The sequence below is a fragment of the Fusobacterium ulcerans ATCC 49185 genome (assembly GCF_900683735.1).
Classification (GTDB): domain Bacteria; phylum Fusobacteriota; class Fusobacteriia; order Fusobacteriales; family Fusobacteriaceae; genus Fusobacterium_A; species Fusobacterium_A ulcerans_A.
In genome coordinates this window covers 2422205-2537547 of record NZ_LR215979.1, presented here as the reverse complement: position 1 = coordinate 2537547, position 115343 = coordinate 2422205, and the positions used below count along the sequence as shown (strand labels likewise).

General features: G+C 29.5%; 95 protein-coding genes and 4 riboswitches (1 of these 99 cut by a window edge). Of the genes, 85 read left to right on the top strand and 10 right to left on the bottom strand.

Annotation, left to right across the window (positions count from 1 at the left end; translation table 11 throughout):
* The first annotated feature begins 85 nt into the window (after window positions 1-85).
* From gltS to E0E45_RS11250, 12 genes are all read left to right on the top strand, one after another.
* The gene (gene gltS / locus E0E45_RS11305; protein WP_130891267.1) at window positions 86-1279 is read left to right on the top strand and encodes a sodium/glutamate symporter; all 1194 of its coding nucleotides are present in this window, start codon (window positions 86-88) and stop codon (window positions 1277-1279) included.
* A gap of 42 nt (window positions 1280-1321) precedes the next feature.
* Window positions 1322-2296 carry an aminopeptidase gene (locus E0E45_RS11300; protein WP_130891266.1) on the top strand — a complete coding sequence of 325 codons (975 nt, stop codon included), beginning with the start codon at window positions 1322-1324 and terminating at the stop codon, window positions 2294-2296.
* Between the two features lie 268 nt (window positions 2297-2564).
* The gene (locus E0E45_RS11295; RefSeq protein ID WP_130891265.1) at window positions 2565-3212 is read left to right on the top strand and encodes a GntR family transcriptional regulator; all 648 of its coding nucleotides are present in this window, start codon (window positions 2565-2567) and stop codon (window positions 3210-3212) included.
* 94 nt (window positions 3213-3306) lie between these two features.
* Complete coding sequence (locus E0E45_RS11290; protein WP_130891264.1) at window positions 3307-4107, top strand: nitroreductase family protein; 801 nt, start codon at window positions 3307-3309, stop codon at window positions 4105-4107.
* Between the two features lie 270 nt (window positions 4108-4377).
* A complete protein-coding gene (locus E0E45_RS11285) occupies window positions 4378-5835 on the top strand; it encodes a TrkH family potassium uptake protein (protein WP_130891263.1) in 1458 nt (485 codons plus the stop codon).
* A gap of 242 nt (window positions 5836-6077) precedes the next feature.
* A complete protein-coding gene (locus E0E45_RS11280) occupies window positions 6078-6542 on the top strand; it encodes a MarR family winged helix-turn-helix transcriptional regulator (RefSeq protein WP_130891262.1) in 465 nt (154 codons plus the stop codon).
* Complete coding sequence (locus tag E0E45_RS11275) at window positions 6539-7033, top strand: GNAT family N-acetyltransferase (RefSeq protein WP_130891261.1); 495 nt, start codon at window positions 6539-6541, stop codon at window positions 7031-7033. Before E0E45_RS11280 ends, E0E45_RS11275 begins: the two co-directional genes overlap by 4 nt.
* A gap of 50 nt (window positions 7034-7083) precedes the next feature.
* Entirely contained in the window at window positions 7084-7917 is an 834-nt protein-coding gene (locus E0E45_RS17905) for a spore photoproduct lyase (RefSeq protein ID WP_130891260.1), read from the top strand.
* Window positions 7883-8893: an SPL family radical SAM protein gene (locus tag E0E45_RS17900; protein WP_130891259.1), complete on the top strand. Its 1011-nt coding sequence runs from the start codon at window positions 7883-7885 to the stop codon at window positions 8891-8893. The genes E0E45_RS17905 and E0E45_RS17900 overlap by 35 nt, the downstream gene beginning before the upstream one ends.
* A 13-nt stretch (window positions 8894-8906) precedes the next feature.
* Window positions 8907-9629: an SDR family NAD(P)-dependent oxidoreductase gene (locus tag E0E45_RS11260; protein ID WP_130891258.1), complete on the top strand. Its 723-nt coding sequence runs from the start codon at window positions 8907-8909 to the stop codon at window positions 9627-9629.
* 89 nt (window positions 9630-9718) lie between these two features.
* Window positions 9719-10270: a ferritin family protein gene (locus E0E45_RS11255; RefSeq protein ID WP_005947058.1), complete on the top strand. Its 552-nt coding sequence runs from the start codon at window positions 9719-9721 to the stop codon at window positions 10268-10270.
* Between the two features lie 153 nt (window positions 10271-10423).
* The gene (locus E0E45_RS11250; protein ID WP_130891257.1) at window positions 10424-11158 is read left to right on the top strand and encodes a class I SAM-dependent methyltransferase; all 735 of its coding nucleotides are present in this window, start codon (window positions 10424-10426) and stop codon (window positions 11156-11158) included.
* 19 nt (window positions 11159-11177) lie between these two features.
* Here the strand turns inward: E0E45_RS11250 and E0E45_RS11245 are convergent, their stop codons facing one another.
* A complete protein-coding gene (locus tag E0E45_RS11245) occupies window positions 11178-11549 on the bottom strand; it encodes a winged helix-turn-helix transcriptional regulator (protein ID WP_130891256.1) in 372 nt (123 codons plus the stop codon).
* Between the two features lie 138 nt (window positions 11550-11687).
* On the opposite strand from E0E45_RS11245, the gene E0E45_RS11240 reads away from it, so the two are divergent.
* Entirely contained in the window at window positions 11688-12347 is a 660-nt protein-coding gene (locus tag E0E45_RS11240) for a flavodoxin family protein (protein WP_130891255.1), read from the top strand.
* A gap of 48 nt (window positions 12348-12395) precedes the next feature.
* On the opposite strand, the gene E0E45_RS11235 is transcribed toward E0E45_RS11240, so the two are convergent.
* From E0E45_RS11235 to E0E45_RS11225, 3 genes are read right to left on the bottom strand one after another with little or no spacing between them, the layout of a single operon-like run.
* Window positions 12396-13574, bottom strand: coding sequence for an amidohydrolase (locus E0E45_RS11235; RefSeq protein WP_130891254.1), 1179 nt, complete (start codon window positions 13572-13574; stop codon window positions 12396-12398).
* Window positions 13574-14770 (bottom strand): amidohydrolase, encoded by a 1197-nt coding sequence (locus tag E0E45_RS11230; RefSeq protein ID WP_130891253.1) that lies wholly within the window; start codon window positions 14768-14770, stop codon window positions 13574-13576. Before E0E45_RS11230 ends, E0E45_RS11235 begins: the two co-directional genes overlap by 1 nt.
* A 37-nt stretch (window positions 14771-14807) precedes the next feature.
* A complete protein-coding gene (locus E0E45_RS11225; RefSeq protein WP_130891252.1) occupies window positions 14808-16016 on the bottom strand; it encodes a hypothetical protein in 1209 nt (402 codons plus the stop codon).
* Window positions 16017-16444: 428 nt separating this feature from the next.
* Here E0E45_RS11225 and E0E45_RS11220 point away from each other — a divergent pair, with 428 nt between their 5' ends.
* The 14 genes from E0E45_RS11220 to E0E45_RS11155 all read left to right on the top strand — a co-directional run bounded on the left by E0E45_RS11220 (window position 16445) and on the right by E0E45_RS11155 (window position 32952).
* Entirely contained in the window at window positions 16445-17488 is a 1044-nt protein-coding gene (locus tag E0E45_RS11220; protein WP_130891251.1) for a threonine aldolase family protein, read from the top strand.
* Window positions 17489-17587: 99 nt separating this feature from the next.
* Window positions 17588-18625: a S66 family peptidase gene (locus E0E45_RS11215; RefSeq protein WP_130891250.1), complete on the top strand. Its 1038-nt coding sequence runs from the start codon at window positions 17588-17590 to the stop codon at window positions 18623-18625.
* Between the two features lie 224 nt (window positions 18626-18849).
* Window positions 18850-20337, top strand: coding sequence for an ABC transporter substrate-binding protein (locus tag E0E45_RS11210; protein ID WP_130891249.1), 1488 nt, complete (start codon window positions 18850-18852; stop codon window positions 20335-20337).
* A gap of 223 nt (window positions 20338-20560) precedes the next feature.
* Window positions 20561-22054, top strand: coding sequence for a glutathione ABC transporter substrate-binding protein (locus tag E0E45_RS11205; protein WP_130891248.1), 1494 nt, complete (start codon window positions 20561-20563; stop codon window positions 22052-22054).
* 260 nt (window positions 22055-22314) lie between these two features.
* Window positions 22315-23091, top strand: a complete 777-nt coding sequence (locus E0E45_RS11200) for an MBL fold metallo-hydrolase (protein ID WP_130891247.1) — start codon at window positions 22315-22317, stop codon at window positions 23089-23091.
* Between the two features lie 10 nt (window positions 23092-23101).
* Complete coding sequence (locus tag E0E45_RS11195; RefSeq protein ID WP_130891246.1) at window positions 23102-23713, top strand: uracil-DNA glycosylase family protein; 612 nt, start codon at window positions 23102-23104, stop codon at window positions 23711-23713.
* The gene (locus tag E0E45_RS11190) at window positions 23694-24245 is read left to right on the top strand and encodes a 5-formyltetrahydrofolate cyclo-ligase (RefSeq protein WP_130891245.1); all 552 of its coding nucleotides are present in this window, start codon (window positions 23694-23696) and stop codon (window positions 24243-24245) included. Before E0E45_RS11195 ends, E0E45_RS11190 begins: the two co-directional genes overlap by 20 nt.
* A gap of 59 nt (window positions 24246-24304) precedes the next feature.
* Complete coding sequence (locus tag E0E45_RS11185) at window positions 24305-25054, top strand: YebC/PmpR family DNA-binding transcriptional regulator (protein ID WP_130891244.1); 750 nt, start codon at window positions 24305-24307, stop codon at window positions 25052-25054.
* 81 nt (window positions 25055-25135) lie between these two features.
* On the top strand, window positions 25136-27196 hold the full coding sequence (gene recG / locus E0E45_RS11180; RefSeq protein WP_130891243.1) for an ATP-dependent DNA helicase RecG: 2061 nt from the start codon (window positions 25136-25138) through the stop codon (window positions 27194-27196).
* 278 nt (window positions 27197-27474) lie between these two features.
* Window positions 27475-27649, top strand: a riboswitch (cobalamin riboswitch).
* Window positions 27650-27866: 217 nt separating this feature from the next.
* Window positions 27867-28805: a nickel ABC transporter permease gene (gene nikB / locus E0E45_RS11175; protein ID WP_130891242.1), complete on the top strand. Its 939-nt coding sequence runs from the start codon at window positions 27867-27869 to the stop codon at window positions 28803-28805.
* Between the two features lies 1 nt (window position 28806).
* Entirely contained in the window at window positions 28807-29631 is an 825-nt protein-coding gene (gene nikC / locus E0E45_RS11170; RefSeq protein WP_130891241.1) for a nickel transporter permease, read from the top strand.
* A 71-nt stretch (window positions 29632-29702) separates the two neighbouring features.
* Window positions 29703-31208, top strand: coding sequence for an ABC transporter substrate-binding protein (locus E0E45_RS11165; protein WP_232044164.1), 1506 nt, complete (start codon window positions 29703-29705; stop codon window positions 31206-31208).
* Between the two features lie 9 nt (window positions 31209-31217).
* On the top strand, window positions 31218-32003 hold the full coding sequence (locus tag E0E45_RS11160; protein WP_130891239.1) for an ABC transporter ATP-binding protein: 786 nt from the start codon (window positions 31218-31220) through the stop codon (window positions 32001-32003).
* Window positions 31993-32952 (top strand): ABC transporter ATP-binding protein, encoded by a 960-nt coding sequence (locus E0E45_RS11155; protein ID WP_130891238.1) that lies wholly within the window; start codon window positions 31993-31995, stop codon window positions 32950-32952. Before E0E45_RS11160 ends, E0E45_RS11155 begins: the two co-directional genes overlap by 11 nt.
* 820 nt (window positions 32953-33772) lie before the next feature.
* On the opposite strand, the gene E0E45_RS11150 is transcribed toward E0E45_RS11155, so the two are convergent.
* Window positions 33773-34189, bottom strand: a complete 417-nt coding sequence (locus E0E45_RS11150; RefSeq protein WP_130891237.1) for a hypothetical protein — start codon at window positions 34187-34189, stop codon at window positions 33773-33775.
* A gap of 107 nt (window positions 34190-34296) precedes the next feature.
* Window positions 34297-34485: riboswitch (cobalamin riboswitch) on the bottom strand.
* A 291-nt stretch (window positions 34486-34776) separates the two neighbouring features.
* Window positions 34777-34953, top strand: a riboswitch (cobalamin riboswitch).
* 117 nt (window positions 34954-35070) lie between these two features.
* On the opposite strand from E0E45_RS11150, the gene E0E45_RS11145 reads away from it, so the two are divergent.
* The 38 genes from E0E45_RS11145 (at window position 35071) to E0E45_RS10960 (ending at window position 92415) form a co-directional block, all read left to right on the top strand.
* Window positions 35071-37053: a TonB-dependent receptor gene (locus tag E0E45_RS11145; RefSeq protein ID WP_130891236.1), complete on the top strand. Its 1983-nt coding sequence runs from the start codon at window positions 35071-35073 to the stop codon at window positions 37051-37053.
* A gap of 87 nt (window positions 37054-37140) precedes the next feature.
* On the top strand, window positions 37141-38022 hold the full coding sequence (locus tag E0E45_RS11140; RefSeq protein WP_130891235.1) for an ABC transporter substrate-binding protein: 882 nt from the start codon (window positions 37141-37143) through the stop codon (window positions 38020-38022).
* Between the two features lie 21 nt (window positions 38023-38043).
* Window positions 38044-41784, top strand: coding sequence for a cobaltochelatase subunit CobN (gene cobN, locus E0E45_RS11135; protein WP_130891234.1), 3741 nt, complete (start codon window positions 38044-38046; stop codon window positions 41782-41784).
* A gap of 119 nt (window positions 41785-41903) precedes the next feature.
* Window positions 41904-42077: riboswitch (cobalamin riboswitch) on the top strand.
* Between the two features lie 118 nt (window positions 42078-42195).
* A complete protein-coding gene (locus E0E45_RS11130) occupies window positions 42196-44175 on the top strand; it encodes a TonB-dependent receptor family protein (protein ID WP_130891233.1) in 1980 nt (659 codons plus the stop codon).
* 86 nt (window positions 44176-44261) lie between these two features.
* Entirely contained in the window at window positions 44262-45137 is an 876-nt protein-coding gene (locus E0E45_RS11125) for an ABC transporter substrate-binding protein (protein WP_130891232.1), read from the top strand.
* A 3-nt stretch (window positions 45138-45140) separates the two neighbouring features.
* On the top strand, window positions 45141-46169 hold the full coding sequence (locus tag E0E45_RS11120; protein ID WP_130891231.1) for a FecCD family ABC transporter permease: 1029 nt from the start codon (window positions 45141-45143) through the stop codon (window positions 46167-46169).
* Window positions 46166-46942: an ABC transporter ATP-binding protein gene (locus E0E45_RS11115; RefSeq protein ID WP_130891230.1), complete on the top strand. Its 777-nt coding sequence runs from the start codon at window positions 46166-46168 to the stop codon at window positions 46940-46942. The genes E0E45_RS11120 and E0E45_RS11115 overlap by 4 nt, the downstream gene beginning before the upstream one ends.
* Window positions 46943-46958: 16 nt before the next feature.
* Window positions 46959-48062 carry an adenosylcobinamide amidohydrolase gene (locus E0E45_RS11110; RefSeq protein ID WP_130891229.1) on the top strand — a complete coding sequence of 368 codons (1104 nt, stop codon included), beginning with the start codon at window positions 46959-46961 and terminating at the stop codon, window positions 48060-48062.
* Entirely contained in the window at window positions 48055-51792 is a 3738-nt protein-coding gene (gene cobN / locus E0E45_RS11105; RefSeq protein ID WP_130891228.1) for a cobaltochelatase subunit CobN, read from the top strand. The genes E0E45_RS11110 and cobN (E0E45_RS11105) overlap by 8 nt, the downstream gene beginning before the upstream one ends.
* Window positions 51782-52807 (top strand): radical SAM/SPASM domain-containing protein, encoded by a 1026-nt coding sequence (locus tag E0E45_RS11100; protein WP_130891227.1) that lies wholly within the window; start codon window positions 51782-51784, stop codon window positions 52805-52807. Before cobN (E0E45_RS11105) ends, E0E45_RS11100 begins: the two co-directional genes overlap by 11 nt.
* Entirely contained in the window at window positions 52800-53828 is a 1029-nt protein-coding gene (locus tag E0E45_RS11095; protein WP_130891226.1) for an ATP-binding protein, read from the top strand. Before E0E45_RS11100 ends, E0E45_RS11095 begins: the two co-directional genes overlap by 8 nt.
* 10 nt (window positions 53829-53838) lie before the next feature.
* Window positions 53839-55746 (top strand): magnesium chelatase subunit D family protein, encoded by a 1908-nt coding sequence (locus E0E45_RS11090; RefSeq protein ID WP_130891225.1) that lies wholly within the window; start codon window positions 53839-53841, stop codon window positions 55744-55746.
* 25 nt (window positions 55747-55771) lie between these two features.
* Window positions 55772-56740, top strand: a complete 969-nt coding sequence (locus tag E0E45_RS11085) for a TIM barrel protein (RefSeq protein WP_130891224.1) — start codon at window positions 55772-55774, stop codon at window positions 56738-56740.
* A 38-nt stretch (window positions 56741-56778) separates the two neighbouring features.
* Window positions 56779-57162: a NifB/NifX family molybdenum-iron cluster-binding protein gene (locus E0E45_RS11080; protein WP_130891223.1), complete on the top strand. Its 384-nt coding sequence runs from the start codon at window positions 56779-56781 to the stop codon at window positions 57160-57162.
* 186 nt (window positions 57163-57348) lie between these two features.
* Window positions 57349-59058: a proline--tRNA ligase gene (locus E0E45_RS11075; protein ID WP_130891222.1), complete on the top strand. Its 1710-nt coding sequence runs from the start codon at window positions 57349-57351 to the stop codon at window positions 59056-59058.
* Between the two features lie 74 nt (window positions 59059-59132).
* Window positions 59133-60446: a sodium-dependent transporter gene (locus E0E45_RS11070; RefSeq protein ID WP_130891221.1), complete on the top strand. Its 1314-nt coding sequence runs from the start codon at window positions 59133-59135 to the stop codon at window positions 60444-60446.
* Window positions 60447-60681: 235 nt separating this feature from the next.
* Window positions 60682-62121 (top strand): Na+/H+ antiporter NhaC family protein, encoded by a 1440-nt coding sequence (locus tag E0E45_RS11065; RefSeq protein WP_130892343.1) that lies wholly within the window; start codon window positions 60682-60684, stop codon window positions 62119-62121.
* A gap of 388 nt (window positions 62122-62509) precedes the next feature.
* Window positions 62510-64420, top strand: a complete 1911-nt coding sequence (locus E0E45_RS11060; protein WP_130891220.1) for an acyl-CoA dehydrogenase family protein — start codon at window positions 62510-62512, stop codon at window positions 64418-64420.
* A 50-nt stretch (window positions 64421-64470) separates the two neighbouring features.
* A complete protein-coding gene (locus tag E0E45_RS11055) occupies window positions 64471-65682 on the top strand; it encodes an FprA family A-type flavoprotein (RefSeq protein ID WP_130891219.1) in 1212 nt (403 codons plus the stop codon).
* Window positions 65683-66150: 468 nt separating this feature from the next.
* Complete coding sequence (locus E0E45_RS11050) at window positions 66151-69303, top strand: autotransporter outer membrane beta-barrel domain-containing protein (protein ID WP_130891218.1); 3153 nt, start codon at window positions 66151-66153, stop codon at window positions 69301-69303.
* Window positions 69304-69698: 395 nt separating this feature from the next.
* The gene (locus E0E45_RS11045; RefSeq protein WP_130891217.1) at window positions 69699-69995 is read left to right on the top strand and encodes an HU family DNA-binding protein; all 297 of its coding nucleotides are present in this window, start codon (window positions 69699-69701) and stop codon (window positions 69993-69995) included.
* Complete coding sequence (locus tag E0E45_RS11040) at window positions 69988-70257, top strand: HU family DNA-binding protein (protein ID WP_130891216.1); 270 nt, start codon at window positions 69988-69990, stop codon at window positions 70255-70257. Before E0E45_RS11045 ends, E0E45_RS11040 begins: the two co-directional genes overlap by 8 nt.
* A 132-nt stretch (window positions 70258-70389) precedes the next feature.
* Window positions 70390-71508, top strand: a complete 1119-nt coding sequence (locus E0E45_RS11035) for a patatin-like phospholipase family protein (protein ID WP_130891215.1) — start codon at window positions 70390-70392, stop codon at window positions 71506-71508.
* Window positions 71508-72251: an SDR family NAD(P)-dependent oxidoreductase gene (locus tag E0E45_RS11030; RefSeq protein WP_130891214.1), complete on the top strand. Its 744-nt coding sequence runs from the start codon at window positions 71508-71510 to the stop codon at window positions 72249-72251. The genes E0E45_RS11035 and E0E45_RS11030 overlap by 1 nt, the downstream gene beginning before the upstream one ends.
* A gap of 126 nt (window positions 72252-72377) precedes the next feature.
* Window positions 72378-73250, top strand: a complete 873-nt coding sequence (locus E0E45_RS11025) for a dual specificity protein phosphatase family protein (protein WP_232044107.1) — start codon at window positions 72378-72380, stop codon at window positions 73248-73250.
* A 23-nt stretch (window positions 73251-73273) separates the two neighbouring features.
* A complete protein-coding gene (locus E0E45_RS11020) occupies window positions 73274-74974 on the top strand; it encodes a bifunctional alpha/beta hydrolase/class I SAM-dependent methyltransferase (protein ID WP_130891213.1) in 1701 nt (566 codons plus the stop codon).
* Window positions 74974-75579, top strand: a complete 606-nt coding sequence (locus tag E0E45_RS11015) for a CDP-alcohol phosphatidyltransferase family protein (RefSeq protein ID WP_130891212.1) — start codon at window positions 74974-74976, stop codon at window positions 75577-75579. The genes E0E45_RS11020 and E0E45_RS11015 overlap by 1 nt, the downstream gene beginning before the upstream one ends.
* Window positions 75580-75595: 16 nt before the next feature.
* Window positions 75596-76450, top strand: coding sequence for a phosphatidate cytidylyltransferase (locus tag E0E45_RS11010; RefSeq protein ID WP_130891211.1), 855 nt, complete (start codon window positions 75596-75598; stop codon window positions 76448-76450).
* Window positions 76451-76793: 343 nt separating this feature from the next.
* Complete coding sequence (locus tag E0E45_RS11005; protein ID WP_130891210.1) at window positions 76794-80207, top strand: DUF4132 domain-containing protein; 3414 nt, start codon at window positions 76794-76796, stop codon at window positions 80205-80207.
* 2 nt (window positions 80208-80209) lie between these two features.
* Window positions 80210-81322, top strand: coding sequence for an ATP-binding protein (locus E0E45_RS11000; RefSeq protein ID WP_130891209.1), 1113 nt, complete (start codon window positions 80210-80212; stop codon window positions 81320-81322).
* Window positions 81283-83727, top strand: a complete 2445-nt coding sequence (locus E0E45_RS10995) for a DUF5682 family protein (RefSeq protein ID WP_130891208.1) — start codon at window positions 81283-81285, stop codon at window positions 83725-83727. The genes E0E45_RS11000 and E0E45_RS10995 overlap by 40 nt, the downstream gene beginning before the upstream one ends.
* Window positions 83717-84826 carry a VWA domain-containing protein gene (locus E0E45_RS10990; RefSeq protein WP_130891207.1) on the top strand — a complete coding sequence of 370 codons (1110 nt, stop codon included), beginning with the start codon at window positions 83717-83719 and terminating at the stop codon, window positions 84824-84826. The genes E0E45_RS10995 and E0E45_RS10990 overlap by 11 nt, the downstream gene beginning before the upstream one ends.
* A complete protein-coding gene (locus E0E45_RS10985) occupies window positions 84802-86490 on the top strand; it encodes an SWIM zinc finger family protein (protein WP_130891206.1) in 1689 nt (562 codons plus the stop codon). The genes E0E45_RS10990 and E0E45_RS10985 overlap by 25 nt, the downstream gene beginning before the upstream one ends.
* An 11-nt stretch (window positions 86491-86501) precedes the next feature.
* Window positions 86502-86792 carry a hypothetical protein gene (locus E0E45_RS10980; protein ID WP_130891205.1) on the top strand — a complete coding sequence of 97 codons (291 nt, stop codon included), beginning with the start codon at window positions 86502-86504 and terminating at the stop codon, window positions 86790-86792.
* 190 nt (window positions 86793-86982) lie between these two features.
* Window positions 86983-87246: a hypothetical protein gene (locus E0E45_RS10975; RefSeq protein WP_130891204.1), complete on the top strand. Its 264-nt coding sequence runs from the start codon at window positions 86983-86985 to the stop codon at window positions 87244-87246.
* On the top strand, window positions 87246-87617 hold the full coding sequence (locus E0E45_RS10970) for a DUF2085 domain-containing protein (protein WP_130891203.1): 372 nt from the start codon (window positions 87246-87248) through the stop codon (window positions 87615-87617). The genes E0E45_RS10975 and E0E45_RS10970 overlap by 1 nt, the downstream gene beginning before the upstream one ends.
* 112 nt (window positions 87618-87729) lie before the next feature.
* Window positions 87730-90825 carry an SNF2-related protein gene (locus E0E45_RS10965; protein WP_130891202.1) on the top strand — a complete coding sequence of 1032 codons (3096 nt, stop codon included), beginning with the start codon at window positions 87730-87732 and terminating at the stop codon, window positions 90823-90825.
* Between the two features lie 72 nt (window positions 90826-90897).
* Window positions 90898-92415 (top strand): ABC transporter substrate-binding protein, encoded by a 1518-nt coding sequence (locus E0E45_RS10960; RefSeq protein ID WP_130891201.1) that lies wholly within the window; start codon window positions 90898-90900, stop codon window positions 92413-92415.
* 148 nt (window positions 92416-92563) lie between these two features.
* On the opposite strand, the gene E0E45_RS10955 is transcribed toward E0E45_RS10960, so the two are convergent.
* Window positions 92564-94015 carry a TrkH family potassium uptake protein gene (locus E0E45_RS10955; protein WP_130891200.1) on the bottom strand — a complete coding sequence of 484 codons (1452 nt, stop codon included), beginning with the start codon at window positions 94013-94015 and terminating at the stop codon, window positions 92564-92566.
* 12 nt (window positions 94016-94027) lie between these two features.
* The gene (gene trkA / locus E0E45_RS10950; protein WP_130891199.1) at window positions 94028-95383 is read right to left on the bottom strand and encodes a Trk system potassium transporter TrkA; all 1356 of its coding nucleotides are present in this window, start codon (window positions 95381-95383) and stop codon (window positions 94028-94030) included.
* A gap of 303 nt (window positions 95384-95686) precedes the next feature.
* On the opposite strand from trkA, the gene E0E45_RS10945 reads away from it, so the two are divergent.
* From E0E45_RS10945 to E0E45_RS10890, 13 genes are all read left to right on the top strand, one after another.
* On the top strand, window positions 95687-96889 hold the full coding sequence (locus E0E45_RS10945; RefSeq protein WP_130891198.1) for a hypothetical protein: 1203 nt from the start codon (window positions 95687-95689) through the stop codon (window positions 96887-96889).
* A gap of 106 nt (window positions 96890-96995) precedes the next feature.
* Window positions 96996-97379 carry a type VII toxin-antitoxin system MntA family adenylyltransferase antitoxin gene (gene mntA, locus E0E45_RS10940; protein WP_130891197.1) on the top strand — a complete coding sequence of 128 codons (384 nt, stop codon included), beginning with the start codon at window positions 96996-96998 and terminating at the stop codon, window positions 97377-97379.
* A gap of 230 nt (window positions 97380-97609) precedes the next feature.
* Window positions 97610-98689, top strand: a complete 1080-nt coding sequence (locus E0E45_RS10935) for a hypothetical protein (protein ID WP_130891196.1) — start codon at window positions 97610-97612, stop codon at window positions 98687-98689.
* A gap of 104 nt (window positions 98690-98793) precedes the next feature.
* Window positions 98794-99198: a type VII toxin-antitoxin system HepT family RNase toxin gene (hepT, locus tag E0E45_RS10930; protein WP_130891195.1), complete on the top strand. Its 405-nt coding sequence runs from the start codon at window positions 98794-98796 to the stop codon at window positions 99196-99198.
* 205 nt (window positions 99199-99403) lie between these two features.
* A complete protein-coding gene (locus E0E45_RS10925; protein ID WP_130891194.1) occupies window positions 99404-100456 on the top strand; it encodes a hypothetical protein in 1053 nt (350 codons plus the stop codon).
* 95 nt (window positions 100457-100551) lie between these two features.
* Entirely contained in the window at window positions 100552-100974 is a 423-nt protein-coding gene (gene hepT / locus E0E45_RS10920; protein WP_130891193.1) for a type VII toxin-antitoxin system HepT family RNase toxin, read from the top strand.
* A gap of 638 nt (window positions 100975-101612) precedes the next feature.
* Window positions 101613-102704 carry a hypothetical protein gene (locus E0E45_RS10915; protein WP_130891192.1) on the top strand — a complete coding sequence of 364 codons (1092 nt, stop codon included), beginning with the start codon at window positions 101613-101615 and terminating at the stop codon, window positions 102702-102704.
* Between the two features lie 140 nt (window positions 102705-102844).
* The gene (locus E0E45_RS17705; protein WP_172604186.1) at window positions 102845-103018 is read left to right on the top strand and encodes a hypothetical protein; all 174 of its coding nucleotides are present in this window, start codon (window positions 102845-102847) and stop codon (window positions 103016-103018) included.
* Between the two features lies 1 nt (window position 103019).
* On the top strand, window positions 103020-103586 hold the full coding sequence (locus tag E0E45_RS10910) for a zeta toxin family protein (RefSeq protein WP_130891191.1): 567 nt from the start codon (window positions 103020-103022) through the stop codon (window positions 103584-103586).
* Window positions 103587-103795: 209 nt separating this feature from the next.
* A complete protein-coding gene (locus E0E45_RS10905) occupies window positions 103796-104890 on the top strand; it encodes a hypothetical protein (RefSeq protein ID WP_130891190.1) in 1095 nt (364 codons plus the stop codon).
* Window positions 104891-105127: 237 nt separating this feature from the next.
* Window positions 105128-105463: a transposase gene (locus E0E45_RS10900; RefSeq protein ID WP_130891189.1), complete on the top strand. Its 336-nt coding sequence runs from the start codon at window positions 105128-105130 to the stop codon at window positions 105461-105463.
* A 2-nt stretch (window positions 105464-105465) separates the two neighbouring features.
* Window positions 105466-106317 (top strand): IS3 family transposase, encoded by an 852-nt coding sequence (locus E0E45_RS10895; protein WP_130891188.1) that lies wholly within the window; start codon window positions 105466-105468, stop codon window positions 106315-106317.
* A 41-nt stretch (window positions 106318-106358) separates the two neighbouring features.
* Complete coding sequence (locus E0E45_RS10890; protein ID WP_130891187.1) at window positions 106359-106925, top strand: hypothetical protein; 567 nt, start codon at window positions 106359-106361, stop codon at window positions 106923-106925.
* A 47-nt stretch (window positions 106926-106972) separates the two neighbouring features.
* On the opposite strand, the gene E0E45_RS10885 is transcribed toward E0E45_RS10890, so the two are convergent.
* A complete protein-coding gene (locus E0E45_RS10885; RefSeq protein ID WP_130891186.1) occupies window positions 106973-107749 on the bottom strand; it encodes a type III pantothenate kinase in 777 nt (258 codons plus the stop codon).
* Window positions 107750-107887: 138 nt separating this feature from the next.
* On the opposite strand from E0E45_RS10885, the gene E0E45_RS10880 reads away from it, so the two are divergent.
* The 5 genes from E0E45_RS10880 to E0E45_RS10860 all read left to right on the top strand — a co-directional run bounded on the left by E0E45_RS10880 (window position 107888) and on the right by E0E45_RS10860 (window position 113203).
* Complete coding sequence (locus E0E45_RS10880) at window positions 107888-109066, top strand: nucleotidyltransferase (RefSeq protein WP_130891185.1); 1179 nt, start codon at window positions 107888-107890, stop codon at window positions 109064-109066.
* A 145-nt stretch (window positions 109067-109211) separates the two neighbouring features.
* Window positions 109212-110534 carry an MFS transporter gene (locus E0E45_RS10875; protein WP_130891184.1) on the top strand — a complete coding sequence of 441 codons (1323 nt, stop codon included), beginning with the start codon at window positions 109212-109214 and terminating at the stop codon, window positions 110532-110534.
* 26 nt (window positions 110535-110560) lie between these two features.
* Window positions 110561-111916, top strand: coding sequence for a ComEC/Rec2 family competence protein (locus tag E0E45_RS10870; protein WP_130891183.1), 1356 nt, complete (start codon window positions 110561-110563; stop codon window positions 111914-111916).
* Window positions 111879-112613, top strand: coding sequence for a site-2 protease family protein (locus E0E45_RS10865; protein ID WP_130891182.1), 735 nt, complete (start codon window positions 111879-111881; stop codon window positions 112611-112613). The genes E0E45_RS10870 and E0E45_RS10865 overlap by 38 nt, the downstream gene beginning before the upstream one ends.
* 11 nt (window positions 112614-112624) lie before the next feature.
* A complete protein-coding gene (locus tag E0E45_RS10860; protein WP_130891181.1) occupies window positions 112625-113203 on the top strand; it encodes an IMPACT family protein in 579 nt (192 codons plus the stop codon).
* A 27-nt stretch (window positions 113204-113230) separates the two neighbouring features.
* On the opposite strand, the gene E0E45_RS10855 is transcribed toward E0E45_RS10860, so the two are convergent.
* Together E0E45_RS10855 and E0E45_RS10850 are read right to left on the bottom strand one after the other, a co-directional pair.
* Window positions 113231-113917 carry a TIGR02206 family membrane protein gene (locus E0E45_RS10855; protein WP_130891180.1) on the bottom strand — a complete coding sequence of 229 codons (687 nt, stop codon included), beginning with the start codon at window positions 113915-113917 and terminating at the stop codon, window positions 113231-113233.
* An 8-nt stretch (window positions 113918-113925) separates the two neighbouring features.
* The gene (locus E0E45_RS10850; RefSeq protein ID WP_130891179.1) at window positions 113926-114564 is read right to left on the bottom strand and encodes a ribonuclease H family protein; all 639 of its coding nucleotides are present in this window, start codon (window positions 114562-114564) and stop codon (window positions 113926-113928) included.
* A 207-nt stretch (window positions 114565-114771) separates the two neighbouring features.
* Between E0E45_RS10850 and rpmE the strand changes: the two genes are divergently transcribed.
* Both rpmE and upp read left to right on the top strand, forming a co-directional pair.
* On the top strand, window positions 114772-114984 hold the full coding sequence (rpmE, locus tag E0E45_RS10845; RefSeq protein WP_130891178.1) for a 50S ribosomal protein L31: 213 nt from the start codon (window positions 114772-114774) through the stop codon (window positions 114982-114984).
* Between the two features lie 117 nt (window positions 114985-115101).
* Window positions 115102-115343 carry the 5' portion of a uracil phosphoribosyltransferase gene (upp, locus tag E0E45_RS10840; RefSeq protein WP_130891177.1) on the top strand. Its footprint extends 382 nt past the window's final position, so the window shows 242 of its 624 coding nt (coding positions 1-242); it begins with the start codon at window positions 115102-115104; the stop codon falls past the right edge of the window.

The window sequence follows — 115343 nt, the reverse complement described above, 5'->3', positions numbered from 1 at the left end:
TAAAAGAAAATGGAAATGACTATGACATTATAAAAAGCCCAAAGCAGTTCTATAGATAAATCACTGAGAATAAAGGAGGAAAATTATGGTAATTGATTTAAACTTGTTTCTTACAACTGCATTGGCTGTTATCGTTTTATTAGTGGGAGATTATGTTAAAAAAAGAGTAGAAATACTTAGAAAATTCTGCATACCTATACCAGTAATTGGAGGACTTATTTTTACAATTTTGGTATCAATTGGTTACAGTACACAATTATTTACATTCAAGCTTAATTTTGCCCTCAGTGATGTATTTATGCTTGCGTTTTATTCAAGTATAGGATTTACTGCAAGCTATAAATTATTGAAAAAAGGTGGACCTAAAGTTATAAAATTCCTTATAGTTTCTATAATAGTAGTTATTCTACAGAACTTCTTAGGAGTATACCTAGCAAAACTATTGGGATTAAGTCCTTTAGTAGGGCTGGCAACAGCATCTATACCAATGACAGGAGGACATGGAACATCAGCAGCATTTGCTCCAGTATTGGAAGAGGCAGGACTTCAAAATGCTCTGACTATAACTCTTGCAGCAGCTACATTTGGACTGGTAGCAGGAAGTTTAATAGGTGGACCTACAGGTAAGTTTTTGATTGAAAAGTATAAACTTATAACAGGTAAGGAAACAGAAAAAGTAGAAGGAATAGAAAAAGTTGAAAAGGGAAATGAAAAACTTGATGAAAAAAGAATATATTCAGCTGTTTATCAATTATTGGTATCTATGGCTCTTGGAAGTATAATATCAATGCTTTTGAAGAAAACAGGGCTTACATTTCCAGCATCAGTTGGAGCAATGATTGCAGCAGCAATAGTAAGAAATATTGCAGACTACTCAACTTGGCTGAAAATAAAAGAAACTGAAATAAGAATAATAGGAGATATTTCGTTGATACTATTCTTAGCATTCTCTATGATGAGTTTAAAATTATGGCAGCTTACAGATCTTGCAATTCCAATGATAATACTATTGATAGCTCAAACTATATTGATGGGGCTATGTGCAGTATTTTTAACATATAAAGTGATGGGAAAAAATTATGAAGCTGCAATGATGGCAGTAGGACATTGTGGATTTGGACTTGGAGCAGTACCGACAGCTATGGCAAATATGCAGTCTGTTGAAGAAAAATATGGACCAGCACCTACAGCATTCTTTATACTTCCATTAGTAGGAAGTTTATTTATAAACTTTTTCAACTCAGCAATAATAGTAGCTTTTATAAACATATATAAATAATAAAAAATAACATAAAAGTATATAAAATATTAGGAGGTAAATATGAAAAAAATATTAATGGCTAAAGGTGCAAGATCAATAGTAGAAATAAATTTAGGGGTAAAAGCTGGAGAAAGTGTAGTTATAGTTACAGAGCCTAAACAAATGAGAATAGCAGAAGCCTTAGCAGCAGCAGTAATAGCAACAGGAGCAGAACCAACTATACATATAATGACACCTAGAGAAAGAGATGGACAGGAACCACCTAAAGTAATAGCAGCTGCAATGAAAGAATCTGATGCATTTATAGGAGCAGTATTTACATCAATAACTCATACTCATGCAGTAAAAGATGCATGTGCAGCAGGTTCAAGAGGAGTAATGCTTACACAGTTTAATGAAGATCAAATGATAACAGGGGGAGTAAATGCAAATTTCTATGAAGCAGCAGAAAATTGTAAAAAAGTAGCAGCTGCAATGGCAGGAGCAGAAGTTATAACTATAACAACTCCTATGGGAACTAACCTTAAACTTTCTGGAAAAGGAAGAAGAGGAAATGCTATGACTGGATTGGTAGAGCCTGGTAAATTTGGACCTATTCCTACTGTAGAAGCTAATGTATCACCAGTAGAAGGGACTGCAAATGGAGTAATAGTTGCAGATGCAAGTATACCATATATTGGAATAGGATTATTAAAAACTCCAGTAAAAGTAGAAGTAAAAGATGGATATATTATTCCTGAAAGTATTTCAGGAGGAGAAGAAGCTAAAAAACTTGCATCTGACTGGATAGATAAAAAAGATCCGCAAGTATATAATATAGCAGAAGTTGGAGTAGGATTAAATCCAGAATGTAAATTTACAGGAAGTATGTTGGAAGATGAAGGAGTATTTGGATCACTTCATATAGGTGTAGGAACAAGTATAACTCTTGGAGGAGTAATAAAAGCAGCTTGTCACTATGACCTTATAATGACAAAACCAACTCTTATTGCTGATGGTGTAGTTATATTAAAAGATGGAGAACTAATGATTTAATAGATATCCTATATAAGAATCTCAAACTAAAATAGACTCAAAAGTAGAAATGATATTTAGTATTTTTAGCTAAAAATCAATCTATCTTTTGAGTCTATTTTTTGTTTAATTAAAAAAATTATAAGAAATGGATGTTCTTACAGCAGGATGTCTTTTTTATTGCAGTAAAATAATTTTGTTCTGTAGAATATATTCTATTTTAAAATTGTATTTATTAATTTTATATAGTAAAATATTCTTGTAAGATAAAGTTTTATTAGGAGGAATTATGAAGGTTATCAAATTAGATGATAAAAGAACCTTAGGTGAAAAAGTATATGATAGATTAAAAGAACTTATAATGGATGGAGAATTGGAAAGAGGGACGAAAATAACAGAAACATCTATAGCTAAAATGTTTGATGTAAGTCCTACTCCTGTAAGAGAAGCTTTCAGAAAACTCGCTTCAGATGGGCTCATAGAAGTAGCCTCATGGAAAGGTGTGATTGTAAAGGGAATAGAACAAAAAGATTTATTGGAAATATATGAATGCAGAGAAGCTTTAGAAGGTATGGTAGGGAAATTGGCAGTTAGAAATATCACTAAAGAGGATATAGATATACTGGAAGGAATATTAGAAAGATGCAATGATGCTAAAACACCAGAAATTCTAATAGAATTAAATACAGAGTTTCATAATGAACTATTGAGAATAGCAAAGAATGAGAGGTTGAGTAAACTTCTTAATGAGCTTATGGTAGTTATTCTTTATGATAGAGATATTTCAGGGAGATATTCAGTGAGAAGAAAGGAAATAGTAGCAGAACATTTGGATATACTCAAATATTTAAAGAAAAAAGATGAGAAAAAAGTATCTGAACTTATGGCAAAACATATTAGAAATGGATATGAATTTATAAAAAACCACAATAAGTAGTTAAAAAAGAGTTTTTTTTATAAAAAATAGAATTTTTTTTTATAAAAGTATATAATTGAAATAGTAGAAATTAAATCATCACAAGGAGAATAGTATGGTAAGTATTGACAAGGAAAAGTGTATTGGTTGTGGGGCTTGTGTTGAAGACTGTTTTCCAGAGAATCTTTTTTTAGATAGTGGAAAAGCAGAAATCAAGGGGAGATGTATGCAGTGTGGACATTGTATAGCAGTATGTCCAGTAAATGCAGTTTCTATTACCAATTATCCACAAGAAGGGATAGAAGAATATGACAAAGAAAGATTTGATATTTCTTCTGACAATCTTCTAAATTTTATAAAATTTAGAAGGAGTGTACGTCATTATAAAAATAAACCAGTAGAAAAAGAGAAACTAGAAAGAGTTCTTGAAGCTGGACGTTATACAGCTACTGGGTCAAATATGCAGGATGTATCTTATATAGTTGTGCAAGAAACTTTAAATGAAATAAAACCAGTAATCTGGGAAAGCTTATATGAATTTGCATTGGAAAATTTAAATGAAAAAGGTGTTATTGGGGCATATGCACCTAGATGGATAAAGATGTATGAGGATTATAAAAAAGATCCATTGAATGATAAGCTATTTTTTAAAGCACCAGTTCTTTTGGTAGTGACAGCTATTTCTCCATTGAATGAAGTTTTAGCACCATCTAATATAGAACTTATGGCAAATGCTGAGGGATTAGGAGTTTTATTTACTGGATTTATAGAAAGAGCTTTAAAAAATAGTGTAAAAGCTAAGGAAATGCTTGGAATAAATAAAAAAGAAATTATTTCATGTATGCTCATGGGATATCCAGATATAAAATTTAGAAGAACTGTTCCAAGAAAACAAGCAGAAATTTCATGGAAATAAAATAAAAATAGGTGACATAGAAGTTGAGATAGATCATTACTTATATGTCGCTTTTTTTATTGAAAATATAAAAATTAATAAAATATTTTAGTGAATTTTTAGAATATAATACTTCTCTTAAAAATTAAATAGTTATAAAAAAAATTTAGAATAGTTTTGAAAAAAATAGTATAAAGCCTAACACAGAAATATTATATAGTTGACTTATTTTCGATTTATACTATGATATATTTAGTAAATTGTAACTTATAATGAACATCGAGGGATAGAATGAATAATAAAATGATAAAATATGTAATAAGTTATATTCTTAAATTAGAAGCAGGGTTTATGCTTATTCCACTTGCTCTTAGTTTCTTTTATCAAGAGGGATTTAAATTGAATGGAGCATATTTATTGACAATTATGCTTCTTATCATTTCAAGTTTTCTTTTATCAAAAAAAATGCCAGAAGACCAGAGAATATATACTCAAGAAGGAATGGTAATAGTTTCAGTTTCATGGATAGCCCTATCTTTTTTTGGCTCTCTTCCTTTTGTTTTTAGTGAGAGGATTCCTTCTTTTATAGATGCTTTTTTTGAAACAGTAGCAGGGTTTACAACAACAGGAGCTAGTGTTATAGCAAATATAGAAATGATAGAAAAATCACTGCTGTTTTGGATTGGGTTTTCTCACTTTATAGGTGGGATGGGAATACTTGTATTGGCTCTTGCTATACTGCCAAAAAGCAGTAATCAATCTCTTCATATAATGAAAGCTGAGGTTCCTGGTCCATCTGTAGGAAAGATGGTAGCTAAAATTTCTCATAATTCTAAGATATTGTATATAATGTATATCTGCATAACTATTATAATAATTATCTTATTAAAAGCAGGAGGAATGCCCTTTTTTGATTCTATTATCCATGCCTTTGGGACAGTGAGTACAGGAGGAGCAAATATAAAAAATAATAGTGTAGGTTTCTATAATAATACTTATATAGATTTTATTCTAGGAATGGGAATGCTGCTCTGTGCTATAAATTTTAATCTTTTTTATGCTTTAATTTTAAAAAATTATAAACAAGTTTATAAAAATGAAGAATTGAGGGCATACTTATTAATTATTTGTGTATCAATTATAATTATCTGTATAAATATTTATCCATTTTATAAAAGTAATATCTATATGGTAAGAGATGTGTTTTTTACTGTTTCCTCAATTATTACCACAACAGGATATTCTACAGTAAATTTTAATGCTTGGCCTACATTTTCAAAGACTGTTCTTATGATATTAACTTTTGTTGGGGGATGTGCTGGTTCTACAACTGGAGGAATAAAAGTTTCAAGAATTGTTATTGTATTTAAAAAAGTAATAGGAGAATTTAAGAAAATAGGAACTCCTAATAGAACTATTGCAGTTAAAATGGATGGGAAAAAAATACCAGAGGAAATGTTTTCTAAGGTATCAACATATCTCGTCATGTATATATTTATATTTTTAGGAATTATGTTGTTCATATCAATAGAATTTTCTGATTTCACATCAGCATTTAGTGTTGTTTCAGCAACATTCAATAATATTGGAACAGGAGTAGGGACACTTGGAGATACATTTGATTACTCTTCCCTTTCAAATATAAGTAAAATAATATTATCAATCAGTATGCTGCTAGGGAGATTAGAAATATTTCCAATATTAATACTCTTCTCACCTAAAATATATAAAAATAGAAATTATTTTTAAATAATAATTAAGTAAAAATAAAAAAGAGTGATTAAAAGATAGAATAAATTTCTTTTATACTTCACTCTTTTTTATATGAATATAACTTTTATTAACTTATTAATGAGTGAGTTTTGAATGTTTTCATTATGACAGGACAGAAGGTTTATATAAGAATAAAAAGTAAAATTTTTCAAAAATATAGTTGACAGTTCAACTATATTGAGGTAGAATATAATTGAAAGTTCAACTAATATAAGGAGGTGAAAGATATAGAAAAATTAAATAATCAAATATTGAGAAAAATAGGAACTCTTTCAAGAGCCATACATTCAACTAGTGATATGAAGTATAGAGAGTTGTCTTTACAAAAGGGGCAGTTTATATTTCTTACAAGAATATGTGAAAATCAAGGAATAAATTTTGTAGAGTTATCTAAAATTCTTACTGTGGATAAGAGCACTACAACCAAAGCAGTAAAAAAATTAATAGAAGCTGGATATATAAACAAGGAACAAGATGAAAATGATAAAAGAGAATATAAACTTTATCCAACTAAAAAAGCTTTAGAAGTATATGATTTAATAATCACTGAAGAGAATAGAAATATAAATATATGTATGGAAGGTTTAACAAAAAAGGAAAGAGAAATAGTGGAGAATTTATTGGAGAAGATGAGTGAAAATGCAGCTAAAGATTGGCTGAGGGTAAAGGGAGGAAAGGAATGATAAGAAAAGCAGAAGCAAAAGATTTGGATAAAATAATGGAAATAATAAAAGCTACAATTGCTGAAATGAAGACATATGGAAATACTCAATGGGATGAAAATTATCCTCAGAAACAAGATTTTTTAGGGGATGTAGAAAGTAACTCTCTTTATGTAAATGAGGAGAATGAAGAACTTTATGGATTTATATGTGCTAACTTTGTAGAACCTGATGAATATAAAGATATAAAATGGGCATTAGATGAGAAATGTCTGATACTTCATAGAATGTCAATAAATCCTAAATATAGAAATCAGGGAACAGCTACAAAACTTATTGAATTTGCAGAGAAGATTGCCAAGGAAAATGGAGTAAACTATATAAAAACTGATACTTATTCAGTAAATAAAAAAATGAATACTCTTTTATTGAAATTAGGATATATTCATAGAGGAAATATGAATTTTCTGGGAAAAGAAAAAGAATTTTATTGTTATGATAAAAAACTTTAAAATATGTGCTAAAATATTTACAGTAGTAAATTAGGAATGAGGTAAAGAATATGATATATGTAGCGGCAGCTTTAACAGCAGAAGCAAAGCCATTGATAACATATTTTAAATTAAAAAGAGATAATGAAATTAAAAAATATCAGGTATTTAAAAATGAAGAAATAATATTAATAATAACTGGTTCAGGGATGATGCAGGGAGCTATAGGGACAACCTATCTTTTAAGCAGTCTGAATATAAGAGAAGAAGATATTTTTGTTAATTTAGGTATATGTGGAGCTGTGAAAGAGATATTTCAAGTGGGAGATATAGTTCTATGTAATAAGATTACTAATAATGGAAATGGGAAAAGTTTTTACCCAGATATGTTGTTCAGACATAAATTTAAAGAGGGAACTTTGGAAAGTTTCTTTCATGTAGTAGATAAAAGTATGGAGTCAGAGATAAAAGGAGAACTGGTGGATATGGAAGGAGCAGGGATATATGAAGCTGCTTCTCTTTTCTTTTCACAGCATCAGATAAATATAATAAAAATTGTATCAGATTATCTTGATACCACAGGAATAACAGTGGAAAAAGTTACTCATATCGTAGAAAGTGGGATTCTAAGTATAGATGAATGGCTGAATGAAAGAAAAAAATTTAATGTTAGTGATAAAGAAATTTTTACTTTAAATGAAAAAGATATTATGAATATGGTGGAGAAAAATTTAAGGCTCACTGAAAGTATGCACTATGAATTTATGGAACTTATGAAATATCATAAACTTAAAAATAAAAATATTAAAGATGTAATTTCAAAATACTCTAAAATTGAAATAAAAGATAAAAGAGAGGGGAAGATAAACTTTGAAAAAATTAGAAAAGAAATTATTGAACTCTAGTTTTTCACACATATATGTAGAAAAAGAAGCTTTTAAATATCCTCTCACTGATAAGATATTAAGAAAATTTCCTAATTGTAAAACTATAGAATTAGATACATATAAAGAAATTTTTTCTAAGGGAAATCAAAATTTTATTATGCAGAAAAAATCCCAAAAACTCATACTTGCAGTAAAAAAAGAAAATTATCTTTATGAAGGAGCAAAGGTTTGTGAGAGTTTTGGGAATGATAATTTCTATTACACATCTTCTGTAATAAATTGTATCTATGATTGTGAATACTGTTATTTACAGGGAGTCTATACCTCAGCAAATATAGTAATCTTTGTAAATATAGAGGATTGTTTTCATGAAATAGAAAAGATTCTTAAGGAAAAGTCTATGTATATATGTATTTCATATGATACAGATTTATTGGCATTAGAAGGAATGACAGGATTAGTAGAACAGTGGTATAATTTTGTAAGTAAAAATAGAAATTTGAAAATAGAGCTTAGAACAAAAAGCAGTAATATAAAGGCAGTGAAATATTTGAAACCTCTGGATAATTTTATACTTGCCTGGACTCTTTCTCCAGAAAGTTTTGCTGCAGAACATGAAAAGGGAGCAGCCTCTTTAGAAGAGAGATTGGAAGCTGCAGATGAAATGTTGGAAAAAGGCTGGAAAGTAAGGATATGTTTTGACCCAGTGATATATATAGAAAATTTTGAAAAAGAATATGGAGAGCTAGTAAAAAGAACTTTTAATGAACTGTTTTCTAAAAATATTTTAGATGTAAGTATAGGAACATTCAGAATATCTAAAGAATATCTTAAAAGAATGAGAAAATATAGAGAAAATTCTGAAATATTATCTTATCCATTTTTCTGTGAAAAAGGTGTATATAGTTATTATCCTCAGCATATAAAGAAAATGATAGATTTTATGAAAGAAGAAACAAGAAAATATATAGAAGATGAAAAAATATTTATCTGATAGGAGAATGAATATGAAGAATGCTGTTGTAACAGGAGCTACATCAGGAATAGGGTTAGCAGTAACAAAAAAATTAATAGAGATGGGGTACACTGTCTATGGAATAGGAAGAAATTTTGATAAGATAGTATCAAGTGATAAATTTAAAAAAATAGTATGTGATCTTACAAAAGTTTTTGAAATAGAAAGAACTGTAAAAGAGATAAAGAAAGAAGCTGAAATAGAACTCCTTATAAATTGTGCAGGAGTTGGATATTTTGGTCCTCATGAAGAGATAAATGTAAATAAAATACATAATATGGTGACTCTTAATCTTGAAGCTCCTCTTGTTCTTATACAACTTTTTTTGAGAGATTTAAAAAAAATTAGAGGAACCATTATAAATATATCATCTATTACAGCTAAAGAATCAAGTACTTATGGCTGTGTCTATTCAGCAACGAAAGCAGGATTAACTCATTTTTCAAAAGGACTTTTTGATGAAGTAAGAAAAACTGGAGTAAAAGTTATAACTATTCACCCAGATATTACAAAAACACCATTCTATGATCATTTAGATTTTTGCCAGGGAGATGATGAAAATAGTTATATTACTCCTGAATGTGTAGCAGGAGTAGTAGAGATGGTCTTATCTCAAAGAGATGGAACTGTTGTAACTGATGTAACTCTTCAACCACAAAGACATTTAATTAATAAAAAAAATAAAAAAGTTATTGACATAAAATGTAAAGTATAGTATATTAATAGTGTAATAAAAATGTAATGGTTACAAAAGAGAAATGAAATGTAGAAATAAAAATGTAATATCAAGGGAGGAAAAGGAAAATGGCAAAATACAGATGTAAGGTATGTGGAGAAATTATAACTGATGAGAGTATTGACAAATGTCCAGTATGTAAAGCAGGAAAAGATAAATGGGAACTAGTAGTAGAAGGAACTGAAAAAGTTTGGGCTACTGAGCATGTAATTGGAGAAGGATTAGCTTGTGGAGATGAAGAAATCATAATGGGTCTAAGAGCTAACTTTGAAGGAGAATGCACAGAAGTTGGAATGTATCTAGCTATGTCTAGAGCTGCTGACAGAGAAGGATATCCAGAAATTGCTGAAGCTTATAAAAGAATTGCTTTTGAAGAAGCTGAACATGCTGCTAAATTCGCTGAATTATTAGGGGAATGTGTAAGTGCATCTTCAGAAGAAAACTTAACTAAGAGAGTTGAAGCTGAATATGGAGCTACATCAGGAAAATTCGATCTTGCTAAAAGAGCTAAAATGTTAGGATTTGATGCTATTCACGATACAGTTCATGAAATGGCTAAAGATGAAGCTAGACATGGAAAAGCATTTGTAGGATTATTAAATAGATATTTTGGTAAATAATTTTTAACTTTAGTAGGTTAAACTTTGAGGATGATAATAAGTCATCCTCTTTTTATATTATTTGTATAAAAAATATGATAGAAAAGTCTTTTATCTTGTAACCTATAATTATGTAAAGTATAATATAAAAAAGTATACACATGGAGGAAAAAAATGAAAGAAAATAAATATGATGATAAAATATTCTTTGATAAATATAGTCAAATGGATAGATCTAAAAAAGGATTGGCTGGGGCAGGAGAATGGCATGAATTGAAAAAAATGCTTCCTGATTTTAAAGGGAAAAAGATACTTGATCTTGGATGTGGATTTGGCTGGCATTGTATATATGCTATGGAACAGGGAGCGGTTTCGGCTGTTGGAATAGATATATCTTCAAAAATGCTGGAAGAAGCAAAAAAGAAAACTAAATTTTCTAATGTTGAGTATATCCAAATGCCAATTGAAGATATTGATTTTGAAAAAAATTCTTTTGATACGGTAATAAGTTCTTTAGCTTTTCACTACATAGAATCTTTTGAGAATATTTGTGAGAAAGTAAATGAGTGTTTGGTGGAAGGTGGAGATTTTGTTTTTTCTGTTGAACATCCAGTTTTTACTGCTCAAGGAAAAGAAGACTGGTATTATGATGAAAATGAAAATATACTTCATTGGCCTGTAGACAGTTATTATTTAGAAGGAAAAAGAGAATCAGTTTTTTTAGGGGAAAAGGTAGTTAAATATCATAAGACACTGACTACTTATCTCAATACTCTTTTGAAAATAGGATTTGAAATAACAGGAATTGTAGAAGCACAGCCATCAGAAGAAATGCTGAAAATAATTCCAGAAATGAAAGATGAGCTTCGTCGTCCTATGATGCTTTTAGTTTCAGCTAAAAAAAGATAGGAAATAATGTACTTGTACATTATTTCCTATCTTTTAATTCAATCTGTTCTTTCCCCCAATAATATAATTCATTTAAAGCAGGAAGTAATGACTTTCCACGTTCAGTAAGTCGATATTCTACAGAAGGTGGAATAGTATTATGCTGAAATCTTGAAACAAGTCCATCTGACTCTAACTCCCTTAAACATTTTGTAAGAATAGTATTTGTGATTCCTGTAACACATCTTTTTAATTCATTGTAATGCAACATTTCAAATTTAGATAAATGCCATAGAATAGGAAGTTTCCATTTTTGCCCAATTATTTTTAATGCATAAAGTATTGGGCATTTATTGTTATATATTACATCATGACTCTTTTCAGATTCATTAATATATTTGAGCTTGTCCATAGTTTATATATCCTCCTAGGTATATAATAGATACTAAGAAATAAAATTATGCGTACTTGTATAATTGTTTTTGCTATTATATACTTATATAAATATAAAGTCAACCACTAAAAAATAATTATTTAAGGAGAATGAACTATGAAAATAATTGCAATTAATGGAAGTCCAAGAAAAAAAGCAAATACTGCAACTATGTGTAATAAATTTTTGGAAGGTGCAAAATCTGTCTCTTCAGATGTTGAAACAGAAATAATTAATCTATTTGATTTGAATTATAAAGGTTGTATAAGCTGTTTTGGATGTAAGAGAAAAGAGGGAAATACTTATGGGAAATGTATTGTAAAAGATGAATTGCAGTCAGTATTAGAAAAGGTTTCAACTGCTGATGGAGTTGTCTTTGGTTCTCCAATATATTTTGGAGATATAACAGGTCAATTACGTAGCTTTTTTGAAAGACTGCTTTTTCCTTTTTCTACTTATGAGGAAGGCTATAAAAAAATAGCTCCAAAGAAAATGCCCACAGCCATGATTTATACTATGAATGTTACTGAAGATTTAATGAAAAAATTTGGCTATGATGTGCGTCTTTCGAATATAGAATCAATAATAGCTAGTATATTTAGAAAACCAGAGATTATTTATGCGTTTAATACTTATCAATTTAGTGATTATAATAAATATAAAATAGAAATATTTTCTGAAAAAATAAAAGCAGAACACAAACGTACACAATTTCCTATAGATTGTCAAAATGCTTTTGAAGCTGGGAAACGTATGATAATGCAAATACAAAAATAAGAAAAGGCAGCTGTATTCAGCTGCCTTATTAAATTATATTATAATCTATTATTTTTCAGTTAAAAAGTCAAAAGCAAATTGTGCAGCAACAGCTGCTCCTCTTTGTAAGGCTGCTTCATCAACTGTGAAACATTCATGATGGTTACTTTTTTCAGAACCAGGAATTCCAGCACTTCTTGCACCAATGAAGCCATACACAGCTGGAGCTTTTTCCATAAGATAAGCAAAATCTTCAGAACCTGTCATCTTTTCAAGTTCAGTTAATCCCTCTTCTCCATATAGTTTTTTAACTGCATTTTGAGCTAAATCAACTAAATGCTGATCTTCATTAATAACAGCACCAGTCAGATATGAGTACTCAGTTTCAGCAGTACATTGATATCCAGCAGCTATATCTTCTGATATCTGTCTGATGAGTCCTTCAATTTCCATTCTGAATTTCTTATTGAAAGTACGTACAGTTCCTTCTAATACAGCTTTGTCAGCAATTATATTAAATCTTTGTCCAGCATCGACTACTCCAATAGTGACAACAGCAGCATTCAATGGATTATTGATACGGCTGACAATAGTTTGAAGTCCCATTATAACAGCACTTGCTGCCACAATAGCATCATGTCCAAGATGAGGAGCAGAACCATGAGATCCAAATCCTTTAATAGTAACTTTAAAGTTATCACAAGAGGCCATTCTTTCTCCAATTTCCATATTGATTTTTGGAGAATCTACCATAGACCAAATATGAATACCATAGCAGGCATCAACATCATCCATAACACCTTGCTCAACTACAGCTTTTGCTCCTACAGCTAATTCTTCTGCTGGCTGGAATAAAAATTTTACAGTTCCAGCTACTTCATCCTTCATATCAAATAGTATTTTAGCAGCTCCCAACAACATAGCTATATGATTATCATGTCCACAAGCATGCATCTTCCCTTCAATTTTTGAAGCAAAAGGAAGCCCAGTTTTTTCTAATACAGGAAGAGCATCAATATCAGCACGGAGAAGAACAGTTTTACCTGGTTTTCCACCTTTCAGTATTCCTACACATCCATAGAAATCTTTAAATGTTTTTATATCTTCTATTCCTATGTCTTTTAAATCTTTAATTATAGATTTTGTAGTTTCAACTTCTTGAAGAGTAAGTTCAGGATATTGATGATAATATCTTCTACGATCTATTATATAGTCATTATATTTTTCAGAAAGTTCTTTGATCAGCATTATTTATTCCCTCCCTCATTTTTAGATTTTTCAGCAAGGAAGTCAACTGCAAATTGAGCATATAGGGCAGAACCTCTGTGCAGTACAGTTTCATCCACTTTAAACTTGTCATTATGATTAGAATAACAAGCTCCTATTTCTTCATTTGCACATCCTAAGAATCCAAAAAATCCAGGAACTTTATCCATAAAATATGCGAAGTCCTCTGATCCAGTAAGCTTAGGCATAGTAGTAAGAGATTCTTCACCATATAGTTTTACAGCAGCATCATGAGCAAGCCTGTTTAAATCCTTATGTTCATTGATAACAGGGTTAGGGAAAGCGTCGTATTCTAACTCCACATCACAACCAAAAATATTAGCTACATTTTCAATGATTGCTTTTATATTTGCTTCCATTTTTTTTCTCAATTCTCTTGAGTAAGTACGTATAGTTCCTTCCATTTCCACATGATTAGGAATTATGTTGAATCTTTGTCCCCCTTTAAAAGTACCAATAGAAAGTACCAGAGTATTTAGAGGATCATTCATTCTACTTACAAAAGTTTGAAGGTTCATTATCATTGAAGCAGCAGCAACAATAGCATCATGTCCTAAATGAGGAGCAGAACCATGAGCACTTGTACCTTTTACAGTTATTTTAAAATTGTCACAAGAAGCCATTCTTCCACCAGCTTCCAGATTGAAATATGGAGCATCTAGGGTTCCCCAGATATGCATACCAAATACAGCATCAACATCATCAAGAATTCCTTTTTCTACATAGTATTTAGCTCCATAACAAGATTCTTCTGCTGATTGGAATAATATTTTAACATCTCCATCAAGTTCATCTTTTATTTCATTTAATATTTTAACAGCCCCTAATAACATAGCCATATGACAGTCATGTCCACAAGCATGCATTTTTCCATTTGTAGAAGCAAAAGAAACATCAGCATGTTCTTCTATAGGAAGAGCATCGATATCAGCTCTAAGCATTACAGTTTTTCCTGATTTTTTTCCACCACGGATTATACCTACAAGACCGTAGTAGTCATCAAAAGTAGTAACTTCTATTCCCATATTTTCAAGCTGTTTTTTCAAGGCTTGAGTAGTTTCTTTTTCTTCAAAAGATAATTCTGGGTTCTGATGAAAATACCTTCTTTGCTCAATGATATAATCATCATATTTTTCAGCAAGTTTTTTTATATCCATGAAAAAATCTCCTTTTTATAAAATTGATATAAATTATTTAAATTAGGTTTACAAATATTCCAGCTATGATAACAGAAGTGATAGTTACAGTTACAAATCCTCCAACAATCATTTGAGGGAGAGTGTTATCCATAAGGAATTGCTTTTCTTCTGGTGTTTGTGCCAAAGCTTTTGCAGCTTCCTCAGTAAGAATATAGTTAGGTGGGAATCCATAAAGAGCTGTAAGGGAAGTAGCAAGTGCCATTCTCCAGCTTACTTTAAGAAATTTCCCAACTAGAACAGAAAGTATTCCCATTCCGATGACTCCAACAACTATTATTACAAACATTGGTCCTATACACTCTAAAAGCATTTCAGGAGTAGCGTCTTTAAGACCAGAGAAAACGAATATCATAAGAACATACATCAAAAATCCATAAGAACCAGATTTTTGAAGAGAGTTTTTATCTAAGAATCCAAGTTCGGTAAAAACTATACCTAAAATAAGAGTAATAACTGCTGCATTAAGTTTTCCACCTGTCCAACCAGATATAACTGTAGATAAGTAAGATACAAGCATAAGTTTTAATAATATAAATGCAGTAGTAGAATATTTTTCAGGCATAGGAGGAATAAGTGTTTTTTTAGTTTCTTCTTTGATGGTCATATTTCCAGTATCAGCATCAACACCATCATTTCCAAGAACTCCTCTTTCTCCTTTATGATATCTTTCAAGAAGTATTTTTCCTTCTTTTTTCAATACAATAGCAGTCAATGGATATCCAACAAATCCTTGAATAGCATACATAGCAATAGCAAGAACAGCAGCTACTTGAAGCCCTTTAGCAGCAGCAGCCTGATTCATCATTGTTGCTGCAACTATTCCTCCAGTAAGAGATGGAAGTCCAGCTATAACATAATCACGACCTATTAAAGGGATACAAATGAACCAGCAGAAAACTACCATTCCAAATAATCCTGCAAGTGTTACACAAATAATCTTCCATTGAGATTTTAACTGTTCTATACTGATGATAGTACCCATGTGAGTAATACAAAGCATAATAGCCAGCAGTCCTCCAAGTGGAGCTCCCAATCCAGCAATATCAACTATATTCTTTGGAAAGAATGTCCAATATCCAAATAAGAATAGACAAGCAGTGACAAAAACTGAAGGTATCCATGCCTTAGTTCTTGTTCCAATAAATTCACCAGCATAGTATACTATAGCCAATACAATAAAAGCCTGTAAACTGTTCATTACCATACAAATTCCCCCTTATAATCTTTAGTAAAAAGATTTTGATAAATTTCCTAATTATTTTTGACGTTTTCAAGAAAAAAACGAAAAAAAGAAAACTTATTTATTATAAAGAAAAATACCATATTTTGACTAAAAATTCAAGAATTTTGTTTGAATAATTAGCATTGGTCAAAGTGATAATATAAAATTCAACTTTTTTAATATGGAATTTAAGCATAAAATAGAGGTAACTTAAAATAAATTATTTCGAAAAATATGTCTAAAAATAATTAGAAAAAATTTATTAAAACATGATATAATTGTAAAAATTCCAAAATATACAAATAAATATATATAAAAGAAATCTTTACAAATATAAATAAACTTATTATAATTTTCTTATATAGGGTATGATTTTTTATGAAAATAAAAGGCTGTATAAGGAGGAAAAGATGATAAGTTTTAAAAATGATTACAGTGAAGGGGCATTGCCATATGTAATGGAAGCTTTATTAAAAACAAATATGGAACAGACAGTTGGATATGGGGAAGATGAGTATACAGCTCAGGCTGTAGAAGCAATAAAAAAGAGTATAAAATGTGAGGATTGCTATGTACGTCTTTTGGTAGGAGGAACTCAAACAAATCTGCTTACAATAGCTCATTCTCTTCGTCCACATGAAGCAGTAATAGCAGCAGATACAGGACATATAAGTGTGCATGAAGGTGGAGCTATAGAAGCTACAGGACATAAGGTAATTGAATTAAAGACTTCAGGAGATGGAAAGTTAAATGTAGAATTAGTAAGAAAGTCTGTAGAACTTCATGAAGATACTCACATGGTACAGCCTAAAATGGTGTATATATCAAATCCTACAGAAATAGGAACTCTTTACAGCAAGCAAGAACTTATTGATCTTTTTGAATATTGCAAATCTAAAGATCTTTATTTATATATTGATGGAGCAAGGCTTGCATCAGCTCTGGCTTCTGAGAAAAATGATCTGCAGCTTGAAGATTATCCAAAGTATTCAGATGTTTTCTATATTGGAGGAACAAAATGTGGACTTCTATTTGGAGAGGCTTTAGTTATAATTAATAAAGAACTGAGAAAAAGTCAATTTATACGTATTACAAAGCAAAAAGGAGCTACTCTAGCAAAAGGAAGACTTTTAGGTGTACAATTTGCTGAATTATTTAAAGGTGACAATTATTATCAAGTAGGAAAACATTCTAATGAAATGGCCATGACATTGAAAAAAGCATTTTTAGATAAAGGATTTGAATTGAAAACAGATTCATATACAAATCAGCAATTTCCAATATTTCCAATAGAAATGATAGAAGAAATAGGTAAAAAATATAGATATGAATTCTGGGAAAAGGTAGATGATAAAAATTCTGCTATACGTTTTGTAACATCTTGGGCAACTAAGAAAGAGCATGTAGATGAATTTTTAAAAGACTTTGAAGAATTATGCAAAAAATATAAATAAAATAATGGATAATTTCATTCTAAATTATTTGAATTTTTAAAAGATTTTTGTTAAGGAATAAAATGAAAATTTTTCATTTTATACAAGAAAGGTATTTAAATGATAAAGCCAAAAAGGTTAAAAAAAGGTGATAAGATTGCTATTGTTAGTCTTTCATGGGGCGGGCTAGGAGATGAAAACTTTATTCATAAATTTTATATTGCAAAAGAGAGATTGGAAAAAGATTTTGGATTAGAAGTTATTTGTATGCCCAATGCACTAAAAGGCAGCAAATTTATAGCTCAACATCCAGAACTGAGAGCTAAAGATTTAATGGATGCCTTTTTGGATAAGACAATTTCAGCCATCTTTTGTGCTATCGGAGGAGAAGATACAATACGTATACTCCCATATATTGATTTAGAAATCATAAAAAATAATCCTAAAATATTTATGGGATATTCTGATAGTACAATAAATCATTTTATGATGTATAAAGCAGGACTTATATCATTTTATGGGCCTTCCATAATGTGTGAGTTTGGTGAATATATAAAAATGTTTGATTATACTCAAAGTGCGGTTAATGATGTATTGTTTGGAGAGTGGAATAAATATCCTCTTCTCCCAAGTCCCGAGTGGACAGATGATTATATTTTGTGGGAAGAAAGTAATATAAATACATCACATGTAATGAAAAAAGATATACATGGCTATGAAGTTATAAATGGTTTTGGAATTGTAAAAGGACATCTTTTAGGGGGATGTATTGATGTATTTATGATGGCTAATTGCACAGAAATCTGGCCATCTTTAAAAGAGTGGAAAAACTCAATATTATTCATTGAAACAAGTGAGGATAAACCATCACCAGAATTTATAAAATGGACTTTGAGAAACCTTGCTGCCCAAGGAATATTAAAAGAATTAAGTGGTATTATTGTAGGAAAACCACAAGGTGAAGTATTTTATGAAGAATATAAAACAGCAATTAAAGATGTTGTAGTTAATGAAGAAAAATTAGTGAAACTTCCAATTTTTTATAATATAAACTTTGGGCATGCTAAACCAATAGGAATAATTCCATATGGAATTATAGCAGAGTTAAATTGTGAAGAAAAAATAATAACCTTTTTAGAAAATCCAACAGTGCAATAATTTTATATGTTATCAAAAACAAATACTTTCAGTGCAGTAAACTAATTAAGAAAGACAGCCTTTAAATTTTTAAATAATTTGGGCTGTTTTTTATTTTTTAATTTTTTGAAAAAATATTTTTAAAATATAAACGAAATGAAAATGTATTATTTTCGTAAATAATCTTTAATTTTGGAAATTTTTGTAGTATAATATGTTTATAATTAAATAGGGGGTTAAAAAATATGAAAAAAAAGTTATCAATGATATTTCTTTTATTAGCAATGGTTTTGTTATCAGTAAATATTTATGCTGAAACAAGTGTGACAGTTGCTCAGAATGCAGATGCAAAAACATTAGATCCAACAGCATCTAATGATGTTCCTTCTCACAGAGTAACTCTTCAGATATATGATAATCTAGTAGATAGAGATCATGGAAAACTTGTTCCTGGATTGGCAGAAAGTTGGACACAAGTTGACCCTTTAACACTAGATGTAAAAATCAGAAAAAATATAAAATTTCATAATGGAGATCCATTAACTGTTGGAGATGTTGTATTTAGTCTTCAAAAAGCTAAAGAGGCTCCAAGTATGATGAGTTTCTATTCTGATATAGATAAAATAGAAGCTGTTGATGATGAAACAGTAAGAATAACAACTAAGAAGCCTTTTGGACCACTTGTTAATTATCTAGCTCATAAAGGAGCAGGGATAATGAGTGAAAAAGTAGTGAAAGCTGCTGGGGATAACTATGGACAACATCCAGTTGGAACAGGACCATTTATGTTTGATTCTTGGATATCAGCTGACAGAATAGTTTTAAAAGCAAATCCTAATTATTATAAAGGAAAACCAGCAATAGATACATTAATATTTAGAGTAATTCCAGAAGGAGTAAACAGAACAATAGCTCTAGAAACAAAAGAAGCAGATATTGCCTATGATATAGATCCTATTGATCATGATATGGTAAGAAATCATTCTAATCTTACTCTTCTTCAAAAATCAGCTTTAACAATGAATTATTTAGGATTTAATACAGAGAAAGCTCCTTTTAATAAAAAAGAAGTAAGACAAGCAATAGCCTATGCAATAGATATGGACAGTATGATTGGAGCAGTATATCTAGGAGCAGCTTCTAAAGCAAATTCACCAGTATCTCCAGATGTATTTGGATATAATAAAGATACTAAAGGCTATGAATATAATGTGGCTAAAGCTAAAGAACTTTTGGCACAAGCAGGATATCCAAATGGATTTAAAGCAAAAATATGGACTAATGATAATGGGATTAGAAAAGATACTGCAGTTATTTTACAAGATCAATTAAAACAAATAGGAATAGATGCCTCAATAGAAATTTTGGAATGGGGTTCTTATTTAGATAGACTAATAAGAAAAGAACATGATATGTTTTTATTGGGATGGACACCAAGTCCAGATGCTGATTCAGCTTTATATGCAGTTTTCCATTCTAAAAATCATGGAAGCGCTGGAAATAGAACTTATTATACAAATGCGAGAGTAGATGAACTTCTTGACAAAGGAAGAGAAACTACTGTAGAAGCAGACAGAATAGAAAGTTATAAAGAAGCTCAAAATATAATTATGGATGAAGTTCCATTAATTCCATTAGTTTATCCAGATAATAATGTTGGAATGCAGAAAACTATAAAAGGATTTGAACTTGATCCTGAAAATCAACATAATATTTATCCAGTAAGTAAATAAAAAAATATAAAAATAGCAGGATGGCTGATAAGCTACCTGCTATTTTTATATATCTATATATTAAAACATCTTGGGGAAAGATTTTATATATTTAATATACCAATTAATTGTGGCAAAAATGTTACAAAGAAAAAAATAAAATTTCAAAATTCATCTTGATTTTAGGCGTTAATGGGGTATACTTATATTGTTACAGATTGGAAATATCAGGAGGAGATTATTTATGAGAAAGAAAATATTTACAATTTTGATGTTTATGATGATTGCTTTATTTAGTTTTAATGCAGTTTATGCTGAAACTACTGTAGTTGTAGCACAAAATGCAGATGCAAAAAGTATGGATCCAACTGCTTCAAATGACGTTCCATCGCATAGAGTATATCTTAATATTTATGATACTTTGATAGAAAGAGATACTAATATGAAACTTGTTCCAGCATTAGCAGAAAGCTGGGAACAGGTAGATCCATTAACTTTAGTATTACATTTGAGAAAAGATGTTAAATTTCATAATGGTGATCCATTAAAAGCTTCAGATGTTGTATTTAGTTTAACTAGAGCTAAGGAAGCTCCAAGTTTAATGAGTTTCTTTTATGATGTGGATAAAATAGAAGCTGTAGATGATAATACAGTTAAAATAACAACAAAAAAACCTTTTGGTCCATTGACAAATTATCTAGCTCATAAAGGTGCTGCTATTTTAAATGAAAAAGCAGTAAAAGCGGCAGGAAATGATTATGGACAACAACCAGTAGGAACAGGACCGTTTATTTTTGATTCTTGGAGATCAGGAGATAGAGTTACTCTAAAAGCAAACCCTAATTATTTTAAAGGAAAACCAGCAATAGATACATTAGTTTTTAGAGTTATTCCAGAAGGAGTAAACAGAACAATATCTTTAGAAACAAAAGAAGCAGATATTGCTTATGATATAGATCCTGTTGATTTAAGAATGGTTAAAGAACATCCAGATCTGAATCTTATTCAAGAGCCAGCAATGAATATAAATTATCTTGGATTTAATACTAAAAAAGCTCCTTTTGATAATAAACTTGTAAGACAGGCAATAGCTTATGCTGTAGATAGACAGAGTATTATAGATGCAGTATATTTAGGAGCAGCTAATGAAGCTAATTCTCCAGTATCACCTAGTGTATTTGGATATAGTAAAGATGCTAAAAAATATTCTTTTGATGTAGCTAAAGCTAAGGAACTTTTAGCACAAGCAGGATATCCAAATGGATTTAAAACAAAAATATGGTTAAATGATAATACTGTAAGAAGAGATATAGCTGTTATTCTTCAAGATCAATTAAAACAAATTGGGATAGATCTTCAAATAGAAATATTAGAATGGGGTTCATATCTTGATAGATTGGCAAGAGGAGAACATGACATGTTCTTATTAGGATGGACTTCAAGTCCAGATTCTGATTCAGCTTTGTATGCTTTATTCCACTCTAAAAATCATGGAAGTTCAGGAAATAGAACATATTTTACTAATTCAAGAATGGATCAACTTCTTGATCTTGGAAGAGAAAGTACAGTTCCAGAAGATAGAATTAAGTATTATAAAGAAGCTCAGGATATAGTTCAGGAAGAAGTTCCAATGTTAGTTCTTGTATATCCATATGACAATGTAGGTTTACAAAAAACAATAAAAGGATTTATACTTGATGCTGAAAGTGAGCATCGTTTGATACATGTAAGTAAATAATAGAAAAATAAAAATAGCAGAACAAACGGGGAAGTTTGCTCTGCTATTTTCATCTATATATAAAACATCTTGGGGAAAGATTTTATATATTTAATATACCAATGAATTGTGTCAGAAATGTTACAAAGAAAAAAATAAAATTTCAAAAACAAAAATATTTAATCAGAAGTTTTTAGAATGAGAATAACAGTTGTATAAAAAAGTAATTTACGATATAATTTATGTGTTAATAATTTTTTATTTTAGAAGGGAAATAACAAATGAAAGTTTCAATTTTAGGAAGCGGAAGTAGTGGAAACTCTATTTTTGTAGAGAATGATGGGATCAAGCTTTTAGTTGATGCAGGGTTCAGTTGCAAAAAAATAGAGGAAAAATTAAAATGTATAGACAGAAATATAAATGAAATAGATGCTCTATTGATAACACATGAACATACAGATCACATACAGGGAGCAGGGATAATATCAAGAAAATATGATATTCCAATATATATAACTCCTGAAAGCTATGCTGCAGGAGAAGTTAAACTGGGAAAAATTTCTGATAAAAATCTGAAACTTATAACAAAGGACTTTTTTCTAAAAGATGGAATAAAAGTACGCCCTTTTGATGTGATGCATGATGCAGAAAGAACTATAGGATATAGATTGGAAACTGAATGTGGTAAAAGAATGGCTATATCAACAGATATAGGATATGTGAGCAATACAGTAAGAGAATATTTTAAAGAAGTGGATATAATGGTTATTGAATGCAATTATGACTATAATATGCTTATGAAATGCAGTTATCCATGGGATTTAAAAGCAAGAGTAAAAGGAAGAAATGGACATCTTTCAAATAATGATGCAGCTAAGTTCATAAAAGATATGTATACTGAAAGATTGAGAAAGGTGTATCTTGCTCATATCAGTAAAGACAGTAATAATTATGATATAGTAAAAAATACTATAAGAGATGAATTGCTAACAAATAACATAAAGCTTGATTTTGAAATAGCTATGCAGGACAAAGTAACTGATGTCTTTGAGTTGTAAGGAGGTGTAGATAATGATAAATGAAGAAGTAGGAGAACTTTGGGAAACAATAAAGTTTGAAGTTGAAGGTCTTGGAAATAATTATGGAGAGGGAGCTGACAGGAAACTTCTCATAGGAAGTGGAAATAAAGATGCCTCAGTCCTTTTTATAGGAGATGACCCAGATCTTTATCAAAATGAAGATTTGAAAGTTGCTTCTGGTTCTAGTGGAGAATTTCTTATAAAATTATGTGATATAGAAGGAATACTTCCAGATGAATATTACATAACTACACTTGCTAAAAAAGACTGTAAATTTAGAGAATATATGGAAGATGATCAAAATGAATTATTGGAAATGCTGGATATGCAGATAGCTCTTATAAATCCAAAAATAGTTGTAGCTTTAGGTCCGGAAGCAGCTAGAGCTCTTCTTAAAAGGGATGTAAAGATAGGGGAGGAAAGAGGAAAGTTTATACAATGGATTGGAGGAATAAAACTTTTACTTACTTATGATGTAAATTTTGTAAAAAAGTCTAGAAATGACAGTGGTAAAAAATCAAAAGTAGCCATAGAATTCTGGAGTGACCTTAAACTTTTGAAAGAGGAGATGTCAAAAGGGTATGGAGAAGAAGAATATTAGAAATTATATAAGAGGAAAAAGAGAATTACTTTCATTTTTTGAAGTTGAAGAAACAAGTGAAAAAATAACAGAAGCATTATTGGAAAGCAGTTATTTTCAGAAAGCTGAAACAGTAATGAGCTATATGAGTTTTAAAAATGAAGTAGATACTCACGAAATAAATAAGGCCATATTGAGAGCAGGGAAAAAGCTTATACTTCCAAGAACAGTGGGAAATGAAAATATGGAGGCTGTAGAATATGGAAAAGGTTTTCAAAAAGGAACTATGGGTATAGAAGAGCCCATTGGAGATAAATATACTGGAAAAATAGATTTGATAATAGTTCCAGGGGTAGCTTTTGATAAAGAGGGAAATAGAATTGGATTTGGAAAAGGATATTATGATAGGTTTTTAGAAGATTATCCAGACTCAATAAAAGCATCTCTTGCATATGAATTTCAAATTGTAGAAAAAATAGAAGCTGAAAAACATGATAAAAAAGTAGATATCATTTTTTTAAAAAATAATTTGATTGAGGCTAAGAAATATTGAAAAATCTGAGCTAATATGATAAAATTTTATATTATTAAGAAAAAATTAGGAGGTTTCTTGTGTCAGGACATAGTAAATGGAATAATATCCAACATAGAAAAGGTGCTCAAGATAGAAAAAGAGCAAAATTATTCACTAAATTTGGAAGAGAACTAACAATAGCAGCTAAAGAGGGTGGGGGGGATCCAAACTTTAACCCTAGACTTAGACTCGCAATAGAGAAAGCAAAAGCTGGAAATATGCCTAAAGATATATTAGAAAGAGCTATTAAAAAAGGAACTGGAGAGCTTGAAGGTGTAGAATTCTCTGAAATCAGATATGAAGGATATGGTCCAGCAGGAACAGCTTTTATAGTTGATGTAGTTACAGACAATAAAAATAGATCAGCTTCAGAAGTTAGAATGACTTTCACTAGAAAAGGTGGAAATCTTGGAACTGATGGTGCTGTTGCATGGATGTTTAAAAAACAGGGAGTTATTACTGTAAAATCAGAAGGAATAGATCCAGATGAATTTATGATGGCAGCTTTAGAAGCAGGAGCAGAGGATGTATCTGAAGAGGATGGAGTATTTGAAGTTATCACTGACTATACTGAATTCCAAACTGTTCTTGAAAATCTAAAAACAGCAGGATATGCTTATGAAGAAGCTGAAATTTCAATGAACCCAGAAAATAAAGTTGAGATCACTGATCTTGAAACTGCTAAAAAAGTAATGGTTCTTTATGATGCATTAGATGATCTTGATGATGTTCAAGATGTTTATGCTAACTTTGATATCGCAGAGGAATTACTAGATCAATTAGATTAGAAAAAAGTATAGTGAGGGGGCTCAAAATTATTTTAGTTTTGAGCTGCCTCATAATTTTTATATAGAAGGAGGGAAATTTCCATGAAAAAAGAAGAATACAGAGATATGTATCAGCCTATAGAAGATGCTGAAATAAAGTATTTCGATGAAAAAAATACAAATAAGCTGAAAAGACTGGGAATAAAATCTTTGTATGATTTATTCTATTATTTCCCAAGAGCATATGATGACAGAACTAATATCATGAAGATGGGAGATCTTCGTGGAGATGAATATGTAGTTCTCAAAGGAACACTTCTTACAGTGACTGCACCTCCTACCAGATCAGGGTTGAAGATGGTCAAGGCAACTGCTACCGACAATACAGGGATAATAGAACTGGTGTGGTTTCAAATGCCTTACCTTAGAAAAACTCTAAAGATAGGAGAGGAATATATATTCATTGGTCAGATAAAAAGAGGTTATGTCTATCAACTGGTAAATCCAGAATTCAAACTAAGTAGTAACCAGCAGAAACTTGAAACAGGAGAAATACTTCCTATATATAGTACAAGTAAAGAGATGCCTCAGAATACTCTTCGTAAGCTGATGAAAGAAGCTATGAAAAGCAAACTTTATATTTTTCAGGAGAATATTCCAGAGGAGATATTGAAAAAGTATAAAGTAATGGATAGAGAACATGCTATGAGAGAGATACATTTTCCAAAGAACAGTAAAAATCTTGAGGAAGCAAAGAGAAGATTTGCAATAGAAGAATTACTGGTACTGGAAATGGGAATACTTCAAAAAAGGTTCGAAATGGACAGTCAGAATACAAGCAAATATGAGCTTGAAGATAAAAAAACTTTGGTAAAACAATATCTTGAAAATTTGACTTTTTCTCTTACTAAAGCACAAAAAAAAGTTATAACAGAAATATATAGAGATCTTTCAAATGGAAGAATAATAAATAGGCTTATACAGGGAGATGTTGGAAGTGGAAAAACAATAGTGTCTATGGTGCTTCTTCTTTATATGGTAGAAAACTCATATCAGGGAGTGTTGATGGCACCAACAGAGATACTTGCAGTGCAGCATTATCTTTCAGTAAAGGATAAATTTGAAAAACTTGGAGTAAAGGTAGAACTTCTCACTGGAAGTTTTAAAGGGAAAGCTAAACAGAAGCTTCTGGATTCAATAAAAGAGGGAGAAGTGGATATAGTTATAGGAACTCATGCCCTTATAGAAGAAAATGTAGAATTTGAAAGACTTGGACTTATAATAATAGATGAACAGCACAGGTTTGGAGTAGTACAGAGGAAATTATTGAGAGATAAGGGAGTTTTGGCTAATCTTGTGGTAATGAGTGCAACACCTATTCCAAGATCATTGGCATTGAGTATTTATGGAGATTTAGATGTATCAGTAATAGATGAACTTCCTCCAGGGAGAAAACCTATCAAAACTAAATGGATAGCTACAATAGAAGAAACAAAAACTATGTATGAATTTATTGGAAAAAAGCTTTTTCAAGGAAGACAGGCATATTTTGTTGCCCCTCTTATAGAGGAAAGTGAAAAGTTGGCAGCTAAATCTACAGAAGAACTTCTTGAGGAAGTGAGCAAATATCTTCCTGATTATAGAATTGGGGTGCTTCATGGAAGGATGAAGAATGCTGAAAAAGATGAAATAATGAGTAGATTTAAGAATAAGGAACTGGACATAATGGTTTCAACCACTGTTATCGAAGTAGGAGTAGATGTACCTAATGCCACAGTTATGGTAATAAATAATGCTGAAAGATTCGGACTTTCTGCCCTACATCAGCTAAGAGGAAGAGTAGGAAGAGGAGAATATCAGTCTTACTGCTTTCTAGTGTCAAGAACAGATAATGCTGTTTCTAAATCAAGACTTCAGGTAATGGAAGAAACACAGGATGGATTTAAAATAGCAGAGGAAGATTTAAAACTTAGAAAATCAGGAGAAATATTTGGAACAAAACAGAGTGGGTTCAGTGATCTTAAATTTACAGATATAGTTCATGATGTGAAAACTATCAAACTTGTAAAGGATATTTGTACAGATTATCTGAAAGAGAATAAAGGGATAATAAAAAATAGATATCTAAAATATGATATTGAAGAAAAATTTAAAGAAAATTAAAAATAAATAAAAACATTATTGAGAATTTATTAGAAAATTTAAAAATGATATGCTGCCTTTACATAGATAGATAAAATAATAAAAATTTATCTATTATGAAGGCAGTATTTTTTAGAGAAAAATTATTTATTAAATAAAAATTTAAATATATATTAAATTTAGATAAAGCCAGTTAAAAAGTAAATATTAACATAGATCGTTTATTATTCTCTAAATAAACACATTTATTTGAAGAAAAAAATTGACAAAAATTTTTATATATGTTTTAATTCTTATTAAGAAATAAATAAAAATTAGGTGCTTATAGCTTAAAAGAGGAAGTAGGTGAAATTCCTACGCAGCCCCCGCTACTGTAAGATTGATGAAACTATCAAAACCACTGGAAAATTCTGGGAAGGGATAGGAGTAAGATGAAATCAAGCCAGGAGACTTATCTAGTTTTAGTTTTAACTTTTATTGGGGAGATAAGAGTGATAGATTATTATATAATAATGATATATTTATTAAAAAATAATATTTATAGTTATTGAAAATAATCAATTCTTTAAGACTAAAATTTTAAAATTAAGGGGAAATCTCTATTTTGAAATTTTAGCTGTAAGGATTGATTTTTTTATTTTAAATCTGGATAGAAGAGGTATAAAGATAAAATCAAGGGGAGCAGAAAATAATGAATGGAAAGAATTTTTTAAAGAAGTTATTTCAAATAGGAATTGTTTTATTTGGAATAAGTTTTTTAACATTTGCATTAATATATTTATCTCCAGGAGATCCAGCAGAAATTATGCTGACAGCCTGTGGAAATATTCCAACACCAGAGCTTTTGGCTCAGACAAGAATAGAATTGGGGTTAGATAAGCCATTTTTAACTCAATATGGAGATTGGCTGCTCAAAATATGCAGAGGAGATATGGGGTACTCTTATTCTTTAAAGGTTCCAGTTTGGAGAAAGCTTATTTCCAACTTTTTTATAACATTAAAATTAGCTGTAGCATCATTAGTTTTAATGGTGGTAATATCAATACCATTAGGAGTGTTTGCTGCAATAAATAGAAATAAAAAAATAGATTATTTTGTAAGGGGATTTACTTTTATAGGAATATCAGTTCCAAGTTTTTGGTTGGGATTAATATTTTTAAGTATATTTGGAGTAAAATTGAAATTGGTACCAATAGCAGGAGGGACAGCAAACTTGAAAGCTTTAATTCTTCCAGCAATAACCTTAGCTTTGTCAATGTCAGCAAAATATACAAGGCAAGTGAGAACAATAGTATTAGATGAATTAAGACAGGACTATGTAACTGGAGCAAGAATAAGGGGAATGAGTGAAAAAATAATAATGATTAAACATATTCTTCCTAATGTGCTACTTCCTTTAGTAACGCTTTTAGGGTTATCTTTAGGAAGTTTATTAAGTGGAACAGCAGTTGTAGAAATAGTATACAACTGGCCTGGAATGGGAAGTATGGCTGTAAAAGCAATTTCAACTCATGACTATCCGCTAGTACAGGGGTATGTTTTATTTATAGCATTATTTTATATGCTAATAAATTTGGCAGTAGACAGTTCTTATAAATATTTAGATCCTAGATTGGGGGAGAAGCATTAAAATGGATTTAATAAAAAGATTGATGAAAAATAAGCAGTTTGTAATTTTTTCTATATTGGCATTGATAGTTGTATTAATTGCTGTTTTTGCTCCATGGATTGCAGCAAAAAATCCTTATGATGCAATAATGACTGATTCATTAGTTCCACCAGGGGAAAAATATATGTGGGGAACAGATAGATTAGGAAGAGATATGTTTTCAAGAATAATTTATGGAACAAGACCCTCATTAATAATGACATTTACTTTAGTTACAGTTGTATTTATAATGGGAACAGGATTTGGAATATTAGCAGGATATTTTGGAGGAATTGTAGATACAGTCATAATGAGATTTGCAGATATGATGATTTCATTTCCAGGGTTGGTCTTAGCGATAGCAGTAGCTGGATTATTAGGGCCAAATATGATTAATGCTATACTGGCTATAGCTTTAGTAAGCTGGCCAAAATATGCAAGGCTGGCAAGAAGTCTGGTTTTAAAAATTAAAAATAATATGTATATTGAAGCTGCTGTTGTAGGTGGAGCGAGAACAGGAAAAATAATTGGAAGATATCTTATTCCTAATATGATACCAACAATGATTGTGACAGCTACAACAGACATCGGCTCAATGATGTTGGAACTTACATCACTGTCTTTCTTGGGATTTGGGGCACAGGCTCCCACTCCAGAATGGGGACTGATGTTGAACGAAGGAAGAACATATATAACAAGAGCTTCATGGCTGATAATGTATCCAGGAATGGCCATAATAACAGTAGTAATAATATTTAATATGCTGGGAGACAGTATTCGTGATATTTTAGATCCTAAGGATAACTAAAAAATATAAGGAGGCAACAGGAGATGATAGTGAAAAGTAGAAAGTATGTCAGTAGAATTATTTTAATAGGGATGATGGTTTTAGCTATGATTGGTATATCAACATCAATAATAGCAGCTCAAAAAGAAATAGTAGTGGGAGTAACAAGTTTTGCTGATACTCTTGAAACTACAGAGCAGTATTTTAGCTGGGTAGTATCAAGATATGGAGTGGGAGAAACTTTAGTAAAATTTGATGAACATGGAGAAAAAGCTCCTTTATTAGCAGAAAGTTGGGAGAATAGCGAAGGTGGAAAAGTATGGAAATTTAAAATAAGAGAGGGAGTTAAATTTTCTGATGGAACAGAAATGACACCTGAAAGAGTAAAAAAATCTCTTGAACGTACATTTAAATTAAATAACAGAGCTTCAACATTCTTTGCTCCTAAGTCAATAGAGATAGATGGGGAGTATTTGTTAATAAGTACGGATACTCCAGTGACTGTTCTTCCAGAATGTTTAGCGGACCCTTTATTTATAATTGTTAATACAGATGCAGATACTTCAACTTTTGCAATGAAAGGACCAGTTTGTACTGGACCATATGTAGTGGAATCTTTTAACCCAACTGAGGTATGTGTTGTGGTTAAAAATAAATACTATTGGAATGGAGAAGTTCCTTTAGATAAAGTAACTTTTAGATGTATAAATGATCAAGCTACACGTTCAATGGCATTACAGTCAGGGGAAATTCAGATTGCATATAATCTTAAAACAGAAAATTTACAAGATTTTGCAGATGAAAAGAAATATCATATTCAAAGTTTGGAATCTTTAAGAACAACTTTTGCCTTTATGAATGAAAAAGGTGTTCTTGGAGATAAAGTCTTACGTCAGGCAGTATCAAGAGCTTTAAACAGAGATATCTATTGTAAAGTCTTGTTGGAAGGAGGAGCAACTTCAGGAAAAGCTCCAATTCCTCCAACATTAGATTTTGGTTTTGATGAGTTAATAGATGAGAATAGTTATAATCCAGAAAGTGCAAAACAATTATTGAAAGATGCAGGTTATAAAGATATTGATGGAGATGGTTTTATAGAAACTCCTGATGGTAAAAAAATTCAACTTGATTTTGTAATTTATACAAGCAGAGAAGAATTGAAAATATATGCTCAGGCAGCTCAAATAAGTCTTAAAGAAGTTGGAATTAATGTTAAAATAAATACAGTGAGCTATGAAACTTTGTTAGATTTAAGAGATGCTGGAAGATTTGATATGTTAATTTGGAATATGCTAGTAGCAAATACTGGAGATCCCGAGAAATATTTACGTGAAAACTGGTATAGTAAATCACCATCTAACCAGACAGGGTATAATAATGCAAAAGTAGATGAATTATTGGATAAACTGTCAGCAGAATTTAACTCTGAAGAAAGAAAAAAACTTACTATTGAAATTCAGCAGTTAATAATGAATGATATTCCTACAATTTTCTTCGGGTATGAAACAACATATTTAATAACTTCAAAAGATATTATAAATACAGTATTGTATCCAACAGACTACTACTGGATAACAAATAAAACAGATTTAAAATAGGAGAATATTATGTTAAAGATAAAAAATTTAACTATACAATATGGAGATAAAGAACCAGTAGTAAAAGATTTTAGTCTATCAGTAAAAAAAGGCGAAATTCTAGGTATAGTAGGAGAAAGCGGGAGTGGGAAAACTACAATAATAAAAAGTATAGTAGGAGCTCTTTCATATAATAGTAAAATAATATCTGGAAGCATTGTTTTAGATAATGAGGAATTGTTAGATAAGAATGGAGAGATATTGAAAAAAAACAGAGGAAAAAATATAGCTATGATATTTCAAGACTGTCGGAATACTCTAAATCCAATTAGGAAAATAGGGAGTCAATATATTGAATATATTCAATATCATTCAAATTGCTCAAAGGAAGAAGCGAGAAAAAAAGCTGAGTTGATGTTAACAAAAATGAAGCTTCCTGATCCTGAAAATGTAATGGCGAGTTATCCTCATCAGTTGAGTGGAGGAATGTGCCAAAGAATAGGGATTGCCATGGCAATGACATTTAATCCCAAAATATTGTTAGCTGATGAGCCTACAAGTGCTTTAGATGTAACAACACAGGCACAGATTGTGCAGGAGTTAATAAATTTGAGAAATACATATAAGACAAGCATAATAATTGTAACTCATAATTTAGGAGTAGCTTCATATATGTCAGATAATATAGTAGTAATGAAAGATGGAAATATAATAGAAAAAGGAAAACCTGAACAAATATTGAGTTCTCCAAGGAGTAATTATACAAAAATACTGTTAGATTCTGTTCCAGGATTGGAGGAAAGACATGTTGTGTAAAGATTCAGATATAATATTAAAAACAAATGGTATTTCCAAAATATTTATGACAGCAAAGAATCAACCGTTATTAGCATGTGATAATATAAATTTAAATGTTTATAAAGGGAAAACTTTAGGAATAGTGGGAGAAAGCGGCTGTGGAAAATCTACATTTGTGAGAATGCTCATGCAGCTTGAAGAAGTAAGCTCTGGGAGTATAATTTATGAAAATAGAGATATAGCTCATTTTTCTAAAAAAGAAATATGGGAGCATAGAAAAAATATGCAGATGATATTTCAGGATTCAATGGCAGCATTTAATCCAAAAATGAAAATTATAGATATTATTACAGAACCTTTGATGAACTATGGACTGTTATCCAGCAAAGATAAAAAGCAAAAGGCTGAAGAATTACTGGAAATGGTAGAACTTTCTAGAGAATATCTATATTCATATCCTCATAATGTAAGTGGAGGACAGCTTCAAAGAGTAGGAATAGCAAGAGCACTTTCACTGAATCCTAAAATATTGATATGTGATGAAGCTACTTCAGCTTTAGATGTTTCTATACAAGACAGTATTATAAAGTTATTGAAAAAATTACAGCAGGAAAAAGATTTGAGTATAGTTTTTGTATGTCATGATTTAGCTTTGGTTCAATCTTTTTCTCATGAGGTTGTTGTAATGTATCTTGGGAATATAATGGAAATTTTGCCAGGACAAAGAGTGAAAAAAGAAGCAATGCACCCATACACAAAAGCTTTAGTAAATGCCGTATTTACTCTGGATATGAGTTCTAAAGACAATTTAGAATTACTAGAGGGAGAAGTACCAAGTCCTTTGAATCTTCCAGAAGGATGTCCTTTTGTAAATCGCTGTAGGTGTGCAATAGAGATATGCAGAAAAGAAAAACCAACTTTAAAAGAAATTAATAATGAACATAAAATAGCTTGTCATTTGAACTAAAAAATAAGTTTAATATATAATATTTTACTTTAAGTATAGTATATAAAAAAAGAACAGCTTCATTGCTGTTCTTTTTTGTGTTTATAATAAAAAGCAACTTCATTGTTGTCCTTTATTATTTTGTAAAAATAATATTTTAAGGTAAGTATACCATTTAGGGCTTTAAGAAACAAAGCAATAACTTTTTACTTTATTAAAAATTTTAGTTAACATTACAATTTTATTCTTTCACTATAAGTATATAACATAAATAAAATAAATACAATAATATATTTTGTTTATTTTTATATATATTTTATAATTATAAGATTCTTTTTTTCAATTTATTTTTCTATTTTTGGTAATAAATTATTTACTTTGGTGAATATATTATATTTAATTTTTTTATTTAAAATCTATTTCTTAAGAGCAAATTTATAAAATTCTATTTATTAAGTCAATTCATAAAGTCTAAAACTTATATATTTATTTATGTTGTATATGCTTGTATAAAAAATATTTATATTATATAATGATATTACCAAGAAGAAATTCATGGCTGCATTACCCCCCAGGTAATGTGTTTATACGTCAATTAATTTTCCCACCAATAATTTTTTACTTTGACCAGATAAGAAGTTATTGGTGGAACCCCAAATAATAGGTTTTTAATCACATTTTCTTCTGGTTATATGCGATTAATATATAATATTTAATTCTGTGTAATTTAAACTTAAAGTAGCCCTTAATTGGGCTATTTTAAATTAAAACATATTTGAAAATAAAAATTTGATATAAAAAAGGCTCTTCCAATGTGGAAGAGCCTTTTTAGTGAATATTATTAATTAGAAATCAAAACAGTATCATCAAAAGAAAATACTTTTTTAATACTTTCAATAGAAGCCACATTTCCTAAATTAAAATATTTTTCATAATCAATGGACAAAAATAATTTTGTTTCTGGATTTAAAGATAAACTTTTATTAATAAAAATATCATAATATAATTCTAAAAGACTGGGGATATGATTATAAGTTTTGATAATTTCTTCAGGAAAAAAATTAGGAAATTCAAGCTCATTTTTATTTCCTATTACATATAAATTATTTCCTTTATTGTCTTTTCCTTTTAAAATAATATCAATAGGAATATGATGTTTTGAATATTGGGATAATTCCATATTAAGTAGCACATTATTTTTCCATTCTCCTTTTGTGAGCATTTCTTCAAATATTTCTTTTAATTCTTTTAAAATCATAATATCCTCCTTGATAGATAAAATCTGTTAAAATAAAAAACTTCTCTTAAAAAATAAGAGAAGCATAAAAGATTTTATTCTTTTATACTTCTCATCCTCGTGAGCAGCATATAATATTATTTTATGGCAGGTCTCCTGACTTAGAATCACTTTACTTGCATACCTTCCCAAAATATATAGTTATATTTCAGTGGCAATTTGCTTTCATCCTCATTACAGTGGCGGGACCGTACAGGATTTAAACCTGTTTCCCTTTTAATCTAGTAATAACTAGAACCAAAAAATAAATATTTTATTGTAGTGTTCTTGATCAAATAATATATTAATTTTCTTTGAAAGTCAATGATAAAAAAGTAGTTATACTTTATTTTAAATTACTTAAAACTTAGTTTATAAAAGATGAAAAATAATCTCCTTAATATTATAGAAAAAATAAAATTAAAAATTATGAAAATATCAATTTTATTCATTAAGATTAGAGTAATTTTGTATACTGATATTATTTTAAAAATTAAATTGTATTAAAATAGAAAGTGAAAATTTTATATTGACAATTATGTTTGTATATCGTATTATATTGGTGATAAATTAAATAAAAACGATTAGGTGCAAACAAGCTTAATAGAGGAAGAGGGGTGAGAATCCCCCACAGCGCAAGCTGCTGTATGGTTGACGAAATCACAAAGATGTCACTGGGAAACTGGGAAGGCGTGAAAGTAGGATGAAACTGAGTCAGAAGACTTACCAATTAATATATTTGAAAATGCAAATTTCTATTATTTTTTGAATTTCATTATTTCAGAATTGGTGCTCTGATTAGGTAAGTTATTTTACCTAATCAGAGTTTTTATTTGTAATTTTTTATAAATAAGGGGGAAATAATGAAAAAATATTTAATGTTAGCAGCTATTTTAGTTGTTAGTTCATCAATCTCAGCAGCTGATGAGAAGTTTGCAGTTAAACTAGATGAAACAATAGTTTCTGCTGAAAGTTTTGGAACAAGTGTATTGGAAACACCTAAAAATGTAACAGTAATAACTTCAGAAGATATTGAGAGAAGGGGTGCTCAAACTATTGAAGATGCTATAAAAGGTGTTCCTGGAATGACAACTTTTAGTAATATTGGTGGGGATGATCCTAAGGTATCATTTAGAGGTATGGCTCCAGGAAAAGAAAATCAAAATATACTTGTCTTGTTAAATGGAGTTCCTTACAATAGTCTTGTGGATACAGCAGGGTTTAATTTTAATCTTATTCCAATAGGAACTGTTGAAAGAATAGAAGTAGTTCCTAATGGAGGAAATGTACTGTATGGAGAAGGAGCAGTAGCTGGAGTAATAAATATTATCACTAAAGAAGGTAAAGATAAAAAATATTATGGAACTGTTGGATTTGAAACTGGTTCATATAGTTTAAGAAATTATACAGTAAATGCTGGAACTCAAATAACTGATAGATTATCAGCAAATATTAATTATGTAAATAAAAATGTAGATAATTATAGAAAACATGACAGTAGAGATATTGAATATGTGGATATTAATACAAAATATAAATTAGATAATGGAGCTTTATCATTCGGATATAGCCATTCTGAAGTAGAATCTTATTTTCCAGGAGAAATTGTAAGTAAAGATGATGTAAAAAAACCTTATACTTCTTTAACTGAAGGAAAAGAAACGGTAAAAACATATAAATTAAATTATGAGACAAAATTGTCAGATAATTTAGAATTTATGTTTACAGGAAATTATAGAGATAAATTATATGAATCGACTGGTTTTAAAACTGGAGCAATACCTCCTAGAAGAGGACCAAGTAGTTTAAGAGATACTCAATCATTATACTTAAGTTCACAAATTAAATATAAATATTTAGAGAACTCTCATTTAATTGTTGGAGGAGACTATTCTGATGGAGAATCTAAATATAGATATTATAATTCGAAAAATATAGGGGCTATAGATACAAGTACTAATACAGACAGAAAATCTTTTGGTGCTTTTGCAATAAATAATTTAAAAATAAATAACTTTATTTTTACTCAAGGATATAGACATCAGAGAATGAAATATGATGTAGTAGATAATAAAACAACAAAATATAACTTTAATAAAACATACAATGAAGATGCTTTCGAACTAACTGGAAATTATTTAATTAATGAAAGCAGTTCTATTTATTTAACATATAACAGAGCATTCAGAGCTCCTACAGTTGATGAAGTTGGATATTGGAATAAAAATGTTCGTGATATAGAAGTTCAAACTTCAGATACTTTTGAATTAGGAGCAAAAAGTTTATGGAATAATTTTTATTTTTCAGGAGCTATTTTTCAAACAAGAACAGAAAATGAAATTTTTTATACTAGATATGAAGATGAACTTACAAGTCCAGCTTCTGGAAATTATAATTTACCTGGAAAAAATATAAGAAGAGGAATTGAATTAACAATGGAGCAATATTTTGATAAATTAACTCTGAGAGAAAGCTTTAGTTATATTCATCATGAGATAGATAGTGGAGTTTTCAAGGGAAAGGATATTCCAGGGGTTCCAAATTATATATATAACTTGGGACTAGATTATAGTATTTTAGATAACTTAACATTTAATACATCATTCTATTATTATGGTAGTGCATATGCATCAAGCGACTTTGATAACAGTTTTGGAAAACAAGATGGACATACAGAACTTAATATGTCATTAAATTATCAAATGGCTAATGGATTAACAATATATGGTGGAGTAAATAATTTGTTAGATGAAGAATACTTTAATTCTAAAGTTTCTGGGACTAAATTAAAATATTATTATGGAACAAGAAGAAACTACTATGTTGGGTTTAAATATAGCTTTTAAAATTTAGAAACAATTAGATAAGAGAGGCAATATAGAATAGAATATTATTTTATATTGCTTTTCTTTAATTAGGATTAAGGAGGGAAAATGAAAAGAATTATTTGTATATTTTTTATAGGGATATTAACTACAACTTTTTTATATGGGCAGAAAACGTCTATAAAAAAATATAATAGAATAATTTCTTTGTCTATGGCAGGAGATGAAATGCTTTTTGATTTGGTAGAAAAAGACAGAATACTTGCATTTAGTGGATATTCTAATAAAAATGAAATGGCTTCTGTTTTATACAATAAATTAGATAATTTTAAAAAAGTAGACAATGTAGAAAAAATAATTGATATGGAGCCAGATTTAATAATTGCAGCTAACTGGTTGAAAAAAGATATATTATCTCAACTAGAGGATGCAGAAATTAATGTTTATATTTATAATACTTCTTCTACATATGAAGAGCAGAAAAAACTTATACTGGAGCTTGCCAAATTAGTGGAAGAAGAGGAAAAAGGAAATGAAATAATAAGAAATATGGATGAAAGATTAGCAGTAGTTCAAGAAAAAATAAAAAAAAGCGGAAAAAATTCACCCAGAGTATTGGAATATTCACATTATGAAGGAACCAATGGAAAGGGAAGTATTTTTGATGACATGCTTCAAAAAATATATGTTATAAATACTGCTAGAGAAGCAGGGATAGGACGTTTTGCAAAAATATCAAAGGAAAAAGTTATAGAGATTAATCCAGATGTAATTATAGTACCTATATGGGATTCTACTGCTGCAAAGGATGGAAGTAGATTTTTAGAATTTTTGAGTAAGGATAAAAGCTATAAAGACTTGAAAGCTGTAAAAAATGGCAGAATATATCCTATTCCAGGAAAATATGTGTACATATATTCTCAATATATTATAGATGGAATAGAAGAGTTAGCTAACAGTATTTATCAATTAAAAGATGATAAAGAATAGTATTTTTCAAAAGGAGAAAATATGTTTAAAATTACTTTGGTTACATCAAACTATGATAATAGTTATACATTTAACAAGATATGTAAAAAGCTAACAGAAGAACATTGTGGTGATTTTGAATTTAGTTTTTTTAAATCTAATACAGTGGATAAGTCTGATGAGGAATATAGAAAACTTGAAAATGAAATAAGAACAAGCAATATAGTTTATATTCTTCTACATGGAGGAGTTTCAAGCTTTAAAAAATTTATAAATCTAAAAAAAACATTTTGGGGAAGTATCCCATTTTTTATTAATACTACAATTGATGATGAAAATAGAGAGTTTGTTGAACAGGGAGGAATGCCAGCAGCAACAGCATATAATATGACAAAATATTATACTTTAGGGGGAGAAGAGAATTATAAGAATATGATTCTCTATACAGCTTCAGAGCTGGGGAATAAAAAATATCCATATGAAAAATACACTTATATGAGATGGGAAGGAATATATAAGGATGGAGACATAGTTGAAGATGAGGAGAATTTTATTAAGAAAATAGCAGAAGAGCCCATAGTAGTTGCTATTTTATTTCATGGAAAAGAATGGAATAGTAAACGAATAAAGGTAGTGGATAAATTTATAGAAGAGTTAAAAAAATTAGGAGTAACTCCTTATCCTATTTTTACAAATTCAATTTTGAAACAAGAAATCAAATCAAAAGGAATAAAGTGGGTAATAGAAAATTACTTAAAACATAAAGGGAAAGTAATACCTAAAGCAATTATTAACTTAATGGCATACTCACAAACTATTTTTAGTGAACCTGGAGATGGAACCACAATAGTAGAAAAAAGTATTTTTGAAGATTTAAAAATTCCTGTAATACAGGCTATGAGTACTTATCAAAATAGAGAAACATGGGAAAGAGATATAAGGGGGCTTGATTCTGAAGCTTTAACTACAGGAGTCTATTATCCAGAGTTTGATGGACAAATTATTTCTGTAACATGTTGTACTTATGAAACTATAAAAGATGAGTATGGAGAGAAAAAAATATTTATACCAATAGATGAGAGAGTAAATAAAATATCCAGATTAGCTGTAAATTGGATAAAATTAGGAATGAAAAAGAATGAAGATAAAAAAATAGCAGTTATTCTTCATAACATGCCTCCAAGAAATGATATGATAGGGAGAGCTTTTGGACTTGATACTCCTAATTCAGTAAATAATATGATGAAACTATTTTCAAAAATGGGGATAAAAATAGATCATGAATTTAAAGATGGAAATGAAATAATAAATACTATTATTAAAGGTGTATCTAATGATAAAAAATGGCTGACTAGTGAAAAAGTTTTGGAAAAAAGTATTGATAAAATAAACAAAGAAAAGTATCTGGAGTGGTTTTCCAAATTAGATAGAGAGGTACAGGAAAAAATAGAAGCTCAATGGGGAAAAGCTCCAGGGGAATTTATGATTTATGAAGATGTATTTCCAGTACCTGGAATTCTTAATGGAAATATATTTATAGGATTACAGCCTTCAAGAGGTATGGAAGAAAAAGCAGAAGAGGTATATCACAGTACAGATTTTATTATTCCACATCAATATTATTCTTTCTATAAGTGGATAAAAGAGGGATTTAAAGCAGATGTAATTTATCATGTGGGAACTCATGGAACTTTAGAATGGCTGCCAGGGAAAGAGGTTGGATTAAGTAACAGATGCTGTCCAGATTTTAATATAGATGATATTCCACATCTATATCCTTACTCAATAAATATTTCTGGAGAAGGACTACAGGCTAAAAGAAGAAGCAATGCAGTGCTGATTTCCTACATGATCCCTGCTCTTACACTTTCTGGAGAATATGAAGATATAGAAGAAATAGATGATTTGATTAAACAGTATTATCTGGCTGAAATAGGAAAAGATTCAAAAATAGTAGACTTGAAAGAGAATATTATAAAAAGAGTATTAGAATATAAATATAATTTAGATATGAATATTACTGAGGAAGAAATAAGAAAAAATTATTCTCTTTTTATAAATAAACTTCACTCATACATAGAAGAACTCAAAAGTTCAGTAATAAAAGATGGACTTCACATATTGGGAGAGGCTCCTGTAGGAGATAGATTAGCATCATTGATTCATGCTCTATTGAGAATTGAAAACTGTGGAATGATGGGGGCAGAAGAAGCAGTAGGAAAGAGTTTAGGGTATGATATAGAAGTTTTAAAAGAAAATCCTCATGGACATAATAAAATAGGAAAAACTAATTTAATGATACTGGATGATATAAGAAATATAACAGTAGAGATAGTAAGGGAAATATTAGGAGAAAAGAAATATCAAACTGTAGTTGAAAAAACAAAAGAATATAAAATAATAGATGAAAGCTATATTTTACTTTTAGAAAAAAATATTTTAGAGATAGTATTGCCTAAAATATTGGAAACAAAAAGAGAAAGTAAAAGTGTAGTAGATGGAGCTAATGGAAAGTTTATTGTTCCAGGACAGTCAGGATATCCAACAAGAGGGAATATAAATATTCTTCCAACAGGAACAAATTTTTATTCTATTGATCCATATAAAATTCCATCAAGAGCTTCATGGAAAGTAGGAATAAAACTAGCAGAAGAACTTATGAACAGATACATTGAAGATGAAGGAAAACTGCCAAAGAATATTGCTATGATTCTATATAGTGGTGATACAATAAAAACTAATGGAGATGATATAGCTGAAGCATTGTATCTTATGGGAGTAAAACCAGTATGGCTGAACAATGGAGATAGAGTAATAGGGCTAGAAGCTATTCCTTATGAAGAGCTGAGAAGACCTAGAATAGATGTAACATTAAGAATATCTGGATTGTTTAGAGATACTTTTCCTACTCTGATTAAGCTTTTAGAAGATGCTGTAAATACAGTTTCTCAATTAGATGAGAGTGATGAAGTAAATTATATAAAAAAGAACTTAAAAGATGATATAGAAAAACTTTTGGAAGATGGATACAGTTTTAGTGATGCTGAAAACTTATCTAAAGTCAGAATATTTGGATGTCCACCAGGAACATATGGAACAGGAGTAAGAGTATTAATAGAATCACAACAATGGGAAACAAGAGATGATTTAGGTCAGGCATATATAAATTGGAGCAGTCATGCCTACAGTAGTAATTATCATGGAACGAAATTAGAAAATATGTTTGTAAAAAGATTGAAAAACATAGATGTTACAGTAAAAAATGAAGCATCAGTAGAGTTAGATATGTTGGAAAGCGATGATTACTATGCATATCATGGTGGATTAACGGCAGCAGTAAAATATGCCAGTGGGAAAGAAGCAAGATCCTATAGTGGAAATACAAGTGATCCAAATAATGTGAAAATAAAAAGTTTAAAAGAGGAAACAGCAAGAATAATGAGATCAAGGATACTAAATCCAAAATGGCTTGAAGGTTTGAAAAGGCATGGATATAAAGGAGCCATGGAAGTAAGTGCAATGGTAGATATTGTGTTTGGCTGGGATGCCACTGCTGAAGTTGCAGAAGACTGGATGTATGACAGAATAACAGAGAAATATGTGCAAAATATAGAAAATAGAGAATGGATAAAAGAAAACAATCCTCATGCTTTAATGAATATAACTGAAAGGTTATTAGAGGCTGAACAAAGAGGAATGTGGAATACTTCAAAAGAAAAACTTGATGAATTAAGGAAGATATATATGAGCATAGAAGGTGATATTGAGGAATATGAAGAGTAAAAAAATTAAACTATAAATTTAATTATTAAGATATGTATATTTGATTTATGAAAAGAATAATTGTGAGAGATAATACACTTGACAATTTTGTTTGGATAATGTACTATTAAAATTAGAATAAAACAAAAAGATGATTAGGTGCATATGCTTAATAGAGGAAGAGGGGTGAGAATCCCCCACAGCGCAAGCTGCTGTATGGCGGACGAAATCACATTATGTCACTGGGAAACTGGGAAGGCGTGAGAGTAGGATGAAGCTAAGTCAGAAGACTTACCAATTAATATATTTGAAAATGTAAATTTCTGTTATTTTTTGAATTTCATTATTTCGGAATTGGTGCTCTGGTTAGGTAAAGTTTTTGCCTGATCAGAGTTTTTTGTTTATTACAAAATAAATATCTGGGAGGAAATAATGAAAAGGACTTTAATGTTAGCTGCTATATTGACAGTTGGAGCATCAATGGCAGCAATGGGAGAGGAAAATATTGCAAGTCAAAGACTTAATGAAACAGTAATAACAACAGGAGAAAGCTTTGGAACTTTAACTCATGAAACAGCTAAAAATGTAACTGTGATAACGAGTGAGGAAATTAAAGAAAGAGGAGCAGCAACTATCGATGATGCATTGAAAGGAGTTCCAGGTGTTACAATCAGAAAAATGGATGGAGCTTCACCAGTAATAGACTTAAGAGGGTCAGGAGCAACAGCAAAATATAATACAATAGTTCTTTTAGATGGAATTCCTTTGAATGGTGTAGCAGGATTCAATATAAACCAAATTCCAATTACAGAAGTAGAAAGAATTGAAGTTGTTCAAGGTGGAGGAGCTGTTATGTATGGTGATGGTGCTATTGGAGGAGTTGTAAATATTATAACTAAAACACCAGAAAATAAGATAAATTATGGAAGTGTTGGATTAGAAGCTGGTTCTTGGGAAACTACAAGAGCGAATCTAAGTTATGGAACTAAGATTGGAGATAAGTTATTATTAAATGCTTCGTATTCAGGATACTCAAGTATGGATTATAGAGATAGAAATACTGAATATAAAAATGATGAAGATAAAAGAGAATCGGTTTGGTTAAGAGGTAAGTATCTTTTAAAAGATGGAAACATTGAATTAAGATATAATCATAATGAAACTAAAGATTATTATACTGGTTATTTAGAAAAAGGTCAGTATGATAAAGATCCTACTAAACCTGGAAGTTATGGTGGAGTTATGCATAATATAACTGATATTTGGAATTTATCTTATAATAAAAAGCTAACTGATAAATTAGATTTATTAGTTTATGGAGGTTATTATGAAGATGAAAGTAAGAATCAAAATCAACTTACAAAAGAATATTATATAAATCCACAATTAAAGTATTCTTATGAAGAAAATAGTTACATTATTATAGGTGGAGATTATAGAGATGGAAATAGAGAGTTTAAAACTCCTGTATCTGTAAATGGCAAAGTTCAAAAAGCACCAGATGATGAAAGAGAATCATATGCTGGATATATAATGAATAAGACTACATTTGGAAAACTACAATTTACTCAAGGATATCGAAGGGAGAGGGTTAAATATAAGTACAGTACAAAAACTTATGGTCCTGGTTGGGTTTTACAAGAAATAACTCCTCACTCTTCAGATTACTCAAATAATGATAGTTTTGAGATAGGAGCAAACTATTTGTATTCTGATAGTGGAAATGTCTATTTTAATTATACAAGGGCAGTAAGAACACCAACTATAGGAGATGCTGGAGCTTGGTCAGGAGATGTAAAAACTCAAAAGAATGATGTTTATGAACTAGGAATAAGAGATATGATTAGGAATACAGCCATTTCAACATCTGTTTTTTATATAGATTCAGATAATGAAATTTATTATGATAAAACTGATGCCAATACTTCAACTAATAGAAATTTTGATGGAACTGTCAGAAGAATTGGAGCCCAGTTATCATTTGTTCATTACTTTGATAAATTAACTTTGAGAGAAAATATTTCATATATTGAACCAAAAATAACAAGTGGAGTATATGATGGAAATGAATTTGCAGGAGTAGCAAAATGGCAAGGGAATATAGGTGCTACATATAATATAACAAGTAATCTTTTAGTAAATGGAGATGCATATTATGTAGGAAAATCATATGCTGAAGATGATTTTGACAATTATTTTGGAAAAGATAATGATTATATAACAGTAGATGCAAATATATCTTATACACTGAGTAGTGGATTAGAACTTTATGGAGGAGTGAGAAATCTTTTTGATAAAGAATACTGCAATACAATAACATCAACAAGATCTTCTTATAGTCCTGGGCCAAGAAAAGTTTATTACCCAGCAGATGGAAGAAGTTTCTATGCAGGATTTAAATATAACTTCTAATTATTAAATTAAGTATAGAGCAGGGAGATAGATTTCCCCCTGCTTTATTACTATTGAAGAAGAATTTAAAAAGGGATGTGAGGGTATTGAAAAAAATAATCTCTCTAATTTATATAATTTTTATACTTACCATTTCAATATCTATTCTGGGAGCAGAGGGAAAAAAATTTAATCGAATAGCCTCTCTGACATTAAGTGGGGATGAGATGATATTGAGCCTTGTAGATCATGGAAGAATAGCGGGATTATGTGGGCAAATTAATGAAGAACCAGATATGTCTCATGTGGAAGAAGAAGCAAAGAAGTTTCCTAAAATAGAAAGCAATATTGAAACAATGATAGAATTAGAACCAGATTTAGTAATAACAGCAGATTGGATGAAAAAAGAAATACTTCTGCAAATACAAGAAACTGGAGCAAATGTATATACCTATAAAACTCCTAAAAATTTTAAAGAACAAAAAGAACTTATAAAAGAATTAGCAGTTTTAGTAGGTGAAGAAGAAAAAGGAGAAGAAATAGTGAAAAATATGGAAACTAGACTTTCTATTCTTCAAAAACAAATACATGATGGATATAAAGGGGAAAAATTAAGAATATTATTGTATACCTCTTATGAAAATACCAGTGGAAAAGGAACTACTTTTGATAATATGGTAAGTCTTATTGGAGGAATAAATGCAGCTAGTGAGGCTGAAATTATAGGATCACAGAAGATATCAAAAGAAAAAGTGATAGAATTAAATCCAGATGTGATAATAATACCTATATGGAAAGGGCATATAAATTCAGAGGAGTTTTCAGAATTTGTTATGAATGATCCGAGTTATGAAGATGTCAAAGCAGTAAAAAACAAAAGAATATATTTATTGAAATATAAAGATATTTCTCCAACTTCCCAATATATGATTGAAGGAATAGAAAATCTTGGAAAAGCTATCTATAATTTAAAGGAGGAATAATCAATGGGAAAGACTAAATTAAATTTTAATGTTATGATAACTTTCTTTTTGATTATAGTAATTATTTTTTCTCTTTTCTATGGAGCAGTAAAAGTACCAATATCAGAAGTTATAAAAATATTGTTAAATAAAACTGGAATAACTAATTTTGACATAATGAAAAAAAGTTTTATTCCAATTGTATATTATGTAAGATTTCCTAGGATAATGACAGCAGCAATTGTGGGAGGAGCTTTAGCTGTATGTGGGTGTACAATGCAGAGTCTTTTAAAAAATCCCATAGCTGATTCAGGAATAATTGGTATTTCTAGTGGAGCAAGTCTTGGAGCAGTTATATCCATAGCCTTAGGATTAAGTTCAAAATATATTTTTGCAATGCCATTATTTTCTATATTCTTTTCTTTGGTGGTGTCAGCTATTGTGTATAGACTTTCAACTTTAAGAGGTAAAAGTGATAACTTACTATTGATACTTTCTGGAATTGCCATAAGCAGTTTTGTAGGGGCTATATCATCTATAATACTTACAAATCTTATGGAATCTCAAATAAAGGAATATATTTTCTGGTCTATAGGAAGCCTCAGTGGGAGAAGATGGGAGCATTTTCTATTTGGGGTAGGTCCTGTTATAGTTTTAGCTTTTATTTTGTTTTGTTATGGAAAAGAGCTGAATATACTTTTGTTGGGAGATGAGGAAGCAAAGTCTTTGGGAATAAATATAAGAAAAATGAGAAAGAAAATACTTGTGATAGTTGCTGTATTAACAGCTGTTTCTGTATGTATAAGTGGAAATATAGGATTTGTTGGACTTGTTGTCCCACATATGCTGAGAAAAATAATTGGAGCAGACAATAGAAAACTATTAAAGGGATCATTTTTGGCAGGAGCTTTTTTTCTTACTTTAAGCGATTTAATATCGAGAGTAATTTTAGCTCCAAGTGAAATAAGTGTAGGAATAATTACTTCATTAATAGGAGCACCATATTTTATTTATCTAATAATTAAAATTAGAAAAGAGGGAAAAGGGCTATGAATAACTTTACTTTGAAGCTTAAAAATGTGTGTTACAAAATAGGTGAAAGAGAAATACTAAAAAATATATGTTTTAAATGCAGTCAAGGAGAAATTATAGGGATAATAGGTCCTAATGGTTCTGGAAAAACTACTCTTTTGAAAACAATAAATGGAATAAATAAAATAGATAGAGGGGTAATACTTCTTAATGATAAAAGTATAGATGAATATAAGGAAAAAGAATTAGCAAGGAAAATTTCATTTATGAATCAAAATACAAATCTTGGTTTTGATTTTTCATGTATAGATGTAGTAGTTTTAGGAAGATATCCCTATCTAGAAAGCTTTCAGGAATATACTAAAAAAGATATAGAAATAGCAGAAAAATATATGAAAATGACAAATACTTTAGGCTTTAAGGATAAATCTATATTAGAACTTTCTGGAGGAGAAAGACAGAGAGTGCTTTTTGCCAAAGTACTTACACAGGAAAGTGACATAATGCTTTTAGATGAACCATCAGCCAGTTTAGATATGATGTATGAAGATGAGCTATTTAAGCATCTAGAAAGTATAAAAGAGGAATCTAAAACAGTGATATCAGTAATTCATAATTTGAGAATAGCAGTAAAATATTGTACAAGACTTATACTGCTTTCCAATGGAGAAATAGTTAAAGATGGAAAGCCAGAAGAAGTTATGACAGAAGAAAATTTAAATAAGGTATATGGAATAAATGCGAGAGTTTACCATAATTCTATATCTGGGTTATTAGATTTTTGTATATTATAGAACTTAGGAGGAACAAATGCTAAAAGTATTAGAAACAGGAGATAAAATATATAAATATAATAAAAGTGTTATAGTAAAATTTTCTGGAAAGAGAGCTGTACTAAGCACAGGAGTTATAAATGGAGGATATAGTGAACACCTGACTTCTGTTTTTAATAATGATGCAAAAACTGCACCAGGAATGGGATGTCAGTTAAAAGCTCCAACATATAAGGAGCATATGGAAATCATAGCAGAAGAATTAGGACTTGACCCTCAATATACAACTGGAATGGGAACAGCAGCAGACATGAAAAATATGAGTATAATTGTAGAAAAATATGGAGATTTAAGTGTTACTGCCTTGATAACAGGAGGAATAGAAACAAATGGAGGACGTGTTGGGGATCCAGCTTCTTATGTTGAAAATAATGGAAAAACAGAGAAAATAAAGCATGGAACTATAAATATAATTGTAGCTATCAATGGAAATTTGCCTCCAAGAACTTTGACTAGGGCAATGATTACTATAACTGAAGCGAAAACAGCAGCAATACAGGAATTGTTGGAAGGAAGTAAATATTCAAATGGAATAGCAACTGGATCTGGAACAGATGGAGTTATAGTTTACAGTAATCTTGAAAGTGAAGCTATATATAATGATTCTGGAAAACATTCGAAATTAGGAGAATTAATAGGAAAAGCTGTAAAAAAAGGAGTAAAAGAAGCTTTAGCAAGACAATCAGGCTTAACTCCTGAAAAACAAAAGTCTATATTTAGAAGAGGAAGAAGATATGGCATAACAGCTGAAGAAATATGGAATAGATATATTGAAAAATATCCAAAAAAAACTGAGGAAAAATTAGAATACATAGAGTTTATTGAGAAGATAGAAAAGAATGAGGAGACAGTTGCTCTTACTTCATTGTATATTCATTTACTGGATCAGCTAGAGTGGAATCTGCTTTCAGAAGAAACAGTGAAAGAGCAGTGTGAGCAAATAAGGAAACTTATTTGTGATAAATTACAAATTAACTATGAATTAGAAGAAAAGGAAGAAAAGACATTAAACTATTTGCTAGGAAAATATATCATGACCTTTGTAAAATATATTACAGAAAAATGGGGGAACGATGTTTAAAATAATATTTATAACTTCAATGTTTGATAATATGTATAGTTTAAATAAAGTATGCAGCTCTATAACTAAAGAATATCAAGGAAAGTTTGAGTTTAAATTTTTTACAGCTTTTGAAATAGATTCTTCTGATGCAGTATACAATCAATTAGAAACTCATACTAAAAAAAGTGATTTAATATGTATGATGATACATGGAGGAATATCAACATTTAAAAAGTTTTTAATGTTTAAAAAGAAATTTCAGGGGAAAAAACCATTTTTTATACATTCTACAATAGAAGATGAAACAAGAGAATTTACTGCAAATTCAGGACTTTCATCTTTAGTACAGGACAAATTAACCAAATACTATCTTTTAGGTGGAGAAAAGAATTATAGAAATATGATTCTATATGCAGCCAATACTCTAGGAAAAGATAAATATGAAATAGAAGAGTGTCAATATCCACAATGGGAAGGAATTTATGCCAATGGAGAAATAGTAAAAGATACAGATAAATTTATTGAAAGTATAGCAAAAGAAAAAAATATAGTGGGAATACTTTTTCATGGACGAGAATGGCAGAGTAGAAGAATGGAAGTTATAGATAAATTCATAGAAGAAATAAAAAGAGAAGGTGGAATTCCTTTAGTTGTCTTTACTAATTCTATTCCAGATCAATCTATAAAATCAAGGGGAACAAAATGGGTAATAGAAAATTATTTCAAAAAAAATGAAAAAGTTATACCTAGTGTCATAATAAATCTTATTGGGTATTCTCAAAGTATATTTAATGAACCTGGAGATGGAACATCTGTAGTAGAAAAAAGTATATTTGAAGATATGGGAGTTCCTGTCATCCAAGCTATGACTACATATCAAAATAGAGAAACATGGGAAGAAGATGTTCGTGGATTGGATACTATGTCTCTTACAACAGGGGTTTATTATCCAGAGTTTGATGGACAGATTATTTCAGTTACTTGTTGTACTCATGAAATTATTAAAGATGAATTTGGAGAAAAGTCTGTTTTTATTCCAATTAATGAAAGAGTAAATAAAATAGCAAGAATGGCTATGGGATGGGCGAGGTTATCTCAAAAAAAGAATGAAGATAAAAAAATAGCAGTAATATTTCACAATATGCCTCCAAGAAATGACATGATAGGGTGTGCCTTTGGATTGGATACACCTAATTCTGTATATAATATGGTAGAAGCTTTTGATGAAATGGGTATTAAAACTGAATATAAATTTAAAGATGGAAATGAGATAATTCAGAAGATTATAAAAGGAGTATCAAATGATCAGAAATGGTTAACTTCTGAAAAGGTATTAAAAAAAAGTATAGATATAATAGACAAGAAAAAATATTTGAAGTGGTTTGATCAGCTTGATGAAAAAGTTCAAAAGAAAATGGAGGAGCAATGGGGAAAAGGTCCAGGAGAATTTATGGTGTATGAAGATGTATTGCCAGTTCCTGGGATACTCAATGGAAATATTTTTATAGGACTACAGCCTGCAAGAGGGATGATATGCAGAGCAGAAGAAATGTATCATAATACAAATTTTATGATTCCCCATCAATATTATTCTTTTTATAAGTGGATAAAGGAAGTATTTAAAGCAGATGTGATTTATCATGTGGGAACTCATGGAACTTTAGAATGGCTGCCAGGAAAAGAGATAGGATTAAGCAGCAGTTGTTGTCCAGATTTTAATATAGATGATATTCCACATTTGTATGATTATTCTATTAATGTAACAGGTGAGGGATTACAGGCTAAAAGAAGAAGTTATGCAGCTCTCATATCATATATGATTCCAGCTCTTACTTTAGCAGGAGAGTATGAGGACATAGAAGAAATAGATGAATTGATAAAGCAGTATTATCAAGCTGAAAATGCAAAAGATTCAAAAGTGGAAGGAATTAAAAAGGATATATTAGACAGAGTGTTTAAGTATAACTATAATTTGGATATGAATTTAGACAAAGAAAAAGTTTTAGAAGATTATAAGATCTTTATAAATAAGCTTCATTCATATATAGAGGAATTAAAAAGTTCAACAATCAAAGATGGTCTTCATATATTAGGAGAACCAGCAGAAGGAGATAGATGTGCTACTTTAATTCAAGCTCTTATGAGAATAGATAACTGTGGAATGTTGGCAGCAGATAAATCTGTTGGAAAAGCTTTGGGATATGATTTGGAACAATTGAAGAATGAGCCATATGATTTTTCTGAAAATGGAAAAAGTAATCTTATGATTTTAGATGATATAAGAAATATAACTTTAGATATCATAAAAGAAATATTATCAGATAATAAAACAGAATTAAAAGGTGAATATTCAGGATATGAAGTAAAAAATAGAAAATATATTTTAACTCTTAGAAATAATATATTAGGAACTGTTTTACCTAAAATAAGAGGAGTAGTAAGAGAAAAAGAAAGTACAATAAAAGGTGCTGAGGGAAAATTTATTATTCCAGGACAATCAGGATGTCCCACAAGAGGAAATATAAATATTTTACCTACAGGAACTAATTTTTATGCAATAGATCCTAACAAAATTCCATCAAGAGCATCATGGAAAGTAGGAATGCAGTTAGGAGATAAACTTATAGAAAGATATATTGAGGATGAGGGGAAAATACCTCAAAATATAGCTATGTTGATCTATGGTGGAGAAACAATGAAAACCAATGGAGATGATATTGCAGAAGCATTATACCTTATGGGAGTAAGACCAATATGGCTGAATAATGGAGATAGAGTAATAGGATTAGAAGTTATTCCCTATGAAGAATTGAAAAGACCTAGAATAGATGTAACATTAAGGATAACAGGATTATTCAGAGATACTTTTCCAATTCTTATAAGATTATTAGAAGAAGCAGTAAATCTGGTATCACAATTAGATGAACCTGAGGAAATAAACTACATTAGAAAAAATATGAATGAAGAGATAGAAGAGCTTTTAAAAGAGGGATACCAATTGAGTGAAGCTGAACATATTTCAAAAATGAGAGTCTTTGGATGTCCGCCAGGTACCTATGGCGCTGGGGTGGGAGTGCTTATCAATTCAAAGGAATGGGAAACAAGAGAAGATTTAGGAAAAGCATATATAAATTGGAGCAGTCATGCTTATGGAAGCAGCTATCATGGAACCAAAGTAGAAAAGATATTCACTAAGAGAATGGCTAAGTCAGAAATAACAGTAAAAAATGAAAGTTCAGTTGAAATAGATATGCTGGAAAGTGATGATTACTATACATATCATGGTGGATTGGTAGCAGCAGTAAAATGTGCCAGTGGAAAAGATCCTCGTTCATATAGTGCAAATGCAAGTGATCCAGAGTCAACAAAAATAAAAAGTTTAAAAGAAGAAACTGCCAAAATAATGAGGTCAAGAATACTGAATCCAAAGTGGTTTGAGGGGTTAAAGAGACATGGATATAAAGGAGCTCAGGAAGTAAGTTTTATGGTAGATATATTCTTTGGGTGGGATGCAACATCTGAGATAGCTGAAGACTGGATGTATGATAAAATAACTGAAAAATATATTGAAAATGAAGAAAACAGAGAGTGGATAAAAGAAAATAATCCACATGCAGTGATGAATATAGCTGAAAAGCTTTTAGAAGCTAATCAAAGAAATATGTGGAGTGCATCTCCAGAAAAACTAGAAAGTTTAAGAAAAATATATTTAAGCATTGAAGGTGATGTAGAGGCATATGAAGAGTAAAAAAAATATTAAATATCTTGTGTTGTGGCTGGCTGATGATTGTAATTTAAATTGCAAATATTGCTATGCCCACCCTGCATTTACTCATAAATTAATGTCTTTTGAAACTGCTAAAAAAGCAATAAATCTTTGTGAAAATAAAAACTTTATTCTGATATTGGCAGGGGGAGAACCACTGCTTAATTTCAAGGTAATAGAAAAGCTTTATCAATACTTGAAAGAAAATGGATATAAATGCAAGATAGGACTCCAAAGCAATGGGACATTGATAACAGAAGAAATAGCCAAAAAACTTGCAAAAATGGATATAAATATAGGAATTAGTTTTGATGGAACTGTAGCTGTTAATGAGGAGTTGAGGGGAGGAACTAAAAAAGTTCTTCAAGGGATAAATTTTCTTAGAGAGTATAAAAAAGATATAAATATAAATTGTGTGGTAACTAATAAAAATATTGAAAAACTTGAAAAATTAATAGAAATGGCATATTACTTAGGAAATGTAAGAGGAATAGGGCTTGATCTTTTACGAACTGCTGGAAACTGTAATAGTAATAAAGAGATAAAACCTCCAAATGATGGAGATATTTATATTAATATAAAAAAGGCATATGAAAAGATTCAGCTTCTTATAGAACTCACAGGAAAAAAAGTAGGAATAAGAGAAATAGAAGAAACGAAAATGAGAGAATGTATGGAGTGCAGCAGTGATAATTATTGTTATTCGTCATTGGGGCAGGCCATAGTAGTAACTCCAGCTGGAGATACTTATCCATGCAGTTCTCTTGTAGGAAATATAGAATATTATATGGGAAATATAGATGAAGAAATTGAGATGAAAAAATTATCTTCAGGGAAATATGAAAGATGTAATATATGTGAATATAGGAAAATTTGTAAAGGGTGCTGTCCTTCGAGAATGCTGTATAATCAAAAATATGAAACAGAAGATAAAGATTGTATTCTGCGAAAGGCAGTGTTTAAAATACTGGATGAAGAAAGGAAAATAAATGAGTAATAGAAATTTTCTCTATCCTTTTACAGGGATAGTAGGGCAAGAAAAAATGAAAGAAGCATTAATATTGAATATAATAAACCCAGCTTTAGGAGGGGTACTTATAAGAGGAGAGAAGGGAACGGCAAAATCTACATTAGTTAGGGGTCTTGCCAGTCTTCTTGCAGAGAGGGATGAAAATCATTGTGAATTTCATTGCGACCCTGAGAAACCTGATGAGTTTTGTGATGAGTGCCTAAAAAAATATAAAGCAGGAGAAGAGATTCAGATAATTCAAGGTAAAATGAAAGTAATAAATCTTCCAATAAGTGCTACAGAAGACAGAGTGGTAGGAACATTGGATATTGAACATGCAATAAAAAATGGAGAAAAGAAATTTGAAAAGGGAATACTTGCTCAAAGTAATAGAAATATTCTCTATGTAGATGAAATAAATTTATTGGATGATCATATAGTTGATGTTTTATTGGATTCAGCAGCTATGGGAGTAAACAGTATAGAAAGAGAAGGGATATCATTCAGCCACCCAGCTAAATTTATATTGGTAGGGACAATGAATCCAGAAGAAGGAGATTTGAGGCCTCAATTATTAGACAGGTTTGGACTGGTGGTAGATGTAGCTGGAGAAAAAGAAACAAGTAAAAGAGTAGAAGTAGTTAAAAGAAGGCTTGAATTTGAAGCAGACTCCGAAAAATTTATAAAAAAATATGAAAAAGACGAAAATGAATTAAAAGAAAAAATAGAAAAAAGTAAAAAAATATTAAAAAATATTAAATGCAGTGATGAAATGTATGAAATTGCAGCTAAAATATCAATAGCTTTGAATGTTGATGGGCACAGAGCAGATATAAGTGTTATAAAAACAGCTATAACAATAGCTGCATATGAAGGAAGAGAAGATGTAGCTAAGGAGGATATGTTGAGAGCAGCAGTATTGACATTACCTCATAGAATGAGAAAAACTCCTTTTGAAGATGGTGTGTTGGAAGAAAGCAAATTAGAAAAGCTCATAGAAAACTTATAAGGAGGGAAATATGATATTTCCTTTTGTAGCAGTTGAAGGACAGGAAAGAATAAAAAAAGCTCTTCTTCTAAATATAGTAAATAAAAAAATAGGAGGAGTGCTGATAAATGGAGAAAAGGGAACAGCAAAATCTACATTGGTCAGAGGATTAGGAGAATTATTTTCTGAAATGAAAGTGATAAATCTTCCTTTAAATATAACAGAAGATAATCTGGTAGGAAGTATAGATATAGAAAAAACTATGAAATCTGGAAAAAAAATATTTCAGGAAGGACTTTTAAAAAAATGTCATGGAAATATTTTATATGTAGATGAAATAAATCTATTAGGAGACAGTATAGTAAGCAGTATATTAGAAGTAGCTTCACGAGAGATGAATTATGTAGAAAGAGATGGAGTAAGTTTTTCTCATGAATGCAGATTTGTTTTAATAGGGACAATGAATCCAGAAGAGGGAGATTTAAGACCTCAATTATTAGATAAATTTGGACTTTATGTAAATGCTGTTGGAACTCGCAATGTTTTGGAAAGAGTAAGAATAGTAAAGAAAAGGTTGGAATATGAAAATAACCCCATAGAATTTTGTAAAAAATATGTTGAAGAGGAAGAAATATTAAAAGAAAAAGTAAATCGTGCCAAAGAAAGAGTAGAAAAGATAAAAGTTAGTGAACAGATAATGAATATAGCTGTAAAGATTGTAGAAGAAGCTAATACAATAGGTAATAGAGCTGAAATAATTCTTGTAGAAACAGCTAAATCCTTGGCAGCATTAGATGGAAGAAGTTATTTAAATATAGATGATTTAAAGGAAGCAGCTATATTTGTTCTTCCTCACAGAACAAATCAAAAACAGGAAAGTACACCTCAAAATAAGGGAAATGAACTGAAAGATAATAATCATGAAGATGAACAAGAAGATAAGGACTCAGAAGAAAATAATCTTCCAGATGAAAAACAGGAAAAAGAAACCCCAGAAGAGAGTGGAAAAGAAAATGAAGAGAAAAATGATTCTGAAATCTCTGAAAATTCAGATAAGAATGAAGAGGAAAAGAAAAATAATGAAAACACAGAATCTGAAGAAGAGTTTGAAATAGGAGAAATCTTTAAAGTAAAGGATATACTCATAGATACTGTACATGATACTAAAAAAAGAGCTGGAACAGGAAAGAGATGTAAAACTAAAAGTGGTTCTTTACAAGGAAGATATATAAAGAGTACTTTGCCAAAGGGAAAAATTAGAGATTTTGCTTTTGATGCAACAATAAGAGCAGCAGCTCCATATCAGACAAAGAATAAAGAAAATAATCTGATGATAAGTATAAAAAAAGAGCATATAAGAGTCAAGATAAGAGAAAAAAGAACAGGGGCAAATATTCTTTTTGTGGTAGATTCAAGTGGTTCTATGGGAGTTAAAAAAAGAATGGAAGCAGTAAAGGGAGCAATTATGTCTTTGTTAAAAGATGCCTATGAAAAAAGAGATAAAGTAGGAATGGTATCTTTCAGAAGAGATAGAGCAGAGGAATTGTTGCCTATTACCAGAAGTATAGATCTAGCACAGAAAAAGCTGGAAAAGTTAACAACAGGAGGAAAAACTCCATTAGCAGAAGGTATTGCAAAAGCATATACAATAATGAAAAACGAAATAAGAAAAGATAAAGAAATTGTTCCTTTAATAGTATTCTTAACTGATGGAAAAGGAAATTTTTCTGTTTCAGGAAAAGATCCAGTGAAAGAGAGTATTGAAATGGCTGAAAAAATAAAAAATGATGGAATAAGAGCCATAGTAATAGATACAGAAGAAGGGTTTATAAAACTTGAAATGGCAAAGACATTGAGTGAAGCCATGAAAGCAGATTATTATAAACTTGAAAATCTGAAAAGTGAAGATATGCTAAAGCTTATAAAAGATAATATATGAAAGAGTGTATTGGAAAGGAATAAGAATGTATAAGCTATTGAACAGAACAGACTTTTTTAACAGTGATGAAATAGAAAAAGATATGTTGTATTATATTTCAAAATATGGGTTTGATGGGTTTGAATTAATAAAATTTACAGAGGTAGATAATACTTATTTAAAAGATTATATTAAAGGTTATCATATGCGTTTCTTTCCATCTTGGCTGGAGCTATACAATGAAGATTTAAATGCACTATATGAAGAGTTAAGGGATAAAAAATATTTTAAATCTTTATGTGGTGGAGAAAACGGCAAGGAAGAATTAATTGAATATTATAAAAAAGAATTAAAAACAGCAAAAAAATTAGAAGTGGAGTATGTAGTACTTCATGCTTGTAATTCAAAAGTCACAGAAAGTATGACCTATGATTTCAAATATTCAGATGAAGAAGTTTTAAAAAGCGTTGTGTCATTGATAAATGATTTATTTGCTAATGAAGAATATACTTTTAAACTTTTATTGGAAAACTTATGGTGGCCAGGATTAAAACTTATCAATAAGAAAGAAGTAGAATATATCTTAAAGAATGTAAAATATAAAAATATAGGGTTTATGTTGGATACTGGGCATATGATAAACAATAATAGAGATATTAAAAATTCAGATGAAGCTGTAGCTTATGTAAAGCAGAATATAGAAAATCTTGGAGAGTACAAAAGTTATATTTTTGGAATACATCTCAATTATTCTTTATCAGGAGAGTATGTGAAGCAGGCAGTAAAAGAACATAAGGATAAAGAATTGAATATAGAAGATGTTATGAATAACATATACATCCACATTAACTCTATAGATTATCATGATCCTTTTGAAAATAAAGGAGTAATAGATATAATAGAATCTTTACCTATTGAATATCTTGTATATGAAATGATTGCAAAAACCAAAGCAGAACTGGAAGATAAAATAGAAAGACAAGATAAAATATTAAGAAAGTTTTATAAAAAATAATGATTATCATAAACTAAAGGAGTACAAAGGAGGAAAAAATGAAAAAAGTAGTAGGATTTCCAACAAAGGATGGAGTAAATATTGAAAAACATTTTGGTCACAGTGACAAATTTTTTATTTGTGTAATAGAAAATGGTGTAGTGGAAGCACAAGGTATTACAGAAAAATTGGAAAAGGCTCATGGGGCAGCAGCAAAACTATTAAAAGATAAAGATGTAAATGTTGTAATTACTGGGCATATGGCTTCAACAGTATTTGAAGCTATAAAAAATAATGGAGTAGAAATAATACTTGGAGCTGAGGGAAATATTGAAGATACAATAAAAGCATATATTCAAGGAACACTTATATGTAGAGGTAAAGAGGAATATGTTCATCATTATACAGATCATTCTCATGGAGAATGCTGTAAAGCTAAATAATTTATATCTAAAAAATATTTGGTAGATTGATAGGGATGGCTTTTGAGCTGTCCTTATTTTATTTATATACGACTTTTTAATATCGAGAAAAAGTAGAGAATAAAACACTTGAATAATTAGGGTATGGAAAAAATATTTGAAATGTGATAAAATATAGAGTAAATTATAGAAAATTCGGAGGGTAAAATGAGATTTAGCAAGAGTTATATAAAAACACTTAAAGAAACTCCAAAAGAAGCAGAAACAGCAAGTCATAAACTTCTATTGAGAGCAAGCATGATAAAAAAACTTACAAGTGGAGTTTATACATACTTACCACTAGGGTATAAAGCTTTGAAAAAAGTAGAAAATATAGTAAGAGAAGAAATGGACAGAGCAGGTTCCCAGGAAATATTGATGCCAGTTCTTCAGCCAGCTGAATTATGGAAAGAAAGTGGAAGATGGGACGTAATGGGGCCTCTAATGATGAAGCTTCAAGATAGAAATAAAAGAGATTTTGTATTAGGACCAACTCATGAGGAAGTTGTTACTGACTTAATAAGAAATGACATCTCTTCATATAAAGCTCTTCCATTGAGCCTTTATCAAATTCAAACTAAATTCAGAGATGAGATAAGACCAAGATTTGGACTTATGAGAGGAAGAGAGTTTGTTATGAAAGATGCTTATTCTTTCCATGCAACTGCTGAATCTTTAGATGAAGAATTCTTAAATATGAGAGATACTTATTCAAGAATATTCTCAAGATGCGGACTTAAATTTAGACCAGTAGAAGCAGACTCAGGAGCAATTGGAGGAAGCGGATCTCAAGAATTTCATGTATTAGCTGACTCTGGAGAAGATGAAATCATCTATTGTGATTCTTGCTCATATGCTGCAAATGTGGAAACTGCTGTGAGCAGAGTGGAAGCATCTCCAGTGGAAGAACTTAAAAATGCAGAATTAATAGATACTCCAAATGTTTCTAAAATAGATGATATTGTACAATTCCTTAATATTCCTTACAGCAAAACTGTAAAAGCTATGATGTATAGAGATATGGGAAATGATCAGGTATATATGGTTTTAATGAGAGGAGATTATGAAGTAAACGAAACAAAACTTAAAAATATAGTAAATGCTGTGGAAGTTGCTCTTCTTACAGATGAAGAACTTGAAAAACATGGATTGATAAAAGGATTTATTGGACCATATGGAATAGAATTAGGAGATATAAAAGTAATAGCAGATACTGCTGTAACTGAAATAAACAACCATACAGCTGGTGGAAACAAGATGGACACTCATTACATAAATGTAAATTATGGAAGAGATTACAAAGCTGACATAGTAGCAGATATTAAAACTGTAAAGGTGGGAGAAACTTGTGAAAGATGTGGAGGAAAACTTCACAGTGCAAGAGGAATAGAAGTAGGACATATCTTCAAACTTGGAGATAAATATTCTAAAGCTCTGAATGCTACTTTCCTTGATGATAAGGGAGAAAGTAAAGTAATGTTGATGGGATGTTATGGAATAGGAGTATCAAGAACTCTTGCTTCAGCAATAGAACAAAATAATGATGAATTTGGAATTATCTGGCCTACAGCTTTAGCTCCTTATATTGTTGATGTAATTCCAGCTAACATGAAAAATGAAGCACAGGTAAAAGTAGCTGAAGAGATATATGAAGCTCTTTTAAATGATGGAATAGATTCTATGATAGATGACAGAGATGAAAGACCTGGATTTAAATTCAAAGATGCTGATCTTATTGGATTCCCATTCAAAGTTGTTTCTGGAAAAAGAGCTGAAGAAGGAATTGTAGAATTTAAAATCAGAAAAACTGGAGAAACTCTTGAAATATCTAAAGATGATGTAGTTTCAACAGTAAGAGAACTGATGAAAAAATATTAGTTGAGGTGAAGTTGAAGAGGCAGATGGATTTTTCGACCTGCCTCTTTTCTATTTAGTTTAAATGGGGGAACACTATGAGTGAGAAAAGAGAGAGTTTTACAGGTAAAATAGGATTTATGCTTTCATGTGTTGGAGCAGCTATTGGACTTGGAAATATATGGTTATTTTCTTGGAAACTAGGAAAATATGGAGGAGCAGCTTTCCTTATACCATATTTTATATTTATTGCACTGTTTGCAGTAGTTGGGCTTGTAGGAGAGATTTCATTTGGAAGAATGATGAAAAAAGGAATATTTGGGTTACCTGAGATAATAAAAAATACAAAGATACCTTTTAAGAAATATCTGCCAATAATTCCTATAATATCAGTAACAGGAGTATTTATATTCTATGTTATAGTTTTTGGATGGGTAATAAGATATTTCTTTTCATATCTTACTGGAGCTATAAATCATGTTGAATATGGAGAATATTTTGAACAGCTTGCAGGACAGGCAGCATCTATACCATGGCATATAATAGGGATAGTTTTCAGTGTGGCAGTTATATCATTAGGAGTTGTAAAAGGAATAGAAAAGATAAATAAAATAATAATGCCTTTGATGTTTATAATATTTTTAGGGCTTATGGTAAGATCACTTACTCTGCCAAATGCAATAACTGGAGTTCATTTTCTTCTTCAACCTGATTGGAGTATGCTTAAAGATCCAATGACATGGATAATGGCACTGGGGCAGGCATTTTTCACAGTGGGGCTTAGCGGATCAGCACTTCTGGTGTATGGAAGTTATCTTGGTGATGATGTAAACATATTTGAAAGTGTAGTACAGACTTGTTTTCTTGATACAATGGCAGCTCTTATGGCTGGATTCATAATAATACCAGCAGCTTTTGCTTTTGGATTAGATGCTGGAGCAGGACCTTCACTTTTATTTATAACTATACCAGCAATATTTTCACATATTCCTGGAGGAACATTCCTTGGAGGAATATTTTTCCTAAGTGTTATATTTGCAGCTCTTTCATCTGCTATCAATCAGTTGGAAGTACCTGTAGAATCAGTTATGGATAGATTTGGATTTTCAAGAAAAAAATCTGCTGTGATAGTAGGAATAATAGCTCTTATTATAGGATTAGTTTTAGATTTAAATATGAATTACTTTGGTAAATTTGCTGATTTTGTATCAGTTATTCTTATTCCATTAGGAGCAGTTATATCTTTAGGAATATATTTTTATTATATAGATAAAAATAAAGTAATTGCTGAAATTAATAAAGGAAGTAATTTTAAAACTGGAAGCATAATATTATGGTTTGGAAGATATATATTTATTCCAGGAACAATAATAATAATAGTTTTGGGACTTATATATGGTGGTATAGGATAGGACTTGACAAAACGGATTAAATTATTTATAATCATATACAAGTAATATAGTAGAATAGTAGAAGCAGCGAAAAAGTAAGATTATGTAGAATAGTAGGATTGTAGGATAGGAAAATAATTAATTTAATGATATATCAAAGTATCTCCTTTTCAGGAAATGTCTTTTTGTGTTATTTTGCCTTTTTACAATTTTATGTAAGAAGGCTTTTTTTATGCAAAAAAGAGGAGAGATAAAAATGAGAGAAAAATTTAAGAACAGTTTAATTTTGGATATTCTTCCAATAATTTTTATTATTGTATTTGGAGAAATATCAATACTTCAATGGAGAACAGGGGTAGTTCCTCCCATACTTGCAGGAGTAGTAGTATCTGGAGCAATAGCATTTATGAGAGGAGAAACTCTTAGAAATATTGAAGATGCAATGGGAAGCGGAGTAAAAAGAGTATTTCCAGCACTCCTTACAGTTATTCTGGTAGGACTTATTGTCAGTAGCTGGATAATTGGAGGAATAATTCCATCTATGGTTTATTGGGGATTTAAAGTGATAGATTTTAGATTTTTTGTTCCTATTGTTATGGCAATGACTGGTGTTGTGGCAATTATAACAGGAACGTCTTTTACTTCTGTTGGAACTATTGGTGTATCATTTATCATAATAGCCAAACAGGTAGGAATCCCTCTTGAAATAACAGCAGGGGCAATAGTATCAGGAGCTTTTCTTGGAGATAAAATGTCTCCTTTATCTGATACAACAAATATATCTGCTGCTCTTGGAAAAACTGATCTTTTTGAACATATACAGTATATGCTTATGGATACAATACCAGCTTTTATTATAGCTATAATAGGATTTACAATAGTTGGAAATAACATAACAGTAGAAAACATAAATTTGGATAATATAAATGGATTTTTAACAGAGATGGAAACAGTTTTTAATGTAACTCCAATACTTCTCCTAGTTCCTCTTGTAGTTATAATTCTGGGAATAAAAAAAATACCATCAAATATAGTTCTTTTTTCATCAGTAATAATGGGAGTGTTGAGTAGCTTTATATTTCAAAATTTTAAAACTGTAGATATAATGAGAAGCACAATATTGGGAGTAAATCAGAAATTCAATGATCCTTCAGTAACAAAATTATTTGCTAGGGGTGGGATGAATGAAGTAAGTGGAACTGTAATAATTATAATATTTATAGGGTGTCTTATTGGAATCATAAATGAATGTCATTCTTTTGATAACCTTTTGAATAAAATACAATCAGGAATAAAAAGTTCCAGACAACTTACAGTAGCTGTATTTTTAGTTTCTCTTGGAGTAGGTTTTGTAACAGGAGCACAACTACTGGCAATTATTCTCCCAATATCTATATTTCTTCCACTTTTTGAAAAATTTAATTTAAAAAATAAAAATATAACAAGAATAGTTGAAGCAACTGGAACTGTAGGAATAACTCTCGTTCCATGGAGTGTGCCAGGAATATTTATAGCAGGAACTTTAGGTGTGGATATGATAAAAGTAGTACCTTACCTATTTTTTCCAATAGCTTTATTAGTTGTAAATCTATTTTTTAATGTAACAGAGATAGGAACAAGTAAATTAGAAAATGAAAATGGAGAAAAAAGAAAGATTAAAAAGGGGAGTATTGTATTTAATCTTTTTAGTAAATAGAGAAGAGTAAATGTATTTAAACAGCTTTGAGTTTTTCAAGGCTGTTTTTTTTATTTAAAAAAATTATAAATAAAAAAATGAAATGAAGGGAACTGACCGAATAATGTTGTAAAGTTATATATAAAGCAAAAATATTATATACATTTCTATTCAAAAATCTTTTTAAAAAAGTCAATTTGAGGTTTTTGATAATAAAATAATAAAATTTCATTATAAAATGTTCTATTTAAAATAAAAATTCTCCAATAAAAAACAAAAATTATAGTTGACATTAAAAGTCCACAATGATATTATGTATATATAGCAAAAAAACATTAAATTTAATTTTGTATCCATTATAAAAAGTTTTAAGAGTCACTTGGAATATTAAAACAGAAGGAGGCAGTATATGTTTTTTAAAACAACAGAAGATCATGAAAATTTGCGTATGAAAATAAGAGAATTCGCTGAAACAGAGGTAAAACCCATAGCTTTTATGTTAGATAAGGAGAATGAATTTCCAACAGAAGCTGTAAAAAAATTAGGAGAAATGGGAGTATTGGGAACACCATTTCCAAAAGAATATGGTGGAGCAGGTTTAGATATGCTTAGCTATGCAATTGCTGTTGAGGAATTATCAAGAGTAGATGGAGGAACAGGAGTAATTTTATCAGCTCATGTTTCTTTAGGTTCGTATCCTATTTTTGCTTATGGAACTGAAGAACAAAAACAAAAATATTTAGTACCATTGGCAAAAGGAGAAAAATTAGGAGCTTTTGGACTTACAGAACCAAATGCTGGAAGTGATGCTGGTGGAACTGAAACAACAGCAGTATTAGAGGGAGATTACTACATTCTTAATGGTGGGAAAATATTCATAACAAATGCTGATAAAGCTGAAACATATATAGTTTTTGCAGTTACAACTCCTGATATAGGAACAAGAGGAATAAGTGCTTTCATAGTTGAAAAAGGATGGGAAGGATTTACATTTGGAGATCACTATGACAAAATGGGTATCCGTTCATCTTCAACTGCTGAATTGATATTTAATAATGTAAAAGTACCAAAAGAAAACCTTTTAGGGAAAGAGGGAGAAGGATTTAAAATTGCCATGTCTACTCTAGATGGAGGAAGAATAGGAATAGCTTCTCAGGCTTTGGGAATTGCTCAGGGCGCTTTTGAAAATGCTCTTGCTTATGCAAAAGAAAGAGAACAGTTTGGAAAACCTATCGCTTTCCAACAGGTGATTTCTTTTAAATTAGCTGATATGGCAACAAAATTAAGAGCAGCAAGATTCTTAGTATATAGTGCTGCTGAATTAAAAGAAAATCATGAAGATTATGCTATGGAATCTGCTATGGCAAAACAGTATGCTTCAGATGTATGTTTAGAAATAGTAAATGAAGCTCTTCAAATATTTGGAGGAACTGGATATCTTAAAGGTATGGAAGTAGAACGTGCTTATCGTGATGCCAAAATCTGTACTATATATGAAGGAACAAATGAAATTCAGAGAGTAGTTATTGCTTCTCATCTAATAGGGAAAATGCCTAAAAGTGATGGTGGATCTAAAAAGCCATCTTCAAAAGGTCATCCAACAGGTATTCGTAAAAATATGATATTAAAAGAAGGAAGTGCAAAAGAAAGAGTAGAAGCTTTGGTAGAAGCATTAAAGGCTGATGGATATGATTTTACAGTAGGAATAGATTTAGATACTCCTATTTCAAAAGCTGATCGTGTAGTAAGTGCAGGAAAAGGAATAGGACCAAAAGAAAATATGGAGCTTATTAAAAATTTAGCTATACAAGCTGGAGCTGCTATAGGATCATCTAGACCAGTGGCTGAAACTCTAAGATATCTTCCATTGAATCGTTATGTAGGAATGTCAGGACAAAAATTTAATGGGAACTTGTATATAGCTTGTGGAATTTCAGGAGCAGGACAGCATCTGAAAGGAATAAAAGATGCTACAACAATAGTTGCAATTAATAATAATCCAAATGCACCAATATTTAAAAATGCTGACTATGGAATAATAGGAAACGTAGAAGAGATACTTCCTTTACTTACTGCTGCATTAGATAATGGAGAACCTAAAAAAGAAGCTCCTCCAATGAAAAAAATGAAGAGAGCAGTTCCTAAAAAAGAAATTCCTACTTGGAAACGTCACGTTTGTAATGGATGTGGATATGAGTATGATCCAGCTGTAGGAGATGAAGAGAATGATATTAAACCAGGAACACTTTTTGAAGCTCTTCCTGAAGAGTGGATCTGTCCAATATGTGGAGAAAGTAAGGATATGTTTATTGAAGTTTAAGATATGAGTAAAAAATTTAAGCTGTTTTAAGCATAAAGGAGGAGTAATTCATGCATAATGTTAGAAAAGTAACTGAAGATTTATATTGGGTAGGAGGAGATGATCATCATCTTCATTTATTTGAAAATATACATCCCATTCCTAGAGGAGTTTCATATAATTCATACCTTTTATTAGATAAAAAAACTGTTTTATTTGATACTGTAGACTGGTCAATAGGGCGTCAATTTATAGAAAATATACAAGCAGTTTTAGATGGAAGACCTTTAGACTATATGGTTATCAATCATATGGAACCTGACCATGCTGCTATGATTGAAGAAGTAATGCTTCGTTATCCTAAGGTTAAAGTTATCAGTAATGAAAAAGCTTTTTATCTTATGAATCAATTTGGATTCCATATAGATAGCTCAAAAACTCAGGAAGTAAAAGAGGGAGATAAGATATCTTTTGGAAAACATGAAATTCTGTTTGTTGCAGCACCAATGGTTCACTGGCCAGAAGCTATGGTAAGCTTTGATCTTACTAATGGAGTTTTATTCAGTGCAGATGCTTTTGGATCTTTTGGATCTCTAGATGGAAAATTATTTAATGATGAAGTGAAATTTGATAGAGAATGGCTTGATGATGCAAGACGTTATTATACAAATATAGTTGGAAAATATGGTCCTCATGTACAATCACTTTTGAAGAAGGCTGGAGGAATAGACATAAAAATTATATGTCCTTTACATGGTCCAGTTTGGCGTAATGACTTAGGTTATTTCTTAGATAAATATGATAAGTGGAGCAGATATGAGCCTGAAGAAAAAGGGGTAATGATTGTATATGCTTCAATGTATGGAAATACAGAAAATGCTGTATCTGTATTGGCATCTAAATTAGTGGAAAAAGGAATGACTAATGTGGTAATGTATGATGTTTCTAAAACTCATGTATCTCAATTAATATCTGAAACATTTAAATACAGCCATGTGGTATTAGCTTCTGTGACATATAATTTAGGAATTTATCCATTGATGCATAATTATCTAATGGATATGAAAGCATTAAATTTACAGAAAAGAACATTTGGTATATTAGAAAATGGTTCTTGGGCTTGTGAATCAGGTAAGTTAATGCAGGAATTCCTAGAAGATATGAGAGAAATGACAGTATTAAATGAAAGAGTTACTTTAACTTCTTCTATGAATGAAAATACAATTGAAGAAATGGATATTTTTGTTAATAGTATACTTGAATCAATGAAAGAAAAAAAATAATTTAATAATAAAAATATTTTAATAAAAAAAATAATCATCCATGAGGAAATTTACCTTGTGGGTGATTTTTTATATTACAAAGAATTTTTTTCAGATAGCTTCTAAAAGAAAAAATATAAAAAATTCCTTTAAAGTGGAAAATTTTGAGATTTCAGCAAAAGAAAAAGAAATAAAAAAAGTTCTCTTTTATACATAAAAGAGAACACTAACTACTTACTTGTTTCTAAAAAACCTTTAAACCATATTTTGAATACTTAGCATATATGATAGATAATACCCTAAATTTGATTAAAAGTCAATAGTTAATCTGCAAATAATGTTCTTAAAAATTGAAAAATATTCATCAATACTCGTTTATGTATAAATGCGAACATTTATTGAAGAGAATTAGATTTTTTTTATACCAATTTGAGAATATTATAATGAGTTTTTACTTTTAAATTGAATTAAATTTCATGGAGGGGAAAGATGATAGAAAAAATTATGAAAGCAGTAAAAAGTGGGAGTAAAAAAAGGGGAAGAAATATTACAATAGGAGCAGTAGTAGGAATGCTATTATCATGTACAACAGCGATGGGGGGAGATAATTATTTGTGGATAAAGAATGATAGTGGAACAATAAAATTCAGTACAGATAACAACTCACCAACAAGTCTGGATAATCCATACAGTGAAAACAATTGGGATGGAAGCATTTATATAAATAATATAACATTATCAGGAACAGATAACAGTTCTGGGACAAAAGGTTATGGATTAAAATTAGAAGGAAATTTAGTGGGATTTGAACTTATAAATAATGGTTCAATAACAGGAACAGGGACAGGAAGTAATGGAGGAGGTTATGGAATTTCTAATGCAGGAACTATAACAACACTAGCAAACGATGGTTCAATAACGGGAACATCTACAGGAGATAATGGATATGGTTCAGGAATTTATAATGAATCAGGAAGTACTATAGGAAGTTTAATAAACAATGGTTCAGTAACAGGAATAAATACAAGAAAGCCTGAAAGCAGTTATGGAATTTATAATGAATCAGGAACTATAGAAAGTCTAATAAATAATGGTTCAATAATAGGAAGAGCTTCATATAATGGTATAGGAGTTTATAATGTAGTAGGAAGTGCTATAGGAAGTCTGATAAATAATGGTTCAATAACAGGAACAGCTCCAGAAATTAATGTACAAAGTTGTGGAATTTATAATCTTGAGGATATAGAAGCTCTAACGAACAATGGTTTAATAACAGGAATAACTCCTGAAGGGGGTTCAGTGAGTTGGGGAATTCATAATGATTATGGGGCAATATCTGCATTAACAAATACAGGAGTTATTTATGGAAAAACTAATGCTGTACTGAATAGGAATAGAGGAACAATAACTAATTTTAATAACTATGGACTCCTTATAAGTGAAGAAAATGTTACAGTAAAAGATGCAACACTAGCTAATGAGGGATTGATATTTAAAAAAGTTAGTAGAGGAAAATATACTGCTGAAGCTAGTGATTATGGTAAATTTGGAACAACTGCTACAGCAGATGAATATACAATAATAAATGCTAAAGCTGAAGGAGCAAAAGAAAATATAACTGGAACTAAAAGTTTAAGTTTAGATAATGGAATTTTAACAGATGGAAAGTCTGAGGAAATAAATATTTCTTCAGATAGAAAATATGTTTTAAATGGAATAACAAATACTCTTAAAGTCACTGGACAACATAATAACTTAAATAACAGTATAATAAATGCCTATGAAACAGCAGTGATTATGAATGAAAGTGAATCAATCCTTACTTTGAATAATACAGTAGTAAATGGAGGAATTTCAGAAGGTAATACTGTAAAAATAACAGGAAATGGAAATAATTTTACTGTTAAGGGAGATTCTGTAATAAATACTAAGGATGGAACTACTGCTATAGAAGTGACTGGAAATAACAATGCTGTTGTTTTGTCTGGCAATGTAATAGTTAATGGAAAAATAGAATCTACTGGAAATGATAGTATACTTGTTCTTAATGGAACATCAGAAAATGGAATGAATATGCTTTATGATATATCTGGATTTAAAAATATGAATATAGATAATAATGTAACATTCTTTGAAAATATAAAAGTAACAGGAACAGATACAGTGACAGTGGAAGAAACAGGGATATTAACCCTTAGACTGCAAAAAGATGATAATAAACAAACAACAATACCAGAAGCTATTCATGCTTTCTCAAAGAATGGAGGAGTGCTGATAAAAGGAGATTCACCAAGTGAAGCAGGAACTTTAAACTTTGTAACAAATGGAATAGGAAAAGAAATAATAGTTAGAAATATAACACTGGAAAATATGGAAATTAAGACAAGTTCAATTATAGACAGCGCAAAAATCTATGATGAGTATATCCATCTTGGAGCAGGTTCAGATCTAAATGGGATAGTAAATCCAAAAGAAGTAAAAAGATATAATCAATTAAATAAAATATACAGAAGTATTTATAGTAGTGCAGATGCAGATAATAATCTTGATACATTGAGAGATATATTAAATCTTCCAACTTACCTTGGAAAAAATTATGATTACAACAATAGAACATCTGAAGAACAACTTGCAAATCTTTTAGGGTATTTAGGTAGTGTATATACAGAAACTCCATATTCATTCTCAAGTGAATTATCAAGAAAGTCAACAGGAATGTTCAGAGATATAGTGACAGAGAATCACTTCAGACCAGACCTGAATAAATGGATGATAATGGGTGGACTTACTCATGCAGATGGTGGAACTAAAGATACATACTATGGACAGAATTATCATGGATTTGATGGAGGAACAGCAGATACAGATGTGGATATGAAGCTTACTGGAGCATATGCGTTGGGTAAATATGGATACTCTGAAAATGTATCACTAGGAGTAACAGTTGGAGGAAACAAAAGTGAAGCTGAACTGTCAATGTCAAAAGTAGAAGGAAGCAGTGGATATATTGGCGCTTTTGTTGAAAATTACAGAGGAAATCTAACATTGAAAGCAGGAGGAGGAATACAATATTCTGAATATGACGCTGACAGAAGAACTCTTGGTGGGCACAGCTACAATGAAAAATATTCAGATATGGCATATGACATCTACCTAAATGGAAGATATTTGCATAATATTGGAGATAATCTATTCTTAGAGCCTTATGGAACTTTATCATATACATATATAGATCAAGATAGTGCAGATGAAGGAAGCAAAGTCTTAGCTATAGAAACAGATTCAAAATCATTTGACTATACAGTAGGAAAAATAGGAGTGGACTTGAAGAAAGTTATACCTCATGAAAAAGGAAAGAGTACACTTTCAGCAGGGGTAAGCTATACAAAAATATTAGATGGTGCAGATGAGGAGTTTATCACAGGAAGATTTAAAGGTGGAAACGACTTTGATATATTGGTTGCTCACAAAAATGAACAGAACATAGGATTAAATGCAAAATATGCTCTTGAACTTGAAAATGGAGTACTATTTGATGTAAAAGGAACTTATGCAGTAGAAAGAGACTCACATAATCAATCAGGAAAAAACAAGACTAAAGGTGAATGGATAGTAGGAGCAGGATTAGGGTATAAGTTTTAGCAATAAAGTATTTTTAGATAAATAAAAATAATAAGTATTAATTAATAAAAGATAACAAAGGGGCTGTTGCAAATTTAAAACAGCCCCTTTGTTATTAGTTGAAAATAACTGTAAAAAAGCTAAAAGTTCTCTTTTATATAATAAGGCGAATACTTAGAAGGCTAAACTCCTTATTTTTACTGAAGGCATTTTTTAGGTCCCTAAAAACCAAAATGTTTTTTATCTTGATTTTATCAATTTTAAAGAGTATAATAGAAAAGAAAATTATTCGAAAAAGTTCGCCTTATTATATAAAAGAGAACACATTTTCAAATACTAAAAAAAATATGGTTTTGAGAATCGTTTGTAGGCAAAGATATTGATCTATGAAAATTATATAAAACATTGGAGGAAAAATGACAGAAGGGGAATTCATAAAATTTTATAAAAAAAGAAATAAAAATAAAAATCATGAAGAAGTAAAAAAAGAAATAGATAGATTTTGGGATACACTTTTAAAGGCATTAAATGAAAATGGACCAGTAACATTTAAAAATTGGGGGACTTTTGAAAAAAAAGTGGTTAAATCAAGAAAAGTAATAACACCAAAAATAGAAAAAGCAATATATACAGAACCTAAAGAAGTAATAAGATTCAAAGCAGGAAAAGGAATGAAAGACTTAATGATTAAAGGTAGTGATAGTCATGAATAAAAAAGAATTAGCGAAAATATATAAAGAAGTAAGCAATGGGGAAATATCTGCAAGAAAAGCAGCAAAAAAAATTAATATTTTTCTTGAAACATTACAGGAAGCTTTACAAATAGATGGTACAGTAGTATTCATTAATAGAGGAATATTTGAAATAAAGGAAAGAAATTCAAGAACAATATCTAACCCTATAACAAGAGAACGTATGAATATATATCCTAAAAAAACAGTAAAATTTAGAGTTTCTAAAAATATGAACAATTAATTGAGTGTCTGAGATGCATTAAGCATCTCTTTTTTATATTAAAATTTAAATGGTAGAGTAAGTATTAATGTGGTAGAATTTAGTTAAGAATTAGCTTTGTATAGATATAAATTTTTTGAAGGGAATAAAGATATGGAAAAATTACAGAAATATAAGAGGGCTGTTATTTTTTCTGGAGGTGGATCCAGAATTGCTGTTTATGGAGGTATATTTTCTGCACTGAAAAATATGGGATGTACACCTGATCTCATCATAGGAAGCTGTGGTGGAGCAATAGCTGCTGCTATCATAAATTCATTTGAAACTGACATTGAGATAAAAGAATATATGAAGTCATTAGAACTATATAACTTTATAAAATCTTTAAAATTAACTAGAGAAAAAATGCTTTATAGAATAGGGATTGACTGTAAGTTGAGAGAATTAAGAAAAAAATTATATATTGAAAATATTTTTGATAAATATTTAGTAGATATACCAGAAAATTTAGAAACTTATCTTCCAACATTAAATAAAGAAAAAAATAATTCTATTGGAATTGTTATAATTGGTTCTAAAATACTGTTTAATAAATTTGAAACAGGTAAACTATGTGGAGATAGAAAACTGTATCAAGAGGTTATTTTTACAGATAAAAAAATAGAGAAGTTATTAGAAAAAGAGGAATTGAATATAAAATCAAAAGTTTTATTGAAAAGTGCAATTGCAGAAAAAGAAGAGATAATAACAGATTTTTCCTTATTAAAAGCAGCAAGAATATCAATTTCAGACATGTTTTATACTAAACCAGTATTATGCAATGACAACTATTTTGCTGGAGGAGCAATAAATCTTGTTCCAATAGAACTGGCTAAATTATTAGCAGATGAAGTGATACTGGAATTAAAACAAGAATATGATAAAATAGAGGATTCTTCTGTAAAATCAGTTTTTGGTTATAGTGGAAATGAAAGATTGCAAGAAGTACACGATTCCTATGGAGACTATTGGATAGATACATCTGATATACCTTTTAAATTAAGGGGACATTATGTGACAGCTAGATTGAATTTACTCAAATTACAAGTTGAATTATCAATTCCAGATGAATATGAAAAATTTAGAGAGGATGTAGAGATTCAATGGGATTATGGGTATGAACGTGGCAAGGAAGCAATAATAAATGGAAAAGGTAATAAAAAAAATATGAGAAATAAAAATATGCATAATACCTCTGAAAATTTTAGAAAAATTAATACTGGAGGAATATAATGAAAATATTTATTGCAGGAGGAACATCTGGAATAGGATTGGCAATTGCTGAAAAATATTTAGAGCAAGGGCATGAAGTAGGAATTTGTGGGAGAAGTCAGGAAAAAATAGATAAAGTAGAAAAACATGAGAACCTTAAAATATATAGACTTGATACATATGATAAACTGTCATTTGAAACAGCAGTAAAAGATTTTTCAAAAGGGGAACTGGATATAATGATAGCTTCAGCTGGAAATTATTCAAATAGCCGTACTAGAATATTAACTCAGGAAGAAGTTGTAAATATGCTGAAAGTAAATATATCAGGAACTATAAATGCTTTTGAAATAGCAAGAGAAATTATGTTGAAAAATAAAAAAGGGCATATTGCTGCAATATCTTCAGTAGCAGCATTATTAGAATATCCAGGAGCATCAGTATACAGCAAAACAAAAAGAGTAGTTATTAATTTATGCGGAGCGTACAGAGAGGCTTTAGCAGATTTTGGAATAGGGGTGACAGCTATTATCCCAGGATATATTGATACTTTAAAATTGAGAGAGTTGAATAATAATGATGTATCTAAAAAACCTTTTATAATGACAGAGAAATATACAGCTGACATTATAGTTAAAAGTATTGAAGAAAATAGAGATAAAATAGTATTTCCTATAAAAATGAAAATAGCAGTATCTATTCTTTCGATGTTTCCTAAGAAAATATTAAGTATGATACTTCTGAGGAAAAAGAATGAGAAATAAAAATGTAAATTTAACATTACAGAGCTTTTTATGGATGTCTTTAAGCTATATAATTTTTTTATTTCTCTATGAAATAGCTGGAAAACATAGCTCTGCTTTAGAGTCAGTATCGTCATTTTATTTTGTATGGGAAGAAGATATTCCATAGTATTTTATAGGGAGATAAAAAGTAAAGTAAAATATCTATTCTGTGTTTGGTTTTTTCTGATGGGATTATCTACAATTTTTATTTATCAACATCATGTAATAGATGTAATATTTTCTCTGGGACTTACTCTGTTTACTATTTTTATTTTTCCTGAAAAAGATAATAAAAGAAATAGAAAAGTAGGATTTGTATATTTTTTATTCAGCTTTATATTATTTACATTAGGATTGATATTCTTTAATTGGACTAGAATATTATTCTGGAGTTCTCTATCTTTTTTTCTTGTAGGAAAATCTTATGTAGAGAACAATTCAAAATATTTAAAGAAAGCTGGAAAAATAAACTATCACAATAAAATAATACATTTACCTTACTTGTTTTGTTATAATATTATATGGAAATATTTTAGAAAATATGAGAATGAACCTTGGAAGGAGATTGCTCCTGATATTTTCATTGGTTCAAAATTAAATAATAAAGAGGTTGAATTTTTTCTTTCTGATAAAAAAGTCATTGTAATAGATCTATCAGCAGAATCAGAAGAGAATGATATATTAAAAAAAGCAAGCAGAGAATATTATTCCTTTCCACTTTTGGATATTTGTAATTTTAATGAAGATATATTTTTATCAGTTTTAGAGTTAGTTGTAGAGAAATATAAAAATTTAAAAGAAAATGAAAAGATATATATACATTGTTTAATGGGATATTCAAGAAGTGCAGCCTTAGGAAGTGCTTTTTTAAAAAAGAATTATCAGCTTGAAAGTGAAGAAGCTGTCTTTATAATAAAGAAACTGGTTAAAAATGCTGTAATTCCAGATTATATGCTGGATAATATCAAAGAATGCTAGAGCATTCAAATAAGGAGAATTCTATGGAAATGAATTATTTTAAGAGCTTTGATAATGCTGATATATTTTATAGAAGCTGGAATTTTGACAAAAGTAAAAAAACTTTAGTTGTGATTCACAGAGGACATGAGCATTCAGAAAGATTAAATGATTTTGCATCTAATGAGAAATTTAAAAAATATAATATTTTTTCTTATGATTTGAGGGGACATGGATGTACAAAGGAAAAGAGTTCTCCAGTATTTATGGATTATGTGAGGGATTTAAATTCTTTTGTAAGTTTTATAAAAAAAGAATATAAAATATCAGAAAAAGATATTTTTGTAGTAGCAAATAGTATAGGAGGAGTTATTCTAACAGCATGGGTACATGATTATGCTCCTGAAATTGCAGGAATGGCACTTCTTGCTCCTGCTTTTGAAATAAAATTATATGTTCCTTTAGCAAAGGAATCTATTATATTTTTAACAAAACTTAATAAAAACGCTAAAATTCCAAGTTATGTTAAATCTAGAGTACTGACTCATGATGAAAATGAACAGAAAAAATATGATTCAGATAGATTGATAACTAAGGATATTAATGCCAGACTTCTTGTTGATCTTTTAGATGCAGGAAAAAGATTAGCTGATGATTCTGCTGCCATTGAAATTCCTACAATCATTTTTTCTGCTGGAAAAGATTATGTAGTAAAAAATAATTCTCAGAAAAAATTCTATTTAGAACTAGGAACTGAATTAAAAGAATTTATATATTTAAAGGATTTTTATCATGGGATAATGTTTGAAGAAAAAAGAGAAGAAGTCTATAAAAAAATAGATGATTTTATTATAAAAAGTTATAGTTTAAAAAAGGAAGGTATAAATATTCTTCCAGAAAAATTTTCTCAAAAGGAATATGAAACTATTTTATTGAAGATGATTCCAGTTAAAGAAAAAATATCTTTTGGAATACAAAAATTTCTTCTAAATAAATTAGGGTGGTTAAGTAAAGGAATGAGTGTAGGATTGGAACATGGATTTGATTCAGGACCTTCTCTTGATTATATTTATAAAAATCAAGCTGCTGGAAAATTTGGTGTTGGAAAATTCATGGACAGATGTTATTTAAATGAAATAGGATGGAGAGGAATAAGAGAAAGAAAGAAAAATCTTCTTGAATTAGTAAGAGAAAGGATAACATCATCAGCTAAGAATAATGTGAAAATATTAGATATTGCTGGGGGAGTTGGAAATTATCTTTTTGATATTAAAAGAGATTTCCCAGACGTTGAAATCATAATAAATGAATTTAAAAAAGAGAATATAGCAGCTGGAGAAAAGGTTATTGAAGAAAATAAATGGGAAAATATTAGGTTTACTAATTTAGATTGTTTTGATTTTGAAACTTATAAAAAACTTGAGTTTACACCAGATATAATTATAATTTCAGGAATATTTGAATTGTTCAATGAAAATGAACTTATAAATCGGGCAGTAAAGGGAGCTAGTGAAATACTTGAAAAAAATGGATGTATTATATATACAGGTCAGCCATGGCATCCTCAACTTCATAAAATAGCTTTTGTTTTGAATAATCATAGAGAAGGAAGTTGGATAATGAGAAGAAGAAGTCAAAAAGAACTGGATAATATTTTTAGATATAATGGATTAGAAAAAAGAAAAATGCTGATAGATAATTTTGGTATTTTTACAGTTTCTTTAGGTGAAAAGAGAGGAGAATAATGGATATTTCAATATATAATTTAAAGAGAAAATTTCAAGATTTATTGATGCCATTATGCAGAAAATTGAACTTTATTGGGATAACTCCTAACCAGATAACTATTGGAACTATGATTTTAAGTATTGTATTTTCCATGATTTTTTATGTGTTTTCAAAATATAGATGGTTGTTTTTGACAGTTCCATTGTTTTTCTTAATAAGAATGGCTCTTAATGCATTAGATGGGATGATTGCCAACAGATTTGATAAAAAAACGAATTTAGGTGTTTTTCTAAATGAGATTGGAGATGTAATTGCAGATACAGTTTTTTTCTTCTGCTTTTTTTCTGCCATAAATATTAATACTATATTAACTATGTTATTTATATTTTTAGGAATATTATCAGAATATACTGGAGTGACTGCTATACAAATTGATGGAAAAAGACATTATGAAGGACCAATGGGGAAAAGTGACAGAGCCTTTTTTATAAGCCTGCTATCAATTTTTATATTTTTTAGATTAGATAATAAATATATAGAATATTTTATAGTGTTGGGAATAATTTTACTTTTCCTTACTATATATAATAGAATAAAAAGTTCTTTAAAAAATATTTCATAAAGGAGGAAAATATTATATGGAGATATTTCAAAAAATTCCTATACTTATTTTTTTCTTTTTTATAGCAATAGGAGCATATATATTTGTATATTTATTAAAAAATAAATTCAGCAAAGAAAGATATAAAAATTTATGTCAGAGAATAAAAACATGGCTGATAATAATCAGTTTTTTTTATCTGGGAAGTATAAATAAATTATCAATGATTGTTTTATTTAGTTTAATATCCTATTTGTCATTAATAGAATTTTTAAAATTATTTGATGTCAAAATAACTGCTGAGATGAAAATGATAAGTATATTAATAATAGGAAGCAATTATTTTATTATTTATAGAAATATGCTTTATGTTTTCTATTTTTTTGTTCCATATATAACAGCAGTAGCAAGTATGTTTATTAAAAAGAAAAAGAAGATAGCTGTAAGTTTTTTTGTCAGTGTCTATCTTATAAGCTTTATTTCATATTTAGTGAATATAAAATCTGGAATTTCATTGATTATAGGATATATTATTCTCATAGAATTAAATGATGTTTACCAATATATAACTGGGAGTATTTTTGGCAAAAGAAAGATAGCTCCCAAAATCAGTCCAAATAAAACTTTAGAAGGTGTAGTTGGTGGAATAATAACAACAACAACAACTATATTCTTTTTAAATATAGCTTATGAGTATAAAATTAATATTTGGATGGGACCAATAATAGCTATACTTGGATTTTTAGGAGATATCTCAATTTCATATTTTAAAAGAAAAGTAAATAAAAAAGATTCAGGAACTATACTTGCAGGTCATGGAGGAATGCTTGATCGTGTTGATAGTTTAATTTTTAACTCTCCTGTTATTTTATTGATGACATTATATTTATAAATTAAATATTTTAATTTGAAGAAGCTTGTTAATTAAGACGGAAAAATATTTGAAAATAGAAATTAAACAACAGATATTTCTATAAAAACTTTTAAAATATAATCTTTCTTTATAAATGCTTCTTTTTATTTTGTAAAGTCTGGAGGTGCTGATTTAACAAAAATGATGGAGAAAACAAGGTTAATAAATGTTTACTTATAGTTGCGAGAAAATTATCTGTAAATATATATAGGAGGCTGTTTCATTATTTGAAATTTTGAAGTATAATAGAAACAGGACAATCAACACTTATCTATTCAGATAAACAAAAAAATAAAGCTATTATAAAATATAGGGGGTAAAAATGGCAAAAAAAGAAGTAGCAGAAATTATTATGAGAAATGTATATTCTTATAAGGATCCACAAGTAAGAGAGCAGCTGGAGAGTTATATATTAGGGGAAACAAATATAGCTCCATCAGGAAATGATATCAGGCAGAAAATGTCAATGTATCAAGCTTATGGTTTTGAAAATATGAGTTGTTTTGATGAAAATAAAAATTTTATAGATAATGAAGATGGAGAGGTATTAAAAAGATATACAGAATTGATGTATAAAGAAGCTCCAGATAAATTAAGTGCTCAGTTTCAGCTTTTTAGTGGGAAATATAGTCTTTATAAAAATTTGGGATTCAGCAAGGCATTTATAAAAGAAGATTTTCAAAAAACTCTTTTATACACTACAAGATATTGGTGGCAGACAGAAAAAGAATCAGTAAATAAATTTATTGAAAATTATAAAGACATTGCTAATGAATATATAGATGAATATGATAAAGTAAATGGAAATGCAGCTTTTGCAGCAGGAATAATTCTTATAACAAAATTAGCAAATGAGAATGAAAGCAGTTCAATAGAAAAAATAGGTAATATTTTCTTTGGAAAAAAAGAAAAAATAGTAGAAAAACTGGAAAGATTTTTTTATAGTATTTTAAAGAAAAGACTTAAAGATAAAACTGTAAAAAGAATTTTAGAAAATGATATAAAAGATCCTCAAATAGATAAATATTATAATGAATTTGCTCAGATAAAATTAGTTTTTACATCTGAAATGCATGAATCTATTTTAATTACTAAAATAATAAAAGAAGTAAAAATGGCTTCAAATATTATTTTTCAAGGTGTAAGAGTAGCAGCAATGGCAGAACCTGTAACATTCCTTTATATACATAATAATGATGAACAGACAATGAAAAATATAGAAGAATTAAAGCTTTCTGATAAGTATAAATTAGATTTCTGTTTAGAACGTATTTCAAATGGCTACTATAAGTATAATGAAAAATATTTTTATAAAGCAATAGAAGAAAGTATGAAATTATCACCAGATTATGTGAAATCTATAATGAAAAGAGAGATAGATGAAGAAGATGTAATGGGAAGTGTACTTTTAAGCCTTCTTCTAAAAAATAATTATCTTACTGATGAAGAAAAAGCAGCATATTTAAGAAAAGCTGAAAATCTATTGATAAAATCATATAGTGAAATGTACATGAATAAAGATGTATTTACTTGTGAGTTTCCTGAAATGGGGATGGGAGATTTTGAATTCCTAAGAGAGGAAAATGCAGTATTAAACGGAATAAAAATAGCTGAAAGCGGAAATGCATATAAACATAGAGTAGAAGCTAATAAAATAAGTGTTTCAGCACTTTCATTGATTGAATATTCTACAGTAGCAAGAAATGCAGTAGAAGTAACATTAAAAATAACAGGATATATGAGTTATCTTTTCCATTTTATTATAAATTATAAGTGTGTATGTCCTGTAAATACTGAAAATGCTTATATAAGACTTTATGATAAAATGAGAATTTCATTTGAAGATGTATGTCAGGGATATTTGGACTATAGATTTTCAGAAGAAGAAACTGAGAAAAAAGAATTTCTGGAATTTGCTCATAAATATGAAAAAGAAATCTATGAGTTATTAAAAAATAATTCTTTTGAAATAGAAGATTTAAAAAAATTCATCAATGTTCTTTATAAAGAAAATAATGGATTTGATTATGTAGAACTAACTAATGTATTTGAAAAGAAAATAAAAAGTGTAACAAGCATGGTAGAAGATATGCTTAAATCTAAAGAAAATGAAGTACGTCCTAAAATAGAAGAATTAGCTGGAGCTAAAAGTAAAATAACTGCTGATACTGCTATGCGTCTTATAAGAATATGGGATAATGATAAAATAGAAAAGGATTTGAAAGCAATGCAGGATATTAGTAAAATGGTAGAATATATAGAAAATCTATATACTAAAACTAATGATAAAAATACTCCTTATGCTAAAGAAATAGATTATGCAAGTGTGAGAATAAAAGATTCAGAAGAAAAAATTTCAGAAAAAGTAATGAAATATTTTGTATCTGAATATATAGTTTTAAAAGATCTGTATATAATTAAAGGATGTAAAAAAATACAGGAAATTGTAAATATTTACGATTTAAGACTTTTAATGAAAAATATCTTTGATATGTGGATTGCTGAAGGTTCAACTACAAAATATAGAAATTTACTTTTACCTCTGGCTCTTACAGCTGGTGAAGCTCAAATACCTATGATTAAAAAACAAATAGACTTCTGGGCAGATAACAGCAAACCTGGACTTGCAACCTTTGCTATTCAATCTTTGTGTATGAATGGAAGTAAAATGGCACTGCTTATAGTGGACAGTATGTCAAGAAAACATAAAAATAAAAGAGTAAAAAGAGCTGCACTTGAAGCTATGGATATAGCAGCAGAGGCTATGGGAATGTCTAGAGATGAACTGGATGATATAATAGTTCCTGATTTAGGGTTTGGAAAAGACAGAACTAGAATATTCAGTTATGGAGAAAGGGAATTTAAAGCAGTATTAGATGATAAAATGGAAATAACACTTTTTGATAATACTGGAAAACAGATAAAATCTCTTCCAAAGGCATCTTCTAAAAATAATGACAATGAAGACAAAGCAGCAGAATGTAAAGAGGAACTGAAAAATATAAAGAAACAGATAAAAATTGTTGTAGAATCTCAAAAATTGAGAATAGCTAAAGCAGTTATTGTAGGAAGAAAATGGAGTATAGAAAAATGGAAAGAATTATTTATAGAAAATCCTATAATGAACAGCTTTGCAACAAAACTAGTATGGGAAGAAACAGATGATAAAGGAAATATTATAAAAACTTTCAGATATATGGAAGATGGAACATTCAACACAGTAGATGAGGAAGAGTATGAATTGACAAATGGAACATACATACTTCCGCTGCATCCAGCTGATATAGATGAAGAGGAACTGGCAGCTTGGACAGAACAGCTTGAAGATTATGAAATAGTACAACCAGTGGATCAGTTGAATATTCCTGTGTATATTCTTAAAGATGAAGAACTTGAAGAAAGAGAAATAACAGAATTTAAAACTAAAAAGATATATGCTTCAACTTTCAAAAGTGCAGCAAATAAGCTGGGATTTAATATGGAATTTGCTGAATATGGAGAATGCTGTGGATGTACTTTCCTAGATGAATCAAGTAATCTGAAAATGTTCATATCTACTAATAATTTCTATCCAGGAGATTACAGTACTATTATAAGTATACTTAAAATAAGTTTTATCTCAAGAGAAAGCAACAGTGAAGTAGTTCTTAGAAAAGTACCAAAAAAACTTATAAGTCTTGCATATCTTGCAGGAAAAATGATAACAGAAAAAGCTATTGAAAATAGGGAGGAATAGTTGTGGAAGTAAAAATTTTAAAACCTACTATGGAGATGAAGTATGCTGAAGAGCTGGAAGCATTGAAAAGTACAGATACAGGGAAGAAGCCAGAGAACTGGCTTATGTCTCCAAAGGCAGTGAGAACATTCATCCTTGGAAGCGATAAAGCAATAGAATATAATGGAAAAAAAATTAAAATAACTAAAAAATTCTATGGGGATGATTCTCTTGTAGAAAGAAGTATAATAACTCTGGCAGGAAACAGAGGACTTATGCTGGTAGGAGATCCTGGAACAGCAAAAACTATGCTGAGTGAACTTTTATCTGCTGCTATCTGTGGAACAAGTACAAATACTATTCAGGGAACAGCAGGAACTACAGAAGATATGATAAAATATTCGTGGAATTATGCAATGCTTTTGGCAAAAGGACCTGTAAGAGAAGCACTTGTTCCAGCACCTTTATACATTGGAATGAAAGAGGGAATGATAACTCGTTTTGAAGAGATAACTAGATGTCCATTGGAGATGCAGGATAGTATGATAAGTGTTATGAGTGATAAAATGCTTAATATACCTGAGTTTGCTGAAGAACCAGTGCTATATGCAAGACCTGGATTTAATGTGATAGCTACTGCTAATACTAGAGATAAGGGTATCAATGAGATGAGCAGTGCATTGAAGAGAAGATTTAACTTTGAAACTGTTCTTCCAGTTAGCAGTGTAACTATAGAAGCTAAAATAATAGAACAGGAATGTGAAAAAATGTTCAATGAGGCTAATATAGAAATGAAGATAGATCATAATGTTATTGAGATACTGGCTCTGACTTTCAGAGAATTGAGAGAAGGAATAACTTATGAAAATATAAAAGTAGATGTTCCATCTTCAGTAATGAGTACAGCAGAAGCAGTATCAGTATATTTCCAGACTGCTATTGATTCATATTATTACAGTGATGGGAAAATAACTGCTGATAAACTTGTACAGAATATTAAAGGAGCAGTAATTAAAGAAAATAGAGATGATTTATCAAAACTTAGAAATTATTTTGGAACTGTAGTGAAAAAAAGAGCAGAAAAAGAGGGGTCATTATGGATAGATTATTACGAGGCGAGAAACAATTTGAAATAGATGAAGAAATAAAAAAAATAGATAAACTTTTTAAAAGAAGTTATGATTTATCTTCTGACTTTATATTGTTTCCTATAAGACATCACAGCCCTGTCTGTTCTTTTCATTTGGAAAAAGTAATAGAGGAATATCAGCCAGAGGCTATATTGATAGAGGGACCAAAAAATGCAGCCCACCTTATAGAATATGCTGTATCTGATAAAACAAAGACTCCTTTTTGTATATATTTAAGCTATGATGACAAGCAGGGAAAAATAAATGAGGAGAAGGGAAAATACAGAGCATTTTATCCCTTCCTTGATTTTTCACCTGAACTCACTGCATTAAAAGAGGGAGCAAAGAGAGGAATACCTTGTGAGTTTATAGATCTTGGTTATGGAGAAAAACTTTTGAATACTCCTGACCCAGAACAGAAAACAGCAGAAAATTATGAAGATGACAGAGTATTTCTACAGAGCAGCTATTACAAAATGCTTGTAGAAAAAATGGGATGTAAAAATTTCAATGAACTTTGGGAAATGCTTTTTGAAATAGAAGGTTTTCATATGGAAACTGAAAATTTTGTAAAAAGCCTCTTTTATTATTGTTATTACAGCAGAGAGAATACTTCTCAAGATGAATTGATTTATCATGGAGATATAATCAGAGAGTATTACATGGCTGAAAATATTCGTGAAGCTATGAAAAAATATAAGAAAGTTTTAGTTGTAACAGGAGGAATTCATACAATAGAACTTGTAAATCTTATTACAGCAGAGAAACTTCCTTCATTTAAAATAGAAAAAATAAAGGAAGAGGATTCACCAAGTTATCTTATGCCATATTCTTTTGAAGAATCTGACAGAAATTCTGGATATGAATCAGGAATGGTCTTTCCATTTTTTTATCAGAAAGTCTGGGAAAACATAAGTAAAAAGAGAAAGAAGCCTTTTGAAGAGACAGTACTGCGTTTTATTATCAATACAGCAGGGGCAGTGAGAAAAAAGCAGCCTCTTTCAATAGCTGATGAAATGCAGTCATACTATATGGCAAGAGGTTTGGGAGAGCTAAGAGAAAAGAAAGAGTGTGGAGTATTTGAGCTGATAGATGGAGTGAAGTCATCTTTTGTAAAGGGAGAGATAAATTCATATCATCAGCCAGCATTAAAGAATTTATACAGACTTCTTACAGGAATGGAAATGGGGACAATAGATCCAGATTGTGGAGTTCCTCCTTTAGTAAATGATTTTTTTGCTAAATGTAAAAAATTTAAAATATCTACAGCAGTAAGTATGAAAAAAGAAACAAAGCTAGATGTATATACCAATGAAAGCCATAGAGAAAAAAGCAGATTTTTTCATCAAATGAATTTTTTGGAAACATATTTCTGCCACTATCTAAGAGGACAGGATTCTAACACTGGAAAAGGAAGGATACTTCTCAGGGAAACTTGGGAGTATAGATTTTTTCCCGGAGTACAGGTGGCTCTTATTACAAACTCTGCATATGGTGGAACTGTAGAAGAAGCATGTCTTTCTCTGATAATAAAAGGAATATCATCAGAACATAGTAATGCCAGAGAACTTTCAGAGAAGCTTTTAAAAGCAAATCGTATGGGATTGAATTCTATATATGGAATTATTTTTGAAAAACTCATGGATATCATAGGTAATGATATGGATTTTCTAAGTGTATCTGACTGTTTTAAAAATCTTTGTGAAGTGAAAACATATAATACAAGTTTTGCCAGGATAGATATTCCAATACTGGATAAAGTGATAGAGTTAAGTCTGACTCGTATGCTGACACTGATATACACTGTTATTAATTCTAAAAAAGAAGATGAAGACAGTATCTGTGATGGAATAAAATTCCTTTATACTTATTTTATAGATAGCATAAATAAAGAGGAAGAGGAATCTTTTATCCAAAGTATGTTTTCAATATACGAAGATAATTCAGCAAATACAGCTTTGTCTGGTTCTAGTAGTGCTGTTCTTTTCAAGAAAAGAAAAATATCTTTGGAAGAAGCTATGAATAAATTTAATTCATATCTAAATGGTTCAGATATTTCTAAAAAAATGTCAGCTTCTTTTCTTAAAGGATTTTTCAAGATAGCTAAAGATATAGTATTTGTAGATGACAGAATGCTTCGCTCTTTAGACAGCATATTGAAAGAAACTGAGGGAGATCTATTTTTAGAAATACTTCCAGATTTAAGATTTGCATTTACATATTTTCTTCCTTTTGAAACAGATAAAATAGCTAAGCAGGTATCTTCATTTTATGATATATCAGGAGAATCTTTGCTCTATGGAGATGTTTTTGATCAAAAAGAAATGGAAAAAGCATTGGATATAGATAGATATTGTGCTGGAAAACTTGATGAATGGCTTCTGGAAAAAGGGGGAGAAGATGGAAGATAAAAAGACATTGAATAAGTGGAGACTTGTTCTGGGAGAATTTGCTCAGGATAGTATGAGTCTTGACCCTCAATATGCTAATATGGATTCTGTCCTTGATTTTCTTTATTCAAGAGAGTATTCAGAAGAACAGGGAATACGTAAAGAGGGAGGAAGAGGAGGCTCAAGTCTTACTGTTCCAGAATGGATAGGAAAAGTAAGAGAACTTTTTCCAGAAGAGACAGTAGAAATAATGCAGAAACAGGCAATTTCTAAATACAAATTAACAGAACTTCTTACTGATGAAAAAATACTTAAGCAGATGCAGCCAGATATGGAACTATTAAAAAATATACTGGCTTTTAAAAGAATGATGAACCCTCAGGTGCTTCAGACTGCTAGAAATATAATAGGAGAAGTAGTTAAAGAGATAGAAGAGAAATTAAGAAAAGAGATAATTGAAGCTTTTCATGGAAAGAAAAATCCATATAAAAGTGGAGTACTTCGTACAATGAGAAATTTTGATTTTAAGAAAACTGTAAGAAGAAATCTAAAAAACTATGATGTAGAAAGAAAAGTTCTTATTCCATCAAGATTGTATTTTTCTTCTCGTATAAAAAAGCAGAATGAATATCATATAATAATAGTAGTAGACCAAAGTGGAAGTATGGTCTCTTCTGTAATATATAGTGCTGTTATGGCTGGTATATTTTCTAAATTATCCATGATAGATACAAAGCTAATAGTCTTTGATACAAATGTGGTAGATCTTACTGATTATGTAAGTGACCCAGTAGAAACTCTCCTTAGTGTACAGCTGGGAGGGGGAACAGATATTTCAAGGGCACTTGATTATGCTGCTTCTAAAATAACACAGCCTCAAAAAACTATTGTTGTATTAGTAAGCGACCTCTATGATGGATATGATTACAGACAGATGTACAAAAGAGTATTTGATATCATAGAAACTGGGGCGAGAATGTTTGTACTTCCTGCTTTGGATTACAGTGCTCAGGGAAGCTATGATAAAAATGCTGCTCAGAAAATGGCAAATCTAGGTGCTGATGTGGCAGCTATCACACCAAAGGAGTTGGCACAATGGATAGCAAAAATAGTATTATAAATGAAATAAAATCTTTTCTTCCCTTTATCAATGAAGAATTTATAGTAAGTATTTCAAATAAAGGAATATATAAACGTTCTATAAAAGATTTGGAAAAGGCTAGAGAAAATATTTTATTATCAGTAAAAAATACAGGAATCATAGAAGTAAAAATAGAAGATGCAGTGGTAGAGCTGAATGTAAATGTTCAAAATAGTAAATGTACATGTCCCTCTTCCAGTATCTGTAAACATATTGTAATGGCTCTTCTTTATTTAAAGGAATTCTATGATAATAATCAAGATGGAGCTGAAGGAGTAAAAGAAGAGGCAAAAGAGGAAATTGATGAAACAGCATTTTATGAAGAACTGAAAAAAATTACTGGAGAAAAGATATTAGAATTAGTTGGAAAGAAAAATTATAATTCTCTTATCAATTCAATTTTTATCAGAGATGAAGCAGTGTTTGAATATGGAGATATGCTTACTGTATCTATTGCCAGTCTAAATGTAAAAGTGTATTTTCCAAAAGAAAATTCTATAGAGAATGCTATGTGTTCTTGTAAAGAAAAAGGAATCTGTTCACATAAAGCATATGCCCTGATATCTTACTTGATAAAAGAGGGGAAAATAACAGAAGAGGATACAGAATATGATAAAATAGAGATAGGAGAAAAGGAAAAAGAAATTATAAAGAATCTTCATATTTTTATAAGTTCTATATTTGATAAGGGAATATCTGGACTAACTGGAAATGAAATAAGTCAGGCAGAAAAATTCTATATACAGACTTATGGAATAAAACTTTTTGCAGCAGCAGATGAATTGAAAAATCTTTCAAGTGAGCTAGGATTTTATTTTTCTAAAAATATATCTTTTTCTAATAAAAGATTGATGCATATATTATGTTCTGTCTATAATAGAACATCAGCTCTTCTTGCAACAGAAGATAACAGAAAAAAAATGATGCTTGCAGGACAGAGACAGGAAGAAAAATTTAATCTTGATAATATTGAGTTGATAGGTTTGGGAGCTTCTGGAGGAATCACTAAAAGAAATGATCTTTTAATAACAGCTTATTTTTATTGTAAGGATATAAAGACTATTTTATCTATGAGTACCCTCAGACCTTATGAAAATAGTTCACAATTAGGCACTTTGTATAATATGGGGCAGGTATGGTCTAATGAGCTTTCTTTTAAAGAAGTATCCATGTCAAAAATGTCTTTGAGAGATGTAAAATTATCTACTGGAAAAATATCTTCTGCAAAATCTACAATTTGTAGTATAAAAGGAAAAACTTCTAGAGAAGATGTACAGGAAATAGCAGTTTCTGATTACTCTTCTATAGTAGAAGAGTTAAGACAGCATAAATTTAAGTATTTCGAACCATATTCAGCTACTAAAAGTATTTTTTTAATAAAAGTAGAAGAGATAAAAAATATAGAGTATGATAAGATAGAACAAAAACTTAAATTTGATTCTTTAGATTCAAACGGAAATATTATAACTTTTGATATAAAATATAATTCTGTATCAGAAAATGCTATAAAGTATTTTGAAAAGAATAAAACAGGACTTTATTTTGAGTATATACTTGGAAGTATTAATGAAAAGAATGGTATAATGAATGGAAGATTTTTAAGTGGAATACAAGATGGACAGGTAAGAAATATATTTTTTTAAGCAGGTGAAAAATGAAAAATAATAATGTTGTAGAAACAATAATAAATGATACAGAAAATATTATGAATGATATTTTTCTAAGTGGTTTTCATACAGTACAACCTGCAACTCTTGAAAAGCTTGAACAAATAGAAAATTTGTGCAGGAAAACTGGAATGAGTAAAGCAGGAGAACTTATAGGAAATTTAAAAAACGAACTTAATAAGAGAAGAAATAGTTTTGAGTATGATATAAAAACAGCTGCTGACATATTTTGTAAATTGGAATTTTATATTCAAAATGCAAAGGATATGATTTTTTAAAAAATTCTCTATTTTTCTTTTTGATAATAGGATGATTTTATTTATAAAAATAAAAAGCTATGAAGATTATTTTTCAAAAAATGTAATTGAATTGAAATTTCAAATTTAAAGTAATAGAGGAAATAATCTGGAAATACTTGAACAGCTATGATAAAATGTAAATATATTAAAACATCAAGGGGGATACATAATGAGCGAACAAAAAGATGAATTTGATACGGCAGCAGAAGAAAGGGTACAAGTAAAAAATCTAGATAGAGGCGGTTTTGGCTGGGGATGTCTAGGTTTTTGTATTCCAATGGTTGGGTTGATATTATGGCTGGTATGGAGAGATGAAAAACCTAAAACAGCAAAGGCATTGGGAATAGGAGCTTTGGTCAGTGCAATTTTAGGAGTAATATTTGTTATTCTTTATTTTATATTTATTGTATTAGTTATTGTTGCAACAAGCTAATGTATAGAGTAGGAAAATTTTTAAAAATATTATTTATGTGCCATTCAAAACCTGAAAGAAGTCTTTACTTTAAAGAAAAACAATTTCCTATATGTGCGAGATGTACAGGAATACTGCTGGGATGGATATTTGGAATAATATATTGTCTTTTATTAGAAGTTCCTAAAGGGTATATTACTATATTGATTCTTTTTCCTTTGATAGTTGATGGAACTATGCAGTCATTAAGAAAAAAAGAGAGCAATAATATCAAGAGAATTATTACAGGAATTTTGTTTGGTATGGGAACTATATTTATTTTTGTATACTTTCATAGAATAATGATGAAATTAGCTCTTATTTTTTTGGAAAAATATAATTTTATTAAATAAAAAAATTAATTTAAAGAACAGAATTATTTTAATTCTGTTCTTTCTGGTTATAGATAGAAATTTAAATAAAGGAGGATAGAATCTATTTTTTATAGAAGATTCTAAATATAAAGTGGCAAGATTCTTACTGAATGCATTCAGAAAAACTAAAAATGAAAAAGTATTTGATAAAGGAAAAGATTGCTATGACAACAGGCAGCTTCTTGATTATCAAATAGAAAAGATTAAAAATGAAGATGAAACTATATTTGAAATGAAAGGAAGAATTGGTGGAGCTGGAGATGTATATACCTCTAATATTAAATTTACAAAAGATGAACTTATAAATTATAAATGTGACTGTAGGTATTTTGAAGCAAATGGAAATATATGCAAACATATAGTGGCTTTGGCATTTGGAGGAAATGCTTTTCTTGAGGAATTGGAAGAAAAAGAAGAAAAGGAAATAATAGAATATTTCCAAAAAAAAGAAAAAGAAAAAAATAGAATAGTTTTGGAAACTGATTTATGGTTAGTTAATAACAATGATATGAGCAAATATGTTCTTGATATAAATATGTCAATTACAGCAAAAGGAAAAAAATATAAATTGAATCATAAACTTTCAGAATTTTTAGAAAGCTATGAAGAAAAGCAAATGAAATTTGGAGTACAGTATACTTATGACCCTAAAAAAGATTATTTTGTTGGCTGGGAAAAAGAACTTATAGATTACTTGAAAGAGTTATATGAATTTTTTAGTTCTAATAATTCAAAGGAAAATTTTTCTATTGAAAAGGTACTGGAAAGAAAAAGGTCTGCTGAAAGAATAATTAATATATTAGAAAAAAATAAAAATGTAAAGATTGAAAAAGAAAATTTAGAAAAAATTATAAAAGTAAATTTAAATTATTATAACGAGAGTATAAATATAAGTATTCCTGATTTTGTAAAATATTTAAGTATAGGATATAGTTATATTGCTTATAGAGATATTATTGATACAAAGATATATAAAGTATCTCAAGAGAAGCTTGAAAAATTTAGAGAGTTTGAAAATATAATGAAATTAAAGGATTGGAATTTGAGTTTAAAAGAAGAATATGTAAAAGATGTAATGCTAAAAATTTCAACATTTTCAAAAATCAATTTAGATAAAAAAATGAAAGAAAAAGTATATGAGCCTAAAGTAGTAGAAATAGGAATATTTATGGATTTGTGTGAAAAAGAAGGAATAAATATAATAATAGAAAAAATATTTGATGAAAAAAGAGAAAAAGATATAAATAAAGTTATTATTATTGAAGATAAACATATAGATGAAAAAATTATTTCTGAAATATTAGGAACATATAAATTTGTAAAAAAAGATGAAAAATATATTTTAAAAGATTCAGATGAAATATATAATTTCATAAAAAATGCTGTTCCAATTTTAAGTGAAAAATATAGAGTATTTTATTCAGAGAACTTTAAAATAAAAAAATATGAAACAGTAAGTTATCATATGTCTGCTAAAATGACTGATCTCTTTGAAATAAGCTTTGAAGTAGATGGAATTACAAAAGAAGAAGTATATGAAGTACTGAAAGCTATTAAAGAAAAGAAAAAATACTATATTCTCAAAAATAGAGAAATGCTCCTTTTAGGAGAAAATAAAAGTATGGAAGAACTTTCAAAGCTTTTAGAAGAAGCGGAAGCTAAAAAAAGTGAAATAATTTCTGGAAAAATAAAAAGAGAAAAAGCTTATGGATATTTTATATTAAACTTTTTAGATCGATTAAACAATGTAAAAATGAGCAGTGATATGGAAAATGTATGTAAAGAAATTGTAAAATCTAAGAAAAAGAATAATGATTCAAATATAGATGAAAAGTTTCCAATGTTAAGAGAATATCAAAAAGTAGGAGTACAGTGGCTTTTAGCTTTAAGAAAAATAAAGATGGGCGGAGTACTAGCTGATGATATGGGATTGGGGAAAACTTTACAAATGATATCATATTTTTCTATGTTAGAAGAAAATGATGGAATAAGACTTATAATTGTACCAAAAAGCCTTATGTATAACTGGAGAAAGGAATTTAAAAAATTTGCTCCTAACCTTCGTGTAAATATAGTTGAAGGAAAAGCAGTAATAAGAAAAGAGATAATAGAGAATTCAAAAGCTGGAGATATTCTCATAAGTACATATGGTTTTTTAATGAAAGATGGAGAATTTTATAATGATGTAAAAATTGATACTTTAGTACTGGATGAAGCTCAGAATATCAAGAACTATTTATCAAGAACTGCTTATTTTGTGAAAAAAATAAAAGCAGATATAAGAATAGCTTTAACAGGGACTCCAATAGAAAACACTACTTTGGAATTATGGAGTATTTTTGATTTTATTTTTCCTGGATACTTAGGAAAGCATACAAAATTTTTGAAAAAATATAGAGAAAATAATAATTTAGAAGAACTTAGAACAATGATAGCTCCATTTATTTTAAGAAGATTAAAAAATGATGTGCTTCCTGAGCTTCCTGATAAAATTGAAACAGATATCATGGTTGAATTAAGTGAAGATGAGAAAAAACTTTATTTAGCTTACTTAGAAAAATATAAAGAAGAGATTCATAGCAAAGATAATTCAGTGGAAATATTTGCATATCTTACAAAGTTAAGACAGCTTTGCAATCATCCAAAACTTTTTTTAAAAGACTATAAAGGTGAGAGTTCAAAGTTAGAAGCTATACTGGAACTTTTGGAAGAGTGCAGAAGTGGAAATCATAGAGTACTTCTGTTTTCCCAATTTACAGAAATGCTGGATATAATTAAAGAAAGTCTTCCTAAAGATGTAAATTATATGTATCTAGATGGAAAAACAAAATCAGGAAAAAGAATGGAACTTATAGAAAGATTTAATAGAGGAGAAGGAGATATATTTATTATATCATTGAAAGCAGGAGGAAATGGAATTAATCTTACTGGTGCAGATACAGTGATACATGTTGACCCTTGGTGGAATTCTTCAGTTGAAAATCAAGCTACTGACAGAGCATATAGAATAGGACAGAAAAAAAATGTCAATGTTTTTAAAATGATAGCTAAGGGAACTATAGAGGAAAAAATAAATATAATAAAAGATAAAAAAGAAAAATTAATAAAAGAAATATTAGATGAAAATATAGACAAAACATTCTCTATGACAAAAAAAGATATATTAGAACTATTAAATGTAAAATAAAATCTGGACAGAGAGAAAGAAACATGATAGAAAATAGAGAGATGTATATCAAAATAATCTTGGGAGGAACATATGATAAAAAAAATAGCAGTATTAACATTGTCACTGTTTTTATTAGGTTGTGGAGGGAAAACAGAAGAAAAGAAAGTGGTAAAAAGTGAAAAAGTAACTGTAACTGTAGCACAGGCAGCAAAACCTAAAACTTTGGATCCACCTCTTGCAAATCAGGTAGCTTCTATGACTGTAGCAAGACAAGTATTCAATACTCTTTTAGCTGTAGATGATGAAGGGAATCTTATTCCAGAAATAGCTGAGAAATGGGAATTTGAAAATCCAAAGTCAATTCTTTTTACTATAAAAAAAGGAATAAAATTTCACAATGGTGCTGAACTTACAGTGGAAGATATAGCTTTTTCTGTAGAAAGAATGAGAGAAAAAGCTGGAACACGTATACTTCTAGAAAAAATAAGTGGTGTTGAAATAGTGGATGATGCCCATGTAAGAGTACTTTTATCAAGTGAATTTTCGCCATTACTGTATAATATGACTCTTTCTCTTTGTGGAATAATAAATAAAGAAGATACACTGAAAAGAGGAGAAAGTGAAATAGCTATAAATCCAAATGGAACAGGCCCTTTCAGACTTATTTATTGGAATAGTGGAGATGTATTGAAGTTTGAACCTTTTGAAGAGAGTTTTATGGGAAAACCAGAAATAGATGAACTTGTATTTAAAGTTATACCAGAAGGCAACAACAGACTTATAGCTCTTGAAACTGGAGAAGTGGATATAGCATATAATTTAAGTCCATCAGATATAAAATTTGTAGAGGAAAATAAAGATCTTACTTTAGTCAACAGACCATCTATGAGAACAGAATATGTAGGATTCAATACTGAAAAATATCCATTTAATAAAAAAGAATTCAGACAAGCTGTAAATAATGTTTTAGATAGAGAAGGAATATTAAGTGCTGTTTATGATAATGCAGGAGAACCTGCTACATCTATGGTAAGTCCTAATATGATAGGAGGAAAACCAACAGGAGATATCAGCTTGAATTTAGATAAAGCAAAAGAACTTTTAAGTGAAGTTGGAGATATTCCTAAAGAGATGAAAATAATGACAGATTCTACTCCAGCTAATATTCAGACTGCTCAGATTATACAGGCTAACTTAAAAGAATTAGGAATAGATTTGATAATAGAACCAGTTGAATGGGGAACTTATCTTGAAAAGAGTGCAATTGGACAACATGAATTGATTTTAGGTGGATGGTTTCCAGGAACTAATGACTCTGATATTGTATTGTATCCACTTTATCATACAGATGCAAGAGGAGCAGCAGGAAATAGAAGTTTTTACAGCAACCCAGAATATGATAAGCTGGCTGAACAAGGCAGATTAGAAACTGATATGGAAAAAAGAGCTGAAATATACAGACAAGCTCAAGCTATATTAGAAGAGGATCTTCCATTGATACCTATTCTTAGAAAAAATGAGTTAGTAGGAATGAGAAAAAATATAACTAATTTTATATTTAGACCAAATGGGCATCACGTTTTGACAAAAATAAAGAAAGTTAAATAAAAAAAATAAGTGAGGCTGTTGCAAATTAGAGGTTTATGAACTAATTTATACAGCCTCTTTTTCATTTTAAAAGAAAAAGCTGACAAGAAAGAAAAATTCAAGTCAGCTTTAAGCTATTCCAAATTGACAATAGTTTCTATATTTTAATTTAATTGGATTTTTTATATAAACTAGGTGAAAAAAGTATTAATATAGGAAAAATTTCCAGTCTTCCTAAAAGCATTATCAAAGACAGCATCACTTTATTAATGTTGGAAAAAGATGCATAGTTAGATGTTGGACCAACTATTCCCATTCCTGGACCAATGTTATTAAATGTAGCTGCAACAGCACTGAATGCTGATAGGAAATCAGGGGAATCCCATGCTACAAATAAAATAGCTATCAGAAATATAGTAATGTATAACATCAGATAAGTACTTATTCCACTAGATAATTCTTTAGTAATAACTTTTTTATCCATTTTTATATTTATGACTCTATTTGGAGTACCTATTTTTTTAAATTCTCCAACAACTGTTTTAAAAAGTATTGCTATTCTTGAAACTTTTAATCCTCCTGCTGTAGAACCAGCACATCCTCCTACAAACATAAGCAAAAGAAGAATTGTTTTGGAGAATACAGGCCATGTATCAAAATCTACAGTAGAATATCCTGTTGTAGTAATTACAGATGAAACGGTAAAAAATACATCTCTGAATAAAAGTCTGATACTTGTATATGAAGATGATATATTTACTGCAATAGCAATTATAGCTATTGCAACTATTCCACAGTAATATTTTAATTCTTCATTTTTGAACACCTGTTTATAGTTTTTTAAAAGCAAGGCATAGAAAAGATTGAAGTTCATACCACATAGAAGCATCCCTATTCCAAGGACATAATCAATGTATGAACTATGATAATAGGCAATACTACTATTCTTTATACCAAATCCTCCTGTTCCCACTGTACCAAAGGCATGAACTATAGAATCAAAAAGAGACATTCCTCCAAGTTTTAATAGTACAGTAATAACAATAGTGATGAAAATATATATCATATAAAGAATTCTTGAGTTATAAGACATTTTTGCAACTAATTTACCAAATGTAGGTCCAGGAACTTCAGCTTTCATTATATGAAGAGACTGATTATTATTTTTGGGCAGTATAGCTAATGCCAGAACCAGTACACCCATTCCACCTACTAGATGAGTAAAGCTTCTCCAGAATAATAGCGAATTTTCTAAAGCTTCAACATTGGTTAATACACTGGCTCCAGTTGTGGTAAAACCACTTACTGTTTCAAAAAAAGCATCAATAAATGAGGGTATTCTTTTGCTGAATACAAAAGGAAGAGCCCCAAAAAGTGATAATGCTATCCATGAAATTGACACTATAACAAGTCCTTCTTTAGCATATATCTTTTGATTTTCAGGAATCTTTTTAGAAATAAGAAGACTGGAAAACAAAAGTAGCACCATGGTAAAGACATAAGCTTTTTTAACTGTAATACTTTCATGATAAAAAAAACTTAATGCTAATGGTATCAGCATAAAAGCAGTTTCTATTTTTAAGATATGTCCAATTACATATCTTACCATTTTATTATTCATATTCATTCCCCATTATTTTAATATTTTATTAATATCATCTAAGAATTTTTCAGTAGTGACAATGATGACTCTATCTTTAGGCTTTAATACATCAAGTCCTCCTGGAAATATCAGTTGACCTTTTCTTAAAATGTAAGCAATAAGAAGGTTATTTTTTGTGTTTAAATCTTTTAATGGAATATTAATAACATCACTATTTTCAGGAACTTTAAATTCAATAGCTTCAACATTGTTGTCAACAAGCCTGTAAAGAGTTTCAATATTTTCTCCCTGTGAACTTACTAATGATCTCACTATTCTTACTATATAGTCAGCAATTATTTTTTTAGGAGTAACAATAGACTGAAGTCCTACAAGTTCTAAAACATTGAATAAAGATATTCCATTTATTTTGGTAATAGTTTTTTTGATTCCTAATTTATTAGCATACATAGAAAGAATAATATTTTCTTCATCTATACCAGTGAGAGATACAAAGGCATCGTATTCTCCAAATCTTTCTTCATCAAGAAGTTCACTGTCAGTACCATCACCATGTACCACAACAGCATTTTCATATATACCACTTAACTCTTGAGCTTTCTCTTCATCAATTTCAATTATTTTTACATCCATCATTCTTTCTAAAAGAATATCTGTCAGATAATAAGTGATACGTCCTCCACCAATTATAACAACCGACTTTATACGTTCTTCTTTATGACCAAGGGATTTGTAAAACTTAGAGAGTTCACTTTGAATACCAGTTACATATATTCTGTCTCCAGCTTGTAAAATAAAGTTACCAGTTGGGATATAAACTTCCTGTCCTCTTTTTACAATACACACTAAGATACTTGCAAAGTATTTATTTTTAAATTCTGCTAATTTTATTCCATCTAAATAGGTATCTTTTTCTACAAGAACCTCCACAAGATTAACTTTGTTATTAGCAAAAGTTTCAACATTTAAAGCATTGGGAAATTCAAGATTTCTAGCTATAAAATAAGCAGCTTCTGCCTCTGGATTCAGCATAATATCTATACCTAAAGAATCACTCATAAATTTCATTTGTGAAGAGTATTCAGGATTTCTTACTCTGGCTATTGTATATTTAGCACCCATTTTTTTTGCTATTACTGATGAAATAATATTGATTTCATCTGAATGTGTAACAGCTATAAAGATATCAGCTGTTTCAACAGAAGCTTCTCTTAATACTTCACAATTGGCTCCATTTCCAACCAATCCCATAATATCAGAAGAAGAAAGAATTCTATCAAGTATTTTTGGATCTTCTTCAATAAGTGTTATATCATTTCCTTCAATAGCAAGGTCTTTACAGAGGAGTTCCCCTATTTTTCCTCCACCAACAATTGTAATTTTCATTCCATACTCCTATTTAAAAAATATAATTATATCAATTTTAGTATGTGCTAATTATATCATAAGATTCAAATGTTTCCAAAACTAAAAAATATAAAATGGTAATTTAAATTTCTTTTACTATAGAATTTTTTTTGTAAAAAAATTGTCTACTAAAAGGGGGTATGTCTATCCTTTTTCTATCCTCTTTTTTTGGGGTTCTAACAAGAAGATTTGTCAACCCTCCCCTCCATTGGTAATGGGAAATATCTCCCCTTGGAAGCTAGGGGGGAGGTATAAAAAAATCTTTTTAAAGGGGAGATAATTATGAGAAAATTAGCACTTTTACTAGGTTCTTTACTTGTTGTAGCATCAGCATCTGCAAAAGAAGTTGTACCAGCTCCAGTTGTAGTTGAAGAAGCACCAGTACAAGTAATCGAAAAAGAAGTTATCGTTTACAGAGACAAAGAAGAAGGGTTCAGACCTAACGGTTATGTAGATCTACAATACAGATGGTATGGAAAAACTGAAGGACAAGAAGACAAATTTGAAACAGTAAGTGAAACTACTGATGGAAATGGAAACTGGAATACAGGAAATAATTATTCAAGAATTCAATTCAGTGGAAAAATCAACATGACTGAAAAACAAACTTTAGAGTATAGAATCAGAGATTACAACGCAGTAACTACTCATGAAGGAAATGGAAAAGATGGAACAGATACAAGATTAAGATACTTCTATAATCATGGATTATTAGGAGATTCTAAAGTTAACTTAACTTCAAGAGTACATTACAGAGATAATGGACATGATGATGATTCACAAGAATTAGAATATCAAGCAAGATTTAATTTTGCTGACTATATGTTCAGTAATGATTTTGTAAAGACAACTAACTTTGTAGTAGCTCCAAAATACAAATATGCATGGGATTCATCAAATGATAATTCTTATGATAACCAATTAGGTGTAGACTTATATACAATGCATGAATTTCCATTAGGATTTTCATTTGAATTAAATGTATATGCAACTCAACATTTCTATGGAAAAGATCAATTCTATGATGGAACTGACAAAATGGAAGATAAAAACTTTACAGTGGATGTAGAGGCGTATATCTATAATACAACTAACCTATATACAAATGGAAAAGTATCAGTAGACTTCAATTTTGAAGGTGGATATGATGCTTACAACTGGTCACAAGAGAAAAAATTTGGTGCACCTCGTAGAGAAGGTGGAAAGTATGTAGATAAATATGATAAAATAAATGATACAGTTGTAGTTAATAAAGATAAAAATGGTATAGAAACTAAAAATGGAAAAGGTGTAGGAACAGATAATTCTAAATACTCACTATACGCATTACCAACAATTCAATTTAACTATCAAGCAACTCCATCAGTAAAAGTATACGCAGCAGCTGGTGCAGAATATAGAGATTGGGCAGTAAACAGTGGAAGTTCAGCAACTAACTGGAGATGGCAGCCAACTGTATTTGCAGGATTTAAAACTGTATTCTAGTTTGGTCTAAAAAATTAAATAAAAATTTTTAGTGCTCACAATTGTGGGCACTTTTTTATATCTATGATATAATGAAGACATAAAATATTAATGGAGCTGTTTAATTATGGAGATTGAAAAATATGCTGATAAAATAATAAAAAAATTAGAAAATATAGAATGTGATTTTATTTATATATTTGGTTCATATGCTAAAGGAGAACAAAATAATGATAGTGATGTAGATATAGCCTTTTATTCGTTGATTAAGCATGATTCTTATGATATTTTTCTTCTAGCTCAAGAAATTTCTCTGCAATTAGGAAAAGAGGTAGACTTGATTCAAATAAATTTTTCTACAACAGTGTTTCAAAAAGAAGTTGTAGAAAATGGTATTTTGATATATGAGAAAAATAAAATTCAAAGAGAGAAATTTGAAAATCTTGTTTTAAAAAAATATTTAAAACTGAATGAAGAAAGAAAAGAAATAATAGATAATTATGAAGTATAAAAAATTAATTAATAATTTTTTATAAGAAGTAGCTTATGATATTCATCTTAATTTTAGATGAATATTTTTTTGTCTACTAAAAGGGGGTATGTCTATCCTTTTTCTATCCTCTTTTTTTGGGGTTCTAACAAGAAGATTTGTCAATCCTCCCCCTCATTGGTAATGGGAAATATCTCCCCTTGGAAGCTAGGGGGGAGGTATAAAAAAATCTTTTTAAAGGGGAGATAATTATGAGAAAATTAGCACTTTTACTAGGTTCTTTACTTGTTGTAGCATCAGCATCTGCAAAAGAAGTTGTACCAGCTCCAGTTGTAGTTGAAGAAGCACCAGTACAAGTAATCGAAAAAGAAGTTATCGTTTACAGAGACAAAGAAGAAGGGTTCAGACCTAACGGTTTCGTAGATCTACAATACAGATATTATGGAGATACTGAAGGACAAAATGAGGGAACTTGGCATGGATACTCAGAAGAAGATGGAAATAATTACTCAAGAACTCAATTAGAAGGAAAAGTAAATATGACTGAAAAACAGTCTTTATACTTTAGAATAAGAGAATGGAATGATTTAAATGAAAATGAGAAAAAACATGTAACAGGTGATGGAACTCAAACAAGATTAAGATATTTCTATAATCATGGAAATCTTGGAGATTCAAAAGTTAACTTCACTTCAAGAATTCAATATCAAGATGGTTCTAACTCTTCACAATCAGTACAATATCAAACAAGATTTAATTTTGCTGATTATATGTTCAATAATGATTTTATTAAAACAACAGCTTTTATATTAGCTCCTACTTATGAATATGGATGGGCAACAAATGATTCAGATTATTATAATGGATTAGGGTTATATTTTTTAATGGTTAACCAACATCCATGGGGATTTGAAACAGGAATTGAAACAGATAGTACTTTCATGTATAAATTCTATGGTCAAGATAAAAAAATAGCTGCAAATGGAAAAACTTATGATGAAAATGCAACTGTAGGATTAAAAGTTTATTTTGCACAAACTACTTCATTATATTCTGAAGGAAAATTAAGTATTGCTCTATATAACGAAGGGGGATATAATAACTTCAACTGGAGTGAAAAAGATATTTATGGAACAAAAGGAGATCAAGATACTTCTTATTCAGCTTACTGGAATCCTGAGTTCCAATTTAATTATCAAGCTACTGAAAATGTAGTTGCTTACACAAATCTTGGTGCAGAATATAGAAACTGGGCTGAAGAAGGAAGAAAATCAGCAACTAACTGGAGATGGCAACCATATATTACAGTTGGATTTAAAACTACATTCTAGTTTGATTTAAAAAACTAAATAAAGATTTTTAGTGCTCACAATTGTGGGCACTTTTTTATATATGTGATATAATAAATCATAAAATATTTTATGAGAGGTAAAATATGAAAGATGATATTATAATTAATAAAATTGAAGTAATAAAAAAGTGTATAAAAAGAATAAGTGAAGAATATGATAATGATTCATCAAACCTGAAAAATTGCACAAAACAGGATTCAATAATTTTAAATATTCTAAGATTATGCGAAACAGGAATAGGATTAGGGATTCATGTAATAAGAATAAATAAATATGGTATTCCTCAAAGCAGTCAGGAAATATTTCAAATATTGGGAAAAAATAATGTTATTTCTAAAGAGTTAAGCAAAAAACTTCAGGAAATGATAGGATTTAGAAATGTTGCAATTCATAATTATCAAACTATAGATTTAGGAATATTACAAAAAATTGTTGAAAATAATTTAGAAGATATTTTAGAATTAGCAAGAGAAATAATAAAAATATAAAAACTAAGATACTAATTTCATCTGATTGTGAGGATGAAATTTTTTTGTCTACTAAAAGGGGGTATGTCTATCCTTTTTCTATCCTCTTTTTTTGGGGTTCTAACAAGAAGATTTGTCAATCCTCCCCCTCATTGGTAATGGGAAATATCTCCCCTTGGAAGCTAGGGGGGAGGTATAAAAAAATCTTTTTAAAGGGGAGATAATTATGAGAAAATTAGCACTTTTACTAGGTTCTTTACTTGTTGTAGCATCAGCATCTGCAAAAGAAGTTGTTCCAGCTCCAGTTGTAGTTGAAGAAGCTCCAGTACAGGTAATCGAAAAAGAAGTTATCGTTTACAGAGACAAAGAAGAAGGGTTCAGACCTAATGGAAATGTTGACCTTCAATACAGATATTATGGAGATACTGAGGGGCAAAATAAAGGGACTTGGAATAGTGATAATAACTATTCAAGAATTCAATTAAGTGGAAAAATTAATATGACTGAAAAACAACAGTTACAATTTAGAATTAGAGATTGGAACAGTTTAAATGCGAAAGAAAATCAAACTAAAACAGAAACAAGATTAAGATATTTCTATAACCATGGAAATCTTGGAGATTCTAAAGTTAACTTTACTTCAAGAGTTCAATATAGAGACAAAAATGCTGGGGCTCAAGATGTAGAGTATATGGCAAGATTTAACTTTGCTGATTATATGTTCAACAATGATTATGTAAAAACTACTGACTTTACAGTAGCACCTAGATATGCTTATGTATGGAATAAAAATACTGATAACTATGATAATCAATTAGGTGTAGATTTATATACATGGACAGATTTACCATATGGTTTTGCGTTTGAATTTAATGTATATACAACTCAACACTTCTATGGACAAGATCAAGATTTTAATGACAAAATAGCTAATAAAGATAAAAACTTTACAATAGATATGGAAGCATATTTACGTAATACAACTAATCTATATACAAATGGTAATTTAGGAATAGATTTTGTATTTGAAGGTGGATATGATCAATATAACTGGTCTCAAGAAAAAGCTTTCACTAATTCAAGAGAAAAACAAGAGGATGCAAAATATTCTTTATATGCATGGCCAGCTATTCAGGCTAATTATCAGGCAACTCCAAATGTTGTAGTATATTTATCAGCTGGTGCTGAGTACAGAAACTGGGCTGTAGAAGTTGAAAGTGAAGCTACTAATTGGAGATGGCAACCAACTGTTATAGCAGGATTTAAAACTACATTCTAGTTTGATTTAAAAAATTAAATGAAAATTTTTAGTGCTCACATTTGTGGGCACTTTTTTTAATTGTGATATAATAATTATTATTTAGGAGGTGAGAGATGAAAGATGATATTATAATTAATAAAATTGAAACAATAAAAAAATGTATAAAAAGAGTAGAAGAAGAATATGAAAACAATCCATCAAATTTAGAAAATTGTACAAAACAGGATTCTATGATTTTAAATATTCAACGCTTATGTGAAGCAGGAATAGATCTTGCTGCCCATGTGATTAGAATAAATAAATATGGAATTTTTCAGAGTAGTAAAGAAACTTTTCAAATATTAGAAAAGAATAATATTATTTCTAAAGAACTAAGCAAAAAACTACAGGGAATGGTAGGATTTAGAAATATTGCAGTTCATGATTATCAAGCTATAAATTTAAATATATTACAAAAAATTATTGAAACTCACCTAAAGGATACATTAGAACTAGCAAGAGAAATATTAAAATATGAAATTAATATACAAAAATAAAATAATTAAAAAACTTTTAAACTTTTTTAAACAATCAAGAGTCTAAATATCATAGAAATAAAACAACAAATAATAAAGATTTTTTCTCCCCCAGAAAAAATGTTCTCCCCTCTGATAAAAAAGAGGGGAGAAAACAAAAAAATAAAAAATATTTAAACTTTTTAAGAAAAAGAAGAGTCTAAATAACATAGATAAAAAAACAATAAAGAATCTAGTAAAGTTGTTAATACCCCCATTAAATAGAAAAAAGATTTTTCCCAGAAAATCTTATAAACCCTCTCAATAAGAGGGAAACGCTAATAATAAAATTTTATATAAAAAATCTCTCCCCGAGGTTGAGGCTGTTCTGAAAAGATCAGCCTCTTTTTATTTTACTTTTACATCTTCACAAAATAATCACAAAAAAAATTGTCTACTAAAAGGGGGTATGTCTATCCTTTTTCTATCCTCTTTTTTTGGGGTATTTAAAGTATTATATTTAGGAGATTTGTGACTGTAATATGAAAATTTTGTGAAGAAATTTTAAAAAAAGTATTTACAAAACTGTAAAAATAATGTATAACATTGGTAATGGGAAATATCTCCCCTTGGAAGTTAGGGGGGAGGTATAAAAAAATCTTTTTAAAGGGGAGATAATTATGAGAAAATTAGCACTTTTACTAGGTTCTTTACTTGTTGTAGCATCAGCATCTGCAAAAGAAGTTGTACCAGCTCCAGTTGTAGTTGAAGAAGCACCAGTACAAGTAATCGAAAAAGAAGTTATCGTTTACAGAGACAAAGAAGAAGGGTTCAGACCTAACGGTTATGTAGATCTACAATACAGATGGTATGGTGAAACTGAAGGACAAAAAAAAGGTGAAGGTTGGGCAGGAGAAACTAACTATTCAAGAACTCAGTTAATGGGAAAAATTAATATGACTGAAAAACAAGCTTTAGAATATAGAATCAGAAAATATAACAGTGTTTCTTCTGAAGAAAAAACTGGAAAATCTGGTTCTGATACAAGACTAAGATATTTCTATAACCATGGAAATCTTGGAGATTCTAAAGTTAATTTGACTTCAAGAGTACATTATAGAGATAGAGGAGATTTAGCATCTGGTGCACAAGAATTAGAATATCAAGCAAGATTTAACTTTGCTGAATATATGTTCAACAATGATTTTATTAAAACTACTAATTTTGTAGTAGCACCTAAATACAAATATGTATGGGATTCAACAAATGATGATGCTTATGATAATAGACTAGGGTTTGATATTGCATCATTCCATGAATTACCATATGGATTCTCATTTGAGTTAAATTTCTATGTTGATCAACATTTCTATGGGCAAGATCAAGCATTTGACGGTGGAAGAAAATCAGAAGATAAGAACTTTACAGTAGATATGGAAGCATATTTATACAATACTACTAACCTATATACAAATGGAAATGTAACAGTAGACTTTAACTTTGAAGGTGGATATGATGCTTACAACTGGTCACAAGAAAAGAAATTTGGAACAAAATTAACTGGTAAATATGGTGAAGCAGGAACTGATGATGCAGCTTATTCACTATATGCATTACCAACAATCCAAGTTAACTATCAAGCAACTCCAAATGTTGTAGTATATGCAGCAGCTGGTGCTGAATATAGAGATTGGGCTATTGATAATCAAAATTCAGCTAAGAACTGGAGATGGCAGCCAACTGTATTTGCAGGATTTAAAACTACATTCTAGTTTGGTCTAAAAAATTAAATAAAAATTTTTTAGTGCTCACATTTGTGGGCACTTTTTTTGTGTATACATAAATATTCATTGATTTTATTTAAAAAAAAGGTTAACATATATAAAAAGACTATAATAATGGAGGTCAGAATATGGAAATAAGAGATATAAATATATATGAATATTTTAAAACTTTAAAAATAGATGAGTACTTTGAATTAATAAAATCAGCTAAAACAAAAGAAGAAAAGGAATTTTATTTTAATGCAAGGAACTTTTTACTTCAAGAAGAGCAGAAGAAGATTATAGAAGAAGGAATATATTAATATGAAGGTATATACTATTTTTGCAGGAGTAAATGGAGCTGGTAAATCAACTTTATATAATATTGAAATAATAAAGAATAATGATTTAGGGAAAAGAATTAATACTGATGAAATAGTAAAAGAGATTGGAGAATGGAAAAATTCATCTGATCAGATAAAGGCTGCCAGAATTGGAATTAGTTGGAGAAATGAATATATAGAAAAAGGAATTTCTTTTAATCAAGAAACTACTTTGACAGGGAATACTGTTTTAAAAGGGATTTTAAAAGCTAAAGAAAAAGGCTTTAAAATATATTTACACTATATTGGAGTAAAAAATGTAGAAATTGCTAAAGAAAGAGTAAGAATAAGAGTAAGAAATGGTGGTCATGGAATACCAGATAAAGATATAGAAAAAAGGTATGTTGAATCATTTGAAAATTTTAAAAAAGTTTTTAAGATGTGTGATAAAATAACTGTATATGATAATAGTGAATATATAAGAGAATGTCTTTTGGTAGAAAATGGAAATATTATCTGGGATGAAAATATTCCTAAATGGTTGGAAAATATAATTAAATATATTTAAAAAAGTTTGTCTTTTTGGCAGACTTTTTTTAATTTTTCTTGATTTTTTTTGTCTACTAAAAGGGGGTATGTCTATCCTTTTTCTATCCTCTTTTTTTGGGGTTCTAACAAGAAGATTTGTCAACCCTCCCCTCCATTGGTAATGGGAAATATCTCCCCTTGGAAGTTAGGGGGGAGGTATAAAAAAATCTTTTTAAAGGGGAGATAATTATGAGAAAATTAGCACTTTTACTAGGTTCTTTACTTGTTGTAGCATCAGCATCTGCAAAAGAAGTTGTACCAGCTCCAGTTGTAGTTGAAGAAGCACCAGTTCAAGTAATCGAAAAAGAAGTTATCGTTTACAGAGACAAAGAAGAAGGATTCAGACCTAACGGTTATGTTGATCTTCAATACAGATACTATGGTGAAACTGAAACTCAAGATGGAACTGATTGGAATGGAAATAATAAGTATGGAAGACTTCAGTTACAAGGAAAAATTAATATGACTGAAAAACAAGCTTTAGAATACAGAGTAAGAGATTTTAATAAATTTACTTCTGAAAATTCTAAAGTTGGAGGAAAAACTGGAGATGACACAAGATTAAGATATACATATAATCATGGATTACTTGGAGATTCTAAAGTTGATTTTACTTCAAGAGTTGAAGCAAGAGACAATAATAATGCTAGACATTTAGAATATCAAGCAAGATTTAATTTTGCAGAATATATGTTCAACAATGATTTTGTAAAAACTACTAACTTTGTAGTAGCTCCAAAATATAGACATGTGTTCGCTGATGAAGATGATTTTTCTGATGAATATGATAATCAATTAGGTGTAGATTTATATACAATGCATGAATTACCATGGGGATTCTCATTTGAGTTTAATTTATATACAACTCAACATTTTTATGGAGCTGACCAAATAGTTAATGGAAAAATAAGAAATGGAGAAGCTACATGGGATGAAAAAGATAAAAACTTTACTGTAGATGTGGAAGCTTATATCTATAATACAACTAACCTATATACAAATGGAAAAGTATCAGTTGACTTCAATTTCGAAGGTGGATATGATACTTATTCTTGGGCTAAAGAAAAGGCATTTTTAAATAAGTCTATAACTAGTCAAAAACATGCAGCATATCAATTATATGCATTACCAACAATTCAAGTTAACTATCAAGCAACTCCATCTGTAAAAGTATATGCAGCAGCTGGGGCTGAATACAGAAACTGGAATATTACGGCTGAGAGTGAAGCATCTAACTGGAGATGGCAGCCAACTGTATTTGCAGGATTCAGAACTTCATTCTAGTTTGGTTTAAAAAATTAAATAAAAAATTTTTAGTGCTTACCTTAGGTAGGCACTTTTTTTTTGAGAAAAATCAAGGTATAATATAAAAAATAATGTATCAGTTTTGGTATAGTATTTTAAAGATATATAAAAAGATAAAATAAAAATATGGGATGACTTGAAAGGTCATCCTTAAAAATTTTTTGAAAAATCTTTTTATTGCCTTTCAAATAAATAATTTATTCAGGAGGTTTTATTATGTGTAAAGAGTATAGTAGGTATGATAAAAAATTAAAATTATCAGTTGTAAAAACATATTTAAAATCTAATGTAAGTGCTGAAATGCTGGCAAAAGAATATGGAGTTAAATCTGATACACAAATATTAGATTGGGTAAAAAAATATAAAGAATTGGGAGAAAGAGCTTTTGATAAAAGAAGAAGCAGTAAGAAAATGATTTTAAAAAAGATAAAAACAGCTTCTAATGAGAAAAACATATCAATAAAAAAGGAAAATAAATATTTGAGAATGGAGAATGAATACTTAAAAAAGTTGTATATTCTGCAGCTGGAAGAACCAAATATAGAGCTATAGAAATGTTGGAGGATGAATATCCTGTCACATCTCTATGCTGGGCTGCAGGAGTGTCAAGAAGTGCTTATTATAAATGGAAGAAGCGGAAAGATGATACAAGTTTAAGAAAACAGGAAAATAGAAAAATAGAAGAGCTGATTATAGAAATAAATGAAAAATACAATGGAACATATGGAGTAAAAAGATTATGCTCATACATAAACAATAATACGGAATTTAAAGTAAATCATAAAAGAATATATAGAATAATGAGAGAGCTGGGAGTAAAATCAATAATAAGAAATCAGAGTTATAAAGGCAAAAGTTGGGCTGGAAAAGTTGTTGAGAATATATTAAACAGAGATTTTAATTCTGGTAAACCTTTAGAAAAATTATGTATGGATATTACAGAAATAAAAATGTATAATTTTACTGTGTATATGAATGCTGTGAAAGATATTTTTAATGAGGAAATAATTGCTTATGACTTAGGACTCACTGATGGCTTTGAACTTGTTGTAAAAACTTTGGATAAAATCTTTGAATTTCCATTGGAAGAAAAATGTATTTTACATACTGATCAAGGTTTTCAGTATACAGGAGAAAAATATTGTGATATGCTAAGAGAGAAAGGAGTTATTCAATCTATGTCAAGACGTGGCAACTGCTGGGATAATGTACCTATTGAGATATTCTTTGGACATTTTAAAGCAGAACTGATATACTTATTAGATAGAGGAATGACATATGAAAATCTAGCTCAAAAAATAAAAGAGTATATACATTTCTATAATAATGAAAGAATACAGTTGAAGCTTGATGGAATGAGTCCTGTAAAATACAAAGAGAAATATATAAATAGTAAAAAAATATAAAATATGACATGGAATATGTCTATAAATCAGAGGAGGAAAGAATGAAAAAAGCAATAATATTAGGATTGATAGCTTTGAATATTTCAGCTTTTGCTGCTATTAAACAGGAAGTGCCAGCAGACATAGAAAAAGCTATAATTAGAGAATCTCAATCTTTTGAAGGAAGTGACAGAATATCTTTTAGAAGATGGCAGACAGACTCATATTTAAAAATGGAAAAAATGGGGGCAGAATCTGGAATACCAGCAGTGGAATTTGACAGAATAAAGCAAAGATTAAGACAGATGTATGGCTCAAACTTTGTAAAACAATATCAGGTATTACCAAGTGAAATAGCAAATTATAATGAACTTGTAGAAAGAGTAAAAGTAGAAACGTTAAAAAGTGCAGTAGTGACTGAAGAGAAAAATAACGCTGCTAAAGAACAGTTAGCTAAAGAGATAGCTTCTTCTAAAGTTCCAGCTGAAGTTGTAGAGATATTTAAAGAATCAGCTGCAAAACTTTATCCAGATAACTATGTAGGACAAAAAGCATATATCAATGCTGCAATGGAAGACTACTTTAAGATAATAGATTTTGTAAAGAAAAATAAAAAAGTTTTGAACTAAAAAATCAAGCCTGACAAAGTATAAAACTACAAGTCAGGCTTTTTGATTTAATTATAAGCTTGATTATATTTATAAAGAGTATGAAGTCCTTTTATACTCAAATCAGGAGAATATACATCAATTTCTTCAATTTCAGCAGAAAGAATTTTACCAAGTCCACCTGTTGCAATAATGAATGGATTCTCAACTACCTCTTTAATTTTTTTGATTATATGCTTTATCTGTCCAGCATAACCATAGAAAATACCAGCTTGAATCTGCTCAATAGTATTTTTTCCAAGAACAGAATCAGGGGTACTGAATTTTACTTTTGGCAGTTTTGCTGTATTTGTAAATAAGGCATTGATAGACATTTCTATTCCTGGAAGAATACCGCCCCCTATATAGATATTTTTTTCAAGTACTTCATATGTAGTTGCACTTCCAAAATCAAAAATAACAAGATTTTTATCTGGATATTCGCTTAAAGACTGGACTATATCTATTATTCTATCTGCTCCAAAACCAGTTGGATTAAGATTTGGTGCAAAAGTGAAAGGTTTTTTAAGTTCAGAATTAACTATCATAGGTTCTATATTAAAATATTTTTTTCCTAAGAAATGAAATATGGTAATGAGATTGGGAACTACAGAAGCAACTATCATTCCATCTATCTTTTCAATATCTACTTTATTAAATTTGGAAATATTTCTTAAATATGAAAAATATTCATCTTCAGTTAATTTATCATTAGAAGCAATTCTAAAAGTCAACAAGACATTTCCTGTATCATCTAACAATCCTGTAACTATGTGGGTATTTCCAATATCAATTGCTAAAAGCATATGGTTTCCTCCTTATATCCTATGTATACTTAATTATAAACTAAAATTTTGAAAAAGCAATAGTCAAGTAATAAATATTGATTGATTTGTTAATAAACAACTGATATGATGATAATAAGAAAAAGAAAGGAGCAGTGGATGAAAGCATCTGGATTAATTGTAGAATATAATCCTTTTCATAATGGACACAAGTATCATTTAGAAAAGGCATATGAAATAGATAAAGAAAATGTAAAGATAGCTGTTATGAGTGGTGATTTTGTTCAAAGAGGAGAACCAGCTGTCATTAACAGATGGAAAAGAGCAGAGATGGCTTTGAAAAATGGAATAGATATAGTAGCAGAGCTTCCAGTATTTTATTCTTGCCAGAGTGCAGAAATTTTTGCTAAGGGAGCAGTGGGAATTCTCAATGAATTGAAATGCAGTAATATAATATTTGGTTCAGAAACTTCAAATATAAATAGTTTGAAGAAGATTGCAGAGATAGAAGAAGATATAGAATTTAAAAATAAAATAAAAAAGCATCTTTCCAATGGAGAATCATATCCAACAGCATATTCTAAAGCTTTAAAAGAAATTAAAGGAAATAATATTATTCTTGCTTCAAATGATATCTTAGGATTGGAATATATAAAGGCTATAAAATATTGGAATAGTAATATTGTTCCTATGCTTATAAAAAGAGAGAAAACTGGATATTATGAAGAGAATGCTGATGAAGGTTTTGCAAGTGCTACTGCTGTCAGAAAGTTTTTAAAAGAGAAAAAAGAGATAGCTGATTTAGTACCAGAAGAAAGTTTAAAAATATTAAATGAAGAAAATAAAAAGAACAGACTTGTATATTTAGAAAACTTCTATCCTCTGTTAAGGTATGAAATAATAAGAAATAAAAATATATTATCTGATATTCAGGATATGGAAAAAGGATATGAAAACAGACTTTATGAAATGGCTGTAAAAAATTATAAATTTGAAGAATTTTATAATGGAATAACTAGCAGAAGATTTACTCAAGGAAGAACACAGAGGGTGTTGATTCATATTTTGACTGGAATAACACAGGAACTTACTCAAAAAGTAAAAAAAGAGATACCCTATGTAAAAATACTGGGGTTCACTGACAAGGGAAGAGAATATCTTAATTATTTAAAAAAAGAAGAAAATAATAAAATAATGACATCTATGAAAAATATTAAAGATAAATTTTCTGATGAGGCAAGAGAGTTTATAGAATTTAATGAAAAAGCTTCTCTTATATACAAAATGGTAAAATTTTATGAAGATTCAAAGATACCACTAATGATAAAAGGAAAGTAAAGAAAATATCAATATTTATTTGATAAAATAATAATTAAGAAATCATATAGAAAAAATAAATAAAAATATTGATATTAATTTGATATCATAATATAAAGCTTCAAAATACTGATAACAATAAAGACTAAATAAAAAGGAGAAAGTGATGAGCAAAAGAATACCTTTAAATATACAGATATTTTATGGATTGGGAGTTAGTTATGCCATTGTAGATCAAATTTTTGCACAATGGATACTATATTTCTATCTTCCCCCTGAAAGCTCAGGATTAAAACCAGTGATGGCGCCATTATTTATTTCATTAGCACTTGTAATATCAAGGCTTGTAGATATGATAACAGATCCAGTAGTGGGCTTCTTATCAGACAGAGTTAATACAAGATGGGGAAGAAGAATACCATTTATAGCCGTTGGAACTATTCCATTAGCATTATGTACAGTAGCATTTTTTTATCCTCCAATGGGAAATGAAAAAGCAGCATTTATTTATCTGGCAATAGTTGGTTCTTTGTTCTTTTCATTTTATACAGTGGTGGGAGCTCCTTATAATGCTCTTATACCAGAGATAGGACATATACAGGAGGAAAGACTTAACCTGTCTACATGGCAATCTATATTCAGGCTTTTATATACTGCTATCGCAATGATTATTCCTGGTGTACTTATAAAAATGATTGGAAAAGGAGATGTTCTTTTTGGAGTCAGAGGAATGGTTATCTCTCTATGTGCCATTGCAGTAATAGGAGGATTTATAACAGTATTCTTAGTTCCAGAGAGAAAATATTCATTAGGACAAAGTTCAGATGCAGGATTCAAAGATACTATGAAGATATTATTTAAAAATAAATCTTTTGTATTATATCTTTTAGGACTTCTTTTCTTTTTTATAGGATTTAATAATCTGAGAGCTGTTATGAATTATTTTGTAGAGGACATAATGGGATATGGAAAGGGAGCTATAACTTTAGCTTCTGCTCTTCTTTTTGGAATGTCAGCAATATGCTTCTATCCTACAAATCTTCTTTCAAGAAAATATGGATATAGAAAAGTTATGCTTAGCTGTTTGATTATGCTGATAATATTTACAACAGCTTTATTTTTTTTAGGAAAAGCAATTCCTGTAAAATTTGGATTTATATTATTTGCTTTGATCGGAATACCAATAGCAGGAGCTGGGTTTATTTTTCCTCCAGCTATGCTTAGTGAGATAGGAAGTAAAATAAGTGATGAAACAGGTCATAGAATAGAAGGGGTATGTTTTGGAATACAAGGATTTTTCTTGAAAATGGCATTTTTAGTATCTATACTTATTTTGCCTATAATTTTAGTTTCAGGAAATGGAGACATTTTATCTGCAATAACAGGAACTCCAAAAGGAGTGGAAAAGAGTGGTATATACCTTACTTCTATTGTGTCTACGATCTCATTTATTATATCATTCATATTTTATTACAAGTATGAAGAATAGAGATATTCAAAAATCGGAGGCAAAATTTGGAACTAATTTATATTCTAGCTTTAGAAGTTTTTATAATTGTGACTATTTTCAATATATTTTCTTTATGGATTTCCATATTTTTAACTGTATTAGTAGTCACTGGAATGTACATATTTTTTAAGAAAAAAGATAAATTTATTTATGTAATTCCAGTTTTATTAGTAATAAGGATACTTTTATGTATACATTTTAATGATCTTGAAAGATTGGAAATAGTTAAAATGAAAGTAGAAATAAAAAATGGAATGGGAAATATAATAAAAATAGACAACAGGTATCCTAAAATAAGAAGTTATACATTTATTCCAGAAATACCAGATGGGAAATATATGATTTTAGCTGAAATAGCTAAGATAGAAAATAGAGATGATATGCAGTATTTTTATATTAATAAAATAACAGATGAAAAAATAGAGAAAAGCTGGCTGAAAAACTATTTTGAAAATAATGTAAAGAAATTTATTGCTGATGGAAGCCCTGAATTTAAAAGAGTATATAGTGCTGTCATACTTGGCAAAGGAAAGCAGCTGACCAGAAATATGAGAAGAGAATTTAATTATGTGGGAATATCTCATCTTATGGCACTCTCAGGGTTACATATAGGGATAATTTTAGGAATATGTGGTTTTATTTCTAAAAAATTACCTGTTTCTAGAAAGAATAGATATATTTTTATGCTAGTATCCTTAACTATTTATTTTTTAGGAGTGAAGCATTCTTCATCATTAATCAGAGCTTATATAATGGCAGTAATATTCATAGGAGGAAAGATATTCTATGAAGATATAGATGCTTCTAAATCTTTAGCAGCAGCTTTTATAGGAGGAATATTTATAAGTCCTGTTGCTATTGATGAAGTTTCATTTATATTATCATATTTAGCTGTGTTTGCTATAATATGTATATATCCAATAATAAGAAAAATTATATATAGAGGAAAATCTAAATTCGTAGAAAAATTGATACTTCTGACAACTCTTCAATTTTTTCTGATACCTATATTGATAAAAGAGTTTGGAACTGTTCAGTTTCTTTCATTTTTTAGTAATTTAATTATTTTACCAGTTGGAACTTTATATATCTTAACATCATTTATTGGGCTTTTTTTGGAAAATTTAGGACTCGGGTTCATAGTTTTTCCAATAGTGAATATTATTTTTGAAACATTTATGAAATTAGTAGAAATTTTTTCTAAAGTTCCATACTTAACTTTAAGATATAATGGAAGTAAGGATAATGCTCTATTTTTAATTTTTTATGTTATAATATTTGGGATAGTATTTTATAATAAATTTAAAATGGAAGGTAAAAAAAATGAGAAGATTTCTGGAAGAACTAAAATATTTAAATAGTGGAATGTCTAATGTGACAAAAGCTATTTTAGCAGTTATTGTTTTATATTTGATTTTTGGAACAGGGGGAAATATCCTTACAAATCCAATGATATTTTTAAATATAGCCATACTTATTTTATCTCTTTTGGTACATGAGGTGGCTCATGGGGTAATGGCTTATATATGTGGAGATCCTACAGCAAAAAATTATGGGAGATTGAGTTTGAATCCTTTAAAACATTTGGATCCTCTAGGAACAATATTTCCTATTTTACTGATACTTACTGGCTCATCTTTTGTTTTTGGATGGGCAAAACCAGTTCCAATTAATTACTGGAGATTAAAATATGGAAGATTAGGAGAATTTTTAGTAGCAGTGGCTGGAGTAACTTCAAATTTTATTCTTGCAGCTATAGGATTATTCCTTTTTAAATATGCAGCACCTCATTTAGGAAATAGATATGTTTATGCAGCTATAATTTATATGATCAGATTAAATATTCTTCTTGGGGTATTCAATCTCATTCCTGTTCCTCCACTGGATGGTTCAAGAGTTTTAGCTTCTTTAGGAAATGATGATTTAAGAAATACAATTTTCTATATGGACAGATATGGGATAATAATAATACTTCTTTTAAATATGACAGGAATATTAGGAAGAATAATTGCTCCAGTATATTCAGGAATACTTTATATTCTGGAAAAATTGATATAGGCAGGGAAAGAATGAAAAGTGTAGAAAGAGAATGTTCAATAGAATTTGAAGAGAGAAAATCAAAATTTATTGGGTATGTAAAACCTATAGGAAGCAAGCAGGAAGCTGAAGAATTTATAGCTGAAATAAGAGAAAAGCATAAAGATGCAACTCATAACTGTACTGCATATAAAGTTATAGACAATGGGCAGGAGTATTTTAAAACTGATGATGATGGAGAACCTAGTGGAACAGCTGGAAAGCCAATGGGAGATATAATAACATATATGGATGTTACTAATCTGGTAGTAATTGCTACAAGATATTTTGGAGGAATAAAACTGGGAGCTGGAGGACTTGTCAGAAATTATGCTAAAACAGCAAAATTAGCAATACAGGAAGCTGGTATCACAGAATATATAGAGAAAAAAACATATATGATAGATTTTCCATATGAGAAAATAAGCGATGTAGAAACTATAATAGACAGTCTTAATGGTGAATACTTAGATAAAGGATTTAATGAGAGAGTGACATATAAGATAAGGACAGATACCAAAACTTTTGAAGCTCTGAAAGAAGTAAAAGGACTGCTTGTAATAGAATTATAAAAAGAGGGTTGCAACCCTCTTTTTACTTTAAAAATATTTTGTACTGTATTTAAAAGTCTTTCTTCTGAACGGAAAATAAATAGCATATGTCAGTATTAGATATATCCCTTCTACAACTGCAATGTAGTATGGCCACTTTCCAAAATGATCCAATGGAGAGGTAAAATCTGGAATTCTATTGACATAAAGATAATTTGTTCCAAGATTTGAATTTATAAAGAATATAATTACTGCAAGAACATTTAAGAATACAAATGAATCTACCCAGCCTCTAAAGGTAGGTTTAAATTCAAAGAAGATTACTCCATAAATAGCTGCAAATATCAAATAAAAATGTGTGATGTAAAAACTTAATGTCAATGGATGAGGAAATGAGTATTTTACGTCAGGAGTAAGGATTGCAAAAAGAGCACCTAAACTCCAATAATAAGTTACCTGAAATAATGATGGTGATTTAGTAAACATCATAAGCAGAGCAAATATTAATGTAAGGTTGCACAGATGAAGAGGAAGCAGACCTTTAATAGGCTCTCCAAAATAAAAATGTCTGTAACTTAATTCACTGACTTTTATGATTAGAATTATGAGAGCAGAAACCTGAGCAAATCTATATCTTGGGAGAAATGCAGCAATAATTATAAAAGCAAATACTGCTAAAAATCCTCCTCCTATAAACCAAAAATGTTCAGTACTAAAAAGTGTAAAAGTATCCATTATTCCTCCTATTTGTGGAATCCTAAATCAGCAGGATTTATATCTCCTGAGACATATTCAATTCTTCCACCTGTTTTTTCAAAATTTTTTCTTTTTTCTGTAACTTTAAGTATTAAAGATATTGTATCATCATTTAGTGAATCTTTTCGAAATAACCCTTTAGACCAAAAGAAAATAACAAGATTGCTGTCTCCAAATATTTTCTTTTCTCCAGTCTGTGAAGCTATATCCATAGCCAGATATAATCCAAGAAGTTCTCCATAGTTGTTTGTTTTGTCAGTACCAAGATGAATATTTCCATAGGAATTAACAGGAAGCCCAAAAGAATTTTTAGCTAAAAGAGAAGTTCCACTTAAATCAGTGACTCTTACCTCTACACCAATTCCACGTCCTGTACCAGAGTCAAAGTATATTCCATTAACAAGAGACTCTTTTAATTTTTCTTTTTTTATTTTAGGAGCTTGATCACCTGTTTTTTTCTCATAATGAGCTCCTGATTCAAGCCACTGTTTTCCTTCTTTTTCTGTTGGAAAAGATTTATATCTAGCCTTTTTTCCATGAACAAGGCTTTTGCATTTGTCCCAGTTGTCAACCATCCCCTTAATATTTTCATCTTCTAAGAAGTAAGCATAAAATTTTTTACCCACAATTCCTCCTGAAAAAATAATCATATAGAATATATTAACTTATAAAAGGAAAATTTACAAATATATTTATTGAAATTTATTTCATAAATAAATTAATGGGAGAAAATTTTTAATAAATACACTTAAAAAAAAGTTGCAAAACTTAGATATTTATGATAAAATCTCTTGTGATATTAAGAAAATTTTTGTTAGGAAGGTGAAAAATCAATGAAAAAAAATATTCATCCACAATACAACGTTATAACTATTGAGTGTACATGTGGAGAAAAATTTGAAACAAGATCAACTTATGCTAAAGGGAGCGAACTTAAAATAGCTGTTTGTTCAAAATGCCACCCATTCTATACAGGAAAAGCTAAGTTTATTGATGCTGCTGGTAGAGTTGACAAATTCAACAAAAGATACAATATTAATAAATAGTCGTATCAGAACAGGACTTTATAGTCCTGTTTTTTTATGGCATAATTTAATTTTGAAAAACTCTCAATTTTTTGGTATAATATATGAGAAAAAAATTTAGTAAAGCAGGAGGAAAAAATGGCAGTAATAGAAATTAATCATCCCTTAATTCAACACAAATTGACAATACTTAGAAATATAGGAACTGACACAAAAGCTTTTAGAGAAAATCTAAATGAAATAGCAAAACTTATGACTTATGAAGCAACAAAAAATCTAAAATTAGAAGAGGCAGAAGTAACAACTCCTTTGATGTCTACTATAGGACATACTCTTCAAGACAGACTTGCTATTGTACCTATTTTAAGAGCTGGATTAGG

Bases quoted from the DNA above. Each gene is read 5' to 3' on its own strand.
- gltS (WP_130891267.1), top strand. From the start codon at position 86: ATGGTAATTGATTTAAACTTGTTTCTTACAACTGCATTGGCTGTTATC.
- E0E45_RS11300 (WP_130891266.1), top strand. From the start codon at position 1,322: ATGAAAAAAATATTAATGGCTAAAGGTGCAAGATCAATAGTAGAAATA.
- E0E45_RS11295 (WP_130891265.1), top strand. From the start codon at position 2,565: ATGAAGGTTATCAAATTAGATGATAAAAGAACCTTAGGTGAAAAAGTA.
- E0E45_RS11290 (WP_130891264.1), top strand. From the start codon at position 3,307: ATGGTAAGTATTGACAAGGAAAAGTGTATTGGTTGTGGGGCTTGTGTT.
- E0E45_RS11285 (WP_130891263.1), top strand. From the start codon at position 4,378: ATGAATAATAAAATGATAAAATATGTAATAAGTTATATTCTTAAATTA.
- E0E45_RS11275 (WP_130891261.1), top strand. From the start codon at position 6,539: ATGATAAGAAAAGCAGAAGCAAAAGATTTGGATAAAATAATGGAAATA.
- E0E45_RS17905 (WP_130891260.1), top strand. From the start codon at position 7,084: ATGATATATGTAGCGGCAGCTTTAACAGCAGAAGCAAAGCCATTGATA.
- E0E45_RS11260 (WP_130891258.1), top strand. From the start codon at position 8,907: ATGAAGAATGCTGTTGTAACAGGAGCTACATCAGGAATAGGGTTAGCA.
- E0E45_RS11255 (WP_005947058.1), top strand. From the start codon at position 9,719: ATGGCAAAATACAGATGTAAGGTATGTGGAGAAATTATAACTGATGAG.
- E0E45_RS11250 (WP_130891257.1), top strand. From the start codon at position 10,424: ATGAAAGAAAATAAATATGATGATAAAATATTCTTTGATAAATATAGT.
- E0E45_RS11245 (WP_130891256.1), bottom strand. From the start codon at position 11,549: ATGGACAAGCTCAAATATATTAATGAATCTGAAAAGAGTCATGATGTA.
- E0E45_RS11240 (WP_130891255.1), top strand. From the start codon at position 11,688: ATGAAAATAATTGCAATTAATGGAAGTCCAAGAAAAAAAGCAAATACT.
- E0E45_RS11235 (WP_130891254.1), bottom strand. From the start codon at position 13,574: ATGCTGATCAAAGAACTTTCTGAAAAATATAATGACTATATAATAGAT.
- E0E45_RS11230 (WP_130891253.1), bottom strand. From the start codon at position 14,770: ATGGATATAAAAAAACTTGCTGAAAAATATGATGATTATATCATTGAG.
- E0E45_RS11225 (WP_130891252.1), bottom strand. From the start codon at position 16,016: ATGGTAATGAACAGTTTACAGGCTTTTATTGTATTGGCTATAGTATAC.
- E0E45_RS11220 (WP_130891251.1), top strand. From the start codon at position 16,445: ATGATAAGTTTTAAAAATGATTACAGTGAAGGGGCATTGCCATATGTA.
- E0E45_RS11215 (WP_130891250.1), top strand. From the start codon at position 17,588: ATGATAAAGCCAAAAAGGTTAAAAAAAGGTGATAAGATTGCTATTGTT.
- E0E45_RS11210 (WP_130891249.1), top strand. From the start codon at position 18,850: ATGAAAAAAAAGTTATCAATGATATTTCTTTTATTAGCAATGGTTTTG.
- E0E45_RS11205 (WP_130891248.1), top strand. From the start codon at position 20,561: ATGAGAAAGAAAATATTTACAATTTTGATGTTTATGATGATTGCTTTA.
- E0E45_RS11200 (WP_130891247.1), top strand. From the start codon at position 22,315: ATGAAAGTTTCAATTTTAGGAAGCGGAAGTAGTGGAAACTCTATTTTT.
- E0E45_RS11190 (WP_130891245.1), top strand. From the start codon at position 23,694: ATGGAGAAGAAGAATATTAGAAATTATATAAGAGGAAAAAGAGAATTA.
- recG (WP_130891243.1), top strand. From the start codon at position 25,136: ATGAAAAAAGAAGAATACAGAGATATGTATCAGCCTATAGAAGATGCT.
- nikB (WP_130891242.1), top strand. From the start codon at position 27,867: ATGAATGGAAAGAATTTTTTAAAGAAGTTATTTCAAATAGGAATTGTT.
- nikC (WP_130891241.1), top strand. From the start codon at position 28,807: ATGGATTTAATAAAAAGATTGATGAAAAATAAGCAGTTTGTAATTTTT.
- E0E45_RS11165 (WP_232044164.1), top strand. From the start codon at position 29,703: ATGATGGTTTTAGCTATGATTGGTATATCAACATCAATAATAGCAGCT.
- E0E45_RS11160 (WP_130891239.1), top strand. From the start codon at position 31,218: ATGTTAAAGATAAAAAATTTAACTATACAATATGGAGATAAAGAACCA.
- E0E45_RS11155 (WP_130891238.1), top strand. From the start codon at position 31,993: ATGTTGTGTAAAGATTCAGATATAATATTAAAAACAAATGGTATTTCC.
- E0E45_RS11150 (WP_130891237.1), bottom strand. From the start codon at position 34,189: ATGATTTTAAAAGAATTAAAAGAAATATTTGAAGAAATGCTCACAAAA.
- E0E45_RS11145 (WP_130891236.1), top strand. From the start codon at position 35,071: ATGAAAAAATATTTAATGTTAGCAGCTATTTTAGTTGTTAGTTCATCA.
- E0E45_RS11140 (WP_130891235.1), top strand. From the start codon at position 37,141: ATGAAAAGAATTATTTGTATATTTTTTATAGGGATATTAACTACAACT.
- cobN (WP_130891234.1), top strand. From the start codon at position 38,044: ATGTTTAAAATTACTTTGGTTACATCAAACTATGATAATAGTTATACA.
- E0E45_RS11130 (WP_130891233.1), top strand. From the start codon at position 42,196: ATGAAAAGGACTTTAATGTTAGCTGCTATATTGACAGTTGGAGCATCA.
- E0E45_RS11120 (WP_130891231.1), top strand. From the start codon at position 45,141: ATGGGAAAGACTAAATTAAATTTTAATGTTATGATAACTTTCTTTTTG.
- E0E45_RS11115 (WP_130891230.1), top strand. From the start codon at position 46,166: ATGAATAACTTTACTTTGAAGCTTAAAAATGTGTGTTACAAAATAGGT.
- E0E45_RS11110 (WP_130891229.1), top strand. From the start codon at position 46,959: ATGCTAAAAGTATTAGAAACAGGAGATAAAATATATAAATATAATAAA.
- cobN (WP_130891228.1), top strand. From the start codon at position 48,055: ATGTTTAAAATAATATTTATAACTTCAATGTTTGATAATATGTATAGT.
- E0E45_RS11100 (WP_130891227.1), top strand. From the start codon at position 51,782: ATGAAGAGTAAAAAAAATATTAAATATCTTGTGTTGTGGCTGGCTGAT.
- E0E45_RS11095 (WP_130891226.1), top strand. From the start codon at position 52,800: ATGAGTAATAGAAATTTTCTCTATCCTTTTACAGGGATAGTAGGGCAA.
- E0E45_RS11090 (WP_130891225.1), top strand. From the start codon at position 53,839: ATGATATTTCCTTTTGTAGCAGTTGAAGGACAGGAAAGAATAAAAAAA.
- E0E45_RS11085 (WP_130891224.1), top strand. From the start codon at position 55,772: ATGTATAAGCTATTGAACAGAACAGACTTTTTTAACAGTGATGAAATA.
- E0E45_RS11080 (WP_130891223.1), top strand. From the start codon at position 56,779: ATGAAAAAAGTAGTAGGATTTCCAACAAAGGATGGAGTAAATATTGAA.
- E0E45_RS11075 (WP_130891222.1), top strand. From the start codon at position 57,349: ATGAGATTTAGCAAGAGTTATATAAAAACACTTAAAGAAACTCCAAAA.
- E0E45_RS11070 (WP_130891221.1), top strand. From the start codon at position 59,133: ATGAGTGAGAAAAGAGAGAGTTTTACAGGTAAAATAGGATTTATGCTT.
- E0E45_RS11065 (WP_130892343.1), top strand. From the start codon at position 60,682: ATGAGAGAAAAATTTAAGAACAGTTTAATTTTGGATATTCTTCCAATA.
- E0E45_RS11060 (WP_130891220.1), top strand. From the start codon at position 62,510: ATGTTTTTTAAAACAACAGAAGATCATGAAAATTTGCGTATGAAAATA.
- E0E45_RS11055 (WP_130891219.1), top strand. From the start codon at position 64,471: ATGCATAATGTTAGAAAAGTAACTGAAGATTTATATTGGGTAGGAGGA.
- E0E45_RS11050 (WP_130891218.1), top strand. From the start codon at position 66,151: ATGATAGAAAAAATTATGAAAGCAGTAAAAAGTGGGAGTAAAAAAAGG.
- E0E45_RS11045 (WP_130891217.1), top strand. From the start codon at position 69,699: ATGACAGAAGGGGAATTCATAAAATTTTATAAAAAAAGAAATAAAAAT.
- E0E45_RS11040 (WP_130891216.1), top strand. From the start codon at position 69,988: ATGAATAAAAAAGAATTAGCGAAAATATATAAAGAAGTAAGCAATGGG.
- E0E45_RS11035 (WP_130891215.1), top strand. From the start codon at position 70,390: ATGGAAAAATTACAGAAATATAAGAGGGCTGTTATTTTTTCTGGAGGT.
- E0E45_RS11030 (WP_130891214.1), top strand. From the start codon at position 71,508: ATGAAAATATTTATTGCAGGAGGAACATCTGGAATAGGATTGGCAATT.
- E0E45_RS11025 (WP_232044107.1), top strand. From the start codon at position 72,378: ATGGGAAGAAGATATTCCATAGTATTTTATAGGGAGATAAAAAGTAAA.
- E0E45_RS11020 (WP_130891213.1), top strand. From the start codon at position 73,274: ATGGAAATGAATTATTTTAAGAGCTTTGATAATGCTGATATATTTTAT.
- E0E45_RS11015 (WP_130891212.1), top strand. From the start codon at position 74,974: ATGGATATTTCAATATATAATTTAAAGAGAAAATTTCAAGATTTATTG.
- E0E45_RS11010 (WP_130891211.1), top strand. From the start codon at position 75,596: ATGGAGATATTTCAAAAAATTCCTATACTTATTTTTTTCTTTTTTATA.
- E0E45_RS11005 (WP_130891210.1), top strand. From the start codon at position 76,794: ATGGCAAAAAAAGAAGTAGCAGAAATTATTATGAGAAATGTATATTCT.
- E0E45_RS10995 (WP_130891208.1), top strand. From the start codon at position 81,283: ATGGATAGATTATTACGAGGCGAGAAACAATTTGAAATAGATGAAGAA.
- E0E45_RS10990 (WP_130891207.1), top strand. From the start codon at position 83,717: ATGGAAGATAAAAAGACATTGAATAAGTGGAGACTTGTTCTGGGAGAA.
- E0E45_RS10985 (WP_130891206.1), top strand. From the start codon at position 84,802: ATGGATAGCAAAAATAGTATTATAAATGAAATAAAATCTTTTCTTCCC.
- E0E45_RS10980 (WP_130891205.1), top strand. From the start codon at position 86,502: ATGAAAAATAATAATGTTGTAGAAACAATAATAAATGATACAGAAAAT.
- E0E45_RS10975 (WP_130891204.1), top strand. From the start codon at position 86,983: ATGAGCGAACAAAAAGATGAATTTGATACGGCAGCAGAAGAAAGGGTA.
- E0E45_RS10970 (WP_130891203.1), top strand. From the start codon at position 87,246: ATGTATAGAGTAGGAAAATTTTTAAAAATATTATTTATGTGCCATTCA.
- E0E45_RS10960 (WP_130891201.1), top strand. From the start codon at position 90,898: ATGATAAAAAAAATAGCAGTATTAACATTGTCACTGTTTTTATTAGGT.
- E0E45_RS10955 (WP_130891200.1), bottom strand. From the start codon at position 94,015: ATGAATAATAAAATGGTAAGATATGTAATTGGACATATCTTAAAAATA.
- trkA (WP_130891199.1), bottom strand. From the start codon at position 95,383: ATGAAAATTACAATTGTTGGTGGAGGAAAAATAGGGGAACTCCTCTGT.
- E0E45_RS10945 (WP_130891198.1), top strand. From the start codon at position 95,687: ATGAGAAAATTAGCACTTTTACTAGGTTCTTTACTTGTTGTAGCATCA.
- mntA (WP_130891197.1), top strand. From the start codon at position 96,996: ATGGAGATTGAAAAATATGCTGATAAAATAATAAAAAAATTAGAAAAT.
- E0E45_RS10935 (WP_130891196.1), top strand. From the start codon at position 97,610: ATGAGAAAATTAGCACTTTTACTAGGTTCTTTACTTGTTGTAGCATCA.
- hepT (WP_130891195.1), top strand. From the start codon at position 98,794: ATGAAAGATGATATTATAATTAATAAAATTGAAGTAATAAAAAAGTGT.
- E0E45_RS10925 (WP_130891194.1), top strand. From the start codon at position 99,404: ATGAGAAAATTAGCACTTTTACTAGGTTCTTTACTTGTTGTAGCATCA.
- hepT (WP_130891193.1), top strand. From the start codon at position 100,552: ATGAAAGATGATATTATAATTAATAAAATTGAAACAATAAAAAAATGT.
- E0E45_RS10915 (WP_130891192.1), top strand. From the start codon at position 101,613: ATGAGAAAATTAGCACTTTTACTAGGTTCTTTACTTGTTGTAGCATCA.
- E0E45_RS17705 (WP_172604186.1), top strand. From the start codon at position 102,845: ATGGAAATAAGAGATATAAATATATATGAATATTTTAAAACTTTAAAA.
- E0E45_RS10910 (WP_130891191.1), top strand. From the start codon at position 103,020: ATGAAGGTATATACTATTTTTGCAGGAGTAAATGGAGCTGGTAAATCA.
- E0E45_RS10905 (WP_130891190.1), top strand. From the start codon at position 103,796: ATGAGAAAATTAGCACTTTTACTAGGTTCTTTACTTGTTGTAGCATCA.
- E0E45_RS10900 (WP_130891189.1), top strand. From the start codon at position 105,128: ATGTGTAAAGAGTATAGTAGGTATGATAAAAAATTAAAATTATCAGTT.
- E0E45_RS10895 (WP_130891188.1), top strand. From the start codon at position 105,466: ATGTTGGAGGATGAATATCCTGTCACATCTCTATGCTGGGCTGCAGGA.
- E0E45_RS10890 (WP_130891187.1), top strand. From the start codon at position 106,359: ATGAAAAAAGCAATAATATTAGGATTGATAGCTTTGAATATTTCAGCT.
- E0E45_RS10885 (WP_130891186.1), bottom strand. From the start codon at position 107,749: ATGCTTTTAGCAATTGATATTGGAAATACCCACATAGTTACAGGATTG.
- E0E45_RS10880 (WP_130891185.1), top strand. From the start codon at position 107,888: ATGAAAGCATCTGGATTAATTGTAGAATATAATCCTTTTCATAATGGA.
- E0E45_RS10875 (WP_130891184.1), top strand. From the start codon at position 109,212: ATGAGCAAAAGAATACCTTTAAATATACAGATATTTTATGGATTGGGA.
- E0E45_RS10865 (WP_130891182.1), top strand. From the start codon at position 111,879: ATGAGAAGATTTCTGGAAGAACTAAAATATTTAAATAGTGGAATGTCT.
- E0E45_RS10860 (WP_130891181.1), top strand. From the start codon at position 112,625: ATGAAAAGTGTAGAAAGAGAATGTTCAATAGAATTTGAAGAGAGAAAA.
- E0E45_RS10855 (WP_130891180.1), bottom strand. From the start codon at position 113,917: ATGGATACTTTTACACTTTTTAGTACTGAACATTTTTGGTTTATAGGA.
- rpmE (WP_130891178.1), top strand. From the start codon at position 114,772: ATGAAAAAAAATATTCATCCACAATACAACGTTATAACTATTGAGTGT.